General features: G+C 62.9%; 101 protein-coding genes, 3 tRNA genes, 3 pseudogenes and 1 riboswitch (2 of these 108 only partly in view). Of the genes and pseudogenes, 50 read left to right on the top strand and 57 right to left on the bottom strand.

The genetic code is table 11. The annotated features are described in order from the left end of the window. On the bottom strand, positions 1-43 hold the start of the coding sequence (locus AC3WWH_RS02475) for a DUF6460 domain-containing protein (protein ID WP_058323586.1). Its footprint begins 224 nt before the window's first position; 43 of the gene's 267 nt are visible here — the first part of the coding sequence; it begins with the start codon at positions 41-43; the stop codon falls past the left edge of the window. A 162-nt stretch (positions 44-205) separates the two neighbouring features. Between AC3WWH_RS02475 and AC3WWH_RS02470 the strand changes: the two genes are divergently transcribed. From AC3WWH_RS02470 to pdeM, 4 genes are all read left to right on the top strand, one after another. Continuing rightward, positions 206-1,144, top strand: coding sequence for a class I SAM-dependent methyltransferase (locus AC3WWH_RS02470; RefSeq protein WP_058323587.1), 939 nt, complete (start codon positions 206-208; stop codon positions 1,142-1,144). Positions 1,145-1,250: 106 nt separating this feature from the next. Next, positions 1,251-1,886, top strand: a complete 636-nt coding sequence (locus AC3WWH_RS02465) for a YitT family protein (protein WP_058323588.1) — start codon at positions 1,251-1,253, stop codon at positions 1,884-1,886. Between the two features lie 175 nt (positions 1,887-2,061). Then, on the top strand, positions 2,062-4,608 hold the full coding sequence (locus AC3WWH_RS02460) for a ligase-associated DNA damage response DEXH box helicase (protein WP_058323589.1): 2,547 nt from the start codon (positions 2,062-2,064) through the stop codon (positions 4,606-4,608). An 87-nt stretch (positions 4,609-4,695) separates the two neighbouring features. Continuing rightward, positions 4,696-5,421 (top strand): ligase-associated DNA damage response endonuclease PdeM, encoded by a 726-nt coding sequence (pdeM, locus tag AC3WWH_RS02455; protein WP_058323590.1) that lies wholly within the window; start codon positions 4,696-4,698, stop codon positions 5,419-5,421. A 43-nt stretch (positions 5,422-5,464) separates the two neighbouring features. On the opposite strand, the gene AC3WWH_RS02450 is transcribed toward pdeM, so the two are convergent. The 4 genes from AC3WWH_RS02450 to AC3WWH_RS02435 all read right to left on the bottom strand — a co-directional run bounded on the left by AC3WWH_RS02450 (position 5,465) and on the right by AC3WWH_RS02435 (position 11,789). After that, positions 5,465-5,701 (bottom strand): Lrp/AsnC ligand binding domain-containing protein, encoded by a 237-nt coding sequence (locus tag AC3WWH_RS02450; RefSeq protein WP_034797129.1) that lies wholly within the window; start codon positions 5,699-5,701, stop codon positions 5,465-5,467. A gap of 200 nt (positions 5,702-5,901) precedes the next feature. Next, positions 5,902-6,702: a TIGR02186 family protein gene (locus tag AC3WWH_RS02445; protein WP_057248127.1), complete on the bottom strand. Its 801-nt coding sequence runs from the start codon at positions 6,700-6,702 to the stop codon at positions 5,902-5,904. Further along, on the bottom strand, positions 6,702-7,628 hold the full coding sequence (locus AC3WWH_RS02440) for a sulfite exporter TauE/SafE family protein (protein ID WP_057248126.1): 927 nt from the start codon (positions 7,626-7,628) through the stop codon (positions 6,702-6,704). Before AC3WWH_RS02440 ends, AC3WWH_RS02445 begins: the two co-directional genes overlap by 1 nt. Positions 7,629-7,967: 339 nt before the next feature. Beyond that, on the bottom strand, positions 7,968-11,789 hold the full coding sequence (locus AC3WWH_RS02435) for a peptidoglycan-binding protein (RefSeq protein ID WP_058323591.1): 3,822 nt from the start codon (positions 11,787-11,789) through the stop codon (positions 7,968-7,970). Between the two features lie 485 nt (positions 11,790-12,274). On the opposite strand from AC3WWH_RS02435, the gene AC3WWH_RS02430 reads away from it, so the two are divergent. The 6 genes from AC3WWH_RS02430 (at position 12,275) to AC3WWH_RS02405 (ending at position 19,490) form a co-directional block, all read left to right on the top strand. Then, positions 12,275-14,071: an acyl-CoA dehydrogenase C-terminal domain-containing protein gene (locus AC3WWH_RS02430; RefSeq protein ID WP_058323592.1), complete on the top strand. Its 1,797-nt coding sequence runs from the start codon at positions 12,275-12,277 to the stop codon at positions 14,069-14,071. A gap of 65 nt (positions 14,072-14,136) precedes the next feature. Further along, positions 14,137-15,345 (top strand): acetyl-CoA C-acetyltransferase, encoded by a 1,209-nt coding sequence (locus tag AC3WWH_RS02425; protein WP_058323593.1) that lies wholly within the window; start codon positions 14,137-14,139, stop codon positions 15,343-15,345. 2 nt (positions 15,346-15,347) lie between these two features. Beyond that, complete coding sequence (locus AC3WWH_RS02420; protein ID WP_058323594.1) at positions 15,348-15,758, top strand: YbaY family lipoprotein; 411 nt, start codon at positions 15,348-15,350, stop codon at positions 15,756-15,758. 11 nt (positions 15,759-15,769) lie between these two features. After that, positions 15,770-17,986, top strand: coding sequence for an FAD-dependent oxidoreductase (locus tag AC3WWH_RS02415; protein WP_058323595.1), 2,217 nt, complete (start codon positions 15,770-15,772; stop codon positions 17,984-17,986). 168 nt (positions 17,987-18,154) lie between these two features. Then, a complete protein-coding gene (locus AC3WWH_RS02410; RefSeq protein ID WP_058323596.1) occupies positions 18,155-18,583 on the top strand; it encodes a GNAT family N-acetyltransferase in 429 nt (142 codons plus the stop codon). Positions 18,584-18,656: 73 nt separating this feature from the next. Continuing rightward, positions 18,657-19,490: a methyltransferase domain-containing protein gene (locus AC3WWH_RS02405; protein ID WP_058329047.1), complete on the top strand. Its 834-nt coding sequence runs from the start codon at positions 18,657-18,659 to the stop codon at positions 19,488-19,490. 68 nt (positions 19,491-19,558) lie between these two features. On the opposite strand, the gene AC3WWH_RS02400 is transcribed toward AC3WWH_RS02405, so the two are convergent. Next, positions 19,559-20,443, bottom strand: a complete 885-nt coding sequence (locus AC3WWH_RS02400; RefSeq protein WP_058323598.1) for a DMT family transporter — start codon at positions 20,441-20,443, stop codon at positions 19,559-19,561. A 219-nt stretch (positions 20,444-20,662) separates the two neighbouring features. Here AC3WWH_RS02400 and AC3WWH_RS02395 point away from each other — a divergent pair, with 219 nt between their 5' ends. After that, positions 20,663-21,244 (top strand): LysE family translocator, encoded by a 582-nt coding sequence (locus AC3WWH_RS02395; RefSeq protein WP_058323599.1) that lies wholly within the window; start codon positions 20,663-20,665, stop codon positions 21,242-21,244. Between the two features lie 60 nt (positions 21,245-21,304). On the opposite strand, the gene AC3WWH_RS02390 is transcribed toward AC3WWH_RS02395, so the two are convergent. Further along, a complete protein-coding gene (locus AC3WWH_RS02390; RefSeq protein ID WP_058323600.1) occupies positions 21,305-21,778 on the bottom strand; it encodes an SRPBCC family protein in 474 nt (157 codons plus the stop codon). A 135-nt stretch (positions 21,779-21,913) separates the two neighbouring features. Here AC3WWH_RS02390 and AC3WWH_RS02385 point away from each other — a divergent pair, with 135 nt between their 5' ends. Beyond that, positions 21,914-22,423, top strand: coding sequence for a winged helix-turn-helix transcriptional regulator (locus AC3WWH_RS02385; protein WP_057248115.1), 510 nt, complete (start codon positions 21,914-21,916; stop codon positions 22,421-22,423). A 27-nt stretch (positions 22,424-22,450) separates the two neighbouring features. On the opposite strand, the gene AC3WWH_RS02380 is transcribed toward AC3WWH_RS02385, so the two are convergent. Further along, entirely contained in the window at positions 22,451-23,539 is a 1,089-nt protein-coding gene (locus AC3WWH_RS02380; protein WP_082615702.1) for a calcium:cation antiporter, read from the bottom strand. Positions 23,540-23,720: 181 nt separating this feature from the next. On the opposite strand from AC3WWH_RS02380, the gene AC3WWH_RS02375 reads away from it, so the two are divergent. From AC3WWH_RS02375 to AC3WWH_RS02365, 3 genes are all read left to right on the top strand, one after another. Then, positions 23,721-24,371, top strand: coding sequence for a S24 family peptidase (locus AC3WWH_RS02375; RefSeq protein ID WP_057248113.1), 651 nt, complete (start codon positions 23,721-23,723; stop codon positions 24,369-24,371). A gap of 13 nt (positions 24,372-24,384) precedes the next feature. After that, positions 24,385-25,239 (top strand): thermonuclease family protein, encoded by an 855-nt coding sequence (locus tag AC3WWH_RS02370; RefSeq protein WP_058323601.1) that lies wholly within the window; start codon positions 24,385-24,387, stop codon positions 25,237-25,239. A gap of 149 nt (positions 25,240-25,388) precedes the next feature. Next, positions 25,389-25,799: a tellurite resistance TerB family protein gene (locus AC3WWH_RS02365; RefSeq protein ID WP_058323602.1), complete on the top strand. Its 411-nt coding sequence runs from the start codon at positions 25,389-25,391 to the stop codon at positions 25,797-25,799. A gap of 142 nt (positions 25,800-25,941) precedes the next feature. Here the strand turns inward: AC3WWH_RS02365 and AC3WWH_RS02360 are convergent, their stop codons facing one another. From AC3WWH_RS02360 to AC3WWH_RS02350, 3 genes are all read right to left on the bottom strand, one after another. Next, positions 25,942-26,775 carry a transporter substrate-binding domain-containing protein gene (locus AC3WWH_RS02360; RefSeq protein WP_058323603.1) on the bottom strand — a complete coding sequence of 278 codons (834 nt, stop codon included), beginning with the start codon at positions 26,773-26,775 and terminating at the stop codon, positions 25,942-25,944. Positions 26,776-26,916: 141 nt separating this feature from the next. Continuing rightward, positions 26,917-26,991 (bottom strand) — tRNA-Gly (locus tag AC3WWH_RS02355). Positions 26,992-27,072: 81 nt separating this feature from the next. Beyond that, on the bottom strand, positions 27,073-28,170 hold the full coding sequence (locus tag AC3WWH_RS02350; RefSeq protein ID WP_057248109.1) for a 2'-deoxycytidine 5'-triphosphate deaminase: 1,098 nt from the start codon (positions 28,168-28,170) through the stop codon (positions 27,073-27,075). 74 nt (positions 28,171-28,244) lie between these two features. Beyond that, positions 28,245-28,323: riboswitch (SAM riboswitch) on the top strand. Between the two features lie 46 nt (positions 28,324-28,369). On the opposite strand from AC3WWH_RS02350, the gene AC3WWH_RS02345 reads away from it, so the two are divergent. Both AC3WWH_RS02345 and apaG read left to right on the top strand, forming a co-directional pair. Beyond that, positions 28,370-29,554, top strand: a complete 1,185-nt coding sequence (locus tag AC3WWH_RS02345) for an O-succinylhomoserine sulfhydrylase (protein ID WP_057248108.1) — start codon at positions 28,370-28,372, stop codon at positions 29,552-29,554. 238 nt (positions 29,555-29,792) lie between these two features. Then, positions 29,793-30,185, top strand: coding sequence for a Co2+/Mg2+ efflux protein ApaG (gene apaG, locus AC3WWH_RS02340; protein WP_057248107.1), 393 nt, complete (start codon positions 29,793-29,795; stop codon positions 30,183-30,185). 21 nt (positions 30,186-30,206) lie between these two features. Here the strand turns inward: apaG and AC3WWH_RS02335 are convergent, their stop codons facing one another. From AC3WWH_RS02335 to AC3WWH_RS02325, 3 genes are all read right to left on the bottom strand, one after another. Then, complete coding sequence (locus tag AC3WWH_RS02335; protein WP_058323604.1) at positions 30,207-31,196, bottom strand: Hsp33 family molecular chaperone; 990 nt, start codon at positions 31,194-31,196, stop codon at positions 30,207-30,209. 280 nt (positions 31,197-31,476) lie between these two features. Continuing rightward, positions 31,477-32,394: an ornithine carbamoyltransferase gene (gene argF, locus AC3WWH_RS02330; RefSeq protein ID WP_057248105.1), complete on the bottom strand. Its 918-nt coding sequence runs from the start codon at positions 32,392-32,394 to the stop codon at positions 31,477-31,479. Positions 32,395-32,494: 100 nt separating this feature from the next. After that, a complete protein-coding gene (locus AC3WWH_RS02325) occupies positions 32,495-33,694 on the bottom strand; it encodes an aspartate aminotransferase family protein (protein ID WP_058323605.1) in 1,200 nt (399 codons plus the stop codon). Between the two features lie 421 nt (positions 33,695-34,115). On the opposite strand from AC3WWH_RS02325, the gene AC3WWH_RS02320 reads away from it, so the two are divergent. After that, the gene (locus tag AC3WWH_RS02320; protein WP_057248103.1) at positions 34,116-34,637 is read left to right on the top strand and encodes a GcrA family cell cycle regulator; all 522 of its coding nucleotides are present in this window, start codon (positions 34,116-34,118) and stop codon (positions 34,635-34,637) included. A 68-nt stretch (positions 34,638-34,705) separates the two neighbouring features. Here the strand turns inward: AC3WWH_RS02320 and phoB are convergent, their stop codons facing one another. The 7 genes from phoB to phoR all read right to left on the bottom strand — a co-directional run bounded on the left by phoB (position 34,706) and on the right by phoR (position 42,640). Next, positions 34,706-35,389: a phosphate regulon transcriptional regulator PhoB gene (gene phoB, locus AC3WWH_RS02315; protein WP_057248102.1), complete on the bottom strand. Its 684-nt coding sequence runs from the start codon at positions 35,387-35,389 to the stop codon at positions 34,706-34,708. Positions 35,390-35,648: 259 nt separating this feature from the next. Beyond that, entirely contained in the window at positions 35,649-36,362 is a 714-nt protein-coding gene (gene phoU / locus AC3WWH_RS02310) for a phosphate signaling complex protein PhoU (RefSeq protein ID WP_093231848.1), read from the bottom strand. A gap of 50 nt (positions 36,363-36,412) precedes the next feature. Beyond that, positions 36,413-37,228: a phosphate ABC transporter ATP-binding protein PstB gene (gene pstB, locus AC3WWH_RS02305; protein WP_057248100.1), complete on the bottom strand. Its 816-nt coding sequence runs from the start codon at positions 37,226-37,228 to the stop codon at positions 36,413-36,415. Between the two features lie 13 nt (positions 37,229-37,241). Further along, a complete protein-coding gene (gene pstA, locus AC3WWH_RS02300) occupies positions 37,242-38,564 on the bottom strand; it encodes a phosphate ABC transporter permease PstA (protein WP_057248099.1) in 1,323 nt (440 codons plus the stop codon). Next, positions 38,561-40,045, bottom strand: a complete 1,485-nt coding sequence (pstC, locus tag AC3WWH_RS02295) for a phosphate ABC transporter permease subunit PstC (protein WP_058323606.1) — start codon at positions 40,043-40,045, stop codon at positions 38,561-38,563. The genes pstA and pstC overlap by 4 nt, the downstream gene beginning before the upstream one ends. 96 nt (positions 40,046-40,141) lie before the next feature. Then, a complete protein-coding gene (locus AC3WWH_RS02290) occupies positions 40,142-41,176 on the bottom strand; it encodes a substrate-binding domain-containing protein (protein WP_058323607.1) in 1,035 nt (344 codons plus the stop codon). A 195-nt stretch (positions 41,177-41,371) separates the two neighbouring features. Beyond that, positions 41,372-42,640 carry a phosphate regulon sensor histidine kinase PhoR gene (gene phoR, locus AC3WWH_RS02285; protein WP_058323705.1) on the bottom strand — a complete coding sequence of 423 codons (1,269 nt, stop codon included), beginning with the start codon at positions 42,638-42,640 and terminating at the stop codon, positions 41,372-41,374. Between the two features lie 232 nt (positions 42,641-42,872). Between phoR and ppk2 the strand changes: the two genes are divergently transcribed. Then, complete coding sequence (gene ppk2 / locus AC3WWH_RS02280; RefSeq protein ID WP_058323706.1) at positions 42,873-43,769, top strand: polyphosphate kinase 2; 897 nt, start codon at positions 42,873-42,875, stop codon at positions 43,767-43,769. A gap of 105 nt (positions 43,770-43,874) precedes the next feature. Here ppk2 and AC3WWH_RS02275 read toward each other — a convergent pair whose 3' ends face one another. Continuing rightward, positions 43,875-45,086, bottom strand: coding sequence for a hypothetical protein (locus AC3WWH_RS02275; RefSeq protein ID WP_058323608.1), 1,212 nt, complete (start codon positions 45,084-45,086; stop codon positions 43,875-43,877). Between the two features lie 342 nt (positions 45,087-45,428). Here AC3WWH_RS02275 and AC3WWH_RS02270 point away from each other — a divergent pair, with 342 nt between their 5' ends. Continuing rightward, positions 45,429-46,439: an NAD(P)H-dependent flavin oxidoreductase gene (locus tag AC3WWH_RS02270; protein ID WP_058323609.1), complete on the top strand. Its 1,011-nt coding sequence runs from the start codon at positions 45,429-45,431 to the stop codon at positions 46,437-46,439. Between the two features lie 76 nt (positions 46,440-46,515). Next, a tRNA-Thr gene (locus AC3WWH_RS02265) sits at positions 46,516-46,591 on the top strand. 122 nt (positions 46,592-46,713) lie between these two features. Here AC3WWH_RS02265 and AC3WWH_RS02260 read toward each other — a convergent pair. From AC3WWH_RS02260 to AC3WWH_RS02250, 3 genes are all read right to left on the bottom strand, one after another. Further along, entirely contained in the window at positions 46,714-47,385 is a 672-nt protein-coding gene (locus AC3WWH_RS02260) for a VOC family protein (RefSeq protein ID WP_058323610.1), read from the bottom strand. Positions 47,386-47,583: 198 nt separating this feature from the next. Then, positions 47,584-49,017 (bottom strand): DUF1254 domain-containing protein, encoded by a 1,434-nt coding sequence (locus AC3WWH_RS02255; RefSeq protein ID WP_058323611.1) that lies wholly within the window; start codon positions 49,015-49,017, stop codon positions 47,584-47,586. A 165-nt stretch (positions 49,018-49,182) separates the two neighbouring features. Continuing rightward, entirely contained in the window at positions 49,183-49,644 is a 462-nt protein-coding gene (locus tag AC3WWH_RS02250) for a hypothetical protein (protein ID WP_057248259.1), read from the bottom strand. Positions 49,645-49,847: 203 nt separating this feature from the next. On the opposite strand from AC3WWH_RS02250, the gene AC3WWH_RS02245 reads away from it, so the two are divergent. Further along, positions 49,848-50,858, top strand: a complete 1,011-nt coding sequence (locus AC3WWH_RS02245) for an AraC family transcriptional regulator (RefSeq protein ID WP_058323612.1) — start codon at positions 49,848-49,850, stop codon at positions 50,856-50,858. Between the two features lie 58 nt (positions 50,859-50,916). Here the strand turns inward: AC3WWH_RS02245 and AC3WWH_RS02240 are convergent. Further along, positions 50,917-51,129, bottom strand: a pseudogene (locus AC3WWH_RS02240) (DUF2721 domain-containing protein); the annotation flags it as partial. Positions 51,130-51,131: 2 nt separating this feature from the next. Here AC3WWH_RS02240 and AC3WWH_RS02235 point away from each other — a divergent pair. Further along, a pseudogene (locus tag AC3WWH_RS02235) lies at positions 51,132-51,736 on the top strand (enoyl-CoA hydratase/isomerase family protein); the annotation flags it as partial. A gap of 57 nt (positions 51,737-51,793) precedes the next feature. Next, complete coding sequence (locus tag AC3WWH_RS02230) at positions 51,794-52,468, top strand: type 1 glutamine amidotransferase domain-containing protein (protein WP_057248091.1); 675 nt, start codon at positions 51,794-51,796, stop codon at positions 52,466-52,468. 83 nt (positions 52,469-52,551) lie between these two features. Here AC3WWH_RS02230 and AC3WWH_RS02225 read toward each other — a convergent pair whose 3' ends face one another. Both AC3WWH_RS02225 and AC3WWH_RS02220 read right to left on the bottom strand, forming a co-directional pair. Continuing rightward, positions 52,552-52,902 (bottom strand): EF-hand domain-containing protein, encoded by a 351-nt coding sequence (locus AC3WWH_RS02225; RefSeq protein ID WP_058323613.1) that lies wholly within the window; start codon positions 52,900-52,902, stop codon positions 52,552-52,554. A gap of 17 nt (positions 52,903-52,919) precedes the next feature. After that, positions 52,920-53,171 carry a YMGG-like glycine zipper-containing protein gene (locus AC3WWH_RS02220; protein ID WP_057248089.1) on the bottom strand — a complete coding sequence of 84 codons (252 nt, stop codon included), beginning with the start codon at positions 53,169-53,171 and terminating at the stop codon, positions 52,920-52,922. 535 nt (positions 53,172-53,706) lie between these two features. Between AC3WWH_RS02220 and ampC the strand changes: the two genes are divergently transcribed. Together ampC and AC3WWH_RS02210 are read left to right on the top strand one after the other, a co-directional pair. Then, positions 53,707-54,870 carry a class C beta-lactamase gene (gene ampC, locus AC3WWH_RS02215; RefSeq protein WP_063891516.1) on the top strand — a complete coding sequence of 388 codons (1,164 nt, stop codon included), beginning with the start codon at positions 53,707-53,709 and terminating at the stop codon, positions 54,868-54,870. A gap of 194 nt (positions 54,871-55,064) precedes the next feature. Beyond that, positions 55,065-56,342, top strand: a complete 1,278-nt coding sequence (locus tag AC3WWH_RS02210; RefSeq protein ID WP_082615711.1) for an alpha/beta hydrolase — start codon at positions 55,065-55,067, stop codon at positions 56,340-56,342. A 37-nt stretch (positions 56,343-56,379) separates the two neighbouring features. Here the strand turns inward: AC3WWH_RS02210 and AC3WWH_RS02205 are convergent, their stop codons facing one another. The 8 genes from AC3WWH_RS02205 to AC3WWH_RS02170 form a co-directional block, all read right to left on the bottom strand. After that, on the bottom strand, positions 56,380-57,072 hold the full coding sequence (locus AC3WWH_RS02205; protein ID WP_057248087.1) for a response regulator: 693 nt from the start codon (positions 57,070-57,072) through the stop codon (positions 56,380-56,382). Continuing rightward, entirely contained in the window at positions 57,069-59,765 is a 2,697-nt protein-coding gene (locus tag AC3WWH_RS02200) for a DUF4118 domain-containing protein (protein ID WP_058323615.1), read from the bottom strand. The genes AC3WWH_RS02205 and AC3WWH_RS02200 overlap by 4 nt, the downstream gene beginning before the upstream one ends. 22 nt (positions 59,766-59,787) lie before the next feature. Continuing rightward, positions 59,788-60,357 (bottom strand): potassium-transporting ATPase subunit KdpC, encoded by a 570-nt coding sequence (kdpC, locus tag AC3WWH_RS02195; RefSeq protein WP_058323616.1) that lies wholly within the window; start codon positions 60,355-60,357, stop codon positions 59,788-59,790. Positions 60,358-60,359: 2 nt separating this feature from the next. Next, entirely contained in the window at positions 60,360-62,477 is a 2,118-nt protein-coding gene (gene kdpB / locus AC3WWH_RS02190) for a potassium-transporting ATPase subunit KdpB (RefSeq protein ID WP_058323707.1), read from the bottom strand. A 13-nt stretch (positions 62,478-62,490) separates the two neighbouring features. Then, positions 62,491-64,200, bottom strand: a complete 1,710-nt coding sequence (gene kdpA, locus AC3WWH_RS02185) for a potassium-transporting ATPase subunit KdpA (RefSeq protein ID WP_057248083.1) — start codon at positions 64,198-64,200, stop codon at positions 62,491-62,493. Between the two features lie 21 nt (positions 64,201-64,221). Further along, positions 64,222-64,308 (bottom strand): K(+)-transporting ATPase subunit F, encoded by an 87-nt coding sequence (gene kdpF, locus AC3WWH_RS02180; RefSeq protein ID WP_057248082.1) that lies wholly within the window; start codon positions 64,306-64,308, stop codon positions 64,222-64,224. A gap of 326 nt (positions 64,309-64,634) precedes the next feature. Beyond that, the gene (locus AC3WWH_RS02175) at positions 64,635-65,801 is read right to left on the bottom strand and encodes an AI-2E family transporter (protein ID WP_057248257.1); all 1,167 of its coding nucleotides are present in this window, start codon (positions 65,799-65,801) and stop codon (positions 64,635-64,637) included. 187 nt (positions 65,802-65,988) lie between these two features. Then, positions 65,989-67,212, bottom strand: a complete 1,224-nt coding sequence (locus AC3WWH_RS02170) for an MFS transporter (RefSeq protein WP_057248080.1) — start codon at positions 67,210-67,212, stop codon at positions 65,989-65,991. A gap of 339 nt (positions 67,213-67,551) precedes the next feature. Between AC3WWH_RS02170 and AC3WWH_RS02165 the strand changes: the two genes are divergently transcribed. The 4 genes from AC3WWH_RS02165 (at position 67,552) to AC3WWH_RS02150 (ending at position 72,091) form a co-directional block, all read left to right on the top strand. Then, positions 67,552-69,252 (top strand): long-chain fatty acid--CoA ligase, encoded by a 1,701-nt coding sequence (locus AC3WWH_RS02165; protein ID WP_057248079.1) that lies wholly within the window; start codon positions 67,552-67,554, stop codon positions 69,250-69,252. A 140-nt stretch (positions 69,253-69,392) separates the two neighbouring features. Further along, positions 69,393-71,018: a glucose-6-phosphate isomerase gene (gene pgi / locus AC3WWH_RS02160; RefSeq protein ID WP_058323617.1), complete on the top strand. Its 1,626-nt coding sequence runs from the start codon at positions 69,393-69,395 to the stop codon at positions 71,016-71,018. A 299-nt stretch (positions 71,019-71,317) separates the two neighbouring features. Then, positions 71,318-71,872, top strand: a complete 555-nt coding sequence (locus AC3WWH_RS02155) for a DUF2975 domain-containing protein (RefSeq protein ID WP_057248077.1) — start codon at positions 71,318-71,320, stop codon at positions 71,870-71,872. A 3-nt stretch (positions 71,873-71,875) separates the two neighbouring features. Next, positions 71,876-72,091: a helix-turn-helix domain-containing protein gene (locus AC3WWH_RS02150; RefSeq protein ID WP_057248076.1), complete on the top strand. Its 216-nt coding sequence runs from the start codon at positions 71,876-71,878 to the stop codon at positions 72,089-72,091. A 15-nt stretch (positions 72,092-72,106) separates the two neighbouring features. Here the strand turns inward: AC3WWH_RS02150 and AC3WWH_RS02145 are convergent, their stop codons facing one another. The 7 genes from AC3WWH_RS02145 to AC3WWH_RS02115 form a co-directional block, all read right to left on the bottom strand. Beyond that, on the bottom strand, positions 72,107-73,033 hold the full coding sequence (locus AC3WWH_RS02145; protein WP_057248075.1) for a carbohydrate kinase family protein: 927 nt from the start codon (positions 73,031-73,033) through the stop codon (positions 72,107-72,109). A 90-nt stretch (positions 73,034-73,123) separates the two neighbouring features. Further along, a complete protein-coding gene (locus AC3WWH_RS02140) occupies positions 73,124-73,816 on the bottom strand; it encodes an orotate phosphoribosyltransferase (RefSeq protein ID WP_057248074.1) in 693 nt (230 codons plus the stop codon). 125 nt (positions 73,817-73,941) lie between these two features. Next, positions 73,942-74,979 (bottom strand): dihydroorotase, encoded by a 1,038-nt coding sequence (pyrC, locus tag AC3WWH_RS02135; protein WP_057248073.1) that lies wholly within the window; start codon positions 74,977-74,979, stop codon positions 73,942-73,944. Between the two features lie 193 nt (positions 74,980-75,172). Further along, positions 75,173-75,793, bottom strand: coding sequence for a nucleoside triphosphate hydrolase (locus tag AC3WWH_RS02130; RefSeq protein ID WP_057248072.1), 621 nt, complete (start codon positions 75,791-75,793; stop codon positions 75,173-75,175). Continuing rightward, on the bottom strand, positions 75,790-76,572 hold the full coding sequence (locus tag AC3WWH_RS02125; RefSeq protein ID WP_057248071.1) for an ATP-binding cassette domain-containing protein: 783 nt from the start codon (positions 76,570-76,572) through the stop codon (positions 75,790-75,792). Before AC3WWH_RS02125 ends, AC3WWH_RS02130 begins: the two co-directional genes overlap by 4 nt. Then, on the bottom strand, positions 76,572-77,657 hold the full coding sequence (locus AC3WWH_RS02120) for an ABC transporter permease (protein ID WP_057248070.1): 1,086 nt from the start codon (positions 77,655-77,657) through the stop codon (positions 76,572-76,574). Before AC3WWH_RS02120 ends, AC3WWH_RS02125 begins: the two co-directional genes overlap by 1 nt. Before the next feature lie 197 nt (positions 77,658-77,854). Beyond that, positions 77,855-78,880, bottom strand: a complete 1,026-nt coding sequence (locus tag AC3WWH_RS02115) for a sugar ABC transporter substrate-binding protein (protein WP_057248256.1) — start codon at positions 78,878-78,880, stop codon at positions 77,855-77,857. 398 nt (positions 78,881-79,278) lie between these two features. On the opposite strand from AC3WWH_RS02115, the gene AC3WWH_RS02110 reads away from it, so the two are divergent. Both AC3WWH_RS02110 and AC3WWH_RS02105 read left to right on the top strand, forming a co-directional pair. Continuing rightward, positions 79,279-80,511 carry an ROK family transcriptional regulator gene (locus AC3WWH_RS02110; protein WP_057248069.1) on the top strand — a complete coding sequence of 411 codons (1,233 nt, stop codon included), beginning with the start codon at positions 79,279-79,281 and terminating at the stop codon, positions 80,509-80,511. Further along, positions 80,511-80,939: an RbsD/FucU family protein gene (locus tag AC3WWH_RS02105; RefSeq protein ID WP_057248068.1), complete on the top strand. Its 429-nt coding sequence runs from the start codon at positions 80,511-80,513 to the stop codon at positions 80,937-80,939. Before AC3WWH_RS02110 ends, AC3WWH_RS02105 begins: the two co-directional genes overlap by 1 nt. Positions 80,940-81,037: 98 nt before the next feature. Here the strand turns inward: AC3WWH_RS02105 and AC3WWH_RS02100 are convergent, their stop codons facing one another. Next, positions 81,038-81,460, bottom strand: coding sequence for a DoxX family protein (locus AC3WWH_RS02100; RefSeq protein ID WP_057248255.1), 423 nt, complete (start codon positions 81,458-81,460; stop codon positions 81,038-81,040). A 261-nt stretch (positions 81,461-81,721) separates the two neighbouring features. Here AC3WWH_RS02100 and AC3WWH_RS02095 point away from each other — a divergent pair, with 261 nt between their 5' ends. Beyond that, complete coding sequence (locus tag AC3WWH_RS02095) at positions 81,722-82,426, top strand: Crp/Fnr family transcriptional regulator (RefSeq protein ID WP_058323618.1); 705 nt, start codon at positions 81,722-81,724, stop codon at positions 82,424-82,426. Between the two features lie 5 nt (positions 82,427-82,431). Next, entirely contained in the window at positions 82,432-84,294 is a 1,863-nt protein-coding gene (locus tag AC3WWH_RS02090) for a CHASE2 domain-containing protein (RefSeq protein WP_057248066.1), read from the top strand. A 61-nt stretch (positions 84,295-84,355) separates the two neighbouring features. Here AC3WWH_RS02090 and AC3WWH_RS02085 read toward each other — a convergent pair whose 3' ends face one another. Continuing rightward, positions 84,356-84,979, bottom strand: a complete 624-nt coding sequence (locus AC3WWH_RS02085; protein ID WP_058323708.1) for a FecR family protein — start codon at positions 84,977-84,979, stop codon at positions 84,356-84,358. A gap of 214 nt (positions 84,980-85,193) precedes the next feature. Here AC3WWH_RS02085 and AC3WWH_RS02080 point away from each other — a divergent pair. Further along, positions 85,194-85,739: pseudogene (locus tag AC3WWH_RS02080) on the top strand (SEL1-like repeat protein); the annotation flags it as partial. Continuing rightward, positions 85,716-86,054: a tetratricopeptide repeat protein gene (locus AC3WWH_RS02075; protein ID WP_306341304.1), complete on the top strand. Its 339-nt coding sequence runs from the start codon at positions 85,716-85,718 to the stop codon at positions 86,052-86,054. The pseudogene AC3WWH_RS02080 and the gene AC3WWH_RS02075, both read left to right, overlap by 24 nt. A 133-nt stretch (positions 86,055-86,187) precedes the next feature. On the opposite strand, the gene AC3WWH_RS02070 is transcribed toward AC3WWH_RS02075, so the two are convergent. Beyond that, the gene (locus tag AC3WWH_RS02070) at positions 86,188-87,222 is read right to left on the bottom strand and encodes a proline racemase family protein (protein WP_034797259.1); all 1,035 of its coding nucleotides are present in this window, start codon (positions 87,220-87,222) and stop codon (positions 86,188-86,190) included. Between the two features lie 198 nt (positions 87,223-87,420). Here AC3WWH_RS02070 and spdA point away from each other — a divergent pair, with 198 nt between their 5' ends. The 7 genes from spdA to AC3WWH_RS02035 all read left to right on the top strand — a co-directional run bounded on the left by spdA (position 87,421) and on the right by AC3WWH_RS02035 (position 96,007). Beyond that, positions 87,421-88,227, top strand: a complete 807-nt coding sequence (gene spdA, locus AC3WWH_RS02065; protein WP_058323619.1) for a 2', 3'cyclic nucleotide phosphodiesterase SpdA — start codon at positions 87,421-87,423, stop codon at positions 88,225-88,227. Between the two features lie 40 nt (positions 88,228-88,267). Then, positions 88,268-88,579, top strand: coding sequence for a YkgJ family cysteine cluster protein (locus AC3WWH_RS02060; RefSeq protein WP_057248253.1), 312 nt, complete (start codon positions 88,268-88,270; stop codon positions 88,577-88,579). 186 nt (positions 88,580-88,765) lie between these two features. Further along, positions 88,766-92,473, top strand: coding sequence for a trifunctional transcriptional regulator/proline dehydrogenase/L-glutamate gamma-semialdehyde dehydrogenase (putA, locus tag AC3WWH_RS02055; protein ID WP_058323620.1), 3,708 nt, complete (start codon positions 88,766-88,768; stop codon positions 92,471-92,473). Positions 92,474-92,826: 353 nt separating this feature from the next. Then, on the top strand, positions 92,827-93,411 hold the full coding sequence (locus tag AC3WWH_RS02050; protein ID WP_058323621.1) for an IMPACT family protein: 585 nt from the start codon (positions 92,827-92,829) through the stop codon (positions 93,409-93,411). Between the two features lie 185 nt (positions 93,412-93,596). Continuing rightward, positions 93,597-94,583 carry an aldo/keto reductase gene (locus AC3WWH_RS02045; protein ID WP_058323622.1) on the top strand — a complete coding sequence of 329 codons (987 nt, stop codon included), beginning with the start codon at positions 93,597-93,599 and terminating at the stop codon, positions 94,581-94,583. A 40-nt stretch (positions 94,584-94,623) separates the two neighbouring features. Further along, positions 94,624-95,055, top strand: a complete 432-nt coding sequence (locus AC3WWH_RS02040; RefSeq protein WP_058323623.1) for a DUF1810 domain-containing protein — start codon at positions 94,624-94,626, stop codon at positions 95,053-95,055. Positions 95,056-95,524: 469 nt separating this feature from the next. After that, complete coding sequence (locus AC3WWH_RS02035; protein WP_058323624.1) at positions 95,525-96,007, top strand: MFS transporter; 483 nt, start codon at positions 95,525-95,527, stop codon at positions 96,005-96,007. A gap of 74 nt (positions 96,008-96,081) precedes the next feature. On the opposite strand, the gene AC3WWH_RS02030 is transcribed toward AC3WWH_RS02035, so the two are convergent. The 3 genes from AC3WWH_RS02030 to AC3WWH_RS02020 all read right to left on the bottom strand — a co-directional run bounded on the left by AC3WWH_RS02030 (position 96,082) and on the right by AC3WWH_RS02020 (position 100,441). Continuing rightward, positions 96,082-96,158 (bottom strand) — tRNA-Arg (locus tag AC3WWH_RS02030). Positions 96,159-96,409: 251 nt separating this feature from the next. Then, positions 96,410-97,891, bottom strand: coding sequence for a sensor histidine kinase (locus tag AC3WWH_RS02025; protein WP_058323625.1), 1,482 nt, complete (start codon positions 97,889-97,891; stop codon positions 96,410-96,412). 549 nt (positions 97,892-98,440) lie between these two features. Then, complete coding sequence (locus tag AC3WWH_RS02020) at positions 98,441-100,441, bottom strand: methyl-accepting chemotaxis protein (RefSeq protein WP_058323626.1); 2,001 nt, start codon at positions 100,439-100,441, stop codon at positions 98,441-98,443. Positions 100,442-100,836: 395 nt separating this feature from the next. On the opposite strand from AC3WWH_RS02020, the gene rpmH reads away from it, so the two are divergent. From rpmH to AC3WWH_RS01990, 6 genes are all read left to right on the top strand, one after another. Next, positions 100,837-100,971: a 50S ribosomal protein L34 gene (rpmH, locus tag AC3WWH_RS02015; protein ID WP_077962533.1), complete on the top strand. Its 135-nt coding sequence runs from the start codon at positions 100,837-100,839 to the stop codon at positions 100,969-100,971. Positions 100,972-100,991: 20 nt separating this feature from the next. Beyond that, on the top strand, positions 100,992-101,390 hold the full coding sequence (gene rnpA, locus AC3WWH_RS02010; protein WP_057248057.1) for a ribonuclease P protein component: 399 nt from the start codon (positions 100,992-100,994) through the stop codon (positions 101,388-101,390). Continuing rightward, positions 101,390-103,177, top strand: coding sequence for a membrane protein insertase YidC (gene yidC / locus AC3WWH_RS02005; RefSeq protein ID WP_058323627.1), 1,788 nt, complete (start codon positions 101,390-101,392; stop codon positions 103,175-103,177). Before rnpA ends, yidC begins: the two co-directional genes overlap by 1 nt. A 156-nt stretch (positions 103,178-103,333) precedes the next feature. Further along, on the top strand, positions 103,334-104,266 hold the full coding sequence (locus AC3WWH_RS02000) for a DMT family transporter (protein ID WP_057248055.1): 933 nt from the start codon (positions 103,334-103,336) through the stop codon (positions 104,264-104,266). Between the two features lie 56 nt (positions 104,267-104,322). Continuing rightward, positions 104,323-104,976, top strand: a complete 654-nt coding sequence (gene yihA, locus AC3WWH_RS01995; protein WP_057248252.1) for a ribosome biogenesis GTP-binding protein YihA/YsxC — start codon at positions 104,323-104,325, stop codon at positions 104,974-104,976. A 160-nt stretch (positions 104,977-105,136) separates the two neighbouring features. Next, positions 105,137-105,676 (top strand): DUF1269 domain-containing protein, encoded by a 540-nt coding sequence (locus AC3WWH_RS01990; RefSeq protein ID WP_057248054.1) that lies wholly within the window; start codon positions 105,137-105,139, stop codon positions 105,674-105,676. 30 nt (positions 105,677-105,706) lie between these two features. On the opposite strand, the gene msrB is transcribed toward AC3WWH_RS01990, so the two are convergent. The 4 genes from msrB to AC3WWH_RS01970 all read right to left on the bottom strand — a co-directional run bounded on the left by msrB (position 105,707) and on the right by AC3WWH_RS01970 (position 108,356). Next, positions 105,707-106,207 carry a peptide-methionine (R)-S-oxide reductase MsrB gene (gene msrB / locus AC3WWH_RS01985; protein WP_058323628.1) on the bottom strand — a complete coding sequence of 167 codons (501 nt, stop codon included), beginning with the start codon at positions 106,205-106,207 and terminating at the stop codon, positions 105,707-105,709. A 163-nt stretch (positions 106,208-106,370) separates the two neighbouring features. After that, positions 106,371-106,928 (bottom strand): fasciclin domain-containing protein, encoded by a 558-nt coding sequence (locus AC3WWH_RS01980; RefSeq protein ID WP_058323629.1) that lies wholly within the window; start codon positions 106,926-106,928, stop codon positions 106,371-106,373. 169 nt (positions 106,929-107,097) lie between these two features. Further along, on the bottom strand, positions 107,098-107,820 hold the full coding sequence (locus AC3WWH_RS01975; protein ID WP_112947165.1) for an anti-sigma factor domain-containing protein: 723 nt from the start codon (positions 107,818-107,820) through the stop codon (positions 107,098-107,100). Beyond that, positions 107,817-108,356 (bottom strand): sigma-70 family RNA polymerase sigma factor, encoded by a 540-nt coding sequence (locus tag AC3WWH_RS01970; protein ID WP_058323631.1) that lies wholly within the window; start codon positions 108,354-108,356, stop codon positions 107,817-107,819. The genes AC3WWH_RS01975 and AC3WWH_RS01970 overlap by 4 nt, the downstream gene beginning before the upstream one ends. 157 nt (positions 108,357-108,513) lie before the next feature. Between AC3WWH_RS01970 and argB the strand changes: the two genes are divergently transcribed. Next, on the top strand, positions 108,514-109,401 hold the full coding sequence (gene argB / locus AC3WWH_RS01965) for an acetylglutamate kinase (RefSeq protein ID WP_058323632.1): 888 nt from the start codon (positions 108,514-108,516) through the stop codon (positions 109,399-109,401). Between the two features lie 88 nt (positions 109,402-109,489). On the opposite strand, the gene AC3WWH_RS01960 is transcribed toward argB, so the two are convergent. The 4 genes from AC3WWH_RS01960 to AC3WWH_RS01945 form a co-directional block, all read right to left on the bottom strand. Continuing rightward, the gene (locus AC3WWH_RS01960; RefSeq protein WP_058323633.1) at positions 109,490-110,257 is read right to left on the bottom strand and encodes an isocitrate lyase/PEP mutase family protein; all 768 of its coding nucleotides are present in this window, start codon (positions 110,255-110,257) and stop codon (positions 109,490-109,492) included. Next, entirely contained in the window at positions 110,254-111,333 is a 1,080-nt protein-coding gene (locus AC3WWH_RS01955; RefSeq protein WP_058323634.1) for a bifunctional transcriptional activator/DNA repair enzyme AdaA, read from the bottom strand. The genes AC3WWH_RS01960 and AC3WWH_RS01955 overlap by 4 nt, the downstream gene beginning before the upstream one ends. A 75-nt stretch (positions 111,334-111,408) precedes the next feature. Continuing rightward, positions 111,409-112,323: an EamA family transporter gene (locus AC3WWH_RS01950; RefSeq protein WP_057248046.1), complete on the bottom strand. Its 915-nt coding sequence runs from the start codon at positions 112,321-112,323 to the stop codon at positions 111,409-111,411. Between the two features lie 57 nt (positions 112,324-112,380). Next, positions 112,381-113,078, bottom strand: partial view of a sterol desaturase family protein gene (locus AC3WWH_RS01945; protein ID WP_057248045.1) — the 3' portion only. It continues 94 nt past the right edge of the window; only the last 698 of its 792 coding nucleotides appear in the window; its start codon lies beyond the right edge, outside the window; it ends in the stop codon at positions 112,381-112,383.

The raw sequence follows: 113,078 nt of genomic DNA, 5'->3' as shown, positions 1-113,078 counted from the left end.
GCAGCGGCGAGTCACCCAAAAATCTGTTCATTCCGTCCGACATCCGCGAACTTCTCCTGTTTGTCTTCACATAAGCCGCGATCGGCAGCGTCGCAAGTCGGCCAGACCTTGCACAGCGCCCAAGCGCTCGGTTTCAGCCAGATTCCGCTTGTGTTTTGCAGCATCCGGCGTCAGAAGCGTTGATCGCAACCGATATCTCACATTGATGACGCTCAACCAGCTCTCCTCCGGCGACCTGATCGCCGACCGCCGCGCCGACTACGCAAAAATGCTTGCCGAGGGCGGCGAGCCCGGAAGCGCTGCCGAACTGATGGCACAGGCGCTGGAACGGGCGCCGGACTGGGCAGCCGGCTGGTTTCGGCTCGCGGACTATGAGGAAAAATCGGGCCGGAAAGAGGCGGCGATCGACGCGCTCAGAAAAACCCTGGCGCTGAGCCCGCGGGACATCTTCGGCGCCGGCCTGAAGCTGGCGCTTCTCGGTGCCGCCGCGGTGCCCGAACAGCCGCCGAGCCTCTATGTCGAGCGCCTGTTCGACGACTATGCCGATCGCTTCGACCAGGCGCTGGTGGAAAAGCTCGGCTACACGGTGCCGCAAAAGCTCGCGGCGCTGATCCAAAGCCACACCGGGGGCCTCATCTTCGAGCATGTGACGGATCTCGGCTGCGGCACCGGCCTCTTCGGCGAACGCATCCGGGATCAGGCGCAATTCCTTGAAGGTTTCGACATCTCCATCAACATGCTCGCCAAGGCCGAGGCGAAATCCACCTACGATCGGCTGGCACGCGCCGATCTTTCGCTTCCGCCACAAGCTTCCGGCATCTTCGGCAACTTCGCGTCCGCCCGCGCCGATCTCGTCAGCGCCGCCGATGTGCTCATGTATCTCGGCAATCTCGACAGCGTCTTCGACATCACGCTCCGTCTGCTGGCCGCCGATGGCTACTTCGCCTTTTCCGTCGAGGATGCGGGCGATGGCGTGGATTTTCTGCTGCGCCCCTCGCTGCGCTACGCCCATAGCGAAGCCTATATTCGCGGCCTCTGCACGGCGCACGGGCTGAACCTGCTGGCCATCGAGCGTACCGTCATCCGCATGGATGCCGGCGAACCGGTTTTCGGCATCCTGTTCCTGGCGCGCAAGCCTGCATAAAACGCAAGGCAGAGTCGCAAAAATAAGTCAGCATTACTGACATATTTTTCTTGAATATTGTTGTGCGTTGCAGCATTGCTGCGGCCATCGCAATCGAGGTTTTGCCATGGCTCAGATCAGCAGCGTTTTCGGTATCTGGAACACCAGCCCGACCCGGCATACAGCGGTCGAGGACCTGCAGGGCATCTTCACCGGCAGCCTGATCGCCGCACTCGGCCTCTATTTTCTCGCAAGCGCCGGCCTGCTCACCGGCAGCACGGCGGGCGTCGCCTTCCTTTTGCACTATGCGTTCGGCATCAATTTCGGTCTTGCCTTCTTCCTGCTCAACCTGCCGTTCTTCTACCTGTCACTGAAGCGGCTCGGCCCGGCCTTCACGGTCAAGACCTTCATCGCCATCGGCCTCACCTCGTTCCTGACCGACATCCAGTCGCGCCTCTTCCAAATCGGCACGATCCAGCCGGCCTGGGCAGCGCTGCTTGGCGGCCTGCTGCTCGGTTATGGCTTGCTCGCGCTCTATCGCCACCGCGCCAGCCTTGGCGGCGTCGGCATTCTCGGCATCTACCTGCAGGAGCGCTTCGGCATTCGCGCCGGCCTCGTGCAGCTTGCGATCGACATGGTCGTGCTCGTCGCCGCCTTTGGGGTGACGACGCCCACGGTGGTCGCCTGGTCGGTGCTCGGCGCGGTCGTGCTCAACCTGTTTGTGGCCATCAACCACCGCGCCGATCGTTACATCGCACTCTAGATCAGTCCAGTCGTCACGCGGAAACGATTGCTGGGCTGTCTCAGGCGACCCTTTCCCGGTGCGTCGACCGGATGCGGAGAGCAGAAGCCGACGGCGATCCAGTTTCGAACAGGAGTCAATGTGCCGCCCGGCGGCAGGTCTTCCGGGCTTCTCTTTTGGCAGATTTGATCTACCTTTGTTCTCCGTGAACAGGATCGATTCCAGAGAACCGCAAGGTGATGCCTTGACCTTGCCCGCCCCCTTTCTGCGCTGGTTCGGCGAGAAGGGCTGGCGGCCGCGCGCCCACCAGCTTGAGCTCCTGGCACGCGCCGAGGCGGGGGACAGCACGCTGCTGATCGCACCGACAGGTGCCGGCAAGACGCTTGCCGGCTTCCTGCCTTCGCTGGTCGATCTCACCCGCCGCGGCAAGATCCCGCCCGGCTCCGCCTTCGTCGGCATCCATACGCTCTACATTTCGCCTTTGAAGGCGCTTGCCGTCGATATCGAGCGCAACCTGATGAAACCGGTCGGCGAAATGGGCCTGCCGGTTCGCATCGAAAACCGCACCGGCGACACGCCCACCGCCAAGCGCCAGCGACAGAAGCTCAATCCACCCGACATATTGCTGACGACGCCGGAACAGCTGGCGCTGCTGCTTGCCAATGGCGAGGCGACGCGCTTCTTCAAAGACCTGCGCTACGTCGTCTTCGACGAGCTGCACTCGCTCGTCACCTCGAAGCGCGGCCATCTGCTCTCCCTCGGCCTCGCGCGGCTTCGCCGGCTGGCGCCGCGGCTGCAGACGATCGGGCTCTCGGCAACGGTTTCCGATCCCATGGACCTGCAGCGCTGGCTGGCGCCACAGGAGCCGAACACGAACAATCACGCAGGGCTCGTGCTTGTCGAAGGCGGCGCCAAGCCGCAGATCTCCATCCTCAAGACGGAAGAGCACGTGCCCTGGGCCGGGCACTCGGCGCGCTACGCCATCGCCGATGTCTACGCCGCGATCAAGGAGCACGGCACCACCCTGCTCTTCGTCAACACCCGCAGCCAGGCGGAACTGCTCTTCCAGGAACTCTGGACGATCAACGACGACAATCTGCCGATCGCGCTGCATCACGGTTCGCTCGATGTCGCCCAGCGCCGCAAGGTCGAGGCGGCGATGGCCGAGAACCGGTTGCGCGCTGTCGTCGCCACATCGACGCTCGACCTCGGCATCGACTGGGGCGACGTCGATCTCGTCGTGCATGTCGGTGCGCCGAAGGGGGCAAGCCGTTTGGCCCAGCGCATCGGCCGCGCCAACCACCGCATGGACGAACCCTCGAAGGCGATCCTGGTGCCGGCCAACCGCTTCGAGGTGATGGAATGCCAGGCGGCGCTCGACGCCAACTATATCGGCGCGCAGGACACGCCACCGGTCGGCAAGGGCGCGCTCGACGTGCTCGCCCAGCATGTGCTCGGCATGGCCTGTGCCGCGCCTTTCGACCCGCTGTCGCTTTACGACGAGATCACCAGCGCCTCGCCCTACACGACACTCGCCTGGGAGACCTTCGAGCGGGTGATCGATTTTGTGGCGACCGGCGGCTACGCGCTGAAGACCTATGAACGCTATGCCCGGATCCGCAAGACCAAGGACGGGCTCTACCGCGTTTCCAATCCGCTGGTGGCGCAACAATACCGCCTGAATGTCGGCACCATCGTCGAGTCGCCGATGCTGAACGTGCGCATGGTCAAGCGCAACCAGCGCGGCTCGCTCGGCCGCGGCGGCATGCCGCTCGGCAAGGTCGAGGAGTATTTCCTCGAAATGCTCTCCCAGGGCGACACCTTCATGTTCTCCGGCAAGGTGCTGCGCTTCGAGGGCATCCGCGAGAACGAATGCCTCGTCAGCCAGGCCTTTACCTTCGATCCGAAGGTGCCGAGCTATGCCGGCGGCAAGTTTCCGCTCTCGACCTACCTGGCCGAGCAGGTTCGCAGGATGCTCGCCGATCCGGCGCGCAGGGCGGCGCTACCGGAACAGGTGCGCGACTGGCTGTCGCTACAGAAGGACGTCTCGATGCTGCCGCGCGAGGACGAGCTTCTGATCGAGACCTTCCCGCGCGGCAGCCGCCACTACATGGTCATCTACGCCTTCGAAGGACGACTGGCGCACCAGACGCTCGGCATGCTTTTGACCCGCAGGCTCGACCGCGCCGCTTTGAAGCCGCTCGGCTTCGTCGCGACGGATTACTCGCTGGCGGTCTGGGCGCTCGACGACCTCGGCACCACTTTCGAACTCAGGCGCGGCGCGCTTGCCGAGCTGTTCGACGAAGACATGCTCGGCGATGACCTCGAAGCCTGGCTGAACGAGTCCTTTCTTCTGAAACGCACCTTTCGCAACTGCGCCGTCATCGCCGGGCTGATCGACCAACGCCATCCCGGCAAGGAAAAGACCGGCCGGCAGGTGACGGTTTCGGCCGACCTCATTTACGACGTATTGCACGCACACGAGCCGGATCACCTGCTGCTCGAAGCGACCCGCAACGATGCGGCAACGGGGCTTTTGGACATCGCTCGGCTCGGGGATATGCTGAAGCGAATCAAGGGCCACATCACCCACAGGCGTCTCGACCGGATCTCGCCGCTGGCGGTGCCTGTGATGCTGGAGATCGGCAAGGAAATGATCCAGGGCGAAGCGCAGGACTTCCTGCTTTCGGAGGCCGCCGACGACTTGATCCACGAGGCGATGGGCGGTCTGGATGTGGATTGATAGGAAAATGGCTTTGAGAACGAGCAGTCTAACGAATTGGGCCGGTCACTTCCGTCTCGACAGTCAGTCGCGTGCGGGATCGTGACCATGCACCGCCTCGCCCACGCCCTATCAGCTCAGACGACTGCCCCCCTCCTCCACGCCCAGACGATCGTGAACGGCGTCGTCGCGATCTGCGATCCGCTCGGCAGTCTATACCTGCCCGAGACCGGCACGCTCGTGGTTTCCGACCTGCATCTGGAAAAGGGTTCGGCGTTCGCCCGCCGCGGCATGCTTTTGCCGCCCTATGACACGCTTGCGACGCTGCGCGTGCTGGAGGCGGCGATCGTGCGCCACAACCCGAAACTCGTCATCAGCCTCGGCGACAATTTTCACGATCGTGTCGGTTCAGCCGTGATGCCGGACGCCTTCCGGCACATGATCGCGGCGATGGCGCTCGGGCGCGAGTGGGTCTGGATCAACGGCAATCACGATCCGGATGGCGCGTTCGGGCTCCCGGGCGCCTCGATGGACGAGCTCAACTATGCGGGTCTTGCCTTCCGGCACGAGCCGAAGCGCGGCGACGCCGTTGGCGAGATCGCCGGGCATCTGCATCCGGCGGCAACGGTGGTGAGACGCGAAAGGGCCGTGCGCCGCGCCTGCTTTGCGACCGATGGCACGCGCATGCTGATGCCCGCCTTCGGGGTCACGACCGGCGGGCTAGACCTGCGACACCGGGCCATGACCGGCCTCTTCGACCGCAGCAGGCTGGTCGCCCACATGCTCGGTCGCGACCGGATCTATTCGGTCCGGTTTGCCAATCTGATTGCCTGACGCTTGGGGAAGGCGTGCGGTTCCGTCCGCACGCCGCCCGTGATCAGAACGCGTTGAAGGTCAGCGTCGTCAACGAGCGCGAGATGCCCGGCACCGTGGCAATGTTGTCGTTGATGAACTTGCCGATGTCCTGGCCTTCCTCGATGTAGACCTTGATGATCAGGTCGTAGTCGCCGCTGGTCGAGTACATTTCCGAAACGATTTCCTTGCGGTAGATCTCGTCAGCGACCTCGTAGGTCTTGCCGGGAGCGCACTGCAACTGGACAAAAATCGGTTTCATCGAGCTTCCTCTGTCTGTGTGGCGTCGCTTGCCGCTACTAGCGCAAGCATCGCCTTCTCGAACTTCAGCGCGCGTTCGGCGCGGCGTGTTCAGATCAACATGTTCGAGATGCCTGGGTATTTTATCCCTACAGCATCCTGCTGCCCTTTCTTTAAACGCACGCCGGGCAAAAGAAAACGCAGGGTAAGCTCCTGGCCCAACTATTCCTTGCGGAAGATCACGCTGGCACCCCAGCCGGTGATGACTGCGAGCAGCACGGCGACGAGACCGTAGAAGAGCGGTTGCTGATGCGCTGCCTGGGTAATGAACTGTTCCAGGCCAGTCTTGACGACACGCAACGGCAGCGCCTTGGCGGCGACGAAGACGCCGTCGCGAAAGAGGTAGGCGCGCACCACGTGGACGCCGTTCGGCACGTTCGCCGGCAGGCGCACCGACGCCTTGAACAGGCTCGCGCTGATAAACTGCACGCCGCCCGGATCGCGCTCGTAGACGCCGCTCGTTTCGCGGATGCGGCGAAAGGCGTTGCGGAACTCGCCGAGATTGCTGCCGTCGCCGACGAAGCCGAGCGGCACCAGCCGCATGTGGTCGACGCCGATGCCCATATTGCCCATCTCGCCGGGCGGCGCGATCGTTTCGATGTCGCGCGTGCTTGACAGCGAATAGGATTCCGGCACCAGCTCGAAGGTCATCGACCGCGTGTTTACCCAGATGCCGAAGACGCGCTCCTTCTTGCGCACCGTCGCATTGTCCTTGGGGCCTTCGAGGGACACGATGATGTTGTACCTGCCCTGGGCCAGCAGTCCCTGGTCGAAACCATCGACGGCGCCGAAGATCGTCAGATCCGCGCCGCGGAAATCCGAGGTGATGGCAATCTCGTCGGTGGAGATGCCGATCTCCAGCTTCTCGGTGAAATCGGCGTTCTCGTCCTGCAGTGCCGCATGGGTCGGAGCGGCGACGGCGAGTGCCAGAAGGGCGAGAGCTGTGCGCGCGAACCGGATCATCAGAAGCCGAGCCCCGCTGATACGACCGAATAGATATCCTTCGGCGGGATGACGAGCTCGATCGCCAGACGAATGCCGACGGCAAGGACGAGCAACGCCAAGAGCGCTCGCAATTGTTCGCCGCGCAGCTTCTGGCCGACGCGCACGCCGTATTGCGCGCCGATGACGCCGGCGATCATCAGGACGAAGGCGAGTACGATATCGACGGTATAGTTGGTCGACGCCTGGACGATGACCGTATAGGCCGAGACGAAGACGATCTGGAACAGCGACGTGCCGACGACGACGTTGGTCGGGATGCGCAGGAGATAGATCATTGCCGGCACCATGATGAAGCCGCCGCCGACGCCCATGATCGAGGTCAGGATACCGATGCAGAAGCCGAGGAAGGCAACCGGAATGACGCTGAGATAGATCTTCGACTTCTTGAAACGCATCTTCAACGGCAGGCCGTGCACCCAATTGTGCTGGCCGGGGCGACGCAGGGTCGTCGCCTCGTTCTTGGCGGCCTTGCGCATGGCGACGATGCTTTCCCAAAGCATCAGACCGCCGACAGTGCCGAGCAGCACGACGTAGAGCAGCGAGATCACCAGATCGAGCTGGCCGAGGCGGCGCAGCAGCGAAAACAGCCAGACGCCGACCGTCGCGCCCACGAGGCCACCGCAGAGCAACACCGTGCCGAGCTTGATATCGATGGTGCCGCGCCGAAAATGCGTGATCGCGCCGGATATCGACGAGGCAACCACCTGGTTGGCGCCGGTGGCCACCGCCACGACAGGCGGAATATTGTAGAAGATCAGGAGCGGCGTGATCAGGAAACCACCGCCAACGCCGAACATGCCGGAAAGAAAGCCGACGGCCGCGCCCATACCGAGAATGATGAGTATGTTCACCGACAACTCTGCGATGGGCAGATAGATCGTCACGCCGGGTCCTCGATATGCCAACGGCCCGCAATGCGGGCAAACCGGTTAGTGTGGCAAGCAATTCACCACGAATGAGGGATTATTCGAAAGGCCGGCACCTCTCCCGAGGGCGAGGCGGCTTCCGTCATGCACTCCTGCAGCGTTGCGCTTCCGCCAGGACATGCCAAGGTCACAACCGGACCTTGATTGCTGCATCAGTTCTTCCCTAGCCTGATTCCGATTAAGGAATTATGCAGCAGGCCCGACATTTCAACCTTTTCAGCCACATGGCAGACGGCTTCGCCACCCGCAACCCGTGTCGCCCGGCTCTGCGGCTTTATTACGGCGCAAGCCCAAGGGTCAGGAATTGCGCTTCAGCAATTCCTTGACCAACTGCTCGGTGATTTCGCCCGTCGGCTCCTGGCCGACCGACTTCTGGAAGGCCTTGATGGCAGCCACGGTCTTCTTGCCCATCTGGCCGTCGGGCTTGCCGGCGTCGAAGCCGTTGTTGTTCAGGATCGCCTGGATATTGCGGACCGCCTTGGTCATGTCGACGCTGGCGGTCTTGTTGGCCGGGCCGACCCAGGCATCCGGAACGTCGACCGTGTTCGCCTTGGCGTCGACCGGCTGCACCTTCCAGGCATCGGCCTTCGCCTTGGCGCTTTCGAGCTGCTCAGGCTTCATCGCCTTGGCAACTTCGTCACGCTTGGCGGCGGCATCCATGTCGCCTTCGCGGGCGGCGGCGGAGAACCATTTGTAGGATTCGGTCAGGTCCTGCGGCACGCCGTTGCCACGCGCATAGAGGACGGCGAGGTTGAACTGGCTATCGCGAATGCCGAGTTCGGCAGCCTTCGCGAACCACTTCGTTGCCTCGGCAAAGTCAGGCGAACCATCGCGGCCACTCGCCAGCATGACCGCGAGGTTGTGCATGGCGCTGGCATTGCCCTGGCCGGCGGCGGCGAGATAGAGCGCCTTCGCCTTGGAGGCGTCACGCGTTAGGCCCATGCCTTTTTCATACATGCTCGCGAGGCGATACTGCGCCGGAACGACGCCGGCGTCGGCGGCGTGCTGATACCACTTGGCGGCTTCCGCCATGTTTTCAGGAACGCTGCGGCCTTCGCTAAAGCGGGCGCCGATTTCGTAGAAGGCAAGCGGGTCGCCGCCCTTGGCGGCCGTCACCAGCGCCGCCGGGCCGAAACCTTCCGGCAGCACGATCTCGCTCGGTGCGGCCACCGGCGCCAGCGCGGTCGTTGCGGCGCCCTCGGCCGCAGAACTGACAAGGGCCGCACCACTGGCGGGCGTGTTGCCAGCGGGGGTCGCCTGGAACTCGGAGGCCGCCGAAGCGGCTTTCGTTTCTGCGACCGGCGCGAGCATCGGTGCCTTCTCTTCGGCCGGTGTCGCAATGGTGGTCGTCGGCACGGCCGTCGCCGGTACCGAGATCGAAGCTTCGGATACCCTCGCCGGGGCTTCAACGGAATCGACAGGTGCTGCGACAGCGGTTTCGGATGCCGTGACCGGCGTTTCAGCCAGGGCCACGGCCGCGGTCTGCGGCAGAAGGTCGTCGACGATCTTGTTTTCGCGCGATTCCGGCACCGCCTGCTGCTCGATGATCGCGGCCGGCTCCACCGGTGCGGTCTCTTGCTTCTTCAGCATATTGCTGACCAGCGGATAGGACATGATCGCCAGCAGGACCGCGCCGACGGCCATCAGGATGGGTCGGCGGTGACGGGCAAAAGCGCCGCCGATGCCAGAGGTCTTTCCGCTTTGACCGACCTTGTTCAGGGTGTCGGCCTCTTCAACGGCGAGCTGGGCGGCACGGCGGGCGGCAGCGATGAAGTCCGACTTGTCGCCATCGGCAGGCTGAATGCCCGCCTTGTTCATCTGCCCGGCGCGCACGCGTTCCAGGATCTTCTTGACATCGGGAACGCCGGAACCCGGCTCCAGCAGCTGGTTGGCTTCCTCGGGCGCAAGCATTTCGGAGGGATCGATCGACGGGGTCGGCTCGACGAGCTGTCGGGACTGCTCCTGCTCGTGCACCGGCTCGGACCGCTTGCCGGAGAAGCGCCGGGTCAGGCCGGCAAGCAGGCCGGTGCGGGCTGCAGCGGCCGGTTCGCGCACATTTTCGACTTCAACGGTCGAGACCTGCCGGTCATCGGCAAAGGTCGTTGCCGGCTCGGCGGTCTGGGTGACCACAGCCTGATCTTCGGCCTGCAGCGCGCGGACGTTGCGCTGCAGATCCTCGTAGCGGTCATCGAGATCGTTGTCGCCGAAGGGAGCGAGTTCCGGCTGCGCGGCCCTCGGCATCTGCGCGGGTTCGCGCAGCACCGGCGTCTCAGCCCGTGCCGGCACTGCCGGCTCGCGATTTTCGATGCGCTCCAGCTTGTCGGCGATATGCACGAGGGTCTCGTGCAATGCCTCGAAGGTGCGCGCCGTGCGCTCCTCGCTGGAGCGGCTGAGGTCCTCGAGCGTGCGAAGGTCTTCGGCAAGCGCCGAGATTGCGGCCAGATCTCCGCCGGAACCCCGCGGAGAGCCGTTCTTGGCATAGGCTTCCATCACCGCTTCGGCCGCCTGGCGAGCGGCCTCGACGATGTATTCGTCGCTGGTCGAGAGGTAGTCCTCGAGCGCGCTCATGCGGTTTTCGAAATCGACGGGCACCGCGCTCGCAGCGACGTCCGCGCGCGGCTGGCTGACCAGCGTCGACAGATTGGCGATCTGCGCTTCGAGGTTCTGCAGGGCGACACGATCATCGAACGGCGCAGCGTGGGTCTCTTCCAGACGCTGCGCGATGCCGACAAGGCGATCTTCCAGCCGGTCGAAGCGCGGATCGGAGGCCGGTTGAACGCCATGGGCGTCGAGTTCGTCGATCCGGCGTGCCAGATAGTCGAGCCGCTCGGCCAGTGTGTCGTTGACGCTGCCTTGGTCCAGGGCCTCGATCTTGCGCGAAATATCCGACAGATAATCGTTGAGATCCGACTGCGCGGTCCTGTTGCTGCGCTCCATCACCAGCGAAAGCTGGTCGAGACGCTCTTCGAGACGGGCGGCCGCCTTTTCGCCGGCGAGATCTTCGACCCGGGCGGTCAAGGCTTCCAGGCGGGCGCCGAGGCCGGAATCGTTCGGGCGCGACAGGCTGTCGATCTGACGGGACAGGTCGCCAAGCCGGCTTTCCAGCCGGTTGACGAAGCTACCGTCGAGACCCGTCGCCGTGCGACTGTTGGCAGCGATCGCGCGGCTGATTTCATCGAGCCGACCGTCGAGATCCGCAAACTGCGAAACGAGACGGCGGTCATCGGGTTGGATCTGGCGGCCCAGCATTTCGATGGCCTGGGCGACGGCGATCAGTTTGTCCTCAAGCGCGTCGACGGCCGAGCTGCCCTTCAGCGAGCCGATCTGCGACTTGATCTCGTCCAGGCGATAGGCCAGCGCCACCAGCTCGTCGTCGCGGTTCTGATCAAACGCGATCAGCCGATCCTCGACGCCGGTCCAGCGGTTTTCCATGCGGCGCATGCTGTCTTCACGCGCAAGGCCGTCGATCATCGCACGCAGTTCGTCGAAGTCGCCACGCAGCGCGTCGGCCTGGGCGGGCGAGGCCTGGCGGCCGAGCTGCTGGATGCTGTCGGCAAGACGCTGCATGTCGCCGCGCACGTCTTCGGCGAAGCTGTGATCCTGCGCCTGAGCCTTGATGCCGCGAATCTCGGACCTGAGCGAATTCATCTCGCGCGTGAGGCCATCGGTGATGTCGCGCTTCAGGTCCTGGCGCAGACCGACCAGCGCCTCGGCGATATCGTTAACGGCCAAAGACGGGCGCTGCGGCTGGCTGTGCAACGGTTGCAGGCGGGGCTCTTCGGTAAGACGGTCAGAGGCCGGACGTTCGGGAACATAGCGTTCCGGTTCGCGCGCCGACATTCGGTCGCGAAGCGGCGGGCGCTCGCGCGAAGCGCTGAGGCTGCGCTGGCGCTGCATGATTTCGGCGACGGCGTCACGGGGCGTTGCGGGTTCTCTGGCTGGTTCGCGGGCCGGAAGACGCTCGGCAGGCCTTGGCGCCACGTCGCGGGCAGCGCCGCTCATCAGGCCTTCGATCCGCGCCTCAAGTCCTTCGATGGTGCGGTTCAAAGCGTCGAGCGACGGCCGCTCGCTATAGGACTGGCTGCCTGCGCGCTGAGGATTTGATCGCGATCCATTCATGGTGTTCTTCGCCCCTGTCGTCGGCCATCCCGAAAGTCGTCACGGAAGAAAACAGCTTTCCTCACCCCTGTGGCGCTTCCGACGTGGGCAAAGCTACAACGACACGACGCCAGGACCGGTTGCAGCTTTGACCATCTCAACACGCACCTTTCACGAAACGTGGTAAATAAGCCGTTAATCTGCCCAGGATTTTTAACGATTTGGCAGGATCGTACCGTGAGCGCGGGTTGCCGGCGCCCCTTTCGGCTCCCCTGGTGCCGCGACGAAACTTCGCAGCCCGCAATTTTTGACGTTTACGCAAACGTCAAAATTTTGTAGCATCCGGCCAACGATGCGAGACCGCCCTGGAGCAGGCCGCTTTCCTGTGGAATCACTGGAAGGGAAAGATGCTCTAGAATCAAAGAGGATGGCGGCGCATCCGGCATCCTGCAACCGGGCGTCGACGACGAGGTACGGCGCCCGAAGCACCAAAAGGCGAGGAAAGCATGCCCATTTACAAGGCACCGGTCGACGATACCCTCTTCATCCTAAACGACGTGCTCGGCATCGAGCGCTACAACAACCTACCCGGTTTTGCCGATGCGACGCCGGACATGATCGAGGCGATCGTCGGCGAGGCTGCCAAGCTTGCCGAGGAGGCCCTGTTCCCCGTCAATCTCTCCGGCGATCAGGAAGGCTGCAAGCGCCGCGACGACGGCTCGGTCAGCGTGCCCAACGGCTTCAAGGAAGCCTTCGACCTCTACCGCGAAGGCGGCTGGCTCGGCCTCGCCGTTCCGGAGGAATTCGGCGGCCAGGGCCTTCCCTACACGCTGCATACCGCCGTCGGCGAATACATGTCGTCGGCCAACATGGCGCTGACCATGTATCCCGGCCTCACCCAGGGCGCGATCGCGGCAATCCTCGTTCACGGTACCGACGAACAGAAGCAGGCCTATCTGCCGAAGATGGTTGCCGGCACCTGGACCGGCACGATGAACCTGACCGAACCGCATTGCGGCACGGACCTCGGGCTGCTGCGCACCAAGGCCGTTCCTGATGGCAGCGGCTCCTACAAGATTTCCGGCCAGAAGATCTTCATCTCCGCCGGCGAACACGACATGTCGGACAACATCATCCATCTGGTGCTTGCCCGCATCGAGGGCGCACCGGAGGGCGTGAAGGGCATCTCGCTGTTCATCGTGCCGAAGTTCAAGCTCGATGCCGACGGCGAGCCGGGCGAACGCAATGGCGTTTCCTGCGGCGCGATCGAACACAAGATGGGCATCCACGGCAACTCCACCTGCGTCATGAACTATGACGAGGCCGAGGGCTACCTCATCGGCACGGAGAACAAGGGCCTCAACGCCATGTTCGTGATGATGAACGAAGCCCGCCTCGGCGTCGGCCTGCAGGGCCTGTCGATCGCCGAGATCGCCTATCAGAACGCCGCCAACTATGCCCGCGACCGCATCCAGGGTCGTTCGCTCTCCGGCCCGAAGGCGCCGGACAAGAAGGCCGACCCGATCATCGTGCATCCGGACGTGCGCCGCACGCTGATGACGATCCGGGCCTTCAACGAAGCCGGCCGCGCCTTCACGCTCTGGACAGCGCTCAAATCCGATATCGCCCACCGCTCCGACAATGAGGCGGACCGCCAGACGGCCGACGACATTCTCGGCCTGATGACGCCGATCCTGAAAGGCGTGCTCACCGACAAGGGCTTCGACCACGCCGTCATGGCGCAGCAGATGTTCGGCGGCCACGGCTACATCGAAGAGCACGGCATGAGCCAGTATGTCCGCGATGCCCGCATCGCGATGATCTACGAAGGTGCCAACGGCATCCAGGCGCTCGATCTCGTCGGCCGCAAGCTGGGCTTGAACGGCGGCCGCGCCGTCATGGCGCTGTTCAAGGAAATCGGCGATTTCTGCGAGGAAAACCGCAGCAACGAGAAGCTCTCCGCCTATACCAAGGCGCTGAAGAAGGGTCTCAACGACCTGCAGGCCGCGACCATGTGGTTCATGCAGAACGCCATGGCCAAGCCCGACAATGCCGGCGCCGGCTCGACCGACTACATGCACCTCTTCGGCCTTGTCGTGCTTGGCTACATGTGGGCAAAAATTGCCAAGACGGCTGAGGAAAAACTTGCCTCTGGCGAAACGACGCGCGCAGACTATCTGAAGAACAAGCTGATCACCGCGACCTTCTTCATGGAAAGGATCCTGCCGGAAACGGCCCTGCGCAAGGCCCGCATCGAGACCGGCGCCGACACGCTGATGGCGCTCGACGCGGCCGCGTTCTGAGCCGTTCGATTTCAAAATGTTTTGACGGGCAGCACCTGGCGGTGCTGCCGAAAGGGAGATGAGACATGACGAAAGTCTTCGTTTACGACCACGTGCGCACGCCGCGCGGCCGTGGCAAGAAGGACGGATCGCTGCACGAAGTGCCGTCCGTTCGCCTCGCCGCCAAGATGCTGGAGGCGGTGCGTGACCGCAACGACCTCGATACTTCGACCGTCGACGACATCATCATGGGCTGCGTCGATCCGGTCATGGACGCCGGTGCGGTGATTCCGAAGGCGGCCGCCTTCGAAGCCGGCTATTCCACCCGCGCGCCGGGCATGCAGATCTCGCGCTTCTGCGCCTCCGGTCTCGACGCCATCAACTTCGGCGCGGCCAAGATCGCCCAGGGTGCAGACGACATCGTCATTGCCGGCGGCGTCGAGAGCATGTCGCGCGTCGGCCTCGGCATGTCCGGCGGTTCCTGGTTCATGGACCCCTCGGTCAACCTGCCGGCCTTCTTCATGCCGCAGGGCGTTTCGGCCGATCTCATCGCCACGAAATACGGTTTCAGCCGCGACGACGTCGACGCCTATGCGGTGGAAAGCCAGAAGCGCGCGGCGCATTCCTGGGAGAAGGGTTACTTCAAGAAGTCCGTCGTGCCGGTCAAGGACGGGAACGGTCTGACCATCCTCGACCGTGACGAGCACATGCGTCCCGGCACCGACATGCAGGCGCTCGCCTCGCTCAACCCGTCCTTCCAGATGCCAGGCGAAATGGGCGGCTTTGAAGCCGTCGGCATCCAGGCGCATCCGGAAATCGAAAAGATCAACTACGTGCACCATGCCGGCAACTCGTCCGGTATCGTCGACGGCGCAGCAGCCGTGCTGCTTGGCTCCAAGGCCGGTGGCGAGAGCATGGGCCTGAAGCCGCGTGCCCGCATCCGTGCCTTCGCCAATATCGGCTCGGACCCGGCGCTAATGCTGACCGGCCCGGTCGACGTCACCGAGAAGCTCCTGAAGCGCGCCGAGATGAAGCTGTCGGACATCGATCTCTTCGAGCTTAACGAAGCCTTCGCTGCGGTCGTGCTGCGCTACATGCAGGCCTTCGAGATCCCGCACGACAAGATCAACGTCAACGGCGGCGCAATCGCCATGGGCCATCCGCTCGGCGCGACCGGCGCGATGATCCTCGGCACCGTGCTCGACGAACTGGAACGCCGCGATCTCAACACCGCGCTCGTCACGCTCTGCATCGGCGCCGGCATGGGCACGGCCACGATCATCGAAAGGGTCTGACGATGGACGTGATGCGCCGCTCTCTTCTCGCGCTGATGGGCCTGGGGCTGCTTGCAGCCGCTGGCTGCGTCTCCGACGAGGAAGGCAGCGACAGCTTCACGCTCACCGGTGCGGTCACCAATGTCGCGAGCGGCCCGGTTCCGGCCGGCACCGTCACCATCAGGCTCGAAGAGCAAGGCGTGATGGACGTCGCTGCCAAGCTGATCGCGGAAACGTCCGTCGTCAGCGATGGCAAGGCCACCCGCGTGCCCTTCGTGCTGCAGGTGCCGAAGCCCGAACTCAATAAGGCCACCGATGCGGGCTTCACCGTCCGCGTCGAGCGCGACGGCAGACTGATCGCCACCAATACCAGCAAACAACGTTACAGCGGCGGATCGAATATCTCGCTGCGCATCGAACCCATTCTCTACTGAGGGGGAGAACCATGACGAATTACACCAATTTCAAGATCGAGACCGATTCCGACGGCATTGCGCTCGTCACCTGGGACATGCCTGAGAAGTCGATGAACGTCTTCACCCAGGAGGTGATGGAGGAACTGAACGCCATCGTCGACGCAACGACTGCCGACGCAGCGGTCAAGGGCGTCGTCTTCACCTCCGGCAAGTCGACCTTCTCCGGCGGCGCCGACCTCTCGATGATCAAGTCGATGTTCACCTTCCAGCAGGAAGAGAAGAAGAAGGATCCGGATAACGCCGCCCAGAAGCTCTTCGACCTCGTCGGCCGCATGACCGGGCTCTTCCGCAAGCTCGAAACCTCGGGCAAGCCCTGGGTCTCGGCGATCAACGGCACCTGCATGGGCGGCGCTTTCGAGCTGTCGCTCGCCTGCCACGGCCGCGTTGCTTCCAATTCCAAGTCGGTGAAGATCGCCCTGCCGGAAGTCAAGGTTGGCATCTTCCCGGGCGCCGGCGGCACCCAGCGCGTGCCGCGCCTCACCAACGCGCAGGACGCGCTGCAGATGATGACGACGGGCTCGTCGCTGACTTCGGCTCGCGCCAAGGCCCTCGGCCTCGTGCACGAAGTCGTCGACGGGGACAAGCTGGTCGATGCCGCCAAGGCGATGATCAAGAACGGCCTGAAGCCGGTGCAGCCCTGGGACGAGAAGGGTTACAAGGTACCGGGCGGCGGCATCTGGACGCCGGCCTCGGCCCAGCTCTGGCCGGCCGCTTCCGGGATCCTGCGCCGCGAGACCTACGGCAACTATCCGGGCGCCGTTGCCATCCTGAAATGCGTCTATGAAGGCCTGCAGGTGCCGTTCGACACGGCGCTCAAGATCGAGCAGCGCTACTTCACCGAGATCCTTCAGACGACCGAAGCCTTCTCGATGATCCGCTCGCTGTTCGTCTCGATGCAGGAGCTCGGCAAGGGCGCCCGCCGCCCGGCCGGCGTGCCGAAGTCGGAGTTCAAGCATGTGGGCGTCGTCGGCGCCGGCTTCATGGGCGCCTCGATCGCCTATGTGACGGCTGCCGCCGGCATTGCCGTCACGCTGATCGACCGCGACATGGAAGCGGCCGAGAAGGGCAAGGCCCACTCGGAAGGCCTGGTCAAGGATTCGGTCGGCAAGGGTCGCCTGACCAAGGAAGAAGGCGAAGCGCTGCTCGCCCGCATCACGCCTTCGGCCGATTACAACGACCTGAAGGAAGTCGGCCTCGTGGTCGAAGCCGTCTTTGAAGACCGCCAGGTCAAGAAGGATGTCATCGAGAAGGTGGAGGCGGTGATCGGCGAAGACACGATCTTCGCCTCCAACACCTCGACACTACCGATCACCGGCCTTGCCAAGAACTCGAAACGCCCCGGCCAGTTCATCGGCATCCACTTCTTCTCGCCGGTCGAGAAGATGATGCTGACCGAAGTGATCCTCGGCAAGGAGAGTGGCGACAAGGCGCTCGCTACGGCACTCGACTACGTCGCCGCGATCAAGAAGACGCCGATCGTCGTCAACGACACGCGCGGCTTCTATGTCAACCGCTGCGTCTTCCGCTATATCCACGAAGCCTATGACATGCTGATCGAAGGCGTGCCGCCGGCGATGATCGAGAATGCCGCCAAGATGGCCGGCATGCCGGTTGGACCGCTGTCGCTCAACGACGAAGTGGCGATCGACCTCAGCCAGAAGATCCTGAAGGCCACCGTCGCCGACCTCGGCGAAAGGGCCGTCGATCCCAAGCACATGGCGCTGATCAACAAGATGGTCGACGACCTTGATCGCCGCGGCCGCAAGAACGGCAAGGGCTTCTACGAGTATCCGGCGAAGCCCGCCAAGAAGTATCTTTGGCCGGAGCTGAAGACGCTCTACCCGCAGAAGAACGCCGACAAGATCGACGTCGAGGTGCTGAAACAGCGCTTCCTGGCAACGATCGCGCTCGAAGCCGCCCGCACCATGGAAGAAGGCATCGTCACCGATCCGCGCGAAGCGGACGTCGGCTCGATCCTCGGCTTCGGCTTTGCGCCCTATACCGGCGGCACGCTCTCCTACATCGACGGCATGGGCGTAAAGGCCTTCGTCAAGATGTGCGACAAGCTTGCCAAGGACTATGGCAGCCACTTCAAGCCGACGGCGCTCTTGAAGGAAATGGCCGAGCGCGGCGAGACCTTCTACGGCCGCTTCGACCCCTACGGCGAGAAGAAACAGGCGGCGTAAGTTCCGCGCATCGAATTGGAAGCAGGCCCCTCGGGGCCTGTTTTCGTTTGGGCGACGGCTCGTCCAAGGCTCATGGCCTAACGCAGCGCCCGCATTCGCGTGACCATCAAGTTGTTATGGTTGCGATGTTAGACCTATTCGGGTTGAAGCCGCGCAAGTGATGAAGCCATGAACAAAGTCCTGCTCCGCCCCGCGATCGCCGGCGACGAACCCTATCTGCACTGGCTGGAAGAGGCCTGCATGCGCGACTATGCCATGGCGCTCTGGGGCAACTGGCGGCCGCGTCCGGCGGATGCGCTTATCCTTGACGAACATCGCATCATCGTTGCGAACGGCGAGGATGTCGGCTGCGTCTCGGTCACCGTGCGCAACGACCATGTCTGGGTCAACAAGCTCTATGTGGCGCCCGGCCATCAGAAACGCGGCAATGGCGCGATCGCGCTCAGGCAGGTGCTCGGCGAAGCAAGGGCGGTTGGCCTGCCCTTGCGCCTCAGCGTCCTGGCCACCAACCCCGCCGTCGCCTTCTACCAGCGCGAAGGTCTCAGCATCTACGAGGAGACCCCAGAACGGCGCATGATGACGTCGCAGGTGCGTTAAGGCTACTTGCACCTCCCGATTGACGGCCTCCCTGCGCGGGCGCATGCTCGCCGGGATCAGAGGGGGACACGCCATGAGCGAGCCTGATCTCTATCTGCTTGGGCGCGCCGGGCCCGAGGAAGAACGCCTGAAGCGACAGATTGCCAATCTTGCCCCAGATTCCGACCAGCAGCTCGAAAGGGTCGGCATCCGGCCAGGCGAGCGCGTCATCGATCTCGGCTGTGGCCCCGGCGGCGTGCTGCACCTGCTTGGCAAACGCGTCGGGCCGACGGGCTCCGTGCTCGGTATCGAGCGCGACCCGCACTTCGTCGAACTTGCGCGCCGTTTCGTCGCCAGCCACGCCCTGCCTCAGGTGGAAGTGCGCGAAGGCGACGCCTATGCGACGGGCCTGCCCCGCCGTTCCTTCGACGGTGCCCATATGCGACTGGTGCTCGTCAACGTGCCACGGCCGGAGCTCATCGTGCTCGAAATGGTGTCGCTAGTAAAACCCGGCGGCTGGATCGCGAGCTTCGAGGCCGATTTTCTGGCGCATATCTGCGATCCGCCGCTTCCCGCCTGGGACCGCCTGCTTGCCGCCTATATCGCCTATTCGGCGGCCAGAGGCATCGACCTCCATATCGGCCGCCGCGTGCACCGGCTGTTCCGGCAAGCGGGTGTCGAGGCGATTTCGGTCGATGCCGTTGCGCATGTCTACCCGCCCGGTCACGACCGCCGGCCGATCCTCAGAGACTTCATCAACAATGTGCGTGACGGCCTGATCGGTGAAGGCTTCATCGACCGCGACGATCTCGACGACGACCTCATGGCGCTGGATCGGCACCTCGCCGACCCGTCCGTCCTCGTCACCTCGCACCTGTTCTTCCGGCTGACTGGCCGGGTGCCCGAAACACTTGTCATGAAGGCCTGAAGCGGCCTCTTGATCGCTCTGCAATCAATTCAGCTAGAGCGTCCTTTGTGCTCCGAACGCACGGCGCTCTAGGCGGCAGCACCGGCGCGACGGTGCGCCAGGCGTTCGCCGACGATGATCAGCAGACCGGCCGCAAAGATCAGGCCGGCGCCGGCAAAGACGTTCGCCGCCGGCACATCGCCCCAGATCAGGAAACCGAGACCGAAGGCCCAAACGAGCGAGGTGTATTCGAACGGCGCGATCACCGAGATCGGCGCCCGACGCATGCCCTCGAACAGCGCGTACTGGGCGATGCCGGCAATCACGCCGGTGCCTGCCATCAGTGCGACGTCGAAGAGCGCCGGCGGCGTCCAGAAGAAGCCGACCGCAAGCCCGGTCATCGCGATGAAGAAGACGTTTGAGATGGTCATCTGCACCAAGGTCGTTTCCTGCAGCGCGGTCTTGCGCAGCATGACGGTGCCGATCGCCCAGAAGACGGCGGCGGTGAGCGCCAGGAACACCGGCAGCGACAGCTTCATGCCGGTGCCGAGCGGGTCACAGGCGATGAGCACGCCGACGAAGCCGATGAAAACGGCGAACCAGCGGATCGGCGGCACGTCTTCCTTCAGGATCGGCACGGCAAGCAGCGTCACGATGATCGGCGCTGCATAGTAGAGCGTCGTCATCTCCGCGAGGCCAAGATCGCGCGCCGCGTTGAAATAGGAAAGCCAGGCCGCGAGCAGCAGCAGGTTGCGCACGAAGAGCGGCTTGATCACCGGAGATGAGATGGCGCTGCGCACCAGCTTGCCGCGGCCGATGACGAGGCAAAGCACGAGAATGGTGATGCTGCGGGTAAACAGGATCTGCCAGACCGAATAGCCGACGACGAGCCATTTGACCGACGCATCCTGCAACGAGAACAGGAAATAGGAAAACGTCGTCATGACGATGCCTGACAGTACGGTCTTGTTCATGGGAGGCCTCGATCGCGCCGGCGGGAGAGAAGCGGCAGCGTCCCGTCTGATAGCGCGGCCGCGACACACGCGGAAGAGGCATTCCCACGGACACGTGTGGCGATTTCTTGCGGGTAGATTCCGGTACTATCGGGCGCCACGCTTGATGGAGATCAAGAGCGGACGCTTGCGCGGCTGGTAGAAGACGGCGATAACGGCCACAAAACCAGGTTCAACGACATGCAGCCGCTCACCTTCGCCCTCGCCGCCCTGATCCTGCTCGCAACGCCGGGGCCGACAAACACGCTGCTCTGGCTGTCCGGCGCCTCTGCCGGTTTCCGCCGTTCGCTGCCGTTGCTCACCGGCGAGCTCGGCGGTTATCTCGCCGTCATCATCCCGGCCGTAGCACTATTGGCGCCATTCCTTGCCGCCCATCCGCAGCTCGGCCTTGCGCTCAGGCTCGTCGCCGCCTGCTGGGTTCTCTACCTCGCCTATGCGCTCTGGACCACCGATGCCGAGCGCAGCGAAGGTGTCGTCATCTCCATCCGCCAGGTCTTCGTTACGACGCTGCTCAATCCGAAGGCGCTGATCGTCGCCCTGGTGCTCTTGCCACAGACTGGACTGGCCGCCGTCTGGCCCTGGATCGCCGGCTTCTCGCTGCTGGTCGTCGCCGCCGGATCGACCTGGATCGGCGCCGGCGCCATGCTGGTGCAGATGTCGACGGGCTTGTCGGCCTCGCATCTGCCGCGACGGATTGCTGCCGTTTGTCTCACCCTTTTTTCGGTGGGCATCGCCGGCAGCGCGATCGCGGCCATGCACTGAGACCCCCCGGAGACAGAAAGGTCTCGGGGGTTCAATGCGCTCACGAGACCGATTGCTGCGTCACGCAGCAACAGCCGCTTCGCCGAGTTCCTCTGCCAGTGCCACACCGATCAATTGTTGCCAACCGTCGCGCCGGTATTCGAGCTTGTCGAGCCCGTCGAGGAAGGCAACCTGTTCGGTGAAGACGAGGCGCGTACCGTTGCCTTCCGGCTGAATGTCGACGGTCGCGACGGACGCCGAGATCCTCTTGTCGTTCTCAGCCATCGTGTAAGCAAAGATGATCCGGCGGTTCTCGACGATGTCGAGATAGACGGTGTCGTCATGATAGATCGTTTCGCCGTCCTGGCTGAAGCGACCGCTCTCGCGACCGCCGACGCGGAAGTCATGGCTGAATTCGGCCACCGGCCCGTCAGCACTGACGAACCAACGTTCCTTCGCGGCCGGCTCGGAGAAAGCCCTGAACACCTGTCCCGGCGTCGCCTTGAAGCTGCGCTCGATGGTGAAGCTCGCATGTTCCACGGATCTGTCGGTCATGTTCTCTCTCCTCTGATGTTCGAAAACCGCTGGCCTTTGCCTAACTGGTTTCATATAAAAACTGCTCTAATTTTGAAAGCAGTTGCACGATAGCTTCACTGATGCGATAATGCAAGCGGTTTTGAAGAGGTGCCAATGAAGGACGACATTCGCTCGGGTTGCCCGATCAATCTTTCGCTCGAAGTGTTCGGCGACAAATGGAGCCTGCTGATCATTCGCGACATGATCTTCGGCGGTAAACGGCACTTCCGGGAATTGCTGCGTTCCCAGGAGGGCATCTCGTCCAACATCCTGGCGGATCGGCTGAAGATGCTGGTCGAGCAGGGCATGCTGACCAAGGCGGACGACCCCACGCACAAGCAGAAGGCGATCTACAGTCTCACGGAGATGACGATCGCGCTGGTGCCGATCATGGCCCAGCTCGGCGCCTGGGGGCGGCGCTATCTGCCGGTCAGCGAAGAGCTCAGTATTCGCGCCGAGCAGATGGAAAACGGCGGTCCGGAACTCTGGGACCGCTTCATGGACGAGTTGCGACACGATCATCTCGGCGCGCTGCTCGATGGTCCGCCGCGGGTGCGCGCTACACTGCAGGCAGCCTATGAAGAGGTGGTGGCAAGAAAGGCACGCGAAAAGGCGACGGCCTGAGGCTATACGAACAGGCACTTCATCCGCTCAGAGCCCGATCACAGACAGCATGACGAAGGTCGCGAACAGCACGAAATGAGTCATGCCCTCAATGGCGTTGGTCTGGCCGTCGTTGAGGTTGATCGCGGCCACGATCAAAGTGACCGCCACCATCACCGTCTGCACCGGCGACATGGCCATCAGGAAGGGCTGGCCGGTATAGAGCGCGATCGCCTCCATGACCGGCACCGTCAGGATCACCGTCGAAAGCGATGCCCCGAGCGCGATGTTGACGACCGCCTGCATGCGGTTGGCGAGTGCCGCCCGCATCGCGGTCATGACTTCCGGCGAGGCAGAGATCACGGCAACGACGATGGCGGTCACCGCCGGCGGGGCGCCGCTCCCCTTCAGGCCCGAGGTCAGCAGCGACGACATCACTTCCGCCAGCACGCCGATCAACACGATGCCAAGGATCAGTATCACGATCGACGGCAGCACCGGCTGATCCGGCCCACCCTGTATCGCGCTCCCCTCGCCCTTCGCCTTCGGATAGCTGTAGCTGAAGAAGTAGCTGTGCACCCCCACCTGCATGCGCAGGAACAGGGCATAGAGGGTGATCATCGCGCCGATGGTGAAGGCCGAATAGAGATGCCATCTCGCCGCCGGCACGAACTCCGGAACGACCATCGAGATGCCCATCGCCGTCAGAATCATGACGCTGTAGGTGCGGGCGGAATCGTCGTTATAGGGCTGCTCTCCATGTTTCAGGCCACCAAGCAGGGCGGCGAGGCCCAGGATGCCGTTGATATCGAGCATGACGGCCGCATAGATCGTGTCGCGCACGAGCGTCGGCGAGGTCTCGCTGGTCATCATGATCGCCAGCACGACGACCTCGACCAAGACCGCCGAGAGCGTCAGGATCATCGTGCCATAGGGATCGCCGACCTTGGACGCCAGCACCTCGGCATGGTGCGACACGCGCAGCGAGGCGAGCACGATCGCCACCACGAGACCGGCGGCACCGAGAAGCGTTGCCAGGCGCCCCATTTCGAGAAGCTCATGCTCCAGCGCGATCCCGGCAATCGCCGCAGCGAGGGCCACGAACAGCAGACGCTCCGATCTCATGCGCGCCAACAAACGTTCCCTCCGATGAAAGCCTGTCCTGCCCGTCACGCGAACTATAGGGGCCGCCGCCCCCAAAGCAAATGACGGAGAAAGGACTATTTTCCTTCGGATTCTTTACCGGTACTTCGCGTTTCGATAGTGTGGTGTCGAACAAACCCAGCAAGTGGCCGCCTGTTCGGCCCGGACCTTTCGCATGTTGTCTCACGGCACGATCTGGCACGCCATCGATGCATTGGCCGAGCGCAATCAGCTCTCGCCTTCCGGTCTCGCCCGCCGCGCCGGGCTCGACCCCACCTCCTTCAACAAGTCCAAGCGCCACTCTGCCGACGGGCGGGAACGCTGGCCTTCGACGGAATCGATCGCCAAGGTGCTCGAGGCGACCGGCGCCACGATGGACCAGTTCACCAGCCTGTTGAGCCCGAATGACACTCAGGCCACCCCGGCGACTGCAAGTGCCGCGATCCCGCTGATCGGCTTCGCCCAGGCGGGTGCCGGCGGCTTCTTCGACGACGGCGGTTTTCCGGCCGGCCAGGGCTGGGACGTGATCGACTTTCCAACAGTGGCGGAACGCCGGACGGGCATCTACGCGCTTGAGGTGCAGGGCGATAGCATGCTGCCACTGTACCGCGACGGCGACACCCTGATCGTCGATCCGGGGGCGCAGGTTCGGCGCGGCGACCGCGTCGTGGTCAAGACACGCGAAGGCGAGGTCATGGCGAAGGTCCTGACACGCCAGACGCCGCGCACGATCGAACTCCTTTCCCTCAACCCGGAGCACCCGAACCGGGGCTTCGAGATCAGCCAGATCGAATGGATCGCCCGGATCATCTGGGCCAGCCAATAGGACGTTCTTCCTGATGCGGCAGCATTTATACTCCCTTGCCGGCGGCATCGCCGCGATCGCGCTTTTCACCGGCATCCTCTACGCGGGTGCAGCCGCCATTCGCGACCGCGAGAGTGCCGCCACGCCGGACTTCGTCCTCGAAACGCCCGACATGACGGAAATCGAGCCGGCGCCGGATGACGCCGAAACGGATGATAACGTACCGCTCGACTTGGGAACACCGACCGACGGCACCGCGCAGCCCGGTGCGGTTACGACCGGCGATCAACCGCAGACGTCGACGACGGAAAACGCCGCACGCGCCATCGAGCCGCAACAATTCGGTCTGCCCGACACCGTCACCGGCGCGCCGCTCGAACGCGCGGAGCCGCGTGCCCCGCTGTCAGAGCCGGAGAAGCAAGCGAAGGCGACCGCCGGGCCGACCATCCTCTATCGCCCCGTGGCGATCGCCGCCGGTGTGATCCAGTTCGACAAGCTCACGCTGCAGATCGATGGCATCGAGCCCGAGCAGGCAGAGAGAACCTGCGAAACCGGGGGGAAGAGTTGGCCCTGCGGCATCGTCGCACGGACGGCCTTCAGAAACTTGCTGCGCGCACGCGCGGTCAGCTGCGACATGCCCGAGGGGAGCGCCGGCGCATCGGCCACCGCTTCCTGCTCGCTCGGCGGGCAGGATCTCGCAACCTGGCTCGTCGACAACGGCTGGGCGACGCCGGTACCCGGCTCGCCGCTCAAGACGCGGGCCGACGCTGCGCGCCAGGCGAAGCTCGGCTTCTATGGCGAAGATCCGCGCGACCTCAGTCACACGCCGATGACGTTCGACGACCCAACCCTCGGCACCGGGATGGACGAGCCGCAGCCAGACTTGTAAACAGCCGCGGCAATTCCCAGCTCTCAACCGTCCAGATCATCTCATTACATCGTTGAAACAGTGAGATGATCCAACTCTTTGAAACTCTGCAATCCGGATGGACACCGCTTCACGCCGTTCCCGGAATTGCGCTACCGCCGGAAAGACCCATGCTGCCAAGCCTCAGCCACCACGAAGCGCTCATCTATGTCATGGTGATGATGTCGGCGGTCGACCGCGAGATGAGCGACGACGAATTCACCCGCATCGGCCGGCTGGTGCAGTTCCTGCCGGTCTTCGAGGGATTCGACGAGGACCAGCTCGTCCATATCGGCCACGAATGCTCCGCCCAGCTCGCGGCTCCCGAGGGGTTGGACATCGCGCTGGAAATCGTGCGCGAGGCGCTTCCGGAAAAGTTCCATGAGACGGCCTATGCACTTGCCGTCGAGATCGCCGCCGCGGACCAGCGCATTCGCAACGAAGAGATCCGGCTGTTGCAATTGCTGCGCGACCGCCTCGGTCTCGACAAGCTCACCTGCGCCGCCATCGAACGAGGGGCGCTTGCTCGCTTCCGCCGGTAGCTCATCATTTCCTGGCGTTCACGCCAAGCTGTCTACAGCGCCGCGCGTCTTATGAGACGCGCAAAGGTCGCTGTAGCACTTTGAATTGCGGCATGTATTTGTCCTTTAATCGGGTACGATTAAAGGAACATGCAGTGGGCGATCAATAGATGCCGTTGGGGAAGTAGCGCAGGTAGATTTCCTCGAGCCGGCCGCTGCGCGACAGCGCCAGCAGCGCGTGGTCGATCGCCTGGGTCAGCGCCGGTTCGGATTTGCGGTTCATGATCGTCAGGCCTTCACCGAGAAAGCGCTGCGAGAAATAGGCACCATCGACGAGTGCGCAGCAGCCGCCGGCAGTCGTGCCTGAGATCCAGAAGGAAAGCTGCAAACCGTCGGAAAAGACCGCCGGCACCTCACCCTTCTGCAGTGCCGTGAGCATGGCATCGCGATCCGGGAAAACCTTGGTCGCGATACTCGGGAAGAACGCCTTGAACATGGCCTCATGGGTGGTGCCCGCCACGACACCGACCGTTTTTTTTCTGAGGTCCTTCGGACCCGTCACGGCGCCGGCCGCCTTGGCGTTGATGGCTAAGCGGGCCGGAAGTCGCATGAAGGCGCGCGAGAAGCCGAAGCGCTGGCGCAGTTCCGGGCCGACGGCAATACCGGCGGCAACCGCTTCGCCCTGCCCCTGCTCCAGCGCCGGCAGCAGTTCCGCATAGGTCACTGCCTGGATCTGGCATTTGGCTTCGATGTCGAGCTCGCGGCAGATCTCGCGCACGAGATCGACGTGAAAACCGGAGAGCTTGCCGGACTGATCGATGAAGTTGAACGGCGGAAAGTCGACCGTCGTCAGGAAGCGCAAGCGCGCAAGGCCCGTGAGATCGGGCTTGGCGATGCGTTCGCGCGCATCGAACAGAATGGGCAGGTCCCTGGGCTGGGCCGCAAGCGGCGTTGCGATCAGGGACGCGCAAAGGGCGAACAGGGGAAGAAATCTCATGGGCAGCGGGCCGGCACGGTTCTTGTCTCAGGGGCGGCGCTTGGAACCGCGGGATGATTCATCGAGCGGTAAAGTAACCGTCCGCAGGGCAACTGGCCATAGGTCTCGCTCGAGCGGGGCAAAAGAGGATTCAGGAAGGATTGGAGCGGGTGATCGGGATCGAACCGACGACATCAAGCTTGGGAAGCTGGCGTTCTACCACTGAACTACACCCGCGATGCCTGCGAAATTTCCCGAACCGGGACGATCTGTCAAGGACCCTTGCGCGGTATCGCACGAGGGTCCCGTGAAAAATCCCTACTCGGCGCGGAAATGTTTCGAAAGCTTCAGGCCCTGGGCCTGGTAGTTGGAGCCGACGCCGAGGCCGTAGAGACCGTCAGGACGCTCCAGCATGTGTTCATAGATCAGGCGGCCGACGATCTGCCCGTGTTCGAGGATGAACGGCACCTCGTGGCTGCGCACTTCCAGAACGGCGCGGCTACCGCTACCACCGGCAGAGGCATGGCCGAAGCCGGGATCGAAGAAGCCGGCATAGTGCACGCGGAACTCGCCCACCAGCGGATCGAACGGCGTCATCTCGGCCGCATAAAGCGGCGGCACATGCACCGCTTCGCGCGAGACGAGGATGTAGAACTCGTCCGGATCGAGGATCAGCTCGTCGCGTCCGCGGCTGTAGAGCGGCTCCCAGAAATCGAAGATCTTGTGCTGCGCCTTCTTGTCGACGTCGATGACGGCGGTGTGGTGTTTGCCACGGTAGCCGATCAGACCCTCCGGACCGGTGCCCTTGAGGTCGATCGACAGTGCAATGCCGCCGCCGCTGACATTCGGTCGCTCGCTCGCCACCAGCACGTCGCTTTCATGCAGCGCCAGCAGCTCCTGTTCGGAGAGCAGCGACTGGCCCATGCGGAAGCGGATCTGCGACAGGCGCGAACCACGGCGCACGACGATCGGGAAGGTGCGCGGGCTGATTTCGAGATAGAGCGGACCGCTATAGCCGGCAGGAATCTTGTCAAACTCTTGGGCGCGGTCGGTGATCACGCGGGTGAAGATGTCGAGGCGGCCGGTCGAGCTCTTCGGATTGGCCGAGGCCGACATGCCCGCAGGCAGCGCCAGGCTCTCCATCAACGGCACGATGTAGACGCAGCCGGTTTCGAGCACGGCGCCATCGGTGAGATCGACGACATGCAGCTTCAGCCGGTCGAGCTTGTCGGCGACGAGGTGGGACGGGCCGGGCATGAAGCTCGCGCGGACGCGGAAGGCCTTGGCGCCAAGGCGCAGGTCGAGGCTTGCCGGCTGGATCTGATCGTCATCCAGCGGCCTCTCGCTCTTCAGGCGCCCCGTTTCGAGCAGCGCGGCAATCGCGCGGTCGGCCAAAATCCCAGTATCGCGGGCCATTGCAGTCCTCTTTCCAGTTGCGAGACAAAACCAAACTCCGGGAATTGACGCAAGCGCACCCTAGCAGTATTGAAGCTTTATCCCGTGGTGATTTGGCCGGTCGGCTTGCAGCCACGTTAAACAAGTAGCTAAAAAGGCCGGGTGTCAAACCGGCCCGTTTTTGCGGCCGGTTTTTTTTGTTTTTGAAGGTGATCGTCACATGAGCAAAAACTGGCGCCCGGCAACCCAACTCGTCCACGGCGGAACCACCCGCTCGCAGCATGGCGAGACGTCCGAGGCGATCTTCCTCACCCAGGGCTTCGTTTACGAGACATCCGAGGCGGCAGAAGCGCGTTTCAAAGGCGAGACCGAAGGCTTCATCTATGCCCGCTACGGCAGCCCGACCAACGACATGTTCGAAAAGCGCATGTGCATGCTGGAAGGCGCCGAAGACGCGCGGGCCACGGCTTCGGGCATGGCCGCCGTTTCTGCGGCAATCCTCTGCCAGCTGAAGGCTGGCGATCATATCGTTGCCGCCCGTGCGCTGTTCGGTTCATGCCGCTGGGTGGTCGAGACGCTGGCGCCGAAATACGGCATCGAGTGCACGCTGGTCGATGGACGCGATCTCGCCAACTGGGAAAAGGCGATCCAGAAGAACACCAAGGTCTTCTTCCTGGAAAGCCCGACCAACCCGACCCTCGAAGTCATCGACATTGCCGGTGTGGCCAAGCTTGCCAACCAGATCGGCGCCAAGGTCGTCGTCGACAACGTTTTTGCGACGCCACTCTTCCAGAAGCCGCTGGAACTCGGCGCCCATATCGTCGTCTATTCCGCCACCAAGCATATCGATGGCCAGGGCCGGTGCCTCGGCGGCGTCGTGCTTGCTGACAAGGAATGGATCAACGAGAACCTGCACGACTACTTCCGTCATACCGGCCCGGCCATGTCGCCGTTCAATGCCTGGACGCTGCTGAAGGGCATCGAAACCTTGCCGCTGCGCGTGCGCCAGCAGACGGAAACCGCACGCCGCGTCGCCGACTTCCTGGCTGAGCAGCCGCAGGTGGCGAAGGTCATCTATCCCGGCCGCAAGGATCACCCGCAGGCCGACATCATCGCCAAGCAGATGACCGGCGGTTCCACCCTCGTCGCGTTTGAACTGAAGGGCGGCAAGGATGCGGCCTTCGCGCTGCAGAATGCGCTCGAGATCGTGCGTATCTCCAACAATCTCGGCGACTCCAAGAGCCTGATCACCCATCCGGCAACGACCACGCACAAGAACCTGACCGACGAGGCCCGCGAAGAGCTGGGCATTTCCGCCGGCACGGTGCGTTTCTCGGCCGGCATCGAAGACAGCGAGGATGTCGTCGAGGATTTCGCCCGCGCGCTTGAGGCCGTCAAAGCCTGACGCAACGAAAAGATACGGCCGCCGCGACAGACGGCGGCCATCGATCCCTCGTGGCGCTCATGCAGCGGGCGCCCCGCCATCCAATATGGCCTCACCAGCGGGATCGAGCGGGTTCGAACAGCCGATCCGGATACCCGCAAGCCCTTGCCCCAGAATGGGTATGCACAATCTTGCCGTTATTCTTGACGAAACCATCTTGCTGTAGAATACCCTGAAAGACCGAAGCAAGGTGTTGCCCATGTATCGCGCTTTGACCCGCGACATAGAAGTTACGGTGGAGCCGTACTATCTCGAAGAGCAGTCGGACCCCGATGACGGCCGCTATGTCTGGGGCTATCGCATTGTCATCTCAAACCATTCGGACGCAGCCGTGCGGTTGATGACCCGCTACTGGCATATCACCGATGAGAATGGGCAGGTCGATGAGGTCAGCGGTCCCGGCGTGATCGGCGAACAGCCGCTGCTCAACCCCGGCGACACCTATGAGTATTCGTCCGGCTGCCCGCTGGATACGCCGTCGGGCGTGATGTTCGGCCATTACAGTATGGAAGCGGAAGGCGGAGAGACCTTCAACGTGGCCATCCCCGCCTTCTCGCTCGATTCACCCGGGCTCGTGCGTACCCTGAACTAGCTTGATCCGGAGTGGCGCCGGCTACTGCGGACGCACTTCGCTTGCCTCGAAACGATAGGTCGTCGAGCAGAATTCGCAGGTGACCTTCACGGCCCCCTCCTCGATGGTGCTTTCGATATCATCAGCGTCCAGATTGGCGAGCACCGAACGCAGCTTCTCGCGCGAGCAGCTGCAACGGTCAAAGACCGCCTGCGGCTCATAGACGCGAACGCCGCGCTCGTGAAACAGCCGGTAGAGCAAGCGTTCGGTTCCGACCATCGGGTCGGTCAGCTCGTCGGTGTCGATCGTCTCGACCATCACCTTGGCTTCCGCCCAGAGATCGTCATCCTCGAAGACGCCTTCCCCGTCATCGCCATCGCCGCCGGAAAGATCAGGCTGGCGCATGCGCTCCGGCGCTTCCGGCAGGAACTGCGCGACCATGCCGCCGGCACGCCAGCGATGGCGCGGCTTGCCGCTTTCATCGCGGTCGAGCAGCTCGGCAACGCCGAGCCTGACCTTGGTCGGGATCTGCTCTGACTGGCGGAAATAGACGCCAGCGATTTCTTCCAGCGTGGCGCCGTCCAGCGCAACGATGCCCTGATAGCGCTGAGTATGAGCGCCCTGGTCGATGGTGAAGGCGAGTACGCCCTTGCCAAGCAGTTCATGCGAAAGGGTGCGGCCATCCTTCTCGGCGTCGGCAAGCGCATCTGCATCGTAGCGGGCATAGGCGCGCACGCGATCCGGCGTCGAGAAGTCTGCGACGACGAGATCGACCGGACCATCGCCTTTCGTCTGGACGATCAGCTTGCCTTCGAACTTCAGCGAAGTGCCGAGCAGAACCGTCAGCACGACGGTTTCGGCAACGAGCCGCGCGACCGGAAGCGGATAGTTGTGGCGCTCCAGAATTGCGTCGAGCATCGGGCCGAGCTGCACGGCGCGGCCGCGCACGTCGAGGCCTTCCACCTGGAAAGGCACGACGTGATCGTCACCGGCGAAGTCGAATTCACCAAGCCCTGGCGTCATGTCAGTCATGTCTTGCTCCTTGCCTCAGCAACTGCGTTGCGCCGGGGACATTCCTGTCCCCCGGCGCAACGTGCCCGCTGTCTCAATCGATCCCGCGATAAACGGATTGTCCACCGGATATGTGCCATCAGCCATTGCGCCGCGCACCACCCGTGGCAGTCGGCGCTTCACTGTTGCCAGGAGCGCCCTGCAGCCGCCTAGATCGTGTCGCACGGCGGCAATGTCAATAGCCGGCCTCACAGCCGCCGAAGCGCTGCGCCATCGCGCTCACCGCGGCGCTCGCAAGGGCCTAGACGAGCCCCATGCACCAGGCGATGATCGACTTCTGCGCATGCAGGCGGTTTTCGGCCTCGTCGAAGACCACCGACTGCGGACCGTCGATCACCTCGTCGGTCACCTCCTCGCCACGGTGCGCCGGCAGGCAATGCATGAACAGCGCATCGGATGCCGCTTGCTTCATCAGCGCCTCGTTGACCTGATAGGGCTGGAAGACGTTGTGGCCGCGGGCACGATGCTCCTGGTTCATCGACACCCAGGTGTCGGTGACAACGCAATTGGCGTTGGCGACCGCCTGCTCGGCATCGTGACACAGCAGGATCTCGCCGCCGTTGTTGCGGGCCCAGTTCAGGATCTTGTCCTGCGGCTCGGAGCCGAGCGGCACGGCCATGTTCATGCGATAGCCGAAGCGGGCGGAGCCTTCGATCAGCGAGTGCAGCACGTTGTTGCCGTCGCCGGTCCAGGCGATCGTCTTGCCCTTCACCGGTCCGCGATGCTCCTCGAAGGTCATGATGTCGGCCATGATCTGGCACGGATGGGTGTCATCGGTCAGGCCGTTGATGACGGGTACCGTCGCGTGTTCTGCCAATTCCAGCAGGCGGCGATGGTCGGTGGTGCGGATCATGATCGCGTCGACATAGCGCGACAGGACCTTCGCCGTATCGCCGATCGTCTCGGCGCGACCGAGCTGCATCTCCGTGCCCGAAAGGAACAGGGTTTCGCCGCCGAGCTGGCGCATGCCGACATCGAAGGACACGCGGGTGCGGGTGGACGGCTTTTCGAAGATCATCGCCAGCATCTTGCCGGCGAGCGGCTTCTCGGCGGTTCCGGCCTTGGTCGTCGCCTTTCGGACGCGGGCATCATCGATGATCGTCCGAAGATCGGCGGCCGTCATGGCCGAAAGATCGAGAAAGTGTCTGGTGCCTGCCATCGTACTCGGTTCCTCAAAAAATCGAACCTATGTGCGCCACGCAGCGGCGTGAACGCACGAAGGTCATTCTACCATCCTGGGTCAGTCTTGGCCCTATCGGTCAGGCCGCAGCGTTACCACTTGCCTTCCGCACTGCTTCGGCGGCGCGCTCGATGCGTGCGAGGCCCTCGCGTGCTTCCTCCGCCGTCACCGTCAACGGCGGCAGCAGGCGCAACACGTTGTCGCCGGCCGGCACGGCCAGGAGCTTCTCGGCGCGGATCTCCTTCAGGAGATCCGCCGAGGGGCCCTTTACCTTGATGCCCAGCATCAGGCCATCGCCGCGGATATCTTCGATGATATCGGGATAGCGATCCTTCAGCGAAGCAAGACCCTGGCGGAAGACGAGCGCGACGTCGCGCACATGGGCGAGGAAGCCATCAGCGAGGATGACGTCGAGCACGGCGTTGCCGACGGCCATCGCCAGCGGATTGCCGCCATAGGTCGAGCCATGCGTGCCCGCCACCATGCCGGCGGCCGCCTCTTCCGTCGCCAGGCAAGCGCCGAGCGGGAAGCCGCCACCGATACCCTTGGCAACGGCCATGATATCCGGGCGGATGCCCGTCCACTCATGGGCGAAAAGCTTGCCGGTGCGGCCGACGCCGGTCTGAACCTCGTCGAGGATCAGGAGCAGGCCGAATTCGTCGCAGAGGGCGCGCAGTTCCTGCATGAATTCCTTGGTCGCGGGACGGATGCCGCCCTCGCCCTGGATCGGCTCGATCAGGATCGCGGCGGTCTCCTCGGTGATCGCATTCTTGACGGCTGCGAGGTCGCCGAACGGAACCTGGTAGAACCCTGGGGCCTTTGGCCCGAAACCTTCAATGTACTTTTGCTGACCACCGGCCGCGATCGTCGCGATCGTGCGGCCGTGGAAGGCGCCCTCGAAGGTGATGATGTGAAACTTCTCCGGCTGGCCTTTGGCGAAGTGGTAGCGCCGCGCCGTCTTGATCGCGCATTCCAGCGCTTCCGCACCGGAATTGGTGAAGAAGACCCGATCAGCAAAGGTTACGGCGGCCAGGCGGCGTCCAAGACTTTCCTGACCGGGAACCTCGTAAAGGTTGGAAAGGTGCCAAACCTTCTCGGCCTGCGCCTTCAGCGCCTCGACGAGATGCGGATGCGCATGGCCGAGCGAGTTCACGGCAACGCCGGCAGCGAAGTCGAGATAGCGCGAGCCGTCTTCGGCGATCAGCCAGACGCCCTCTCCTCGCTCGAAACGCAACGGCGCGCGCATGTAGGTATCGTAAAGCGGCGTGGTTGCAGTCATGCGAGGCTCTCCTTCACTCCAATCGGCATCGGTCCCGCTGCTTCATGCGGCCCGATAAAAATCAAAAATGCCGCCTTTCGGCGGCGCAGGCACTATTCCTATTTCGCACTGCAATGTCAACAAAACCAAGCCTTGCAGCGCGGTAACGAGATCCATTTCCCTGCGACGAAAAAATCGGCCGGAAGGGCTTGCAAAAATGCAACGCTGATCGAGCAAGTTGGGGAAAACTACGAATTCGATTCGGCGTGATTCCCCGGACTCTTGCCACGGAGTCCGGCGGTCAGTACGTTAACATTCAATTACTAGACGCATGCGGCGGACCTAGTCACCAAAAGAGTTATCGCGTTTGCAACCTCGAGATTCAACCGGGGTGCGGTGAGGGATTCTGCCATCCCCAACGCTGAGAACGGAGAGTGCAGAAATGAACTGGACTGACGAGCGGGTGGAGAAACTGAAGAAGCTTTGGTCCGAGGGCCTGAGCGCAAGCCAGATCGCGGCACAGCTCGGCGGCGTCAGCCGTAACGCTGTCATCGGCAAGGTTCATCGCCTGAGCCTTCCCGGCCGCGCCAAAGCCGGCGGCAGCACCACTGCGGCAGCCCGCCCGAAGCGGCCGACCTCGGCGCCGCGCGCTCCGAACTACGCCTCGCGCGTTTCGACCCGCACCGTTGCCCGTCCGTCCGGCGCCACCGTCCTCAAGGAAGAGATCGAAGTCGATCTCGTTGCCGAGCAGGATTTCAGCATCCAGACCGACGTGGTCGTGCCGATGTCGCGCCGCCTCGAGCTGACCCAGCTCACCGAACGCACCTGCAAGTGGCCGATCGGCGACCCGCTGAAGGAAGAGTTCCACTTCTGCGGCAACGATTCCCCGGAAGCTTCGCCCTATTGCAGCTTCCATGCGCGGCTTGCCTACCAGCCATCCGCCGAGCGCCGTCGGATGCGCTAAGGATCCGCACAGGACCAAAACGAAAGGGGCCGATCGGCCCCTTTTTTATTGACTTCTGTTTGCCCTTCTCAGCTTTCGAGCGAGTAGCCGGCGCCGCGCACGGTGCGGATGACATCAGGCATGGTCGAGAAGTTCAGCGCCTTGCGCAGGCGGCCGACATGCACGTCGACGGTCCGCTCGTCGACATAGATGTCGTGGCCCCAGACGCCGTCCAGCAACTGCGAGCGCGAGAAGACACGGCCCGGAGAGGACATCAGGAACTCCAGCAGGCGGAACTCCGTCGGCCCCAGGCGAACTTCGCGGCTGCGACGATGGACGCGATGGGTTTCCCGGTCGAGCTCGATGTCGCCGCAGCGCAGCAGCGTCGAGAGAACTTCGGGCTTCGCCCGACGGAGCATCGCCTTGACGCGGGCCATCAGCTCCGGCGTGGAGAAGGGCTTGACCACATAGTCGTCGGCCCCGGTCGCGAGACCGCGAACGCGCTCGCTTTCCTCGCCGCGCGCCGTCAGCATGATGATCGGCAGCCGCTCCGTCTCCGGGCGCTGGCGCAACCTACGGCAAAGCTCGATGCCGGAGACGCCCGGCAACATCCAGTCGAGGATCAGAAGGTCGGGCAGGCGTTCCTGTAGCCGGATCTCCGCCTCGTCACCCCTGAGGATCGTATCGACGTCGAAGCCTTCAGCTTCCAGATTGTAACGCAGCAGGACGCTCAGCGCCTCTTCGTCTTCGACCACGGCGATTTTTGGCAACATCAGATAACGTCTCCTTACCGCGAGCGCCGCGCGGGTCCAGCGGACCGGCCGGCACTCAGACACTCTAAATCTGGAGCACCCCCGCCAATTTCAAAGGCGGTGCGAAAAGCCGCATGCTTCAGATGCAGGAATTCGGGGCCGCGACCGAAGCCGCGACCGGATGATATTCATGGGGCATGCATTGCGAACGGCGCGTTTAACGCCAGAGCGGGATGAGGAAAAGTGTATGCGGTTGTCCCCCGCATCCCGCTCCAACCTTCTAGTCGTTGACCGAGCCCAACGTCGACGTGTTGTCATCCTTCGGGCGCTCGCCCTCCGGCTGGGCACCCGTCGCCATGTAATAGATCGTCTCGGCGATGTTGGTCGCGTGGTCGCCAATACGCTCGATGTTCTTGGCACAGAACAAAAGATGCGTGCAGGGCGTGATGTTGCGCGGATCTTCCATCATGTAGGTGAGCAGCTCGCGGAACAGCGAGGTGTAGATCGCGTCGATCTCCTCGTCGCGTTCGCGAATGCTGTTGGCCTTCTCCGGCGAGCGCGAGGCATAGACGTCGAGCACTTCCTTGAGCTGCACCAGAGCGAGCTCGGCGAGGTGCTCGAGACCGCGGGCGAGCTTGCGCGGGATGCCGGAGCCGGCGACCGCGATCACGCGCTTGGCGGTGTTCTTGCCGAGGTCGCCGACACGCTCCAGGTCGGAGGCAATGCGGATCGATCCCATGATCTCGCGAAGGTCGGCGGCGACAGGCTGGCGCTTGGCGATCGTCACGATCGCCTTCTCGCCGATCTGACGCTCGGCATCATCGAGAACGGTGTCGTCCGAGATTACCTTCTGCGCCAGCGCCAGGTCGGAATTGACCAGGGCGCGGACGGATTCGGCGACCATCTGCTCGGCGAGACCGCCCATTTCCGAGATGCGGCGCGTCAGGTACTTCAGTTCTTCGTCATAGGCGGACATGATATGCATGGACATGATCGTCGATCCTTACGGGCGCTTTCCAGTGACTGTTGCAGCCGTGATGGGCCTCAGCCGAAGCGGCCCATGATGTAATCCTGGGTGCGCTGGTCATCCGGGTTGGTGAACATCTTGTCGGTGTCGTTCTCCTCGACGAGATTGCCGAGGTGGAACATGGCGGTGCGCTGCGACACGCGGGCGGCCTGCTGCATCGAGTGGGTCACGATGACGATCGTGAAGTTCGTGCGCAGTTCGTGGATGAGTTCCTCGACCTTGGCGGTCGCGATCGGGTCGAGTGCCGAGCAGGGCTCGTCCATCAGGATAACTTCCGGGCTGACGGCAACAGCGCGTGCGATGCAAAGGCGCTGCTGCTGACCACCGGAAAGGCCGGTACCCGGCTCCTGCAGGCGGTCCTTCACCTCGTTCCATAAACCTGCCTTCTGCAGGCTGGTCTCGACCACCTCGTCAAAGTCCGCCTTGGTGCGGGCAAGTCCGTGGATGCGCGGACCGTAGGCGACGTTGTCGTAGATCGACTTCGGGAACGGGTTCGGCTTCTGGAAGACCATGCCGACGCGGGCGCGCAGTTCGACCACATCGATGGTCGGATCGTAGATGTCGTCTTCATCGAGCGTGATCTTGCCGGTGACGCGGCAGTTCTCGATGGTGTCGTTCATGCGGTTCAGCGTGCGCAGGAAGGTCGACTTGCCGCAGCCCGACGGACCGATCAGCGCCGTTACCGTGTTCTCGCGGATGTTGAGGTTGACGTCGAAAAGCGCCCGCTTCTCGCCGTAGTAGACCGACACATCCTTGCCGATCATCTTGAAGGGAACCGTGTTCATTTTCTGATCCAAGGCTTTCTCGACCGCTGCTTCTGACATGATGTTCATAGTAATTACCTCACTACCAACGGCGCTCAAAGCGACGTCGCAACAGAATGGCGCCAAGGTTCATGACGACGAGGAAGATGAGAAGAATGATGATCGCGCCGGAGGTGCGCTCGACGAAGGCGCGTTCCGCCTCGTTGGCCCACATGTAGATCTGCACCGGCAGCGCTGTCGACGGCTCCATCGGCGAACCGGGATAGTCGACGACGAAGGCGACCATGCCGATCAACAGCAACGGCGCGGTTTCGCCAAGCGCGTGGGCAAGGCCGATGATCGTACCGGTCAGAATGCCCGGCATCGCCAGCGGCAGAACGTGGTGGAAGATGGTCTGCATCTTCGAGGCACCGAGACCGAGCGCCGCCGAGCGGATGGACGGGGGGACCGCCTTCAAGGCCGCGCGGGTGGCGATGATGATCGTCGGCAGGGTCATCAGCGTCAGCACGAAACCGCCGACGACCGCTGCCGAACGCGGCATGCCGGCGAAGTTGATGAAGACGGCGAGACCCAACAGACCATAGACGATCGACGGAACGGCCGCGAGGTTGTTGATGTTGACTTCGATCAGGTCGGTGAGCCGGTTCTTCGGAGCGAACTCTTCGAGATAGATCGAGGCGGCGACACCGATCGGCAGCGACAGCACGAGCACGATCAGCATCATGTAGAACGAGCCGAGGGCGGCAACGCCGACGCCCGCTGCCTCAGGACGGCTGGAGGCGCCGAAGGTGAAGATGCCGGTGTTGAAGCTCTTCTTCAGGACGCCGGCGCTTGCGAGCTCGTTCATCCAGGTGACCTGCTGGTCCTTGACCTTGCGCTTGCTCTCTTCGACCTTGAGGTCGATCTGCCCCTTGTTGGCGGAGTCGATGTTGGCTTCTGCCAAAAGCGTGACCGGAATGGTCTTGCCGACGATGGACGGATCCGCCACGACCATGTCGCGCAAGAGCGTACGGGAGCTCGCAGAAACCATGTCGGTCGCCTGCTTGACCAGCGGCCGCTTGGTCGCATCGATGCCGAGCTGCTTGACGAGCGCATCACGCACCAGCAGCGGATAGTTGGCGGTCATCAGTACCTTGCTGTCGGTCGTGCGTTCGCCGTTGGGGTCGATGACCTTTTCGGTGAATTCGATCGGCAGCGTGATCGTCGTCTGCTGGAACGCGGTGTAGCCGTTGGAAATGACGGTCCACAGCAGCAGCGCCAGGAAGAAGAGACCGGTGCTGATTGCCGCAATGCCGTAGGCGCGGAACCGGCGCTCGGCGGCATAGCGACGCTTGATGCCGATATCGCGCTTTGCGGATTCAGGACGGGCGGAGATCCGGACGGTCGGGGAAGCGATGTCGGTCATTCGTACTGTTCCCGGTATTTGCGCACGATGTAGAGCGCGTAAATGTTGAGGCCGAGCGTGATGACAAAGAGCGTGATGCCCAGCGCGAAGGCCACCAGCGTCTGCGGCGAGGTGAACTCGAGGTCGCCCGTCAACTGGTTGACGATCTTCACGGTCACCGTCGTCATCGGCTCGAAGGGATTGATCTGCATGCGGGCTGCGACACCGGCTGCCAACACGACGATCATCGTCTCGCCAACGGCACGCGATGCGGTCAGAAGCAGCGCGCCGACAATGCCGGGAAGTGCTGCCGGGAGAATAACCTTCTTGACCGTTTCCGAGCGGGTGGCACCGAGACCGAGCGAGCCGTCACGCAATGCGCGCGGCACCTGGGTGATGATGTCGTCAGAGAGCGACGACACGAACGGGATCAGCATGATGCCCATGACGATGCCTGCGGTGACCACGCTCTGCGCCTGGATGAAGTTCTGGTAATTGCCGGTGACAAGACCGTTCAGCTGCGCCGAGATATCACGCAGGAACGGACCAACGGTCACGAGAGCGAAGAAACCGTAGACGATGGTCGGGATGCCGGCGAGCACTTCGAGCAGCGGCTTTGCGGTCGAACGCAAGCGCGGGCTTGCGTACTCCGCCATGTAGATGGCTGCGAAGAGGCCGATCGGCACCGCAAAGAGCATGGCGACGAAGGCGATATAGAGCGTGCCGGTGAGAAGCGGGATCAGGCCGAACTGGCCGGAGGCGCCGCCGCTGCCGGCAGCAGCGAAGCGCGGATCCCAGACCGTGCCGAAGAAGAATTCGAACGGCGAGACCATGGTGAAGAAGCGGCCGGCTTCCGACAGCATCGAGGCGACGATGCCGACCGTCGTCAAGATGGCGATGGAAGACGCGACGATCAGCGAGCCGAGAATGACCCGCTCGACCTGGTTGCGTGCACGGAAGCGGGTGGCGATGTTGCGGATGGCGTAGATGCCGCCGGCAACCGCGATCAACAGCACGGCCGCGGTCATCAGCCAGCGGTTGGCGGCGGTCATCGCGTTGAAATGCTGGGCGACGGTGACCATGTAGGGCTCGCCTTCGCCGGCCAGGGCAACGCCCTTGGCTGCGAGCGTCGAGCGGAGATTGGCGGCACCGCTTTCGAGTGCCGCGACCTCCTCGCCGCTCAGGCGCAGCAGACCACCGGCAACGGACTTGACCTGGCCGAGCGCGAGCTGAACCGCAGCGGTCCCCTGGCTCTGGACGGTGTCCGGCAGGGCCGCGCGCGTGCTCCCGTCAATATAGACAGGAGCGGCAATCAGCCAGGTGCCGAGAACGAGCGCCGCCGGCAGCATCGCCCAGATGGCGACGTAGCTACCGTGATAGCCCGGCAAGGAATGAAGGTTGGAGAGCTTGCCGCCAGCCTGCGCCAGCGAACGTGCGCGACCGGCAAAATAGGCAATGAAACCAATAACAATAATTAGCAAAAGAAGGAGCGAGGTACTCATCCGCACGTCTCCCCGGTATCGCCCGTCATGGGCCGCCGGCAAATCGAATGAAGGCATGCCCCGGCGCGAAGGATATCGCGCCGGGGCTTGTCGTTATCAGAGCATGTTGCCGGCTGCGAAAGCCTTGCGGATTTCTTCGCGCTCGGCGTCCGGAGCAGCAACCAGGCCGTATTCGGCGAGCGGGCTGTCCGGGCCGATCATCTGGTCGTTGATGAAGAACTCAACATATTCCTTGAGGCCCGGGATAACGCCGAGGTGTGCCTTCTTGACGTAGAAGAACAGCGGGCGGGAAACCGGGTACTCGCCGGAAGCGATCGTTTCGGTCGACGGTACGATGCCGTTGACGGTCGCGACCTTCAGCTTGTCGGCGTTGTTTTCGTAGAACGACAGGCCGAAGACGCCGATGCCGTTCTTGTTGGCAGCGATACGGGCGAGCGTCTCGGTGTAGTCGCCGTCGATGTCGACAGCCATGCCGTCCTTGCGGACCGCGACGCACTTGCTGTGCTGCTGCTTTTCATCGGCAACGGCAGCCTTGATGACGTCAACGGCGCCGGCGTTCTTGCAGCCTGCAGCCAGGATCTTCTCTTCGAAGACTTCGCGGGTGCCGTGCTTTTCGCCCGGGATGAAGGCGGCGATTTCAACTTCCGGAAGGGCGGAGTTGACTTCAGACCACTTCTTGTAAGGGTTGGCAACGAGCTTGCCGTCGACGACGACTTCAGCAGCGAGAGCCTTGTAGAGGTCTTCCGGCTTCAGGGCGAGGTCGGCATTGCCGGCGTCGGTCGCGAAGACGATACCGTCATAGCCGATCTTGACTTCCTGGATCTCGGTCACGCCAGCGGCCTTGCAGGCCTCGACTTCACTGTCCTTGATCTTGCGCGAGGAGTTGGCGACGTCGATGGTGTCCGGGCCGACGCCCTTGCAGAATTCCTTCAGGCCGGCCGAGGAGCCGCCAGATTCAACGACCGGGGTCTTGAAGTCGGGGAAGGTCTCGCCGAACGTCTCGGCTACGATCTTGGCGTAGGGAAGAACGGTCGAGGAGCCAGCGACCTGAACCTGGTCACGGGCGGCGGCTGCGCCGGCAAATGCGGCAGACGCTACCAGCGCCGCGACAGTGAGTTTAAGAGCTTTCATAAAAGTTCTCCCGGAATGGGCTTGTGTTGGTGTGCGCCAAGCGTTGCAGCGCTCTTCGCCGTCTTATCGGCTGCCCCTAGTTAGCTGCCGATGGCCACACCTTTTATGTCAGTTTGACGAAACATTTATGACAGCTCATGTCATTGAAAATGCTAAGGGAAAATGAACGGTCCCGGGTTTTCCCGCGCCAATATGTCAGAACCGGACCGTAAAAGTCGTACCTTTGCCGATCTCAGAATGGATCAGCAGCCGGGCACGGTGCCGGGTGAGGATGTGCTTGACGATGGCAAGGCCCAATCCGGTGCCCTTTTTCGAGCGGCTCGCCTCGACATTGACCCGATAAAAACGCTCGGTAATGCGCGGGACATGCTCGGCGGGGATGCCCGGCCCATAGTCCCTCACGATCACCTCGGCCTGTGCCCCTTCTTCGCCGCCACGCAAGGTTATGTCGACCTTCTTGCCCTCCTGGCCGTACTTGCAGGCATTCTCGATCAGGTTCTCGAAGACTTCGATGAGTTCGTCGCGATCGCCCTGTACGATGACGGGCTTGTCCGGCACCACGAGAGAGACCGTGACGTCGAGGTCCCTCGCCAGCGGCAGGAGGCTGTCGCGGACATGGCCGAGCAGGGGCGCAAGGTCCACCGGATCGTCCGGCGCGATATGCGAGCGCAGCTCCAGCCGTGAGAGCGACAGGAGGTCGTCGACGAGGCGGCTCATGCGCGTGACCTGCTCATGCATGATGCCGAAGAATTTTTCCTGCGCCTTCAAGTCGTTGCGCGCGGGCCCCTGGAGGGTCTCGATGAAACCGCGCAGCGATGCCAGCGGCGTGCGCAGCTCATGGCTGGCATTGGCCACGAAATCCGAACGCATGCGGTCGATGCGGCGCGCCTGCGAGATATCGCGAAAGGTGATCAGGAAGATGCGGGGCGTTCGTCCCTCGCCGCCGATTTCGGCGGGTGCCACGCGCACGACATAGACGGCATCCGACGGCAGGCGCTCGGTATGCTCGATCTGGTTGGCCTTGCCGGTCGCCATCGTCTCGCGGATCATGTCGAGAACACCGGGCGAACGCACCCGGGCGGCCAGATAAGTGTTCGGCGGTATGGTGCCGAAGGCTTTCTCCGCGGCGATGTTCTGGAAAACCACCGTCTCATCGGCGGCGACGACCAACACCGGCATGTCGAGCGCATTCAGCGCCGGCACCAGCGGATCGCTGGTCGGGCCATCGACGGCCACCGCCTTGGCCGGGCTCAAGATCACCGAGGCCGGCGCACTGCGGTTGAGCAGCGCCGCAACCAGAACGATCCAGAAGGGAAGCACGATAAGGAAATGGATGCCGGCAAAGGTCGCAAGGATCGCCAAAAGCAGGGTGAGGCCCAGCAGCCAGCGCTCAGCCTTCAGCCGCGGCACCAGGTCCCGCCAGAACGCTTTCGAACCGTCCACCTCGACATCCTCATGAATCACTTTGTCTTCCTCCCGGACCAAAATGATCGAGGAATAGCGATCCTTCATGACATGATTTTCACGACCGGCTTGAATCCGCAATGCAATTGTGGCCTCCTCCAAGGAAATCGAGCCTTGAGCACCGCGACTTTTCGGCGCTGCTTGGAGCTGCAGAAGTTTGAAAACGCGCATGATCCTGCCGATGATCGAAGCCGGTTTTCGGGCCCGTGCGCCAAGCCGAAAGGGCGAGCATATGGCGTTAGCGGAGACGGCGGAAAAGGCGGAAAGCCGCGCAGTGGAGCTGCAGATCGACGGCAAGAGCCGCGTATTCGACATCGACAATCCCGAGTTGCCGAAGTGGATCGACGACGCAGCGTTTTCGTCCGATGACTATCCCTACAAGAAGAAGCTCGACGAGGAAGAATATCTCGAGACGCTGGAGAAACTTCAGATCGAACTCGTCAAGGTTCAGCTCTGGCAGCAGAAAACCGGAAAACGCATCATCGCGCTGTTCGAGGGCCGCGACGCCGCCGGCAAGGGCGGCGCGATCCATGCAACCATGGGCAACCTGAACCCACGCTGGGCCCGTATCGTGGCGCTGACGAAGCCGACGGAGACCGAGCGCGGGCAATGGTATTTTCAGCGCTATGTCGCGACCATGCCAACGGCTGGGGAATTCGTGCTGTTCGACCGCTCCTGGTACAACCGCGCCGGCGTCGAGCCGGTCATGGGCTTCTGCACGCCCGAAGAGCACAAGCAGTTCCTGAAGCAGGCGCCTCGCTTCGAAAAGATGATCGTGCACGAGGATATCCAGTTCTTCAAATTCTGGATCAACATCGGCCGCGAGATGCAGCTCAAGCGCTTCCACGATCGCTGCCACGATCCGCTGAAGATCTGGAAGCTGTCGCCGATGGACATCGCCGCTCTCAACAAGTGGGACGACTACACAGCAAAGCGCAACGAGATGCTGAAGGCAACACACACGGACCACGCACCCTGGACCGTGGTGCGCGGCAACGACAAGCGACGCGCGCGCCTCAATCTCATCCGCCACATCCTCTCCACGCTCGACTATGACGGCAAGGACAAGAGCGCGATCGGTGAGGTCGACGACAAGATTGTCGGGTCCGGCCCGGGTTTCCTGAAATAGCGCCCATTCGACAGCGGCCGAAGGCGACGGCCCTGCCAGGGGGCGGCCAACGCGGTCGCCCCAATTGCGGTCAGGTTCGAGGACACCGATGCCCCCGTGCGGGACTTATTGGCCCGGAAGGACACGTATGGCGTAGAGGGTGAGGCCCTTGCCCTCACCGCTGATATCGCTGTTGATCACGATCCTGCCGGCGGAGTTCGGCGCAAGGCTGCGATCGAAGGTGATCTTGAACAGCATGTCGAGCCGCTCGTCATGCACCGTGAAGCGATGACGGCCGCATTCGCCGAGCGAAGAGAAATTGCACTCGACGGCAAATTCGGTCGTCTTGCCCGGCTCGGCCTGCACGGTCAGCGCCATGGTCGAGGTTTTGCCGGATAGCTGCGCCAGGACCGTTGCCGGGATTTCGATGGTGATGTCGCCTTCCGTTTCGGCAACCGAGGAAGTCAACTGGATGCGCTTGCCACCGTCGTCATCCACCGGCTCGGCCTTGGCGCGTGAGCCCGCCACGACCGCGGCAGTGTTTTCAGGCGCAAAGACTTCCACCCAGTCACCCGTGAAGCCCTGCTGGGCGCCGAGCGTTTGCAGACCGGCAGCCCCGTCGAAATCTTCCGATGCCACCGATGCCGGCGGGTTGGCGACGTTGGTGTCGCGTTCGGCCGCGGATTTCAGAAGATCATTGGTCTGCACCCACCAGGCGGCGGCACCTGCGGCTGCGGCAAGGGTGACGATCACCATGGTGAAGGACAGGAAGCGGCTGCGCTTGCGGCGGCGCTTGCGATCGGTATCTCCACGAACCTCGGGCGCGGCGGCGGCTTCCGCGCTCTTTGCAGCAGTATCCGCTGCCGCACGCGTCGAGACGACCGGACCATCACGGTCGGCACGAAGGCCGCCGAGACTGCCGTCATTCGCCGCGGGACGGGACGCATCGGCAGCAAAGCCAGGCTCGCGGCGGTCCGCCGCCGGCGACTGCGCTTGGGCCTGAGGCCGGGATTGCGCTTGGGATTGCGGCTCGATACGAGCCTGCTCCGGGCCACGTGCGCGGACGTTATCATCGACACTGACGACGGGAGGTGTGGCAACGGGAGGCGCCGGTTGCCGCGCCCTGAGGGCGGCACGCTCCTCCGTTTCGATCGCATGGATCACCGCCTCCAGCCGATGGCGCTGCTGGGCGATGACGTTGACGTCCTCAATTCCCTGTTTCTGCAGCCCGGCTTCCAGCGCCTGGCGGGCCGACTGGTAGATGCGCGCGCGCGTTTCCGCGCTGGCGCGGTCGGAGCGCTCAAGCGCATTTCTGATCGCAGTCTCAAGTCCGCTCACATCAAGTCCTCTGTGTAGGCAGGGCTTTGGGCCTGCCGGCGCGCTCTAGCTGATCGGTACCCCTCGATCTTTCTCCAAGGGCCTAACGGTTAAATCTGGAGGCACGCCGTTGGTTTTGTTAACAATTGCGTAACCGCTGCTTTCGGAATCCGCAAGTCCGGCGGCCCAGTCGACCGGCCAAGCCCGGGGAAAACGCGACAACTTCGCAGGCGCAATGCAGGATAAGCCGGCGTCGCCGGCGCGAAAACCACCTCTTTGCAAGCGATGAACTTGCTGCTATCTGTTTTGACGTTTACGCAAACGTCAAAAATTTGATGCGCCAATCGAGGGATGGAGAAACCGATGCCGCTTCCGCCAATTCTTTCCGGAACGACGAGACTGCCGGTCGTCGGCGCGCCCCTGTTCATCATCTCCAATCCGCAGTTGACGATTGCACAGTGCAAGGCTGGCGTGATCGGCGCCTTCCCGGCACTCAACGCTCGTCCGCATTCGCAGCTCGACGAATGGCTTGCCGAGATCACCGAGACGCTCGCCGATCACGACGCCAAGAACCCGGGCCGGCGCGCCGCGCCCTTCGCCGTCAACCAGATCGTGCACAAGTCCAACGCGCGTCTCGAACAGGACCTGATGCTCTGCGTCAAATACAAGGTTCCGGTGGTCATTTCCTCGCTCGGCGCCGTGCCCGAGGTCAATGCCGCGATCCATTCCTATGGGGGGATCGTGCTGCATGACATCATCAACAACCGCCACGCCAATTCGGCGATCCGCAAGGGCGCCGATGGCCTGATCGCCGTTGCTGCCGGCGCCGGCGGCCATGCCGGCACGCTTTCGCCGTTTGCGCTCATCCAGGAAATCCGCTCCTGGTTCGATGGCCCGCTGCTTCTTTCCGGCGCGATCGCCACCGGCGGCGCGATCCTGGCCGCCCAGGCGATGGGTGCCGACATGGCCTATATCGGCTCGCCGTTCATCGCGACGGAAGAGGCGCGCGCCACCGACGCCTACAAGCAGATGATCGTCAACAGCAACGCCGCCGACATCGTCTATTCCAATTATTTCACCGGCATTCACGGCAACTACCTGAAGCCCTCGATCGCTGCTGCCGGCATGGATCCGGACAATCTGCCGGAAGCAGATCCGTCGAAGATGGATTTTGGCGCCGCAACCGACAGCGCCAAGGCCTGGAAGGACATCTGGGGCTGCGGCCAGGGCATCGGCGCGGTCAAGGAAGTGACCTCCGTCGCCGGTCTCGTCGACCGGCTCGAGCGCGAATACGATGCGGCACGTACCCGCCTTGGCCTGAACGCCATGCCCGTCGCGGCCACCAACAAGGAATTTTCAAGTTCTCGAAACTGATGGCTTGAAATCTTGGCGCTTTGCGTTTATCAGCGCCTCACATTCGTTCCGCGGTCTTCCGCGGAACCGCCTCCGGGCCGCTTTAGCTCAGTCGGTAGAGCACATCATTCGTAATGATGGGGTCACGTGTTCGAGTCACGTAAGCGGCACCATTCTTCTCCGGATATCAAATCGAACTCCATTCAGCAGACTGGTGCGGTGGCTCCCAAGTCCGCGTTTCGGCGCTTTCGATTGCGGCAAGGCGACCGTTTGCAGGTCGCAACGCCGAACGGCGTTATGCCGCCTGGATCTTCCAACCATTAGCCAGGTCCGACATGGCTCCAGGCGCATCCACACCGCCCAACCAAATTTCCAAACCCTTGGCGCTCGGCAATTGGCGCTTTTCCGGGAACCATGGCCGGCTAGGGGCGACAGCGATAAGCAACCCCTCATCACTACCGATCGCGGCAAAGCCGGGAGAGGCCGGTCCGAGCGTTTCGACCCAGAACGTCCGGGCGGCCTCGGCAACGACACTCCCGACGTCTTCGGTCGGAAGTCCGACCTCGCTGAGGCAGGATAAATCAGCGCCGCTGAACGGCCGCTTTCCAGCCGGGCCGATTAGCCTGCGGCGGCCGATCAATTCCAGCACCGAGCTATCGGGACCATCGAAGTAGATAGATTTTGACTGCCAATGCCCCTCAAGAACGAAGCACTCTCCGCTATCCGGTTCCCGTTGGAGAGGCGTACGTTCCTTCAGCCATTCTATTGCGGCATCGAACCGATCATAGGGCACATTGAAAGCCAGGTGCACGCCGTGTGGTGCATCTCCAACAGCCGAGGTCAGCCGGATTTCGCTCCATCCCACTTGGATGGAATTCCCGGCTGTCGGCAGTTCCAGCACATCGCGAAAGAAGGCTGTGCTCTTCGAGACATCCGATGCAGGGAGTGTCAGTCTATTTATGCGCATGAAATCCGCTCCCGACGACGCGATTGGCTTTATCGGGCGATTTGTTACGACCTCAACATAAGTTGAGGTCAAGAAGCTCGCGATACCAATTCACCGCTGCCGGCGCCGTGTGCGCAAATGCCGGCCGTCGCCAACTGTCCTCCGGGCACGATGGCCGCGAGGGGCACTGGCACCGGCCGCGCATCAGCTTGGTCGGGATTATTGCGCCACTTTGACGCCCGGCGGCTGCCAGGTGCCCTGGCCCGCCGGCAAGATCGAAGGTGGCGTAGGCTTCGGCCAATATAGGCGCATCACGAGATAGATTTTGTCGTCCGGCGCCGGAAGCCAATTGGACTCCTTGTCCGCACCGGGGCTGTCTTTTTGGATGTACAGCGTCAGCGAGCCGTCCGCCCCCTTTTTCATCGCCGGCAACATCGGAGAGTTGATGAGGTAGCGATTGATCGGATTCTTGACCAAGAGCTGGCTCTTGCCGTCGTACATCGTAACGGACCAAAACGCATTCACTGGCGGCAACTGATCGGGTGCGAAGGTGATCGTGTAGTTGTGCTTGCTGGCGTCGAGCGGCTCACCGGTAGCGTCCGTTCGGGTATAGGGGTACATGGCTTCCACGGCATCGTTGCCATAGAGACCGCCCTTGGCGGCGCCTGCCCGCATCAACCAATCGCCGTTGTAGAAGGCCTCGTCGCCAAAGAACGAGCCGATGTTCCAGCCGTTGATGTCCTTGTTTCCGCTGGCCAGCCATTTGTCGACTTTGTCATTTCCTTGCTTCATGGCCACCAGGAATTCGGCTTTGTGTTCGAGCGATAGCTCCTTGAACTCGAAGGTCTTGCCGGGGCCGATACCAATCTTGGCAAGTTTCGCACGAACCGCCTTGTCCCTTGGCGTCTCAGGGACGAACTGCAGGGCCGCGTCGAGATACTGGAAGAAGTTATCCTTGATCCCGGCAGTGGTGGCAGGAAGGAACTCGATCTTGGGCGCGGCAAGCGGGGCGGGTTGTCCAAGGAAAGCGGAAAGCGGCTGCGCCTTGTAGCCGGCCTGAATTTTCTCGACGTTCGGCATGTCGTCGGGGTGGAAGAGCTGGGTACGGAAAGCCGCGAACGTGAACGGCGTCGTCGATCGGAAGACCTGCTTGATTCCGGGGGGCGTTTCCCCTTTCCAGTCGGGGCCGACCACCAGATAGTTGCCCGGCTCAGTCCCCGTGGCGCGCGTGCCGATGTAGCCGAAATTGTAGGTGTTGCCGTCGATCAGTTGGACCGAGTAGTAGCGGTCCTTTTCGACCGTCGGCACAGAGATGACCATCGGTTCGGCGCGCAAATCCAGCCAGAGAATCGAGTAAGGAGTGTCGCTGTTCGGCGTGATGATTGCCGTGTCCGCCGGGGTGGCGACATGGTGCATGTTGTAAATTTCGTTGAACGGTGCCTTGAACTGCCCCGAGTTTCGGTCTACGGCATACTCCTGCATGACCGCATAGTTCATCACGAGCGGCAGGCCATAGATGAAGCCTTCCTCGGCAATGTCCTTGGCCTCGATGATGCCGGGATAGCTCTGCGCCATCAGCAGGCTTGGCCTCGCAATCGCAGCGCTAGCGGCGATCACCGCGGTGGATCGAAGTAGATCTCTCTTCGTCAACATTTGCCGTACTCCTCCATTATTCGATGAGTTATCGAAACGACGAGAGCTGTGGGGCAGCTCAGGAACCCTGGACGCAATTGTGCAGTTCGTTGGCTGTTGGTGAGGTATTCGCGAGAGCTGTGCAGGCTGCAGTCGGGATCGCACCGACGCGCAATCCGGCGGGTGCTAATACAGAAATGCCCGCCGGTAGCCGCGCCTGGCCACGCCTGCATAAGAGAGCGGCGTCAACGGCATGCCGATGATGTCGATGAACACAGAGACCTCGGAGCCCTTCTCCGGCATTTCGCCACCAACCACCTTGACCGTGTAAGTCAAGTTATTGTCGTTCAGCTCCGGATTCTCCAGGACGACGACAACCTGTCGGAGCTTGTTCCCTTCGAGGATCGACAGGTCGGCATTCGGCGGATCGGAAAGGAAGCTGTCCTTGCCCTTGCTCCAGAACGGCAAGAAAGCGGTCGTGGCCATGTTCCCGGCAATGCGCTCCGGACGGTCAGAGAAAAACAACGTGGCGCCGCCAATACCTTCGAGCGTCAGCTTGCTCGTCGCCTTGTCGAATTTCATAGCGCTTGCGGTTTGAACGAACAGGAAGTCGGCCGCTTCATCGGTCGCCTGCGCCAGTCGCGGCATGAACGGCACTGTCGTCGCCGCGACAGCTGTGGCTGCTAGCAGTAGGTTCCGTCTGGTTGTCATAGTCGTACCCCTCCCATAGGTCGCAAGACGTTCAGATCTCTACTTGTGCTACTCACACGTTTTACGGCACTAAACAGTATTCGCAATACAAAACCACTCATTTTGCGCCACGGCTGTCTTATTTCTGGAGTGTTGCACGCATGGCTGAGATCCCGGTCATCTCCAACCGCATCCTGTCTGGTATGCCGGCCTTCATACGCCGTGAAATGGGGCAAAAGGCGCTGCTGCAGGCCAATCGTGCTATCGGGTTCGATCTCGAACTGACCGAGGGAGAGAACTGCTTCATCCCGCACGCGGCGGTAATCGGCTTCGTCGAGGCGGCCGCGCGGACAGCCGGTGAGGCCAACTTCGGAATTCTGATCACGCCGATGATGAACATCGCCAACTATGGCAGCTTCGGACACTACGTGCTTGGCGCCGACTCCTTGGGGCAGGCCATCGAGCGCAGCATTGCTGGCCTTCGTTTTCACAGTACGGTTGATAGGATGTCAGTCGCAGTGGTTGGCGACGAGGTACGGTACAGCTATGCGTTCGCTTTGGCCGGCCACTCTGGATATGCCAGTATTGTCTGTGCCGCCGCGGGCGTCCTGCTCAGCCTCTTCAAGCCTTATCTGCCCTCTGACTGGCGACCGCTGCGCGTCGAGCTTGACACCGACAGACCGCGCCAGACGGGCCTTTTTGAAGACGTCTTCCAGTGTCCGGTTCTCTTCAACGCACCCGCGACAAGCATCGTCATGGATCGCCATCATCTTTCCGCTGCTCCAAGGGCCGCTTCGTGGCCAATTGTCACCATCGAGGATGTGGCGCGAGACCGGCAAGGCGGCGCTCCACGGGATCTGCTCGAGGTCATCGTGGAGCAGGTGCGGGTCCAGGTTCTCACCGGCAGCGTGTCGATCGATAGCGCCGCGCAAACATTGGACACCAGCGTCCGGACGCTGCAACGTGAACTGAATCGGGCTGGCACCGATTTTCGCGGGTTGGCGGGCGCCGCAAGGGTTCAGCGAGCCATTGAGCTGCTGCTGCATACGAACGGCTCGATCACGCGCGTCTCGGCGGAGTTAGGGTATTCGTCCCCAGCCAATTTTGCCCGGGCATTCCGAAAGGCAACCGGCAACGGACCGCGGGAATTTCGCTCGAATATCTCGCCTTGAAGGTACGGCCGTTGGCCGTTCAGCAGCGTGAACGGCTGCCAAGGTGAGAACTATTTGGTCAGTCTTGCTCCATGGGAACTCGGTCCATTCGTATCTGCCGCAACAGGTTTCGTCCCGCGATCAGCAATTCAAACAGGAATGCGACAAGTGATCCAATGAGCGAGACTATGGCACCACCGAAAAACCAGAAGAGATTCTCCTGGCGCAGCCCGATGGCAAGAGCGCCAGCAAGGAGATTTAGGATTGCGCCGCCCGTGCAAATGCCGGCCATCTTCCACCGGCATGCCTCCCGGGCCGACGGGCATGCATCCCGTGCCCGATTTCATGACGCGCCTCAGCCGCCTGCAGGCCGTGACGATCGTTTCCATTCGCGGGCGGGCAAGCGGCATCGGCAGCGAACTGGCGCTTGCGGCCGACATGCGTTTCGCCAGCCGCGAGAAAGCGGTACTATCGCAGTTCGAAGTCGGTGCCGGCTTCGTCCCGGGCGGCGGGCCGATGGCCTACCTGCCTCGCCTCGTCGGCCGCGGCCGAGCGATCGAAATTCTGATCGGCGCGGATGATTTCAACGGTGAACTGGCCGAACGCTACGGCTACGTGAACAGAGCACTACCGGACGCGGAACTGATGCCTTTGTCGATGCCCTGGCGAAACGCATCGCCTCGTTCGATCAATATGCCATTGTCGAGACCAAGAAGCTGATTGACAGAGCCAGCCTGCCACCGCAGGCGGAAATGCAACCCGGGTGGGATGCGTTCATCACTTCGGTCCAGCGCCCAGCGGCGCAATCCCGCGTCAAGGCTTTGGTCGAGCAGGGACTGCAGCAACCCGGCGACGTTGAAAGGAACCTCGGCCACTACACCGCGAAGTACCGCGAGTAGCCGGTGCCATGCCAATCGGCGGCTCAACGGGAGCCACCGCGTCAAAGGGAGCGAAAGATGAAGATACTGATGGTTCTGACCTCACATGACCAGCTTGGCAATACCGGCAAACCGACCGGATTCTGGCTCGAGGAATTCGCTGCGCCCTATTACGTTTTCCGGGATGCAGGCGTCGACATTACCCTGGCCTCGCCCAAGGGTGGGCAACCGCCGATCGACCCGAAAAGCGACGATCCGGGCAACCAGACCGAAGCGATGGCCCGCTTCAAGGACGATCCCGCCGCGCAACGGGTCCTCGCCAACACCCACCGGCTTGCCGACGTCAAGGCCGATGATTTCGACGCGGTGTTCTATCCGGGCGGTCACGGACCAATGTGGGACCTCGCCAACGACGTGAACTCGATCGCGCTGATCGAGAGCTTCTACAATGCCGGCAAGCCGGTCGCTGCCGTCTGCCATGGGCCGGGGGTGCTCCGCAAGGTAACCTATCAGGGTGAGCCTATCGTCAAGGGAAAGCGCGTCACCGGCTTCACCAACTCGGAGGAGGAAGCCGTGCAACTGACGGATGTCGTCCCCTTCCTCGTCGAAGACGAATTGAAGCGTCTCGGCGGTCGCTTCGAAAAGGCGGCCGATTGGGCGGATTTCACGGTCGTCGATGGCCGTCTCGTCACCGGACAGAATCCGGCGTCCTCGACCTCTGGCGCCAAGGAATTGCTGAAGCTTCTGCGGTGAATGCGAGGTGGCGGCCGGCATTTCAGCCGCCCGCTACATTCACAACGGGACATCAAACCCAGACCAACCTGCCGTTTCAGCCGTCACTTCAGGTTGCCGTCGCCACTGCGATCCGCAGTCTTGAAGTCGGCCATCACCCTGTCCAGAAACTCCTTCTGGGTGACCTTGCCGTCGCTGTTGGCGTCGGTGGCTGCAAACTGCTGAGCGTTCAGCGCCTGCTTCGTCTCGTCGGGGCTGAGACTTCCGTCCTTGTTCTTGTCCAGGTTGGCAAAGGCGGCCGTCATGAAGCTCTCGTATTCGGAACGTTCGACCGCGCCGTCCTTGTTGCTGTCGAGCGCACTCATCTGGCCCTGGTTCATCGTTGCAGCCTGCTGCGCGACAGCGAGACCAGCCGGGTAGAACACAAGGACGCTCAAAAGAACGAGCTTTCTCATCCCTCAACCTTCCGCGATCAATAGTAGCGGCACGTCAGCGCATTGCCGGCTGCAGCGCCAAGTGTCGCACCACCGCCAACCGCCCAGAGCTGACCAGTACCAGAGCCGATCGTCGAGCCGATCAGGCCGCCGACGATTGCGCCACCCACCGTTCCGGCAATGCAGCCGAATTCGTTGCCCGTCGGGCCGCTCTTCGACACGTAGGCAGATTGGCACCCGGACAAGGCTAGGGCGCCGGCAAGAATGATAGTTACGGTCTGTTTGCTCATTTTATCCTCCAATATGGCCGTCTGTTTGGAATAGAGATCGGGCGGAGGCGCCATTGAGTGGCGTCGGATGTAAATAAGCTTCCGAGTATGCTCCCAGGATAAGGGAGGCTCTTCTGTTTTTTCTGAAGCAGCTCACCAATAAAACACATAGTCCGGAGACAAGGGCCCCAAACTTGACGGGCGAATACTACCCTTTGCCGCCGGCAATGACAATGTTCCGCGTAGTATTAGCTTTCCCGCCGCAATAACCCACAGCCTTGGCCAGGGACGTGCGCCGACGGACGAAAAACCCCCTCGCCCTAGATTTATTTGGGTCTCCCGCGAGATATCATCGTTTGTGGCCTAGCGGCGAGCGGGCTAGGTCTGGCTTGCCCGGCACGGGCCCCTTGCTTTCACCTCGCGTATCCACCGCACGGACGAAACGCACATTCAGCGGAACCGACCCGATTATCCGCTGCTGTTTCGGGCAGATGCCCGATCCGGCCAAACCATGGGCATCCCCGCCTTGCAAGAAAGAGCAGACCGAATGGATAGAATGACGACAATCAAATTAGGGCTTACTACTGCAATCCTCTTTTCACTCACCGCGACCGTCTTTGCCGCGGACGGCGAGCAGGCCCGAATTGCCGCCACCGTGGACAAGGCAATCCGACCGATCATGGGCGAATACAAGGTGCCGGGCATGGCGATCGCGGTCACCGTTGACGGCCAGCACTACTTCGTCAACTACGGCGTCGCCTCCAAGGAAACGAAGGCGCCCGTCACCGAAAACACACTGTTCGAGCTGGGCTCGATCAGCAAGACCTTTGCCGGCACGCTCGCATCCTATGCGCAGGTGCTCGGCAAGCTGTCCTTCGACGACCATCCCGGCAAATACATGCCAGATCTCAGCGGCAGCGCGATCGACAAGGCGACCCTGCTCAATCTCGCCACCTATACCGCCGGCGGCCTGCCGTTGCAGTTCCCCGACGAGGTCAAGAGCAACGCTGACATGCTGACTTACTTCAGCAACTGGAAACCGGGCGCCGAACCAGGCAAGGAGCGTCGCTACTCCAACCCGAGCATCGGCCTCTTCGGCCATGCCGCGGGCCTGGCGATGGGCAGCAATTTCGCCACGGCGCTCGAGACCGAGTTGTTTCCGAAGCTCGGCCTCAAGCACAGCTATGTCACCGTGCCCAGAAGCGCGATGGGCAGCTACGCCTGGGGCTACGGCAAGGCAGACAAGCCGATCCGGGTCAACCCGGGCATGTTCGACGCCGAGGCCTACGGCGTGAAATCCTCCGCGGCAGACATGATCCGCTTCGTCGAAGCCAATATCCAGCCGGAGCAGTTCGACGGCCCCGTTCGCAAGGCCCTAGAGGGAACGCATATCGGCTACTTCGATACCGGCAAGATGATCCAGGGCCTTGGCTGGGAGCAGTGTCCTTACCCGGTTTCGCTGGAGCGGCTGCTCGACGGCAACTCCCGGACCATGGCCATGGAAGCCAATCCGGCTACGGCATTGAACCCTCCGAAACGGCCCGATGGCGCGACGCTTTACAACAAGACCGGATCCACCAACGGCTTCGGCGGCTATGTCGCCTTCGTACCGGAAAAGAAGATCGGCGTCGTCATGCTGGCAAACCGGAACTTCCCGAATCCGGAGCGCATCAAGGCAGTGCATGCAATTCTGAAGACGCTGGCCACTGCGGCGGAATAGGCAGCCAAGCCTCCATCAAAGGCACCCTCCCCGTGTTGCGGCAGCCCGCAACACGGGAGAACCTGCGTTCATCAACAACCCAGCGGCGAAACCGCAATCCCCAGCCGCTTGCATATTAGCGCCGAGTGTTGTCATCTTCGTTTCGCGAAAGCGCGATCAGATGCGGCCAAGTTCAGGCGTATATGGGGATGCCGATGTTCGAGCGGGTGGGGTTTCAGGGTTCGCTGCAGCACGGATGTGCAAGAGGAGGGCGGACAACCTTCGTCCTGGCGGCTTTGGCATTGCTTGCCGGATGCGGTGGTCATGCCAAGGGCGTGATGGCACCTGTCGCGGTCACCGCTCCCACCCCCGGTACATCGACCGTAGACATGCTTGTCGCAACCACGCGCCAACCGTCCGGCGATCCGGCGACGCTGTTTTCCGGCGAGCGAGACGCCAATACCTTCCTCACCGACGTCGCGGTCTCGATCCCGCCGGACACGGTGCGGAAATCTGGCACCGTGCAATGGCCGCGCAAGCTGCCCCCGGATCCCGCCAAGGAATTCGCCGTCACGCGTGTGCGTGAGCTCCAGACACTCGATGAAGCCAAGTCCTGGTTTCTACAACACGACGTCGGCGGCCACGCCTTCGTCTTCGTCCACGGCTTCAACAACCGCTACGAGGATTCCGTCTACCGCCTTGCCCAGATCGTCCACGACTCGGAGGTCCAGGCAACGCCAGTCCTGTTTACCTGGCCGTCCCGTGCCAATGTGTTCGACTACAATTACGACAAGGAAAGCACGAACTATTCGCGCACGGCACTCGAAGACATTCTGAAAAAGCTCTCGGACGCGCCGAAGGTGAAGGACATCACCATCCTCGCCCATTCGATGGGGACCTGGCTGACGATGGAATCGCTCCGGCAGATGGCCATCCGCGACGGCAACGTGCCGTCGAAGATCGAGAACGTCATTCTCGCCTCGCCGGATATCGATCTCGACGTCTTTGCCAAGCAATTCGTCGAGATGGGCAAGAAGCGGCCGAAGTTCACGATCTTCGTTTCGCAGGACGATCGTGCGCTGGCACTTTCGAGTTTCATTTCCGGTGACGTATCTCGCCTTGGCGCGATCGACCCATCGGCGGAGCCCTACCGTACCCAGCTGGAAAGGGCCGGCATCACCGCCATCGACCTGACCAAGGTCAAGACGGAGGACGGCCTGCATCACGGCAAGTTCGCAGAAAGCCCGCAGATCGTTCAGCTCATCGGCACGCGGCTTGCCACGGGGCAGACGCTCACCGACTCCGACATCTCGGTCGGAACCGGCATTGCCGCGGTTGTTGCCGGCACGGCGAGAAATGTCGGCAATGTCGCTGCGGTCACCGTCTCGGCGCCGGTATCGATCCTCGAAAATCCGCAGCCGACGAAGAAGAAGAGGGTGGTCGTCGGAGATACGCTGTCAAGCGACACGCCGCAGCCCGTGAAGATCAAGTGACGGATCAGCGGCTGCCGCTCTTTGACGGCAGCCGCCATCAACCGTCGTCGCCGACGAAGCGGTAGCCGACGCCCGGCTCCGTGCGGATGATCTTCGGGTCGGCCGGGTCACGCTCGATCTTGCCGCGCAACTGACCGATGAAGACTCTGAGATAGTGCAGGTCCTCGCCATGCGCGACGCCCCAGACCGAGGTCAGCAGCGTCTTGTGGGTGACGACACGGCCGGCATGGTGCGCCAGCATCACCAAGAGATCATATTCCTTCGGCGTCAGCCGCACCGGCTCGCCATCCTTCGTCACCACGCGCTTGATGGTGTCGATCGATACGCCATCGGCAGAAAGCTGCGTCTGGCCGCCCTCCATCTGGATGCGGTGACGCAGTGCCGTGCGGATGCGGGCGGTCAGCTCGCCGATGCCGAAGGGTTTTTCAATGTAATCGTCGGCGCCAAGGTCGAGCGCGGCGATCTTTTCGCTTTCACGGTCGCGGGCTGACAGGATGATGATCGGCACCTGGGACCAGCCACGCAGGTTTGCGATGACCTCCTTGCCGTCCATATCGGGCAGGCCGAGATCGAGGATGACGAGGTCCGGCGCCGTCGTTGCGGCCGCCTTCAATGCCTCGGCACCGGTCATGGCCTCCAGCACGTCATAGCCGGCAGCGCTCAATGCGGGCTTCAGGAAACGCTGGATCTGCGGTTCGTCGTCGACAACGAGGATACGCTCCACGCTCATGCACGGTCCTTTTCGGAGATTTCGGCCTTGGCGGCAGGAAAGCGCATGGAAATGCGCGTGCCGCGGCGGCGAAGCGCCGGGCTTTCCGCCTTGATCTGCCCGCCCATGGCCTCGACGAAGCCCTTGGCGATCGACAGCCCAAGGCCTGTCCCTGGCGTACGGCCATCCGCCTTGCCGCGGCGGAAGAATTTCTCGAAGACCTGCTCGAGATCTTTCGGCGCAATGCCCCTGCCGAGGTCGGTCACCGACAGCACGATCTCGTTACCGTCCGAGCGGGCATAGATGCTGATCGGCTCGTCGCCGCCATATTTGTTGGCGTTGTCGAGCAGGTTGAAGAGCACCTGCCCGAGAAGCACGCTGTCGCCGCGCATCAAAGGCAGATCCGGCGCGATGCTGGTTTCGATCTCGCGCTCGGGGAAGTATTTGCGGGCACGATCGACCGAGGCGCGCACAGCATCAGCGACATCGACCCAATCGCGCTTGGCATTAACTGTGCCCGCCTCGATGCGGGTCATGTCGAGCAGGTTCGCAACGAAGCGCGTCAGGCGCGCTCCCTCCTCCTCGATCGACTGCAGCAGGTCATCGCGGCTTTCCGGCGGCATGCGGTCGCCGAGTTGGCGCAGGCTGGTGACCGCGCCGGTGATGGTCGCAAGCGGCGTCCGGAGGTCATGGGAGATCGACGACAGGAGGGCCGCACGAAAGCGTTCGCCTTCAAGTTTCGCTGCGTGATCGAGGCTTTCGCGCGACAGACGCGCCCGGTCGACAGCGATCGCGGTCTGGTCGAGGATTGCCGCCAGCGCGCGCTCCTCGTTGATTTCAAGCGGCTTGTCCGCCTGAACGAAGCCGCAGACGCCGACGACGCCGTGTGGGCTCGTCAGCGGACGGAAGTGAAACGGGCTGTTCGGTAGCGTTCCCGTGCCATTTCCGGCCGGCTCCTTCTTGTCCATTGCCCAGCGCGCCGCCATCACGTCGGTGACGTCGAGCTCGGTGTCCGGTGGCCAGGCGGCCTTCAACTGCAGGTCCCCCTCCTCCGGCAAAAGCAGCGCCGAACTGCGCCTGAGTGTGGTCTGCATCTGCGTCACCGCCGCCCAAAGCACGTCGTCGGCCTTGGCGGTGCCGGAAAGCTTGCGGGAGAAATCGTAGAGCGCCTGGGTCGCTGCGGCGCGCCGGCGGGCGGTCTTCGCCTGTTCGCGCACCCGCGATGCGAGGCTGCCGGCAAGGGCAGCGGCGACCAGGAAGATGAAGAGCGCGAAGACCTCGTGCGGCTCGGCAATGGTGAACGTGCCGACCGGCTCGATGAAGAAGAAGTTATAGGCCAGAACCGAAAACAAAGCCGCCGCGATCGCCGAGATGTGGCCGGCATAGGTCGCCGAGGCCAAGACGGCGAGCAGATAGAGAAGCGAGATGTTGGGCAGGATAATGAAGCGCTCGATCAACAGGCCGATCGCCGTGGCCACGCCCACCGAGCCGGCGGCAATGCCAACGGCGCGCCCGGTGCCGGGCGGCAGCGTCTTTTTCGCGGTGGACCGCCGCTTGGCAGGCACCGTCTCGCGATCGGTGACAAGGTGGATGCCGACCCCGGACACGCGCTCGGCCAGGGCGTCGGGAAGAGATTGACGCAGAAAGCGCATCGGAAAGGACTGGCGGCGCGCACCGATGACGATCTGCGTCGCATGTTCGCGACGCGCAAGCTTCAAGATCTCCTCGACGAAGTCGTTGCCGATGATGCGGCGCGTCTCGGCGCCAAGCTGTTCGGCAAGACGAAAGGTCTCGTCGAGCCGGCGCACATCCTCACCATCGCCGCTCTCACGGTCGGCGCGCTCAATGAAGACGACAATCCAGGGAGCGTTCAATCCCTCTGCCAGCCGGCTTGCGGTGCGGACCACCTTCTCGGAAAGCGCATCGGACCCGATGCAGACGAGCAGGCGCTCGCCGCTCGCCCAAACGCCTTCGATCGCATTCTGCTTGAGGTAGTCGACCATCTGGTCGTCGACCCGGTCGGCCGTGCGCCTGAGCGCCAGTTCGCGCAGTGCCGTCAAGTTGCCGAGGCGAAAGAAGCGATCGACAGCACGCTTGGCGCTGTCGGGCAGGTATACCTTGCCCTCCTTCAGCCGCTCGATCAGTTCGGCCGGCGGGAGATCGACGAGCAGCACCTCGTCGGCCCGCTTCAGTACCGTATCCGGCACCCGCTCGCGCACAGGCACGCCAGCGATCTGCGCAACGACATCGGAAAGACTTTCCAGGTGCTGGATGTTGAGCGCCGTCCAGACATCGATGCCCGCAGCGATCAGTTCCTCGATGTCCTGATAGCGCTTCGGATGCCGGCTTTCAGCCGGGTTGCTGTGAGCGAGTTCGTCAACGACGATGATCTTGGGACGTCGGGCAAGGGCCGCATCCAGGTCGAACTCGGAAAGCACGCGGCCGCGATGGGTTACATCGCGGCGCGGCAAGATTTCCAGTCCCTCGACCAGCGCGGCGGTCTCGCCGCGACCGTGGGTTTCGACAAGCCCGATGACGATATCGACGCCGTCTTCCTTCAGACGACGGGCCCGGGTCAGCATCGCGTAGGTCTTGCCGACGCCGGGGGCTGCGCCGAGGAAAACTGTCAGCTTTCCTCGGCGGTCCTGCGCGGCAAGGGCAAGCAGTGCGTCTGGGTCCGGGCGACTTTTGGCGTCGCGTTCACTGTCGGGCATTCATCGTCTCAGGCGTGAGGTATCAGGTTCGGGGCGCATCAAGGGCCAGATTGAGTTCTAGCACATTGACGCGCGGCTCGCCTACGACCCCGAGCAGACGACCTTCCGTCGCCCTGTCGACCAGAGCTGTGACATCCGCCTCGCTGAGACCGCGCGCCTTGGCAATGCGGGCCACCTGCGCCTGGGCAAAAGCCGGCGTGATATGCGGGTCGAGGCCGGAGCCCGACGTCATCACCGCGTCGGCGGGAATTTCGCCGGCAAGGCCGGCGGTCTTCAGTCTCTCGACGTCGGCGGCGACGCGATCCTTCAGCTTGACCGAGGTCGTGCCAAGGTTGGAGCCACTCGAGGCCCCGGCATTGTAGGCTTCCGGTCCGGTCGCCGATGGGCGCGGCCAGAAGTATTTGTCGGAGGTGAAGTTCTGGCCGATCAGCTCGGAACCGATCAGGGCACCGTCCTTCTCGATGAGGCTGCCGTTTGCCTGTGCCGGCATCAGCACCTGCGACATGCCGGTGATGGCGAAGGGATAGGCAAGCCCGGTGATGAGCGTCAAGAGCAATGTCATCACGATGGCAGGGCGAAGTTGGTTCAGCATGGTTACACCAGATTGAGTGCGTTGACGGCGAGATCGACGAGCTTGATACCTGCGAAGGGCAACAGGATGCCGCCGAGACCGTAGACGAGGAGGTTGCGACGCAAGAGCGCTGCGGCACCAACTGGCCGATACTTGACGCCCTTCAGCGCTAGCGGGATCAGCGCGACGATGATCAACGCGTTGAAGATGACCGCCGAGAGGATCGCCGATTGCGGCGAGGCAAGGCCCATGACGTTGAGTGCGGCGAGCGCCGGATAGGTGGTGATGAACAACGCCGGGATGATGGCGAAGTACTTCGCCACGTCGTTGGCGATGGAGAAGGTCGTCAGCGAACCGCGGGTCATCAGGAGCTGCTTGCCGATTTCGACGATTTCGATGAGCTTTGTCGGGCTGGAATCGAGATCCACCATGTTGGCGGCCTCGCGGGCGGCCTGCGTGCCGGTCTGCATGGCAACGCCGACATCGGCCTGGGCAAGCGCCGGCGCATCGTTGGTGCCGTCGCCGCACATGGCAATGAGGCGTCCGCCCTGCTGTTCCTTGCGGATATAGGCAAGCTTGTCCTCAGGCGTTGCTTCGGCCAGGAAGTCGTCGACACCAGCTTCGGATGCGATCGCTGCAGCGGTCACCGGGTTGTCGCCGGTCACCATGACGGTGCGGATGCCCATGGCGCGAAGGGCGGCAAAGCGCTCCTTGATGCCCGGCTTGACGACGTCCTTCAAGTGGATGACGCCGAGCAGGCGCGGGCCGTCGGCGACGGCGAGCGGCGTGCCGCCGGTGCGCGCCACCTGGTCGACGGCGCGGCGGAACTCGGCCGGCACATTCTCGTCGCGGATGCCCGTAAACTTCAGGATCGAGTCGACCGCACCCTTGCGCAGCCGGCGGCCGCCGAAATCGACGCCCGAAAGCCTCGTCTCCGCAGCAAAGGGGATGACCGCATCGATGCCGGTCGTACCGGCCGAGCTTGCGCCACCGCCGACGGCAAGCGCGACGACCTCCCCCTTTCCGGACGCGGGAAGCGAAACATCCGGCGCCTGGCGGCCGAACTCGCCGGTCGCAAGCGCTGCGATCGAGCGTCCCTCCGGCGTTTCGTCGGCAAGGCTCGCAAGCAGCGCTGCGTCGGCAAGCTCCGCCTCGCTGACGCCCGGCACCGGCATGAAGTCGGCGGCCATGCGGTTGCCGAAGGTGATCGTACCTGTCTTGTCGAGCAGCAGCGTGTCGACGTCGCCGGCGGCCTCGACCGCGCGGCCGGAGGTGGCAATCACGTTGAAGCGGACCAGGCGGTCCATGCCGGCGATGCCAATCGCCGAGAGCAGGCCACCGATGGTGGTCGGGATCAGAGTGACGAGCAGCGCAGAAAGCACGGTGACCGACAGCAGAGTGCCGGAATAGCCGGCGAGCCCCCAGAGTGTGACGACGGCCACGAGGAAGATCAGCGTCAGGCCCGAGAGCAGGATCGACAGCGCGATCTCGTTCGGGGTCTTCTGGCGCTGGGCACCCTCGATCAGCGCGATCATGCGGTCGACGAAGGTATTGCCGGGCGCAACGCCGATGCGGACCTTGATCCAATCGGAAAGCACCTGCGTGCCGCCGGTGACGGCCGAACGGTCGCCGCCGGATTCACGAATGACAGGAGCCGATTCACCGGTAATCGCGCTTTCGTTGACGGAAGCGACACCCTCGACGACGTCGCCGTCACCGGGGATCAGTTCCCCAGCTTCGACCAGAACGACGTCGCCGACCTTCAGCGAAGTCGCCGGGATCGTCTGGGTTTCGCGACCCTCGGCCGATACGAGCTTGCGTGCCGTCAGTTCGGATTTGGTGCGACGCAGACTGTCGGCCTGAGCCTTGCCGCGGCCTTCGGCGACAGCCTCGGCAAAGGTGGCGAAGAGCACGGTGAACCACAGCCAGGCGGCGATCTGCCCGGAGAAGAGCGGGCTGCCGGTGCCGGTCATAAGATCGCGGACAAAGAGGCCAGTGACCACGGCCGCAACCACTTCGGTGACGAAGATCACCGGGTTGCGCACGAGTTGGCGCGGATCGAGCTTGACGAAGGCCGCCTTGATAGCCGGCAGGAGGATTGCCGGATCCAGAAGACTTGGAGCAACTGGTTTGGAAGACATGTGTCGAATTCCTTTAGAAGGTCTGGCCGGCAAGCATCGAGAAATGCTCGACGATGGGACCGAGAGCGAGCGCCGGGAAGAACTGCAGCCCGCCGAGAATGAGGATGATGCCAACGAGCAGGCCGACGAAGAGCGGCGTGTCGGTCGGGAAGGTGCCCTTGGAGGCCGGTACACGGGTCTTGACCGCGATCGAGCCGGCGATCGCCATGACGGGCACCGCATAGGCAAAGCGACCGAGCAGCATGGCGAGACCAAGCGTGGTGTTGTACCAGGGCGTATTGCCGGTAAGGCCACCAAAGGCCGAGCCGTTGTTGCCGGCAGCCGAAGTGAAGGCATAGAGGATTTCCGATAGGCCGTGCGGGCCTGCGGTACCGATGCTTGCGACGGCAAAAGGCAGCATGGCGGAGACGGCGGCAAAGCCGAGGATCGTCACCGGCAGGATGAGGACCGCGAACATCGCGTATTTCATCTCGCGAGATTCGATCTTCTTGCCGAGCAGTTCCGGCGTGCGGCCAACCATCAGGCCGGCGACGAAGACGGCGAGGATGGCAAAGACGACCATGCCGTAGAGACCGGACCCAACGCCACCAGGCAGAACTTCGCCGAGCTGCATCAGGAACATCGGTACAAGACCGCCGATACCGGTGAGCGAGCCGTGCATCCCGTTGACGCCGCCATCCGACAGGCCGGTGGTGACCGCGGCATAGAGCGCCGTCATCGCCTGGCCGAAACGGACTTCCTTGCCTTCCATGTTGCCCTGGGCAGCATCGAGACCGAGTGTCGTCAGGATCGGGTTGCCCTGCGCTTCCGCCCAGTAGACCACCGCGACGCCCGATATCAAAAGGATGCCGGTAACGGCGATGAAGGCCCAGCCCTGGCGACGGTTACCGACCATCTGGCCGAAGGTGTAGACGAGGGCGGCCGAGATCGACAGCATCGCGAAGATGTTGAGGTAATTGGAGAGGGCCGTCGGGTTTTCGAACGGGTGGGCGGCGTTGACGTTGAAGAAGCCGCCACCATTGGTGCCGAGCTGCTTGATCGCCTCCTGGCTCGCGACCGGGCCGAGCGAGATCGTCTGCTTGGCGCCTTCGAGCGTCGTTGCGGTGAGGTCCGCGTGGAAGGTCTGCGGCAGGCCGGTCCAGACCATGGCAAGCGCCATGACGACGGCGATCGGCAACAGCACGTAGAGGGTCGAACGGGTGAGATCGACCCAGAAATTGCCGACGGTTGAGGCGTTCGAGCGGGCAAAGGCGCGGGTCACGGCGAGCGCCATGGCGATGCCGGTCGCCGCCGACACGAAGTTATGCACCGTCAGCCCCGCCATCTGGCTGAAATGGCTGAGCGTGGTTTCGCCGCCGTAGTTCTGCCAGTTGGTGTTGGTGACGAAGCTGACCGCCGTGTTGAAGGCGAGATCGGATGGCATGCCGGCAAAACCCTGCGGGTTCATCGGCAGGTAAGCCTGCAGCCGCAGAATCGCATAGAGAGAAACGAAGCCTGCAAGGCTGAAGGCGAGCATCGACATCGCGTAGGCGAGCCAGCCCTGCTCCTTGTTCGGATCGACGCCGGCGGCGAGATAAAGACCGCGCTCGACAGGACCGAGGACAGGTGAAAAGACGTTGCGTTCACCGGAGAAGACCCGCGCCATGTAAAGCCCCAGCGGCTTGATGACGATCAGGACGGCGATGAAGAGGAGGCTGATCTGCAGCCACCCGATGATAGACATGAGATTTCTCCGCGAAGGGCGTCAGAATCGTTCGGGGCGAACGAGGGTGACGACGAGATAGGCCGCAAGGGCGACGGCGACTGCGAGACCAATCAGGGCTTCGAACATGACGCCCTCCTCAAAGACGGCTCAGCGCGCGCGCATAAAGCGCAAACACGACAAAGCCGCCGATGCCGGCGGCAAGGAAAAGAACATCGGACATGCAAAAATACTCCGGACTATTGAAGTCCGGATCTTGCGTCCGCTCAGGGTCAATTATCGATTGCGATGGTTGGGAGGGGGTGTAAGGAAAAGATAAAGACGCCCGCCGACGACATTCCGAGAGAGGCGGAAAGCGCAGATACGAGGCATCGGATCATCTCGCGTTTCCAATGAAACAGGGAGACGGTCTCACCGGCCGCGCCCAGGCAACCGGCGGCTCAGCCATTGGTGACTCAGCCCTTGATGATGTGGTTGACGGTCGTGTCGGTGGGGGTGGGGGTGGTGACTTCACGCATCCACTCGCGCCAGATGGCAACCAGCAGCGCCATCAGCACCGGGCCGACGAAGAGGCCGAGGAAACCCATGGTCTTCACGCCGCCGACGAGGCCGAAGAAGGTCGGCAGGAAGGGAAGCTTGATCGGCCCGCCGACGAGGCGCGGACGCAGCGTCTTGTCGACGATGAAGAGTTCGGTCGTGCCCCAGGCAAACAGCGCGATGCCGTGAACCGGCGAACCGCTGGCGACGAGATAGACCGAGACCAGCGAGAAGCACAGCGGCGCACCACCAGGAACAAGCGCCATCAGGCCGGTGATGATGCCGAGCGTGACCGGCGACGGAACGCCGGCGAGCCAGTAGGCGACGCCGAGAACTATGCCTTCGCCGATGGCGATGATGCCCATGCCGGTGACTGTGGAGCTGATCGTCATTGGCACGACGCGCGACAAGCGCTCCCAGCGCATCGGGAAGATGCGTTCGCCGAGACGGTCGAGCTGGCCGGAGAAGGACTGGCCATCACGATAGACGAAGAACAGCGTGATCAGCATGAAGAGCAGCGTCAGGAAGGCGTGAAAGGTCGACGCGCCGACGACGAGGACGCCGCGGTAGATGTTGCCGATGTTGGAGCCGCTGACCAACTGGACCAGTTCCCCGAGCGCACCCGGATGACCGACATGCTTGACCCATTGTTCGCCAAGCCAAACGCCGGCAATCGGAATGCTGGTCAGCCAGGCGGGAACCACGGCACCGTTGGCATTGGTCTCGACGGCCCAGACGACCCAGTCGCGCACTTCGTCCACCGCATAGACGGCAGCAAGAGAAATCGGCACGACGATGAAGGAGATGACGCAGACGATGGCGATGGTGGCCGCAAGCGTGCGGTTGCCGTTCACGGCGGCAAGCAGCCGGCGATAGATCGGCCAGCTGGCAAAGCCGATGACGACGGCGGCCAGAACCGGGACGAGGAAACCGTGGAAAAAGTAAACGCCGGCAAGAAGAACGAAGACCAGCATCCAGCGGGCAGCCGTCATCGGTCCAACGAGGGCATGGCGCGAAATCGCGGTGTGCCCGAGAAGCCGTGGCTCCACGGCGAAGTTTTCTCGTTCGCGATTGCCCAATTGCACCAATGATCCTCCGTCTTTCGACGAGCTTACAACAATCCAGAGGCCTTGCCAGCCTTTGCAGCGCCAAGCGCGGCCCTTTGCCCCTGCTTTACGGTAGTTTGAGGGCGATAACTGACGCTAGCGGCGGGACATGACAGAAAAATTTAGGAGGGTTCAAGATCCCCAGGCTTTCTTTCGGCCTGATCGGTCATTCCGCCGCAGGCTTGGCACGCATGCCGGCCGGTTGAGCGCGATCGACAAAGACGGATGCGAGGAAGATGCCGAAGCCGGCAACGCCGAGAACGGCGCCGACGAGGCCTGTGGAGGTCCAGCCATAGCCTGCGGCGATCGAGGCACCGCCGAGCCAGGCGCCAAGCGCGTTGGCGAGATTGAAGGCGGAATGGCTAAGGGCGGCGGCAAGCGTCTGCGCCTCGCCAGCGACATCCATCAGCCGCGTCTGCACGCCCGGCACGACGGCGAAACCGCCGCCGATGAAGAGCACGTTGACGATCGCGATCCACGGATTGCCCATGGTGAAATAGAAAAGCACATAGGCGAAGATGTTGAAGACGATGGCGATGCCGATTGCCGGCAGCAGCGCCCAATCGGCCAGTCGCGCGCCGACGATGTTGCCGAGGATCATGCCGGCGCCGAAGACCGAGAGCATGACCGGCACATTGGCAAGAGAAACACCTGCGACCTCGGTCAGCGCCGGCGTGATGTAGCTGAAGACTGCGAACATGCCGCCGCAGCCGATGGCGCAGATGCCAAGCATCAGCCAGACCTGCAGCTTGCCAAGCGCGCCGAGCTCGCGAAGCGGCGTTGCCTTCGGATTGCCCTTGTCGCGCGGCACGTGGACGAAGGTCAGCGCCACGGTCAAAAGGCTGATGGCGCCGACGATGGCGAAAGCGGACCGCCAGCCGAGCGCCTGGCCGAACCACGCGACAAGCGGCGTGCCGAAGAGGGTTGCGATCGTCAGCCCCATCATCACCCGGCCGACTGCGCGCGCCCGCTGGTTCGGCGCCGCGAGGCCGGCGGCCACCAAGGCGGCCACACCGAAATAGGCACCATGCGGCAGGCCGGCGAAGAAGCGCGCGGCGATCAGCGTGTAGAAATCCGGTGCGATCGCGCTTGCAAAATTGCCGACGGCGAAAACCAGCATCAGCGCAAGCAGCACGCGGAAGCGGGAGAAGCGGGCAGCAAGCACCGCGATCAGCGGCGCGCCGACGACGACGCCGAGAGCATAGGCGCTGATCACTGCCCCTGCCCGCGGCACCGAAACGGCGACATCCTCAGCGACCTGCGGTAAGAGACCCATGATCGCGAATTCGCCGGTGCCGATCCCGAAGCCGCCGACTGCAAGCGCCACTTCGGCAGCAGAAACACGGGCACGGCGCGGTTCGACGGCGGAAGAACAAGCTTCGTCACACATGAGCAATGGCCTGCGTCGTCCGGCCCGAGCGGACCGGAGAAGAATCTGGGGGATATGTCGGCGGATGTTGGATCGAACCAACAGGGATATGCTGCAATGCAATACAGTGTTTTGCCCTAGCAGGCAAAGGCTTTGCAGCTCTCGTCATACTTTTTCAAGGGCGCAATCCGCGCCCGTTAACCGTAAGTTCAGTTGACGTTTACGTCAAAGTTATATAATCCCGAATCTCAGCTTGAAGAGGTGTCTCAAAAGCATCATCTTCATCGGCATGAGAAGGTCAGGAGGGATTTTCTCAGGCCGCGAGCAGGCCAGCCTGTGGCGACCAGAGGGAGAGAGGTCATGGTGGAAGTCAGCGCACAACAAACGGGTACCAGCCCAGGCAAGATCTGGCTGAAATCCTATCCACCCGGCATAGCCGCCGAAATCGGCCCCCTGCCCTATAAATCGATCGGCGAATTTTTCGACCACGCCGTCGCCCGCTATTCGACCCGCCCAGCCTTCACCTGCATGGGCAAGACGCTGAGTTTTGCGGACCTCAATGCCGAATCCGCCAAGATCGGTGCCTGGCTGCAATCTCTCGGCCTCGTCAAGGGCGACCGTGTCGCCGTGATGATGCCGAACATCCTGCAGAACCCCGTCATCGTCTACGGCATTCTTAGAGCCGGCTTTACCGTCGTAAACGTCAACCCGCTCTATACGCCGCGCGAGTTGCAGCACCAGCTCGTCGATTCCGGCGCCAAGGCGATCTTCGTTCTGGAAAACTTCGCGCATACGGTGCAGCAGGTGGCCGACAAGACCTCGGTCAAGCACGTCGTCGTCGCAACGATGGGCGACATGCTGGGCCTCAAGGGCGCGATCGTCAATCTCGTGGTCCGTCGCGTCAAGAAGCTGGTTCCCGCCTGGTCGATCCCCGGTCACCTCTCCTTCAAAAACGTGCTCGCCAAGGGCGGCCGAGCCAAGTTGACGAAGCCGAACGTTGTTCCCAGCGACGTCGCCTTCCTGCAGTATACTGGCGGCACCACGGGTGTTTCGAAGGGCGCAACACTCACCCATTCGAACCTGCTCTCCAACATGGCGCAGATGGAGATCTGGTTCCACACGGCGTTCCGCTCACGCGCCCGCCCGGAAAATCTCGTCTTCATGTGCGCGCTGCCGCTCTACCACATCTTCGCGCTGACGGTGAATTCGCTGATGGGCCTTGCCACCGGCGGCAACAACATCCTGATCCCCAATCCGCGCGACATTCCGGGCTTCGTCAAGGAACTCGGCAAGCACAAGACCAATATCTTCCCGGGTCTCAACACGCTGTTCAACGCACTGATGAACAATGCGGAGTTCCAGAAGCTCGATTTCTCGTCGCTGATGCTGACCTTCGGTGGCGGCATGGCGATCCAGCGTCCGGTCGCCGAACGCTGGAAGCAGATGACCGGTTGCTCGATTGCCGAAGGCTACGGCCTGTCGGAGACTTCGCCGGTGGCAACGGCCAACATCCTCGACGCGACCGAGTTCACCGGCACGATCGGCATGCCGATCCCTTCGACCGAAGTCGAGATCCGCGACGACCTGGGCAACACGCTGCCGATTGGCGAAGTCGGCGAGATCTGCATTCGCGGCCCGCAGGTGATGGCCGGCTACTGGCAGCGGCCGGATGAAACAGCCAAGGCGATCTCGCCGGACGGTTTCTTCCGCTCGGGCGATATCGGCTTCATGAACACGGACGGCCTGGTCAAGATCGTCGACCGCAAGAAGGACATGATCCTCGTTTCCGGCTTCAACGTCTTCCCGAACGAGATCGAGGAAGTGGCGATGACCCATCCGGGCATTCTCGAATGCGCGGCGATCGGCGTTCCGGACGAGCATTCCGGTGAGGCCGTCAAGCTCTTCGTGGTCAAGAAGGATCCGGCGCTGACGGAGGACGACGTGAAGCGCCACTGCGCCGCCAACCTCACCAACTACAAGCGCCCGCGTTACGTCGAATTCCGCACCGAGCTGCCGAAAACCAATGTCGGCAAGATCCTGCGTAAAGACCTGCGCGGCTGAATTAGTCCAAAATTCAAACGATTTAATAAATCCTGAAAACCGCCACTTCGGCGGTTTTGCGGGCTTGATTTGAGCGGCTTAAAGCGAATAGCTACGCAGGCGATTGTCCGACACCCCTGTCCGACACAAGGAGCCCTGCGATGAAAGCGCTTGTCGACCAACTCAAAGCAACCGCCTCTGAGACCAACGCAACCGATATCCGCGCTGCCTTCGCCAGCGACGCCGAACGCTTCCAGCGCTTCAGCACCACGCTCGGCGACCTGCTGCTCGACTATTCGAAATGCGCCGTCAATGACAGGGTGCTTGACGGCCTCGAAGCGCTAGCCAAGGCGGCCAAGGTCGAGGAGAAGCGGGACGCCATGTTCCGCGGCGACATCATCAACATCACCGAGGAGCGTGCCGTGCTGCACACGGCGCTGCGCAACCGCGGCAACCGCGCGATCCTCGTCGACGGCAAGGACGTGATGCCCGACGTCAACGGCGTGCTCGACGCCATGGGCGCTTTTGCCGACGGCATCCGCTCGGGCGCGCTGAAAGGCGCCACCGGCAAGAAGATCACCGACGTCATCAATATCGGCATCGGCGGCTCCGACCTTGGCCCGGTCATGGCGACGCTGGCGCTCGCGCCCTTCCATGACGGCCCGCGCCTTCATTTCGTTTCCAACATCGACGGCGCCCACATCGCCGACACGCTGAAGCTGATCGATCCGGAAACCTCGCTTTTCATCGTCGCCTCGAAGACCTTCACGACGATCGAGACGATGACCAATGCCGCGACGGCCCGCGCCTTCATCGCCGACAAGCTCGGAGAGGCCGCCGTCGGCCATCACTTCGCCGCCGTCTCGACGGCGCTCGACAAGGTCGCCGCCTTCGGCATCGACCAGGCCCGCGTCTTCGGCTTCTGGGATTGGGTCGGCGGCCGCTACTCGATCTGGTCGGCGATCGGCTTGCCGCTGATGATCGCCATCGGCAAGGAGAATTTCGGGCGCTTCCTCGATGGCGGCCACGCCATCGACGAGCATTTCCGCACCGCCCCGATCCGCAAGAACATTCCCGTCCTGCTCGGCCTTCTCGGCTTCTATAACCGCAACGTGCTCGGCTACCCGTCGCGCGCGATCCTGCCCTATGACCAGCGTCTGTCGCGCTTCCCTGCCTATCTGCAACAGCTCGACATGGAATCGAACGGCAAGGCGGTAACGCTCGACAGCACCCCTGTGGAGTATTCAACCGGCCCGGTCGTCTGGGGCGAACCCGGCACCAATGGCCAGCACGCCTTCTACCAGCTCATCCACCAGGGCACGGACATCATCCCGGCCGAGTTCATGATCGCGGCAAACGGCCATGAAAAGAACCTGCGCCACCAGCACGAACTGCTGATTGCCAATTGCCTGGCGCAATCCGAGGCGCTGATGAAGGGGCGTACCCTGGCTGAGGCCAAGGCGCAGCTCACCGCCAAGGGCATGGCCGACGTCAAGGCTGACAAGATCGCGCCGCACCGCGTCTTCACCGGCAACCGCCCGTCGCTGACGATCGTTTACGACCAGCTCGACCCGTTCGCGCTCGGCCGTCTGATCGCGCTCTACGAGCACCGCGTCTTTGTCGAAGGCGCGCTCTTCAACATCAACTCCTTCGACCAGTGGGGCGTCGAACTCGGCAAGGAGCTGGCAACCGGCCTGCTTCCTGTTGTCGAAGGTAAGGAAAGCGCTGCCGGCCACGATTCTTCAACCGCAGGTCTGGTCGCAGCGTTGCTGAAGGCCGCTCGCTGAGGAGCATCCCCAAGCGGTTCCATCCTGAACCGCATCGCGTCAAACGATAAGGCCCGAAGCGCAGATCGCGCCTCGGGCCTTATCATATAGCGCAGGCCGGCAGCACCGTGGCGCCCGCCGGTTTCAGCACCTGCATCAGATCGAGATTCTGATAGGACCGGAAGATAGTATTCAACAGCAGGAAAAGACAGGGATTTTTGAGAAATCGAAGAGGCATGGCACGACACCAAAATCACAATTGACGAGAATTACTTATTGTTTTACGATAAAAACACAAGCCAAACGATAAGGGAATTTTTATGACGGAAACCGCCGAGAGGCTGCGCAAGCTCAGTCGCTTCATGAAGCTCATGGTGGTGTTGAGCGGCGCACTGTTTTGCTCGGCAGTCGTCTATGCGCATTGGCAGATTTTCTTTGACAGGCAGGGCTTCGAGCAGGGCATTCGCGACGTCGTCTTTCCCCGCGTGGAGGTAATCACCCTTTCCTACCGCGCCATCGCCACCGTCATTTTCCTGACCGCGATCAACAATGCGCTCGTCATCGCCGGCCTCGCCTTCGCGTGGCAGCTGTTCGACGGCTTCCAGCGCGGCGAGATTCTCACCAGCCGCAATGGCGTGCTGTTGCGGCGCGTGGGGCTGACGGCGCTTGCGGGAGCACTATGCATGACGATCAGCAACGGCATCGGCATCCTGGCTGTCACCTACGACAACCCGGGCACCACGGGACATGCGGTGGTCTTCGATATCAGTGGCGGCGCTATCATCGTGCTGCTGATGGCGGGGCTCGTCGTCGGTCTCGGCCACGTCCTGGTCATCGCGTCGGGGGTCGAGGCGGAGAACAGGAGCTTCGTCTAGCGGATGCCGATCGTCGTCAATCTCGATGTGATGCTGGCGAAGCGCAAGGTCCGCTCACGCGATCTCGCCGAGCAGGTGGGGATCACCGAGCAGAACATCTCGCTGTTGAAATCGGGAAAAGTGAAAGGCGTGCGCTTCGATACGCTGGAGAAGATCTGCGCCGTGCTGGAATGCCAGCCGGGCGATATCCTGGAATACCGCCCGGAACAGGAAGAGTAGGCCAGAGAAAATGACTCAGAGGCCGATTTCGTGCTTCCACGGCGGGTTCGCGCCGGCGCGCGAGACGGTGACCGCGGCGGCCTTGGCGGCGAGCGCCAGCGCGTTGCGAACGGCAGTTTCGCTGAGATCGGCGACATCGGCCTTGGTCAGGAGACCGCCGAGCTTGAGGGATGCCAGCACGCCGGCATCGAACGTGTCGCCGGCGCCGACAGTGTCGACCACCGTGACCTTCTCGCCCGCAACTTCGACCTTGTGGCGCGCCGTGTAGCCGACGGCGCCATCGGCGCCCTTGGTGATCAGCACCAGCTTCGGTCCGCGCTTCAGCCATTCGGCGGCAAGGTCGTCGTGGCTGCCTTCCATGCCGAACCAGGCAAGATCTTCGTCGGAGAACTTGATGATATCCGACATCGCCGCCATGCGGTTCATGCGGGCGAGATGTGCCTCGCGGTCCCGGATGAAGCCGGGCCGGATGTTCGGATCGAAGGAGATGACCCGCTTCTCGTGCTCGCGCGTCATCAAGGCTTCATAGGTCGAGCCGCAGGGCTCGGGGATCAGGCTGATCGCACCGAAATGCAGCGCCTCGCAGAAATCGCCAAGCGCCGGCAGGTGCTCTGACGTGATCATCCGGCCTGCCGTGTTTTCATCAAAGAAGGCGTAGCTTGCATGGCCATTGACGAGCTTAACGAAGGCAAGCGTCGTATGCAGCGAAAGCGTCGCGCACGGACCGAAATCGACATTCGCCGCCTTCAGCGTTTCGCGCAGGATATCGCCGAACATGTCGTCGGAGAGGCCCGTGAAGAAACCGGTCTGGATGCCAAGGCGCCCGAGCGCGATTGCCGTGTTGAAGATCGCTCCGCCGGCATAGGGCGCAAACGCGCTCTCGCCCGCGGCCGTGTCCCGCGGCAGCATGTCGATCAGCGCTTCTCCGCAACATACGATCATCGGCTCTTCCTCCTCGATGGACTTCAATCGATTTAAAAACGAAAACTCAGGAGTTGCGAGGCCCCGGCATAGCCGGGGCCTCTTCAATCGTTAGGCCAGGGCGCTCACGCCGCCGTTGCGGCCGGACCAGGCGAGCGGCGCGTTGAGGAAGGCTTCGACTTCGCTCAGCGTCTTCTCGTCGAACAGCGCCTGCTCGCGGGCAACCGCAAGGACGTTGCGCCAGGTCGCGATCCAGTGCAGATCGACGCCCTTGCCCTTCATCTCGCCGACCGCTTCCGGGAAGATGTCGTAGTAGAAGAGCGCAATGCCGTGGTCGACGATGCCGCCGGCCGCACGAATGGCGTCGATAAACTTGAACATCGAACCGCCGGCCGTCGTCAGGTCCTCGATAACGAGCACGCGTGCGCCTTCCGGCATGTGCCCTTCGATCTGGGCGTTGCGGCCGTGGCCCTTCGGCGCCTTGCGGACATAGATCATCGGCAGGCCCAGGCGCTCGGCGAGCATGGCCGCGAAGGGAATGCCGGCCGTTTCGCCGCCGGCAACCACGTCGAATTTCTCGAAACCGGCCTGACGCAGGATCGTGGCTGCGGCAAAATCCATCACAGCCGAACGGATGCGCGGGTAGGAAATCAGCTTGCGGCAGTCGATATAGACGGGGCTCGCCATGCCGGACGACAGCTTGTAGGGCTCATCGGCACGGAAGTGTACAGCCTTGATCTCCCAGAGCATCTTGGCGACCAGCTCAGCCATAACGGCCTTGTCGGTGAACGCGTTGGAAAACATCAAACTCTCCTTCAAAACTCTACAGCGCCGCGCGTCTGTTCAGACGCGCAAAGGTCGCTGTAACATTTTTAACTGCTGCATAATTTTGTCCTTGGATCCATCCGATCCAAGGAATTATGCAGTGATCAGACGACGGCCCAGTGCAGCGGGAACATCGGATCGAAAACGGTGACCAGACCGGCGCCGGTCTCGATCTTCTTGGGATAGGTGACCGCTTCAGCCTGCTTGCGCAGCGTGATCGTTTCCTCGTTGACCGGCAGACCGTACCAGGTGGGGCCGTTCAGCGAGGCGAAGGCTTCGAGCTTGTCGAGTGCACCCTCCTCCTCGAACACATGCGCCAGGCAGCTCATGGTGTTGATCGAGGTGTAGATGCCGGCGCAGCCGCAGGCGCATTCCTTCAGCGGATCGACATGGGGGGCGGAGTCGGTGCCGAGGAAGAAGCGCTTGTCGCCGGAGACGGCGGCCGCGCGCAGCGCCAGACGGTGGTTCTCACGCTTGGCGACCGGCAGGCAGTAGTAGTGCGGCTTGATCCCGCCGACCAGGATCGCATTGCGGTTGATGATCAGGTGATGGGTGGTGATCGAGCCGGCAAGGTTTGCCTTCGACGCCTTGATGTAATCGATGCCGTCCTTGGTGGTGACGTGTTCCATCGTCACCTTCAGTTCCGGCAGCCGCTTGCGCAACGGATCGAGCACGGTCTCGATGAACACGGCTTCGCGGTCGAAGATGTCGACATCCGAGCTCGTGACCTCGCCATGGACGCAGAGCGGCAGGCCGACCTTCGCCATGCGCTCCAGCACCGGCATCGCTTCATCGATGTTGCGCACGCCGCTGTGCGAATTGGTCGTCGCGCCCGCCGGGTAAAGCTTGACCGCCTTGACGAGGCCGCTCCTGTGGCCGGCCTCGACGTCGTCAGGATTGGTGCCTGCGGTGAGATAGAGCGTCATCAGCGGCTCGAACCGGTCGCCCGCGGGAAGCGCGGCGAGGATGCGCTCGCGATAGGCGCTGGCGTCGGCGGTCGTCACGACCGGCGGCACCAGGTTGGGCATGATGATCGCGCGGGCGAAATGGCGGCTGGTATCGGCGATAACGCCTTTCAGCATGTCGCCGTCGCGCAGGTGAAGGTGCCAATCATCCGGCCGGCGGATAACGAGGTCTTGCATGGTCAGCGTTCTCCTAGCTCAGAACGGAATGCAGGCGGAAACCGCTTACACTCATCCCGCTCTGCTCGCGCCCGATCCGCGCGCGCGGCTTTGCAGCCGGCAGGTGCGGGTGGCGGGCGGTTACTCATGTGGTGGAACCGCGTCTCGATAACACCAATGCGCCAGGAAACACAATCCGCAATCCGACCATCGATCAGAAATCCGCAAGCACGAGATCTGCGCGTCGCTGGTGCTCGACGACGCGATGCGCGTTGGGGATGTCGTTGCCGTGGGCTTTCCGCTTCGCCGCCTCCTCCTCGTAACCGTGATCGTACCAGCGTTTCAAAAGACGCCGCTCCAGCTCCTCGATCCCCGGGTTGATAAAGATGGAGAAATCGAAGGCACCCGCGAGCTTGTTCCAGGGGGCCTCGTCGAGAAGCAGATAGTTGCCCTCCACGAGAACCATGCGTGTTTCGGGCGCAACGATCCGGGCCGAGGCGATCGCCAATTCCCGCGACCGGTCGAAAACCGGAACAAGCACCTCGCCGTCATTGGCGCGGACCGCCTGAACCGTCGACAGGAACGCCCTAACGTCAAACGTTTCCGGCGCGCCCTTGCGAGGGAGCAGGCCCTTTTCTTCCAGGACGGCATTGTCCATGTGGAAGCCGTCCATTGGCAGCACCGCCGCCTTTTCGCCGCGGGCGACCAGGGCCTCGGCGAGCGCGTCCGACAGCGTCGACTTGCCGGCACCCGGAGGGCCGGCAATGGCGACGACGAAACGGGCAGCACCAGCCGCCCGTTTCAGGATTTCGTTGGCGATCGGCTCGACGTTCATGCCGCGAGCGCTTCGCGCGGCGGCTCCTTCGCCCCGGTCATGAAGGCGACAGCATCCGACATCGTGTGCTCCTTCGGATTGATGACGCATAGCCGTTTGCCGAGACGATGGACATGGATTCTGTCAGCCACCTCGAACACATGCGGCATGTTGTGCGAGATCAGCACGATCGGCAGACCGCGGGAACGCACGTCGAGGATCAGCTCCAGCACCCGCCGGCTTTCCTTGACACCAAGTGCTGCCGTCGGCTCGTCCATGATCACCACCTTGGAGCCGAAGGCTGCGGCGCGCGCCACGGCCACACCCTGGCGCTGGCCGCCCGAAAGCGTTTCCACCGCCTGGTTGATGTTCTGGATGGTCATCAGACCGAGCTCGGACAGCTTTGCCCGTGCCCGCTTCTCCATCTCCCCACGGTCGAGCGTGCGGAAGAGCTTGCCCATGATGCCCGGCTTGCGGATCTCGCGGCCGAGAAACATGTTGTCGGCGATCGACAGCGCCGGCGACAGCGCCAGGTTCTGGTAGACCGTCTCGATGCCGGCCGAGCGTGCATCCATCGGCGAGCGGAAGTGGACTGGCTGGCCCTCGAGCATGATCTCACCCTCATCGGGCGTGACGGCGCCCGATATCGCCTTGATCATCGAGGACTTGCCGGCACCGTTGTCGCCGATCACGGCGAGGATCTCGCCGGGATAGAGGTCGAAGTCGGCATAGTCGAGGGCGGTCACGCGACCGTAGCGCTTGACGAGGCCGCGGGCTGTGAGAATGGGTTCCTGTGTCATCAGGCAGCTACCTTTCTGATCCACTGGTCGATGGCGACGGCGGTGATGATCAGCACGCCGGTGAGGAAGACCTTCCATTGCGGGTCAGCGCCCAGCATGTTGAGGCCCATGGAGACGACGCCGACGATCATCGCGCCGATCAGGGTTCCAAGGATCGACCCACGTCCGCCGAAGAGCGAGATGCCGCCGATCACGGCTGCTGTGATGGCCTGCAGATTGTAGTCGGTGACGGCTGCCGACGGCGAGATCGAACCATTGCGGCCGATCGAAACCCAGGCGGCGAGTGCGGCGATCAGCCCGGCCAGCGTATAGGCGCTGAGCAGGACGCGGCTGGTGCGGATACCGGAGAGCTTGGCCGCTTCCGGATCGTCGCCGACAGCGTAAAGATGACGCCCCCAGGCCGTGTGATTGAGCGCATACCAGAGGCCGAAGACCAGCAAGACCATCATCACCACACCGAGCGTGAACACAGCGGAGCCCACCTTGAAGCTGACACCGAAGACGTGGAGCATCTGGGTGACGGCCGTCACATCGGCCTCGCGGATCGTCGCATTGGCCGAATAGATGAAGTTCGTCGACATGATCACGTACCAGGTGCCGAGCGTGACGATGAACGGCGGAAGCTTGACCCTGGAGACGAGGAAGCCGTTGAGAAAGCCGCAGGCGCCGCCGACGACGAAGCCGAGGAAGATCGCGATCGGTGCCGGAAGCCCATAGGTCACGGCGCAGTTGCCCATGATGACCGCCGAAAGCACCATGATCACCCCGATCGAAAGATCGATACCGGCGGTCAGGATCACCAGGGTCTGCGCGGCGCCGAGGATACCGACGATGGCGATCTGCTGGAGGATGAGGGTCAGCGTGTAGGACGAGAAGAACTTCCCGCCGATGGCAATGCCGAAGATCAGAATTGCTGCGACAAGCACGATGAACGGCACGGCCGCCGGCGTCGAATGCAGGAAATGCTGGATCTTCTGGATCGCGGTCTTGTCATGCGTATCGAACGACGCGACCTGCGTCGAACTGTTGACCAGGACTTTTTCGAATTCCTGGGATGGTTGTGCGGCTGTGTTGGGCTCGCCCATGGACCTTCCTCCCGTGAACCCCGCTCCCAAGGGGTTGCGATGCAGTCGTGCACAGCCCGCCCACAAAGACGCGGGCATAAGCACTCTTAAGAAGCTGCGCGGTTTTCATCGCCGTGTCAAAGACATCGGCGCTTACGCGAAGGGCGGCCGGGGCCGCCCTTCCGTTAATGGCTCATGCGTTCGAAGAGCAAAGGCGATCAGCCCCAGCACTTCTCCGTGCCGACCTTGGTGTCGATCGATTCGACACCGGCAGCCGGCTTGTCAGTGACGAGCGAAACGCCGGTGTCGAAGAAGTCCTTGCCTTCCGTCGGCTTCGGCTTTTCACCGGTATCGGCGAACTTCTTGATCGCCTCGATGCCGAGGGCCGCCATCATCAGCGGATATTGCTGCGAGGTGGCGCCGATGACACCTTCAGCGACCGACTTGACGCCCGGGCAACCGCCGTCGACAGAGACGATCAGCACGTCCTTCTCCTTGCCGACGGCCTTCAGCGCCTGATAGGCGCCAACGGCGGCCGGCTCGTTGATGGTGTGGATCACGTTGATGTCGGGATCCTTCTGCAGAAGGTTTTCCATCGCCTTGCGGCCACCTTCTTCGTTGCCGTTGGTGACGTCGTGGCCGACGATGCGCGGATCATCTTCGTCGCCGATCTTGTTCGGATCCTTCGTGTCGATGCCGAAGCCCATCATGAAGCCCTGGTCGCGCAGGACGTCGACCGTCGGCTGCGACGGAAGTAGATCGAGGAAGCCGATCTTGGCGGTCTTGGCACCCTCGCCCATGGTGGCGACGGCCCATTGGCCGATCAGCTTGCCGGCGAGCAGGTTGTCGGTTGCAAACGTCGCGTCGGCAGCGGTCGGCGGATCGAGCGGTGTATCGAGCGCGATCACGAGCAGACCAGCGTCCTGCGCCTTCTTCACCTGATCGACGATCGCCTTGGTGTCGGAGGCGGCGATCAGGATGCCCTTGGCGCCATCGGCGATGCAGGATTCGATTGCAGCCACCTGGCTGTCGTGGTCGCCGTCGATCTTGCCGGCATAGGCCTTCAGCGTCACGCCGAGTTCCTGCGCCTTGGCGGTAGCACCCTCCTTCATCTTGACGAAGAAGGGGTTGGTGTCGGTCTTGGTAATGAGGCAGGCGCCGACATCAGCAGCCTGTGCCGGCGCGGCGAAAACGACGCCAAGGGACAGCGCGCCGAAAGCAGCGGAAAGAACAGTCTTCTTCATGAAATCCTCCCAAGGATTGAAAATCGGGTCGGCGGACCGCCCCCAGGCCACGCGACAGCAACATTTTCCTCCGTTGCAATCGACGCTTCCGAGACAAAAACAAACATTAAAATTCCGGGGTGTCAATAAATAAATCAAATTGAATTATTATTTCGATGTGGCATTCTTGGGATGACGACGCTCCGTCCGAGAAGCGGAGCGTCAGACAAATTGACAGAGTCACAGCAAGCGGAAACAACAGACCTGCGCCAAGCGGGCACCAGAGCGGAATGAGGAAAAGTGCATGCGGTTTTCCGCCTGATCCCGCTCCAGCTTTTGAGAAGCGATCACGTCTATGGTTTTGGGTCGATCCGACCCTGAACCATCGTGATCTAATGCCAACGGGAGGAGACGGTGGCATGTCACTGACAGACGGTCCTGATCGGGGACCGATGCAACCTGAGGTCATTGACCCTAGCGGCGGGGCCAACCAGACGCGCGTGCGCGCCTATAACGAGCGCCTGGTCATGTCGCTGGTCAGGCGTCACGGCGGCCTCTCCAAAGCCGATATCGCCCGGCGTTCCGGCCTTTCGGCGCAGACCGTATCGGTGATCATGCGGGCGCTGGAAAGCGACGGCCTGCTGGTCAAGGGCGATCCCGTTCGCGGCAAGGTTGGACAACCATCGACACCGATGCGGCTCAATCCGGACGCGGTCTTTTCCTTCGGCGTGAAAATCGGCCGGCGCAGCGCCGATCTCGTGCTGATGGATTTCGTCGGCACCATCCGGCTGCATCTGCATCATGTGCATGCCTATCCGCTGCCCGGCGATCTCGTCGATTTCATCATTTCCGGCATGGCGAAGCTCGAACAGCAACTCAACCCCGATCAGCGCAAGCGGATCGCCGGCATCGGCATCGCCACGCCCTTCGAACTGTGGAACTGGGCGGAGGAAGTGGGCGCGCCGCGGGAAGAAATGAACAAGTGGCGCGACATCGATCTGCAGGCGGCAATCTCGGCCCGCACCACCTATCCGGTCTTCCTGCAGAACGACGGCACCAGCGCCTGCGGCGCCGAGCTCGCCTTCGGCGTCGGCGCCATCTACCCGGACTTCGTCTATTTCTATATCGGCTCGTTCATCGGCGGCGGCGTCGTCCTGAACTCGGCGCTCTTCTCCGGGCGTACCGGAACGGCTGGCGCCATCGGCCCCCTGCCGGTCTCGGGCAAGGACGGCAGGACCATCCAGCTCCTCAAGATCGCCTCGGTCTTCGTGCTCGAAAATCTGCTGCGCGAACGCGGCATCGACCCGCGGCCGCTCTGGTACTCGGCTGACGACTGGATCGACTTCGGCGAACCGCTCGACATCTGGATCGACGACTGTGGCGCGGCGCTTGCCCAGGCTGTCGTGTCGGCCGTCTCGATCGTCGACTTCTCGGCCGTTGTCATCGACGGCGGCTTCCCACCCTGGGTCCGGGCCCGGTTGCTCGCCGCCACCCGCAGGGCGCTCTACGAGCTCGACCTCCAGGGCGTTACCATCCCTGAACTGGTGGAAGGCCTGGTTGGTAGCCACGCGCGCGCCATCGGCGGCGCCAGCCTGCCGCTCTTCTCCCGCTATCTGCTCGACACCAATGTCCTCTTCAAGGAGCTCGGCTGATGCTGAAAGGACTAAACCCGATCCTCAGTCCCGAGTTGCTCGCAACGCTCCGGGCGATGGGGCACGGCGATGAAATCGCGCTGGTCGACGGCAACTATCCGGGCCAGGAACATGCACGCCGTCTCGTCCGGCTCGACGGGCACCCGCTGATCCCGGTGCTCGACGCCATCCTCAGCGTTTTGCCAATCGACGATTTCGTGCCCGAAGCGATCTTCCGCGCCACCGTCAAACAGGACAGGGAGGCGCTGGACCCGGTGCATCAGGAGATCGTCGCGTGCTGCGCCCGGCACGAGCCCGGCCGCCGTGTCGTGCCCTTGCTCGGAGCGGATTTTTACCCGCGCGTAAGAGCCGCCCACACGGTCGTCCAGACGAGCGAGCCCAGGCTCTACGGCAACGTCATTCTGCGCAAGGGCGTGATTTATCCCTGAAATGCAAGAAGCCCGCCGAACGAGCGACGGGCTTGATGTTACTGCGGTAAACCAGAGTATGCCTTGTGCGTTGATCCCAACGCGCGGCATGTTCGGTCTCAGGCGCCGCGCTTGTCGACCGACAGAGCGCCGGGGCCGAAGACGGCGAGCACGAGGAAACCACCGGCGATCGCGATATTCTTCATCATCATCAGGCCGTTGAAGACGGTCAGCAGGCCGTTGGCTTCCGGCGGGAAGTTCGGGATGTTGATCGCTCCGCTGTGGAAGGCGAAAGCGGTGATAAGGCTGAACGCCGCAAGCAGATAGGCGGCAATCTTCGTCTGGAAGCCGACGAGAACGGCAAGACCGGCGACGAGTTCGAAGAGGCCGGCAAGGTAAGCGAGTGCGGTCGGTGCCGGCCAGCCAGCGCCGGTGATCATCTGGGCCGTGCCCGACGGATCCATCAGCTTGCTGAAACCGGACATGATGAACATGATAGAGAGGAGGACGCGTCCGATGAGGACGACAACATTCTGAGGCATGCGAGGCTCCTGTGAGAAACGGTTGTTGGCAACAGAAGTATCAGCATTTTGAAATTCATCTAGCCGCTCCGAGAGCGACAGATCGTTCAAGAAAATGAAACGACCAGCCGGCATCGTCAACCTCCGAGCTTGGCGCTTTCTGACTTATCCGCAGACAAACACGGAACTACATCGTCGGCACATCGTTCTTTTCTATTGCAAGGACGAGGCGGCTGGGCGAAGAATTTCGGCGCGGCAGGGGACGCCGCGCGGGGGCATGTCATGAACGAAATCAACAGGAGCCCGACTTTCTGGCGCTCGTTTCCGATCTTTGAAGAATTCGACAAGAATGCCATTGCCGAACTTGCCGACATCGCGACCTACAGGAAGTGGCCGGCCGGCACCGTAATCTTCCAGCGTGGCGACGAAGGCAATTACATGATTGTCGTCATTTCCGGGCGCATCAAGCTGTCGCTGATCACGCCGCAAGGCCGGGAACTAATGCTGCGCCAGCACGAAGCCGGCGCGATCTTCGGCGAGATGGCGGTGCTCGATGGCCAGACGCGGTCGGCCGACGCAACGGCGATGACAGCGTCGGAAGGGTATGTCATCGGCAAGAAGTCGTTCCTCGATATCGTCACCAACCGGCCGGAAGCGGCCGAGGCCGTCATCCGCTTCCTCTGCGCCCAGCTGCGCGACACGACCGAGCGACTCGAGACCATCGCGCTCTATGATCTCAATGCCCGCGTCGCGCGCTTCTTCCTCGCCACGCTCCGCCAGATCCACGGCAACGAGCTGCCGGAAAGCGCCAATCTAAGGCTGACCATGAGCCAGACGGACATCGCCGGTGTGCTCGGCGCCAGCCGGCCGAAGGTCAACCGCGCCATCCAGTGGCTGGAGGAAAGCGGCGCGATCAGAAGAAACGAGGGCATCATCGCCTGCAAGGTCGGCCGCCTGCAAAGCATCGCCGATCCGGAGGAGGACTAGCGCGCATGGCCGCTGAGCCGCGCCGGCAATTGCGTTTCACTCCGCTTGCCGGCGGGTTCCTGACGAGCTTGCTGGTTGCCGTCGCCCTCTATCTCTTCGCCGAGCCGGTATTAGAAACGCAGCGCGAGCTGTTCTTCGACAGCCTGACACAGTGGATTCCCGCGCCGCAGTCGCCTGACATCATTGTGGTCGACATCGACCGCCAGGCCCATCAATCGCGCCCGTCGGGCGAATGGGACAGGACGGCAACCGCCGATCTTCTGTCGCGGCTTGCGACGGCCGGCGCCGAGGCCGTGGCGGTCGACTTCGTCTTCAGCGCCGATTGCAACACGACCGGCGACGGCAATGCGGCCCTCGCCTCCGCGCTTGGACGTGTCCCCGTCGTGCTCGGCTTTCTGATTGCCGATACGATCCAGGAGCGGCCGCGTCCGGTACCGCCGCTGGCACTGAGCCGCCCCTTCGCCCCGCCCGAACTCTGGTTCCTCGACGGCGCCGAAACCTCCTGTGCCGCGTTCATGGACCGGGCGAAGGCGGCCGCCGCTTCGTTTCTCGTTGGCGACGAGGACGCGCGGATCCGGCGGGTACAGGCCTATGCCATCCTCGGCAACGACGCCTATCCGACGCTGGCGATCGAGGCGACACGGCTGATGCGCGGCGCCGGCACGCCGATCCTCGGCGGCGCACCCGCCTGGTTGCGCATCGACGGACGGGTGATGGCGCTCGATGAAACCGGCAGCCTGCGCTTCGTCGCCAGTGCTGCGGACCGGCTCGCCGCCCGCACCGTTTCCGCCGCCGATGTGTTGTCCGGCAAGGCGGCGGCGGATCGCTTTGCAGGCAAACTCGTGCTCATCGGCAGCAGCCTGCCGAGCCTCGGGGGCTTACGGCCCAGCGCCTCGATGCCGCTCGAACCCTCGGTGCAGATCCACGCGGATATCGCCAACGCGGTCCTGACCGGCTTCATACCGAAGCGTGACAGCCGGCTTCCGCTCGCCGAGGCCGCCATGGCCCTCGTCGCCGGATGTGGTATCGCCTTCGCGGCCGCGCGCCTTCGGCCAATGATATCCGCGGCCCTTGGCCTTATCGCCGTCGGCGCCGTCGTCGCGGCAGCAGCGATCATCTATGACACCAGTGGCTGGCTTATCGATGCGATCAGCATTTCGGTCGCGCTCGCCCTCGTTCTGGCGGTGACGAGCATCCTGCAATTTGCTCGGGTGCGGCGATCCGAAGCGGCGGCACGGCAGAAATTTTCGCAATACCTGCCGCAATCGGTCGTCGCCCGCTATATCGACAATCCCGGGCTTACACGCGTGGCCGGCGAGGAACGCCAGGTGACGGCGCTCTTCACCGACATCGAGAGCTTTTCCTCGCTGTCGCAGAGACTGAAGCCGCGGGACCTCATTGCCTTGCTCGACATCTACTTTTCGGAGGTCAACGCGCTGGTGGCCGAGCACGGCGGCATGGTCGACAAGGTGGTGGGCGATGCCGTGCACGCCTTTTTCAACGCGCCCGAGGACCTGCCGGAACACGTCGACAGGGCGATCGCGTGTGCCAGAGCGATCCATGCATTGACGGAAGAGATGCGGGGACGCCCGCAGTTTGCCGCCAACAGCTTCGGCAGGACCCGGATCGGCGTCGAGACCGGACCGGCGGTGGTCGGCGAAGTCGGCGCCGGCGGCAAGCTCGACTACACCGCCCATGGCGACGCGATCAATCTGGCGGCGCGGCTTCAGGAGGCGAACAAGTTCCTAGGCACATCGATCTGCGTCGGGCCTGCTGCAGCGGCGGAAAGCAAGCAGCCGCTTCGCCCGCTCGGCAGCCACGAAATTCGCGGCTTCTCGACGATGGAGCTTTTCACGGTTTCGGAGTAAAGCGCCGCAAAGCCTGGGACACAATGCGCGGAGCGCGCTTTTCGTCGGGAGTAGCGACGGCTCAACGCGTTAGCCCGACGCTGGCATAGGCTTCCCTGATGCGCGGCTCACCCCAGTTGACGGGCTCGCTCGGGGCGTCACCGCGATGATGAAACTCCACCCCCTGCCCCGCAGCGACGATCCGGGTCACGCCGCCACGCGCGACCGAAACGCTCCCATGTTCGACGAAGACGGCAAATGCGGCCCGGCTCGGTCCGCAAAAGAACTTGGTGCCGCGCACGCCGATCATGCCGAAGGCCGTGCGGACCGCCACATCGACCTTGGGCAGGCCCTCGGGCCGATCGAACACCATGCGGCCCGTTCCGAGTTCGAGCGTACCACCCTGACCGGCGATGAAGCTGTCGACGAGCAGCTCGGTTTCGGCGCCGAGCAGCACGCGCGTATCGGTGCCGAGGTTCAAGGTCGCATAGCTCTCGACGTTCGTGCGCACGCGGTCGTTCTCGAAGAGCTGGCTACCGACCGTGAGCGGGTCGTCCTTTTTCGCCTGCTTCCGTCTAACGTCGCCGCGGACCTCCGTTGCCTCGCCAAGTGAAGGGCTTGCCCAGGAGGTGGCGACACCGCCGCCGGCCGCCGTCAGCAGCAGGCCGCCGACGACAACGCGTCGGCTCACCAGCATCTTGCGCATTGGCGCTGCCAGATCTTCCATTGCCCTCTCCCGTTTGAGCGTTGCGACCTTCGAGGATAGCCCCGGCGTTCCCGGATGCAAGCCGGCTCAAGGGCCCGGCTCTCTATGTCCCTCCGTCACTTCGCCAGAGCTTTCGCCACCAGGCTGTTCCCGCCGTAACAGCCCTCCGTGACGGTCGCCGATAAATTGATCCTGAAGACACGGGGAGAGCATCATGGAAAAGCGCAGCACATCCGGAACCCGCATCATCAATGCCCTCTTCCTGGCGATCGTCAGTCTGCTGGCAGTGGCCGCGATCGCCCTCCCGTCGGCACGCGCTGCCGATCTCTCCGCCGCCGAAGTCTGCGACCGCGAAGCGGGCAGCATCTTCGACCTGCAGCGCAACCAGACTTTCCCGGCCGTTTCCGCCGAAGACATCAGGATCGGCGTGGCGCTTTCGGCCTGCCGCGAGGCCTACAACCAGAAGAGCGGCGCCCGCACCGAATTTCAGCTCGCCCGCGTGCTCGACAAGGCCGGGCAGAAGACCCAGTCGCTGCGCATTCTCGGTGAAGCCGCCGAACATGGCCACGCGCTGGCGATGACCAACTATGCCGTTCTCGTCGGTGAACAGGGCGACACGGCAACCGAATTCGCGCTGAACCAGAAGGCCGCTGCTGCCGGCAACGTTCTCGCGGCCTATAATCTCGGCGTCTCCTACCGCGACGGCATGGGCACGCCGGTCAACGGCAAGCTGGCGATCGAATGGTTCGAACGGGCATCGCTCGCCGGCGACGACGTCGCCGCCTTCAACCTCGCGGTGATCCTGGACGAAGGCAAGCTGGTGCCGGAAGACAACGCCAAGGCTGCCAAGCTTTATCGCCTGGCCGCAGACCGCGGCAATGTCGATGCCATGGTCAATCTCGGCCTGATGCTCGAGAACGGTGAAGGCACCGCCAAGGATATCCCGGCCGCCCGTGCGATCTTCCGCAAGGCCGCCAACGAAGGTGACGCCTTCGCCGAACGCAAGCTCGCGGAACTTACCGGCAACGACGCCCTGCAGACGGCCATGCTCGGCAAGACCAGCCGCATCAAATAATCCAACACGCCTCCCAAGGGCCGCGCGGGCCGGAGATCATAGGGATCTTCGGCCCGCGTTTTCGTTTGGGCAATTCCAGAAACGGTGTGAAGCGACGATTCATTCGGAACTGCATGTTTCAAAGCAGGTCGGGTTAGCGAATTTCGCCCGCCTGCGGTCCCCAGGTATCGGTCAGCGCAAAGCCGTCGGCCAGCGGATCGAAGGGATCGAGCGCCACCTGGTGCAGGCCGAAGGTCCAGCCGCGGCCAGCAATCGTCGGGATGATCGCCTCGCGGCCGGCGACGGTCGTCACGCCTTCGAGGCCCACTTCGAACTCGGAGCCGATGATCGAGCGCGACTTCAGGACGTCGCCGACCTTGACCTTGCCGCGGGCGTGCAGCGTCGCGAGATTGGCCGAGCTGCCGGTGCCGCAAGGCGAGCGGTCGACGCGGCCCGGCCACATGGTCGTGCAGGTGCGGATCGTGCCGTCCGCCTCGACATCGCGGAACATGACGTAGGCGACGCCCTTGATTTCCGGGATCTCCGGATGGACGACGGGGATGGTGCGGTTGACGATATCCTTCAGGATCATGCCCGCTTCGACGATCTCGCGGGCGTTCGCCTTGTCGATCGTGGTGCCGATCTGGCCGACATCGACCAGCGCGTAGAAGATGCCGCCGTAGCAGAGGTCGAGCTTGATCTTGCCCCACTTCGGCGTGTCGACCTCGACGTCGAGCTCATGCACGAAGGACGGGACCATCGTCAGCTTCACCTTCTCGCAACGGCCGTCGCGGCAGGTCGCAGTGGCCTTGACGAGGCCGGACGCCGTGTCGAGCATCACCACCGTCTCCGGCTCCTTCATCTCGATGATGCCGGATTCGAGCAGGGCAGTGGTGACGCAGATCGAGTTCGAGCCGGACATGGCATGCGCCTGGTCGGCCTGGAGGATGATGAAGCCGGCGTCTGCCTCCGGCCGCTTCGGCGGCACCAGCAGGTTGACCGAGCCGATCGAACCGGAGCGCGGCTCCAGGCACAGGAACCGGCGCAGGCTGTCATCGACCGTGTTGATGTGGTTGAGCTGCTCGGCGATCGAGTTTCCCGGGATCTTCGGCACGCCGCCGATCGCGACCTTGCCGATCTCACCCTCGCAATGAACGTCCAGCAACTGGATTGTGCGCTTCCACCGCATGCCGTTTCTCCAATTCGCTTGCCGTCGCCCTAGCGGCGATCATAGCTGATATATCAGATGCGTTTGCATTAGCGCTTTCCTAGGCCCGCCGCAAGAAGAACCGCCGAGCTCCGAGAGAGTCGCCCCAAAGTTGCCGCTTGACGCGTCATACGCCGCGCGACAGCTTGGGCCACCCGCGACGCAACCTCCTGGATCTCCATGACAAAGCTGATCATCTTTACCGACCTACACATGGTGCCCGAAGGCACGACGATCATCGGGCTCGATCCCTACCAGCGCCTGGCCAATGGCATCGAACACGTCAACCGTTACCATGCGGACGCCGACCGGGTGATTTTCACCGGCGACCTCACCCACTACGCCGATCGCGTTTCCTACGAACGGCTGAAGCGGCTCATCGATCAGCTCACGCCGCCGGTCGCCATCACCATCGGCAACCACGACCGGCGCGAGGTTTTTCTCGATACCTTCCCGGACGCGGTGGCGGACGAGAACGGTTTCGTACAGCAGGCGATCGATTTCCCGGACTGCCGTGCCATCCTGCTCGATACGCTCTTTGCGCCGCCCTATGATTATCCCACCAGCCATGTCGGCATGCTCTGTGCCAAACGTCTTGCCTGGCTCGACCGGCAGCTTGCCGAGGCCGGCGACAAACCGGCGCTGCTGTTCATGCATCATCCGCCACACAGAACGGGCTTTACCGGCATGGACATGATCCGGCTCGCCAACGAGACGGAGTTCTACGCGCTCGTCAAACGACACGGCAACGTGCGGCATATCTTTGCCGGCCACGTGCACCGCACGATCAGCGGCTCCAGCCGCGGCATTCCGTTCTCGATCTTCAAGAGCCCCGTGCACCAGCAGCCGATGCCCTTCGACACACCCGATACGTCTCTGTCTGTCGACGAGCCGGCGGCCTACGGCATCGCCGTCGTGACCAACGATGGCGTGCTGGTGCATACGGAAGACTACGAGATTGCCCGCCGGGACGCGACCATCGCGTGAGGGCCATTTCGGACCGCGGACCTTCATGCTAGTTTGGCGCATGACCCATTCCGCTTCCGACGACATCTTCGATTGCCAGAGCTGCGGCGCCTGCTGCGCCTATTCGGCCGACTGGCCGCGCTTCTCGCTGGAGACGGACGAGGAGCTCGACCTGATACCGGCGGAATATGTGTCGGCCGATCTCGGCGGCATGCGCTGCGAGGACGATCGTTGCTCCGCACTCGGCGGCAAGCTCGGCGAACACGTCGGTTGCAAGATCTATGCGATCAGGCCAATCGTCTGCCGCACCTGCATGCCCGGCGACGACGAGTGCCTGATGGCCCGCGAGAAGCATTTCGGCAAGGCGGCCTGATCTCTGATCATCCGGTGGTATCGCGAACAATCCGCATTGTCTCCGGTCATGTTCGGCCGTAGCGGTGAAACATTCCGCAAAAGACAAAAAATGCCGGATGGATGTACGGCGAAAGGAAGCGTATTTTCCGCCCACGATCGGGGGCGCGCCGCGCCCTCCAAACCGCTTCCCGGAGGATAGCGCTCGATGAGCCAGACACCGCTTCAAAAGACCACGACCAAAACCGGCGCGCCGCAGGCTCCCTTCGCCGATTTCGCCCCGCCGGTGCGGCCGCAGAGCACGCTGCGCCAGGCAATCACTGCCGCCTACCGCCGCCCGGAAACGGAAGCGTTGCCGGCGCTGATCGAAGCCGCAACGCTTGACGCCGCGACCCGCGCGGCAGCGGCCAAGACCGCACGCAAGCTGATCGAGGCACTGCGCGCCAAGCACAAGGGTTCGGGCGTCGAGGGTCTGGTGCAGGAGTATTCGCTGTCGAGCCAGGAAGGCGTGGCGCTGATGTGCCTTGCCGAAGCGCTGCTGCGCATTCCTGATACCGCAACGCGCGACGCGCTGATCCGCGACAAGATCTCCGACGGCGACTGGAAGTCGCATATCGGCGGCGGCCGCTCGCTGTTCGTCAACGCCGCCACCTGGGGTCTCGTCGTCACCGGCAAGCTCACCGCCACCGTGAACGACCGCAGCCTTTCGGCCGCTCTGACCCGTCTCATCGCCCGTTGCGGCGAGCCGGTCATCCGCCGCGGCGTCGACATGGCGATGCGCATGATGGGCGAACAGTTCGTGACCGGCGAGACCATCGACGAGGCGCTGCGCCGTTCGCGCGCGCTCGAACAGAAGGGCTTCCGCTATTCCTACGACATGCTCGGCGAAGCGGCGACGACGGCTGCCGACGCGGAGCGCTACTACCGCGACTACGAGACGGCGATCCATGCCATCGGCAAGGCGTCCGCCGGCCGCGGCATCTATGAAGGCCCCGGCATCTCGATCAAGCTTTCGGCGCTGCACCCGCGCTACGCCCGTTCGCAGGCCTTGCGCGTCATGGAAGAGCTGCTGCCGAAGGTGAAGGCGCTCGCTCTCATCGCCAAGAAATATGACATCGGCCTCAACATCGACGCCGAGGAAGCCGATCGCCTCGAACTCTCGCTCGACCTGCTAGAAGAACTCTGCCTCGACAAGGACCTCGCCGGCTGGGCCGGCATGGGCTTCGTCGTCCAGGCCTACGGTAAGCGCTGCCCCTACGTGCTCGATTTCATCATCGATCTTGCCCGCCGCGCCGAACGCCGCGTCATGGTTCGCCTCGTCAAGGGCGCCTATTGGGACGCCGAGATCAAGCGCGCCCAGCTCGACGGTCTCGAAGATTTCCCGGTCTATACCCGCAAGATCTACACCGACGTCTCCTACATCGCCTGCGCCAAGAAGCTGCTGGCCGCGACCGACGTGATCTTCCCGCAGTTTGCGACGCACAACGCCCAATCGCTTGCGACCATCTACGAAATGGCCGGCAAGGACTTCAAGGTCGGAAAATACGAGTTCCAGTGCCTGCACGGCATGGGCGAGCCGCTCTATGACGAAGTGGTCGGCAAAGGCAACCTCGACCGTCCCTGCCGCATCTACGCCCCGGTCGGCACGCATGAGACGCTGCTTGCCTATCTCGTTCGCCGACTGCTCGAAAACGGTGCGAACTCCTCCTTCGTCAACCGCATCGCCGATCCGAAGGTTTCGGTCGACGAACTGACCGCCGACCCGGTCGAGATCGTCCGCGCCATGCCCATCGTCGGCGCGCCGCATGACCAGATCGCTCTGCCCGACAATCTCTTCGGCGAAACGCGCCGCAACTCGGCCGGTCTCGATCTCTCAAACGAAGCGGGCCTCACCTCGCTGACCGCCGCGCTGCAGGCGAGTGCAACCGTCGACTGGAAGGCCGTTCCGCAGCTGGCAACCGGCACTGCCTCGGGCGAAACGCGGGCCGTCGTCAACCCCGGCGATCACCGCGACGTGGTCGGCTCGGTCACCGAGGCTTCGGAAGCCGATGCCCGTCAGGCCGCGACCCTTGCCGCCAAGGCCGCCGCAAGCTGGGCCGCCGTCTCGCCGGCCGAACGTGCTTCTTGCCTGGTGCGCGCCGCCGATCTGATGCAGGCACGCATGCCGACGCTGCTCGGCCTGATTGCCCGCGAAGCCGGCAAGTCTCTGCCGAACGCCATTGCCGAAGTACGCGAAGCGATCGACTTCCTGCGTTACTACGCCGAACAGACGCGCCGCACGCTCGGCCCGGCCCACAAGGCGCTTGGACCCATCGTCTGCATCAGCCCGTGGAACTTCCCGCTGGCGATCTTCGCCGGCCAGATTGCCGCGGCCCTCGTTGCCGGCAACCCGGTGCTGGCAAAGCCGGCCGAGGAAACGCCGCTGATTGCCGCTGAAGGCGTGCGCATCCTGCACGAGGCCGGCATCCCCGCCGACGCCCTGCAGTTGCTCCCCGGCGACGGCCGTATCGGCGCGGCCCTGGTGGCTGCACCGGAAATCGCCGGCGTCATGTTCACCGGCTCGACCGAAGTCGCGCGCCTGATCCAGGCGCAGCTTGCCGACCGGCTTTCGCCCGCCGGCCGACCGATCCCGCTGATCGCCGAGACCGGCGGCCAGAACGCCATGATCGTCGACAGCTCGGCACTTGCCGAACAGGTCGTCGGCGATGTCATCGCCTCGGCTTTCGACAGCGCCGGCCAGCGCTGCTCGGCGCTGCGTGTTCTCTGCCTGCAGGAAGACGTCGCCGACCGCACGCTTTCGATGCTGAAGGGTGCGCTGCACGAGCTGAAGATCGGCCGCACGGACCGGCTCTCGGTCGATGTCGGCCCGGTCATCACCGCCGAAGCCAAGGGCATCATCGAGAAGCATATCGACGCGATGCGCGGTCTCGGCCGCAAGGTCGAGCAGATCGGCCTTGCCTCCGGAACCGAAGAGGGCACCTTCGTGCCACCGACGATCATCGAGCTCGACAAGCTCTCCGACCTCAAGCGCGAAGTCTTCGGTCCGGTGCTGCACGTCATCCGTTACCGCCGCGACGATCTCGACCAGCTGATCGACGACATCAACGCCACCGGCTACGGCCTGACCTTCGGCCTGCACACGCGCCTCGACGAGACGATCGCGCATGTGACCGCCCGGGTGAAGGCGGGCAATCTCTATGTCAACCGCAACGTCATCGGCGCTGTCGTCGGCGTTCAGCCCTTCGGCGGACGCGGCCTCTCCGGCACCGGCCCGAAGGCCGGCGGCCCGCTCTATCTCGGCCGTCTCGTCGCCACCGCACCGGTTCCGCCACAGCACAGCTCGGTTCACACCGATCCGGCGCTGCTCGACTTTGCCAAGTGGCTCGACGGCAAGGGCGCCAAGACTGAGGCAGAAGCTGCCCGCACCGCCGGCAGCAACTCGGCCCTCGGCCTGCTTTCGGAGCTTCCGGGCCCGGTCGGCGAACGCAACCTCTATGCGCTGCACCCGCGCGGCCGCGTCCTGCTGGTTCCGGCGACGGAAACCGGTCTCTACCACCAGCTGGGTGCTGCGCTTGCGACCGGCAACACCGTGGTCGTCGACGCCGCTTCCGGCCTCCAGGCCTCGTTGAAGGACCTGCCGGCGAGCGTTTCCGCCCGACTTTCCTGGTCGAAGGAATGGGCGGCCGATGGTCCGTTCGCTGGTGCACTCGTCGAAGGCGACGGCGAACGCGTGCGCGAGGTCAGCAAGGCGATTGCCGGCCTGCCGGGCCCGCTCGTTCTCGTCCAGGCGGCTTCGACCGAAGAGATCGGCAGGAACCCCGACGCCTATTGCCTGAACTGGCTGCTCGAGGAGGTCTCGACCTCGATCAACACGGCGGCCGCCGGCGGCAATGCCAGCCTGATGGCGATCGGCTGATCGTCACTCGTCCTCACAGACAAGAATGCCTCTCCCGAACGCGGGAGAGGCGATGAAGGGGCTGGGGCTTCACCCGGTCGTCGTGGCGCTGCCCTCTCCTCTTCATCTCTGTGCTTGTCACAGAGATCCAGCTGCGCCGCGTCGGCGGCGCGAAAGAACCTTTCAAGGCGACACTGCAGACGGTGTCTTCTCACGCCGCAGACGCGCCGTGACTGGATTTCTGTGACAAGCACAGAAATGAAGGCCGGAAACGTTCGGACCCGCTCCGATACTCAAGCCCTGGGCCGCGCCCCAAACCGTGGTGGCGCCCTTGCCCGCAATCCGTTATCAGCGTTTCAGAAACGGAAGCGGCCATGTTCACCCTCAAGCGCATCGAAACGGCAACCCAGGACGTCAAGAAGAGCCGGTTTCTGGCGATTGCCGCACCCATTGCCGACGAACAGGCGGCGAAGGATTTCCTGAGCGCCCATTCCGATCCCACGGCGAACCACAATTGCTGGGCCTGGCGCGTCGGCCAGGCCTATCGCTTCAGCGACGATGGCGAGCCGAGTGGCACGGCTGGCAAGCCTATTCTCGCCGCGATTGACGGCCAGGAACTCGACCGGATTGCCGTGGTGGTCACCCGCTGGTTCGGCGGTATCCTGCTTGGCAGCGGTGGCCTGGTGCGCGCCTATGGCGGCACGGCGGCGCTCTGCCTCAGGGCTGCGGAAAAGATCGAGATGATCGAAACCGTGCGCGCGACAGTCGCCGTCGACTTTTCCGATATGGCGCTGGTCAAGGCGCGGCTCCTCGCCCGCGACGTGACCATTGCCGGCGAGAGCTTCACGGAGAAGGGCACGGTCCTGATCGTGGACCTGCGCAAGGATGAAGCGGAGACGATCCTTTCCATGGTCGTCGATCTCAGCCGCGGCAAGGCGGTGGTCTCTCTCGACGACTAGCTCCCGGCGCGCCCACGCCCCAAGCGATCAGCTTCCGCCCGAAAACGCGTTCTCAGGCAGCCTGTCGAGAAAAGTGTGCGCGGTTTCCCGCTCTCTATCTCGCTCTAATTTACTCGATCAGACCGGTCATAATAGAAGCGCTCCACACAGCCTATGATCGACGACGCAACACAGGAGACAGCACCATGAAAACGAGAGTTCTTGGCAAGACCGGCGCAACCATTTCCGAGATCGGCTTCGGCGCCTGGCAGATCGGAGGCTCCTGGGGCGATGTCAGCGAGGCAGACGGCAAGCGTGCACTCAATGCCGCACTTGATGCCGGCGTCACCTTCGTTGATACGGCCGACGTCTATGGCGATGGCCGGTCCGAAAAGATCATCGCGGCAGTGTTGAAGGAGCGCGGCGGCGACAGGCCCTTCGTTGCAACCAAGGCCGGCCGCCGGCTCAACCCGCACGTGACCGAAGGCTATACGGGCGAGAACATCGAGGCCTTCATCGACCGCAGCCTCGCCAATCTCGGCGTCGAGACGCTCGATCTCGTACAGCTGCACTGCCCGCCGACCGAGGTCTACTATCGTCCGGAGCTGTTCGGTGCGCTGGACCGGCTCGTCGCCAAGGGCAAGGTCCGGCACTACGGCGTGTCAGTCGAAAAGGTCGAGGAAGCGCTGAAGGCGATCGAATATCCCGGCGTTGCGACCGTGCAGATCATCTACAACATCTTCCGCCAGCGCCCGCACGACCTGTTCTTCACGGAAGCTCAGAAGAAGAATGTCGGCGTCATCGTACGCGTGCCGCTCGCCTCCGGCCTGCTTTCCGGCAAGATCACCCGGGAAACCGCCTTTGCCGCTGACGATCACCGCAACTTCAACCGGCACGGCGAAGCCTTCGACGTCGGCGAGACCTTTGCCGGTGTGCCGTTCGAAGCGGCGCTGGAAGCCGTCGAGCAACTTCGTCCGCTGGTGCCCGAAGGCGTGCCGATGGCACAGTTCGCGCTCAGCTGGATCCTCGAGCAGCAGGGGGTCTCGGTGGTCATCCCCGGCGCCCGCAACGAGGCGCAGGCAAAATCCAACGCGGCCGCCAGCGCGCTTGCAGCCATCGACGAGCAGACCAAGGCGGCCATCACCGCAGTTTACGAGCGGCTGGTGAAGGTTCATGTTCATCATCGCTGGTAACTGACGCCACCGCCGCAGGCGCGGAGAAGGAGACGCGGCAATGCCTGATCCCTTCGAGCTCAAACGTTTCGTCGAAGCCCAGGACCGTGTCTATGCCGCGGTTCTGGACGAACTCGGCCACGGCCGCAAACGGACGCACTGGATGTGGTTCGTCTTCCCGCAGATCGCCGGCCTCGGGCACTCGCCGATGGCAGAGCGCTATGCGATCTCCGGGCTCGACGAAGCGCGGGCCTATCTCGCCCATGCGCTGCTGGGGTTGCGGCTTCGGCAATGCACCGAACTGGTCAATGCGGTTTCAGGGAAATCGGCACACGACATATTCTCCAGCCCCGACGACGTGAAGTTCCGGTCATCGATGACCTTGTTTGCCGAGGCCGACGAGGGCGGGCACCTGTTCAAACAGGCGCTTGAGCACTATTTCGGGGGAGAGAAGGATCGGCGCACTCTGGACATACTGGCGCACCGGCGGTGACACTAACGCTCGCGGAACGCCGTTTGGCGTCCGTCAGAGATTGGGCGTCGAGTTAACCAGGAAGAACAGGATCGTGAAGGCACATATCGAAAGGCCAGCTACGATCACCAGCAGTTCTTTCATCATATAGCGATACATCCGGCACCTCCTTTCCTTCAGTGGCCGCGATATCTTCCTGAATATAGGAAGTCATTGGGCCAATTCTCAGACACAGGCGTCAAAAGTTCGTGAAGGCGCTTCCGCCTTTTTGTGATCCGGAGTCACTTTCCCCCAAAGGCTCCGAGACGGGTTCGGCGCCTCCACGACCTCTAGAAATTACATTATACTAATATATATTCCTTGTCACGTAACCACTTCGGAGCATTGAACAATTGCCCCCACGCTCCGCGCGGCGAATATGTCGCAGTAGCAAAAATCGTCGTGACTGTGGGCAAGGCCCCTACCCCTCGAAGTGAACGGTCATCCGCAAATGACGATGCTCGTCGACGAGCAACGTCTCATGTGCGAAGTCGGTACCGAGCTCGTCGTCGGCTCCGCACCGCCCGAGAAGGCAGGCTCCGCCTCGGCCATGACCGAAACCGTGCAGGATCTCGGCATTTCGCTCGGCATCGCCGTGCTCGGCGCCGCAGCCCACGCGGCTGTCAGCGACCGTCTGTGGGGGGCGCTGGCGGTGCGGGCGGAACTGCCGGCGGGCCTCATAGAGGATGCGCGGGCCGCCTTTACGACAGGCTTCAACAGCGCGGCCATCCTCAGCGCGATCGCCGTGACCATCCTTGCGGTCCTCGCAGCGGTGGGGTTGCGATATCCAGAAACTCGGGTCGTCATCCGAGCGAGCGGGATCGCTCGGCCGTTCGCGCACCGCCGCCAAAGCGATCGGCTCGCAACCAAGCGTGGCCGAACGGCTGCGCGGCCGACCGCTGCGCCAACGTCGCACAGCGCCACGCTTGACTGAAAGGATGGCCCAAAACGCAAAAATCCCCGCACAAACGACGGGGATCTGGACTAGCCTAAGCTATTGAAAAAGAATGGCGCACCCGAAGAGATTCGAACTCCTGACCCCCAGATTCGTAGTCTGGTGCTCTATCCAGCTGAGCTACGGGTGCTTGCCTGAAGCGGTCGAACCGCTTGCGTGAGCGGTTCTCTAAAGGGTCCTTTCGGGGATTGCAAGCGCCGTTCGGCAAAAAATTTCATTTTTACGACGATGCCCCGACTTGCTGTGGAAAGTCGCGACGGCTGCGGTGCAGCAATGCCCTGAAAAGCAGGGCGTTGCGCCGCGGAAGCGGCCCCCGGAAAAAATTGTTGGAGGCGCCAGCCTTAGCGGCTACCCGCCTCATGGGGCCGGAATTGCCGTGCGCTAGTGGCGAAACTTCGAGCGGAATGCGTCGAGCGGCACTGGCCGATCGGGGAGTTCGATGCGGAAGAGCGTGCCGGGCGTCGGCTTTTCGACAAGCGCGATCGTGCCGCCATGGGCGAGCACCAGTTCGCGCGCGATCGCGAGACCAAGTCCGGTGCCGCCGGAGCGGGCCGAACCGCGGAAGGCGGCGAACAGGTTTTCCCGCGCCTTCGGCGGCATGCCGGGGCCGGTATCGTCGACGGAGATGGTGACGACGCTGCCGATGCGCATGGCCGACACTGTGACAAGCCGCGGACGGCCGTCCTCTGGCTCATGATTGGTCAAGGCCTGGACGGCATTGCGGCAGATATTGTGCACCACCCGGAAGAGCTGCTCGCTGTCCGCGTCGACCTCGATGTCGTCCTGCATCTGGATCTGGAAATCGATGCCCGCCTGGGGATCGATCGCCAGCAGCTCGGCGACATCGGAAACAAGCGGCTTCAGCGCCACGAACCGGCGATGCGGCTCGGCCTCGGTGGTGCGGCCATAGGAAAGGACCTCGCGCGTATAGCCGACCGCCCTGTCGATGGTGCGCAGCAGGGTCGGGGCGAAGCGCTTGACCACGGGATCGTCCACGTCGGCCAAGCGGTCGGAGATCAGTTGTGCCGAAGACAGAATATTGCGCATGTCGTGGTTGATCTTCGACACGGCAAGGCCAAGCTCGGCAAGGCTCTTCTGCTGCTTCAGCGTCTTCTGCAACTCGCGCTGCATGCTGGCGAGATGCTGGCCGGCGACGGCAAGCTCATCTCGCCCCTCCGGCGGCACGAGCACCCGACCCGGATCGGCCGGATCGTCCGAGAATTCCTGCATGCTCGCCGTCATCCGCCGGATCGGCGTGATCAGCATGCGGTTGATGGCGAGGAAGATCAGCGCCGCCGTGATCAGCGAAATGATAAGCGACAGGACAAAGACGTTGCGCGAATAGACGAGCATCGCCTTGCGCAGGCTCGCATCCTTCATCAGGAGCTCGATCGTCGCGTCGCTTTCGCCGAGCGGCCCGTAGACACGGATCACACGATCGCCGCCGAAGAGCAGGGTATCGAAGGCATCGCGGATCGCTGCAAAGGCCGTGGAATTGGCGACGTCGTATTCGCCTTCGATCTCAAGGGGCATGTCGGTGAGCGCGATCATGCGCGACGCATCCTTGCGGCGGATGACGATCGCCTTGGTGCCGGTCGCCATCAGCGTGTCCTTCTGCACGCTGCGCGGCAGCTCGACATTCTGCAGGCCGTCGACGACGACGGCAGCGGCGGCAGCCGTGTTCAGCCGATCCTCAAGCCAACGAATGCGCATGGTGGCGACAGACGGCGCGAAGATCAGCACCTCCGCCAGCATGACGAAGACGATCGTCAGCAGGAGCAGCTTGCCGGAAAGGCCCCGGAAGAACCCCGCACTCGTCTTCAGTGGCTCACTTGCCGTTGCCGGACGCGTCTCTTCCGCCATGCCTTACAAACTTCCCTGCCCGTCAACCAAAACGCCCGAGAGCCCGCACACGTGCCCGAGCCAATCGGCTTCGCGCCAAGGGTCCATAATAGGAGATGGCCGTCTGTTTTCCAATCTCGGAGCGGCCGGGCCGGGTGCGACATAGGCGCGGACATCATTCAGTGTCGCGCCGTTGGCAATTGCAAAGGACCACATCCCGCTTATCTCCCTCCCCTCGCATCGCCGAAGCGAAATCTTCGGCGCGCTGCCGCCTCGGTCTGGCCTACCTGCACAGAATCCGGATCGGTGTAAGTCACCCAGGGAACAGTTCTGCAATCGTCTGGCCGGTGCGTTGTCGGCGGCTGTGACGCCAGACCGGCGGCTGGCATTCGAGGCTGCCAAAAAAGCGAACCCGCGGCACCATGACGGTACCGCGGGCTCCGATCACCTGCAGCGCCGCGCGTCCTCTCAGACGCGCAAAGGTCGCTGTAGCGCTTTCAAATGCTGCCTGCTTTCGCCCTTAATCGCCTACCTCTTGCGGAAACAAGCAGTCGCGAGGCAAGGCGCCGATCAGAACTCTTGCCAATCGTCCTTCGCCACAGCCGCAGCGGAGCTACCGCCAAAGGCACGGGCGACGTTGCCCATCATGCGGCGCGCCGGCGATTCGACCGGGCGGGCGATTTCACGCGCGACGACCACCGGCCTTGCCACGGTATTGTCCACCTTGAAGTAGGCGATCAGGTTGGCGAGGTTGTTGGCCTCGGCGGAGAGCTTGTGGGTGGCGGCATTCGCCTCCTCCACCATCGCCGCGTTCTGCTGGGTCACCTGGTCCATCTGGTTGACCGCGGTGCTGACTTCGCTCAAGCCCGTCGACTGCTCGCGCGCCGCCGTTGCGATCGAATGGATATGATCGTTGATCTTCAGGACGCGGTCTTCGATCTCACCAAGAGCCGAACCGGTTTCCTGAACCAGCCGGACACCGGTCGCCACTTCGCTGCCGGACTTCGAGATCAACGACTTGATGTCCTTGGCGGCACTTGCCGCACGCTGGGCAAGCTCGCGGACTTCCTGTGCGACGACCGCAAAGCCCTTGCCCGCATCGCCTGCGCGCGCCGCCTCGACGCCGGCATTCAGCGCCAGGAGGTTGGTCTGGAAGGCGATTTCGTCGATCACGTTGGTGATCTGGCCGATCTCGCTCGAAGCCTGCTCGATGCGCCCCATGGCGTCGACGGCGTTGCGCACGACGGCGGCCGACTGGGCGGCGCTGTGCTTGGCCTCGTTGACCATGACGGTCGCTTCCTGCGCCCGCTCGGTCGAGCTCTTCACCGCGACGGTGATCTCGTCCAGGGCGGCCGAGGTTTCCTCGAGGGCCGCGGCCTGCTGCTCGGTGCGCTTCGAGAGGTCGTCGGCTGCGGCACGCAGTTCGGACGAGTTGCCGTTGATCGTGTCGGTCGTCACGCGGACTTCACGCAGCGTCTTCTGCAGCGTCGACAGCGTCTCGTTGACGTTCTTCTGCAGTTCGGCGAAGGCGCCCTGGAAATGGCCGTTCATGCTCTGGGTCAGGTCGCCGCCCGCCAGGCTCGCGACCACCCGGCGGGTCTCGGCGATGCCCGCATCGACGCTGCCGACCAGTTCGTTGACACTTGCGGCGAACCGGTTGAGGTCGTCGTTCTCGTAGTCCTTGCCGATGCGCTTGGTGAAATCGCCGGCAGCAGCGGCCGCCACGACGACGCCGATGCTCGACTGGAGGTCGGCGCTCTTTTCACGCAGCACCGCTTCCTGTGCGTTGAGGTCGCGAACGGCAAGGCCGTTCTGCTTGAAGACCTGAACGGCCTCGGCCATTTCGCCGATTTCGTCCTTGCGGCCAGCGAAGGGCACGTCGACGGTCAGATCGCCGCCAGCCAGTTGCTTCATCTTGCCGGTCAGCTCAAGGATCGGGCGGCTCAAATGGTTCGTTGCGATATAGAAGGCCGCGCCGAGGCCGGCGAGCATGCCGAGGCCGGCGATACCGAGGATGACGATGACCACCGAGCGCTCGAAGACCGCGACCTCCGCGGTGACGACCTCAAGTGTCTTCAGGTTGATATCGGCGACGGAGTCGATCTGTTGCTGGAAGGCCTTGCGGTTGGCGCGGTTGGCCTCATTGTTGCCTTGCTCGCTGGCAGCCTGGGGCGAAACCTGTTCGCCGAGGCGCGCCGTTTCGACGCGGAACGTCTTGAACTCCTGCGCCTTGCTGACCAGCGTATCAAAGGAGGCCTGTGTGTCGGCGGGGATCAGCGGGCGCCACTCGGCGAGCAGCGTGTCGATCTTGTCCAGGCTCTTGCGGATACCCTCGGCAAAGGGCTTGGCCTTTTCGACGGTCGGGGCGGCGTAGATACCGCGCGATTCCATCACCACCGTGGTCACCAGGCGGTTCAGGCGTTCCGCCTTGAAGGCGCGCGCAGCGACATTCTCGTACTGATGGAATTTCTCGTTGTACTTTGCGACCGCCACGAGCGACATCCCGGTCACCGCAACCGCCAGCAGGCTCATGATCCCGACGATCAGATAGATTTTACCGCGTATTTTCATCCCGACCTCCATGAGGTCGCGAGAGCCGTCCGATTATCGGACATGCCGCCACCCCATTGCACCGAGGCGACCCTAAAATAGCCGTGGTTAATAAAGCTCGTCGCCGCCAGCCGGCATTCTGGGGAGCACCGGTTAGAGTTCTGTTTACCAATCTCGGCTAGATGCCCGCCTTTCGCGCGCCAGTGACACGCCTCGATCGAGCGTGCCGCCTTATATTTGCGATCCCGCCGCCACTGAATCGCCGGCCGCAATTGACTTTCCGGGAAATTTCCCCTTATAAGCCGCGCACGTCCGGTCAAGCCCTCCTGCCCGCAAGGCGGAGCCGCGTCCGGTAACGTAAACGCTCCTTGCTACACGCAAACCCAAGAAGGGCCGCACACCGCGGTATTAAATAAATGAAGCGTACCTACCAACCGTCCAAGCTTGTCCGCAAGCGTCGTCACGGCTTCCGTTCGCGTATGGCTACCAAGGGTGGCCAGAAGGTCCTCGCAGCCCGCCGGGCTCGTGGCCGCAAGCGTCTTTCGGCTTAAGCCGAAACTGCCCGAAACCAGTGTCCGGGCACATGACGTCAGATAAAGACAAAACGACTGTCGGGCGGCTGAAAAGCCGTCCGCAGTTTTTGGCCGTTCGGGCAGGAGAAAGCCGTAGAGGCCCCTTGTTTCTCCTCGAAGTGCTCGACCGCAACGATCCGGAGGGCGAAGCCCGCGTCGGCTTCACCGTTACCAAGAAACACGGCAATGCCGTCGAGCGAAACCGGATGCGCCGACGCCTGAAAGAGGCGGTGCGGCTTTCCGCCGGGTTTGCAATGAAACCCGGACACGACTATGTGATTGTCGCCCGACGCGATCTCCTGAACGCCCCCTTCGACGCCTTGACCCGGGGGCTTGGCGAGCGCATCGAAAACAAGCCGAAACAGAAGCGGCCGCCGGCCGGTTCCAGGAAACCATGATGGAAAAAAACCGCAACTATTTCGTGGCGATTGGCCTATCCGTGCTGATCCTCATTGCCTGGCAGTTCCTTTACGTCAATCCGAAGATGGAAAAGGAACGCATCGCTGCGGAAGCCCTGCAGGCGCAACAGGCGCAGTCGCAGTCGGCGACCCCGACGCAGCAGCCTTCGGGCCAAGCTCTGCCGGGCAGCGGTGCAATTCCGGGCGCCGGTGAGAACCGCGACCACGCAATTGCCAAATCGGCCCGCGTTGCGATCGACACGCCAGCCCTTTCCGGTTCCATCAACCTGACCGGCGCGCGCTTCGACGACCTCAAGCTCAAGGAATACCGCGAGACGGTCGATCCGAAGAGCCCCGTCATCACGCTCTTCAGCCCGGCAGAGACCACCGACGGCTACTTCGCCGAACTCGGCTATGTTGGCAGCGATGCGACCGGCAGCGTGCCGGGCCCGCAGACCGTGTGGACGCTTGCAGGCGGCGACAAGCTGACCGCGGCGACCCCGGTAACGCTGACCTTCACCAACGAAAAGGGCGTCACCTTCACCCGCACGGTCTCGGTCGACGACCACTACATGTTCCAGGTGGTCGACAGCATCAAGAACGGCACGGCCGAGCCGCTGGCGCTTTCGTCCTATGGCCGCGTGACCCGCTTCAACAAGCCGACGACGCCGAGCGTCTACGTGCTGCATGAAGGCTTCATCGGCGTCCTCGGCGAACACGGCCTGCAGGAACTGAAATACGGCAAGATCGAAGACGAAAAGTCCGTCGAACCCGGCAAGGCGAGCGGCGGCTGGCTCGGCATCACCGACAAGTACTGGGCAGCAGCGATCGTCCCGCCTCAGGCGACCCCTTACGACACTCGCTTCACGCACTTCACCGATGGTCGCGCCCGCTACCAGAGCGACTACAAGAGCGACGCCGTCACCGTGGCCCCCGGCCAGACCTCCGAGGTCAAGAACCTCGTCTTCGCCGGCGCCAAGGAAGTTCCTGTCGTCGACAATTACGAAGTGGCCTACTCGATCCCCAACTTCGACAAGCTGATCGACTGGGGCTGGTTCTACTTCATCACCAAGCCGATGTTCAAAATGATGGATTTCTTCTTCCGTCTGTTCGGCAACTTCGGCATCGCGATCCTGATCACCACGATCGTGGTCAAGGGCCTGTTCTTCCCGCTCGCCAACAAGCAGTACGCATCGATGGCGAACATGAAGAAGGTTCAGCCGAAGATGGAGGAACTGAAGAAAAAGTTCGGCGACGACCGCATGGGGCTGCAGCAGGCGATGATGCAGCTCTACAAGGACGAAAAGATCAACCCGCTGGCGGGCTGCTGGCCGATCCTCATCCAGATCCCGGTGTTCTTCGCACTCTACAAGGTGATCTACATCACCATCGAGATGCGCCATGCGCCGTTCTTCGGCTGGATCCACGACCTCTCGGCGCCGGATCCGACGACGATCGTCAACCTCTTCGGCCTGCTGCCTTTCGACGGTCCGACCTTCCTGCATCTCGGCGTCTGGCCGATCATCATGGGTGTCACCATGTTCGTGCAGATGCGCATGAACCCGACGCCGCCGGATCCGACCCAGGCAATGCTGTTCACCTGGATGCCCGTGGTCTTCACCTTCATGCTGGCATCCTTCCCGGCCGGTCTCGTGATCTACTGGGCCTGGAACAACACCCTTTCGGTGCTCCAGCAGTCGATCATCATGAAGCGCCAGGGCGTGAAGATCGAGCTCTTCGACAACCTGAAGGGCCTGTTTTCGAAGAAACCCAAACCGGCGGAATGACGCCGGCCGGCACGACAATCCCACAGCCCCGGACCACGGTCCGGGGCTTTTTCGTTTCTGCGCCATCGCGCGACACGCAATGGCGTTGACGCGGGCGCGCGGCGCGGGCATCAGGCGATATCGAAATCTCTGCGCCTTGCTCCAGGACAATTTGCCATGACCGACCCGTCGGCCACCTCCGCTCCGTTCGCCGCCAACGAGAAGCTTGGCGCCCTGCTCGTCTTCGGCTCGGCCTTCTTCTGGAGTTTCGGAGGAGCCATCGCCCGCTTCCTGGAGATCCCCGACAGCTGGACGATCGTCTTCTGGCGCTGCCTGTTTGCCGGCCTCTTCCTGCTTGCCTTCATGCTGGTGCGCGACGGACCGCGCGGCACTCTGGCACTCTTCAAGGGCATGGGCTGGCCGGGCATCGCCGTCGGGCTCTGCTTCACCATCGCCTCGACCTCCTTCATCATCGCCATTTCCTATACGACGATCGCCAATGTCGTGCTGCTCGGCGCCGGCGTGCCGCTGTTTGCGGCGCTGATGAGCTGGATCCTGTTTCGCGAGCGGGTATCGCGCTTCACCTGGGGCGCGATCACGGCCGTCATCGTCGGGGTCGCGATCATGGTATCGGAGAGCCTGACGGGCAGTGTGTCGCCGGTCGGCGATGCGCTGGCGCTGCTGATCCCTGTGGTCTTCGCGCTGGCAACCGTCATCACGCGCCGCTATCCGCATGTGCGGATGACGCCCGCCACCTGCTTCGGCTGCTTCGCGGCCAGCGCCATCGCGGGGGGCCAGTCTTCCGGGCTTGCGGTCACCTCCGGCGAACTCGCTCTACTCTTCGTCTTCGGCGCATTCAACCTCGGGCTTGGCATGGCGCTCTTCGTCACCGGTGCCCGGCTGGTGCCTTCGGCGCTGGCCGCCCTGCTCGGCACCGCCGAAACCGTGCTCGGTCCGCTCTGGGTCGCGATCATTCATGGCGAAGTGCCGAGCAGCCGGACGATCATCGGCGGCACCTTCATCTTTCTGGCGCTTCTTGCCTATCTCTTCAACGAGTTCCGGCGGGCGCAAACCATCCCCACACGGCCGGTCCGAACGCCGACGCCTTGACATCCACGGCCAAAACCGGGAAGCCATGGACTTTCTCGATGAAGGACCGACCGCCGATGGCCGAAAGCAAAACCAAAGACGACAAGCCGTTGTTCGGCCGGCCGTGGATTTTCATTCGCGGCGTGCCCGCCATGAAGTTTCTGCCGCCGGAGGGACCGGTGGAAATCGCCTTTGCCGGCCGCTCGAATGTCGGCAAGTCGTCGCTGATCAATGCGCTGGTCGGCCATAAGGGGCTGGCGAGAACCTCGAACACGCCGGGCCGCACGCAGGAACTCAACTACTTCGTGCCCGACGGCTATTCCGGCGAGGCCGACGACCTGCCGCCGATGGCGCTTGTCGACATGCCGGGCTACGGCTATGCCCAGGCGCCGAAGGACCAGGTCGACGCCTGGACGAAGCTGGTGTTCGACTATCTGCGCGGCCGCTCGACGCTAAAGCGGGTCTATGTGCTGATCGACTCCCGCCACGGCATCAAGAAGAACGACGAGGACGTGCTCGCCCTGCTCGACAAGGCGGCTGTTTCCTACCAGGTCGTGCTCACCAAGACCGACAAGATCAAGGCCGCCGGCGTGCCGCGGCTGATCGCCGAGACGCTCGAGAAGATCAAGAAGCATCCCGCAGCCTTCCCGGAGGTTCTCTCGACCTCCTCGGAAAAGGGCCAGGGGATCGACGAACTGCGTGCCGCGATCGGCACGGCGATCGCCCGCTAAGGGGATCCTGGAAAACGTTCGAAGCGCGTCCTGAACTGCGCGCTCCGCACGGGGTCGATCGACCCAAAGTCTTTGATCTCTGTCACTACCCCGACATGCAATCCGCTCTATCTCTGCGTTGCGTCCAGATCGGTGGCGCGGCCAGAGATAGGAGAAAGTCATGTCCGATTTGATCGTTGTCGGGTTCGATTCCCCTGAGGAAGCCGATAGGGTTCTGGTCCGGCTCGCCGGGCTGAAGAAGGAATACCTGATCGACCTCGAGGACGCGGTCGTCGTCGTGCGCGACACGGAAGGCAAGGTTCATCTCAAGCAGAGCCTGAACCTGACGGCCGTCGGTGCCACGTCCGGGCTGCTCTCCGGTTCGATCTGGGGCGGGCTCGTCGGCCTCCTTTTCCTCAACCCGCTGGCGGGCTTTGCGATCGGCGGCGCGCTCGGCGCCGGTGCCGGCGCCCTCTCCGGGTCGCTGACGGACTACGGCATCGACGACGAGTTCATCAAATCGCTCGGCAACACCATTCCGAACAATTCCTCGGCGCTGTTCATTCTCGTGCGCAAGGTTCAGCCTGAGAAAGTGCTCGCCGAATTCCCGGACCTGCGTGGCCGTGTCCTGAAGACGTCGCTTTCACCGGAACAGGAGCAAAAGCTGCAGGCAGCACTCTCCGGTGCCGCGGCAGCCTCGCCGCCGGCCGGGTCGTTCTGAACAACCGGAACGTCCGCTCCAACAGGAGTGCTAGCTGGATTTGGCCGCCGGTACGAAGGCAAGCGCCAGGCCATTGATGCAATGGCGCTTGCCGGTCGGCGGTGGGCCGTCATCGAAAATATGGCCGAGGTGCCCGCCACAGCGGCGGCAATGGCATTCCATGCGGGTCATGGACAGGGAAGTGTCCTCGCGCGTTGCCACGGCGCCGGGCAGCGATTGCCAGAAGCTTGGCCAGCCGGTGCCGCTGTCATACTTCGCCTCGGACGAATAGAGCGGAAGCGCACAGCCGGCGCATTGGAAGATACCCTTGCGCTTCTCGTTGTTGAGCGCGCTGGTGAAGGGGCGCTCCGTATCCTCATGCCGCAGGATTCGGTATTGATCGTCGGTCAGAACCGCCCGCCACTCCTCATCACTCTTGACGATCTCGAAGGATTCGCCGCCGGCGGCCCGGGCGAGCGGCGTGAGACTTTGGATTATCGGCACCGCGGCGAATGCGGAGCCCGCCAACAGGAAGACGCGCCGGTTGATCATGAAAGCCTCCCCTACCGATCCTTTCGCGAGCATAGCGACCGGCCACAACGACGGCAAAACAATGCGGATCAAAGCACCGTGAGGCGCGGTTCGAAAAAGCCAGCGGCCATCTGGCCGCTGGCAAAGCGCCGGGACGACGAACCGCCGCCTCGGCGCAAGCTCGTCAACCCTTCGGCAGCAGCACCTTGTCGATCACATGGATGACGCCGTTCGACTGCTTGACATCGGCGATCGTTACCGTCGCCGTGCCGCCGGTCTCGTCGGTCAGCATCAGCTTGCCGCCATCCTCCTTGGCCTTGAGAACGCAACCGCCGACGGTCTTCACGTCATGTTCGCCACCGTCGTCCTTGATCATGCCTGATATCGCCGAGGACATCGCGTCGGCGGCAACAACGTGGCAAGTCAGAATCTTGGTGAGATTCTCCTTGTTTTCCGGTTTAAGAAGTGTCTCGACCGTGCCCGCGGGCAGCGCGTCGAAGGCGGCGTTCGTCGGAGCGAACACCGTGTACGGGCCCTTGCCCTCCAAGGTTTCTACCAGACCGGCTGCCTTGACGGCGGCGACCAGGGTGGTGTGATCCTTCGAATTGACGGCGTTCTCGACGATATTCTTCTCCGCATACATCGGCGCGCCGCCGACCATCGGATTTTCGGCATGGGCGACAAATGCGCTTGCCGCAAGAAGGGACGCTGTTGCCAGAGTGCGGATAGCAGACGTGAACATCTTTCTCTTCCTTCCTGTTGAGGGAGGCGACGCGTGAGCCGCCCCGCCGAAGCTGCCGTTCCCACCGCGGGAACATAACAAGCAACGGAAGCGCGAGAGAAAGAGTTTCAGGAATTTTCCTGAAACGTATCTATCTGATAGAAAATGGGAATTCTTGCTCTGTGGCGGATTAGAGGTTTCGCGCCTTGCCGAGCGCGATGATCGGCCCGGTCGCCGATCCGGTCGGCGATCCGCCCAGCGGTTCGACGCTGACGGCAAGAACCGAGCCTGCCGAAATTCTCGACTGGAAGGCCGATGGAACGGCGATCTCGCCTTCGCCGGACTGCGGCAGCACGCCGAGCGAGATCGCCGGATTGCTGCCATTGATGAGCCAGAGCTCAAGCGATTTCTGCTCCGCCTGCCTTGCTGCAACCGGCGTTACCTTCAGCCGCCCCGATGCCCGATCGAAGTGGGCGACGAGATCGATGGCAGTACCTTTGCCGGCGAGTTCCGCGACGAGCGAGGTGCCGGCCGAAGGCGCTTCGAACAGGCCGGCGAGCGAAGCGCCCATGACCATGACAGCGGCGAGCGAAGCCAGTGCCAGGCTCCGCCAAAGGGCCAGTGAGTTCCACAGCCCGCGGCGCGGCGTGACCGGCTCGGGCCGCGCCGTTTCGAAGAGCCGCCGCTCGATTGCCGAAAAGCTCCTGGGTGGGGGCACCACCGCGTCATAGGCCTCGTCGAAGGAGGAGAGATTGCTCTGCCAGCGGTCGACCATGGCGGCGAAGTTGCGATCGGAGGCAAGACGGGCCTCGACCTTGCGTCGGTCGTCAGCAGACAACACGCCAAGCACATATTCGCCGGCGATCACCTCGTCGCGGCGGAAGTCTCGGCCCTCTGGGGTTGGTGTCGTCATCGCTCCATACACTCTCGCAACTTCATGAGGCTGCGCCTCAACCAAGTCCGCATCGTGTTCAGCGGCACAGCGAAGGTATCCGCCAGTTCCTGGTAACTCAGACCTTCGACATAGGCACGCCGAACCGCCTCCGCGCGGTCCTTTTCAAGCTCCTCCATGCAGGCATCGATCCGCCTGCCCTCTGCTCTGACGACCGCCGATTTTTCCGGATCGGCAGCAGGATCAGCCAAATCGTAGGCTTCGTCAATCGCGTTGGCGGCCGGTTTTCGCGCCCTGACGACGTCGATCGCCTGATTGCGTGCAACGGCCGCCAGCCAGGACGTCGCCGCCGCCTGTCCTTGGGAAAATCGGTCAGCCCGCTGCCAGATCTTGACGTAGATTTCCTGCAGCGCTTCTTCCGCTTCACCCCGATTTCCGAGGATACGAAGGCAGATGCCGAAGAGTTTCGGGCTCGTCTGCCGGTAGAGTTCGGCGAAGGCGTCGCGATCGCCAAGCGAGACGCGACCAAGCAACGCGGCTACATCCTCCTCGATCATTCAGCGTGCGCCCCAAAATCTCGTCCGTAAACAGAGATAGGGCGCGGATCACAATGCACCAGCCATCTCCGTCATTCCGGCTTTATATTGCTCGCCGATCATTCCATCGGTCCGGAACTTGCGCTAAACAGCAGCCGGTATTTTTCGAGGGTCCGCCATGTCCGCCAATGAAAGTGAAATCCAGGCACGCCTGCTCACCCAGGCCCTGCCCTACATGCAGCGCTACGAAAACAAGACGATCGTCGTCAAATATGGCGGCCATGCCATGGGCAACAGCGAGCTCGGCCGCGCCTTTGCCAGCGACATCGCGCTTCTGAAGCAGTCAGGCGTCAACCCGATCGTCGTGCACGGCGGCGGCCCGCAGATCGGCGCGATGCTGACGAAGATGGGCATCGAATCGAAGTTCGAGGGCGGCCTGCGCGTCACCGACGAGAAGACGGTCGAGATCGTCGAGATGGTGCTTGCCGGCTCGATCAACAAGGAGATCGTCGCGCTCATCAACCAGACGGGCGAATGGGCGATCGGCCTTTGCGGCAAGGACGGCAACATGGTCTTCGCCGAAAAGGCACGCAAGACCATCAAGGATCCGGATAGCAACATCGAACGCGTCCTCGATCTCGGCTTCGTCGGCGAAGTGGTCGAAGTCGACCGCACGCTGATCGACCTGCTCGCCCGCTCGGAGATGATCCCGGTCATCGCACCGGTGGCGCCCGGCCGCGACGGCCACACCTACAACATCAACGCCGACACCTTCGCCGGCGCCATCGCCGGTGCGCTGAACGCCACGCGCCTCCTGTTCCTGACGGATGTTCCCGGGGTTCTCGATAAGCAGGGCAACCTGATCAAGGAGCTCTCGGTTTCCCAGGCCCGCGCGCTGATCGCCGACGGCACGATCTCCGGCGGCATGATCCCCAAGGTCGAGACCTGCATCGAGGCGATCAAGGCGGGCGTCCAGGGCGTCGTCATCCTCAACGGCAAGACGGCCCACTCGGTGCTGCTCGAAATCTTCACCGAGCGCGGAGCCGGCACGCTGATCGTGCCCTGATCGACTTTAACGACCTACACCGTATCAAACAAAGAAGCGGGAGACGGCATCGGCCTTCTCCCGCTTTCCTTTTGAGGGCGATGCCCGATCAGCCCTTGTAGATCTCGGTCGCTGCGGCTTTCAGCTTCTCCATCATCGCCCGGTAGGGGAACGGGCCATGGCTGATGCGCGCGACGCCGGCGCGGGCAAGCGTCTTCACGTCGGGCGCTGCCGGCCGCATCATGATGTTGACCGGCAGGCTGGAGGCGGCGCAAACCTTGGCGATCAGGCCTTCGTCCACCAGCCACGGCACGAAGAAGCCGTTAGCGCCTGCTTCGGCGAAAGCCTTGCCGCGCGCGATCGCCTCGTCGACGAGGCCGCCGTGCCGCGTCTCATCGCTCTCCTGTAGGAACAGGTCGGTGCGGGCATTGATGAACAACGGGATGCCGCGCCTATCGGCCATCTCGCGAATGGCGCGGATGCGTGCCGCCTGCTTGTCGACGGCATGCACGCCGCCCTTGCCGACCACCTGGTCCTCGAAGTTGATGCCGATGGCACCGACATCGAGAATGCGGGAGACATTGGCGGCACCTGTTGCCGGATCGTCGGAATAGGCGCCTTCGAAGTCAACGGTGACGGGCAGCTCCGTCGAAGCCACGATCAGCCGCGAAACATCGGCGAGCCACGCCATCGGCACCTTCTCGCCATCGCCGAAACCATGGGCGGCCGCCACCGACCAGCTTCCGGTGGCAAGAGCCTTGGCACCGGCTTCGGCCACGGCCTTGGCGCTGCCGGCGTCCCAGATATTATAGAGCACCACCGGGTCGCCCTTCCGATGCAGGGCAGCAAAGGCGAGCGCCTTTTCCTTCTGGCTCATTGCATTTCCTCCACGAACAATCCCTTGGGTTTCAGTTTTCCTTCGTGCCGGAGCAGCCATTGCTTCCGCCAGAGCCCGCCGCCATACCCCGTCAGTGAACCGTCCGAGCCGATGCAACGGTGGCAGGGGATGACAATGGCGATCCGGTTGGAACCGTTGGCCTTGGCCACGGCACGCGCGGCCTGGATCGTATCGACCTCGCGGGCAATGTCACCATAGGATCGCGTTTCGCCGACGGGAATTTTTGCAAGCTGCGCCCAAACGTTGCGTTCGAAGGCCGTGCCGCCCGGTGCGAGCGGCGTTTCGAAAGCACCCGTTTTGCCCGCGAAATAGGCGTTGAGCTCGCTTTCGATCTGGTCGATCGGCGCCGTTCTGCCTGATACAATGGCCGAGCGTGTCCCTTTCTTCAGTTTCTCCAGTTCGGTCGGCAGCGCCTTGCGGTCGTGGAACTCGAGCAGATGCACATGCGTGGCATCGGCAACGGCGACCATGGGCCCGAGCGGCGTTTCGATCCAGTCGGAGAAAAGCAGGGCCCTCCCCTGCGCTGCCGCCGGTGCGTCGCCAAGCAAATTCTGGAATGCGGCACGAAAGCCGCTTGGCGATTCGTATCCAGCTTCGAGCTGGGCATCGATCACCCGACCGCCGTCGGCAAGCTGGCGGGCGGCCAGCCCCAGACGACGATGACGCGCGAGATCGAGAAAGGTGATGCCGAGGCTGCGCTTGAAAGCGCGCCGCACCGTCGAGGGATCGAGGCCGCGACGAACGATATCGTCCTCGCTCCAGCGCCGTTCCGGTGCCGCTTCCAGCGCCTGCAGCAGGTCCTCGACGAGCGGGTCCTTGGCGCCGAACGTCGCGAGCGGCCGGCAGCGCTGGCATGGACGGAAACCCGTCTCCAGGCAGGTCCCAATAGAGCCCACGAAGATCGTGTTCTCGCGCTTCGGTTTGCGGGCGGGGCAAGACAGGCGGCAGAAGACGCCTGTCGTCTTGACGCAAACGAAGGCAGCACCTTCGTATTCGCTGCTTCGCGCGATCAGCGCGTCGTAGAGCGTTTCATCGGAGGGAAGATCGAACAACATGCAGGCGTTCTACCACGCCCGCATGCGCGAAGGCGCCGGTTTTCGGGCGCCTATTTTTCAGATCAGCACCAGGTTTCAGATCAGGACGAGCATCACCACGCCGAGCACGATCAGCAGGCAGCCGAAAAGCTCCAGGCGGTTGATCCATTCGCGGAAGATGAAGAAAGACGAGGCGAAGGTGAAGAGCATTTCCACCTGGGCCACGACCTTGACGACGGCGGCCTGCTGCAGCGTCATCGCCATGAACCAGCCGAAGGAGGCAGATGCGCCGACGAAGCCGACGACGAAGGCGGGCTTCCAGGCGGCGGCGATGCGTGGCAGCTCGTCGCGCTCGCGAAGCACGATCCAGATCAGCATGACCACGGTCTGCAGCAGGATGACGAATCCGAGCGTATAGCTCGCCTGCATGATGTAGTCGGGCGCCGGAAGGCTCGGCGCGAGCGCCAGTGAGGCCGAACGATAGGAAACGGCCGAAAGACCGAAGAACGTACCTGACAGCAGACCGATGCCGGCCGTGCGACTGAACACCGAGGTCACGAGCGTGCGTGGGCTGAGTGTCGTGCGCGCCACCGAGATCAGCATCACGCCGACGACCGAGATGGCGATTGCCACCAGGGTTCCCTGGCTCGCCTTTTCGCCGAGGAAGATAAGGCCAAACACCGCCGCCTGCGCCGGCTCGGTGCGGGAATAGGCAGTGCCGACAGCAAAGTTGCGGAACGAGAAGAGGTGGACGAGCAGGAAGGTCGCAGCAATCTGCGCCAGCCCGCCGATAATAGCCCAGAGGAAGAACGTGCCATTCGGCACTGGAAGCGGACGACCGGCCACCTGCCAGAGCAGAAACAGATAGAGAAAGGCGAAAGGCAGGCCGAAGCCGAAGCGCACGAAGGTCGCGCCCGTCGTGCCCATGACGCCTTTCAGGTGTTTCTGCATGGCCGAGCGGACGTTCTGAAGGAATGCCGCAGCGACGGTGATGAGGACCCAGGTTTCCATGGCTGCGAGCTAGCACGCGGCTCCCGGCATTGCCAAGGCCCCGCGCGCTCCAGCGTTTCAGTCCGCCTTTTCCTGAGCCTCGGCGAGCACAACGGACGGATTGATCGCGATCCGCGGCGCCTCGTCCTCAAACGTCTTCACGCGCTGATCGTAGTTGGGTGCGAGCGTGCCGAGCACACGATCCCAGAACGAGAAATAGTTGGCGTAATTGTATTTGAAGCCTGAATGGTGCTGGTCATGGAACGTCGTGCACAACAGGGGAGACGGATAACGGGCCGTCGACGTGGCGAAATACTCGAAGCCGCAATGCCCGATCATGCCATTGAAATGCTCGAACAGCCTATGCCCGATGAGGATCACTGGCGGAAACGGCACGACGAAAACGACGACGGCGGAAAAGCTCTGAAGCAGGAAGTTGTCAAAGACATCTTCCGAATAGGTGCTCCAGATCGTCGGCGCGACGCTTTTATGATGCAGGGCATGCAGCGGATAGAGCCACTTGGTGTGCAGCAGCCGGTGCATGAAATAGAACCAGGCATCGTAGAGGATCATGCTGAGCACGAAGAACGGCACCGCCCACCACCAGCTGAAATCCCAGGGTGCCGGCGCCCAGCCTTTCTGCTGCGCATAGAGGCCGATCGTCAGCGGCAGGCAGGCGCTGAACATCGATGCCAGGCTCTGGCGGATCTCGGCTTTGCGCCGCTTGTCGGAGCCGCGTCCCTTCTGGATCTTTCGCTCGGGATTGCGCTCGTTGA

The sequence above is a fragment of the Ensifer sp. EB106-03-01-XG145 genome (genome assembly GCF_058792075.1).
This window is presented reverse-complemented; position numbering and strand designations above follow the sequence as displayed.

Excerpts from the sequence above, each read along its gene's own strand:
- spdA (WP_058323619.1), top strand. The coding sequence starts at position 87,421 with ATGACAAAGCTGATCATCTTTACCGACCTACACATGGTGCCCGAAGGC.
- kdpA (WP_057248083.1), bottom strand. The coding sequence starts at position 64,200 with ATGTCTATCATCGGGTGGCTGCAGATCAGCCTCCTCTTCATCGCCGTC.
- pstC (WP_058323606.1), bottom strand. The coding sequence starts at position 40,045 with ATGAGTACCTCGCTCCTTCTTTTGCTAATTATTGTTATTGGTTTCATT.
- AC3WWH_RS02150 (WP_057248076.1), top strand. The coding sequence starts at position 71,876 with ATGCCGATCGTCGTCAATCTCGATGTGATGCTGGCGAAGCGCAAGGTC.
- AC3WWH_RS02045 (WP_058323622.1), top strand. The coding sequence starts at position 93,597 with ATGAAAACGAGAGTTCTTGGCAAGACCGGCGCAACCATTTCCGAGATC.
- AC3WWH_RS02360 (WP_058323603.1), bottom strand. The coding sequence starts at position 26,775 with ATGAGATTTCTTCCCCTGTTCGCCCTTTGCGCGTCCCTGATCGCAACG.
- AC3WWH_RS02205 (WP_057248087.1), bottom strand. The coding sequence starts at position 57,072 with ATGAGCGTGGAGCGTATCCTCGTTGTCGACGACGAACCGCAGATCCAG.
- AC3WWH_RS01980 (WP_058323629.1), bottom strand. The coding sequence starts at position 106,928 with ATGTTCACGTCTGCTATCCGCACTCTGGCAACAGCGTCCCTTCTTGCG.
- phoB (WP_057248102.1), bottom strand. The coding sequence starts at position 35,389 with ATGTTGCCAAAAATCGCCGTGGTCGAAGACGAAGAGGCGCTGAGCGTC.
- kdpF (WP_057248082.1), bottom strand. The coding sequence starts at position 64,308 with ATGTTCGAAGCCCTGATTGGTCTCGCAGTCGCCGTCGCCCTTGCGGCC.
- AC3WWH_RS02415 (WP_058323595.1), top strand. The coding sequence starts at position 15,770 with ATGACGAATTACACCAATTTCAAGATCGAGACCGATTCCGACGGCATT.
- AC3WWH_RS02290 (WP_058323607.1), bottom strand. The coding sequence starts at position 41,176 with ATGAAAGCTCTTAAACTCACTGTCGCGGCGCTGGTAGCGTCTGCCGCA.
- AC3WWH_RS02370 (WP_058323601.1), top strand. The coding sequence starts at position 24,385 with ATGCGGCAGCATTTATACTCCCTTGCCGGCGGCATCGCCGCGATCGCG.
- AC3WWH_RS02035 (WP_058323624.1), top strand. The coding sequence starts at position 95,525 with ATGACGATGCTCGTCGACGAGCAACGTCTCATGTGCGAAGTCGGTACC.
- AC3WWH_RS02220 (WP_057248089.1), bottom strand. The coding sequence starts at position 53,171 with ATGAGCAAACAGACCGTAACTATCATTCTTGCCGGCGCCCTAGCCTTG.
- AC3WWH_RS02410 (WP_058323596.1), top strand. The coding sequence starts at position 18,155 with ATGAACAAAGTCCTGCTCCGCCCCGCGATCGCCGGCGACGAACCCTAT.
- AC3WWH_RS02200 (WP_058323615.1), bottom strand. The coding sequence starts at position 59,765 with ATGCCCGACAGTGAACGCGACGCCAAAAGTCGCCCGGACCCAGACGCA.
- AC3WWH_RS02255 (WP_058323611.1), bottom strand. The coding sequence starts at position 49,017 with ATGTTGACGAAGAGAGATCTACTTCGATCCACCGCGGTGATCGCCGCT.
- AC3WWH_RS02115 (WP_057248256.1), bottom strand. The coding sequence starts at position 78,880 with ATGAAGAAGACTGTTCTTTCCGCTGCTTTCGGCGCGCTGTCCCTTGGC.
- AC3WWH_RS02120 (WP_057248070.1), bottom strand. The coding sequence starts at position 77,657 with ATGGGCGAGCCCAACACAGCCGCACAACCATCCCAGGAATTCGAAAAA.
- AC3WWH_RS02465 (WP_058323588.1), top strand. The coding sequence starts at position 1,251 with ATGGCTCAGATCAGCAGCGTTTTCGGTATCTGGAACACCAGCCCGACC.
- AC3WWH_RS02225 (WP_058323613.1), bottom strand. The coding sequence starts at position 52,902 with ATGAGAAAGCTCGTTCTTTTGAGCGTCCTTGTGTTCTACCCGGCTGGT.
- AC3WWH_RS02425 (WP_058323593.1), top strand. The coding sequence starts at position 14,137 with ATGACGAAAGTCTTCGTTTACGACCACGTGCGCACGCCGCGCGGCCGT.
- AC3WWH_RS01955 (WP_058323634.1), bottom strand. The coding sequence starts at position 111,333 with ATGTTGTTCGATCTTCCCTCCGATGAAACGCTCTACGACGCGCTGATC.
- AC3WWH_RS02090 (WP_057248066.1), top strand. The coding sequence starts at position 82,432 with ATGGCCGCTGAGCCGCGCCGGCAATTGCGTTTCACTCCGCTTGCCGGC.
- ampC (WP_063891516.1), top strand. The coding sequence starts at position 53,707 with ATGACGACAATCAAATTAGGGCTTACTACTGCAATCCTCTTTTCACTC.
- AC3WWH_RS02000 (WP_057248055.1), top strand. The coding sequence starts at position 103,334 with ATGACCGACCCGTCGGCCACCTCCGCTCCGTTCGCCGCCAACGAGAAG.
- AC3WWH_RS02145 (WP_057248075.1), bottom strand. The coding sequence starts at position 73,033 with ATGATCGTATGTTGCGGAGAAGCGCTGATCGACATGCTGCCGCGGGAC.
- apaG (WP_057248107.1), top strand. The coding sequence starts at position 29,793 with ATGTATCGCGCTTTGACCCGCGACATAGAAGTTACGGTGGAGCCGTAC.
- AC3WWH_RS01970 (WP_058323631.1), bottom strand. The coding sequence starts at position 108,356 with ATGATCGAGGAGGATGTAGCCGCGTTGCTTGGTCGCGTCTCGCTTGGC.
- AC3WWH_RS02325 (WP_058323605.1), bottom strand. The coding sequence starts at position 33,694 with ATGACTGCAACCACGCCGCTTTACGATACCTACATGCGCGCGCCGTTG.
- AC3WWH_RS02040 (WP_058323623.1), top strand. The coding sequence starts at position 94,624 with ATGCCTGATCCCTTCGAGCTCAAACGTTTCGTCGAAGCCCAGGACCGT.
- argF (WP_057248105.1), bottom strand. The coding sequence starts at position 32,394 with ATGGCAGGCACCAGACACTTTCTCGATCTTTCGGCCATGACGGCCGCC.
- AC3WWH_RS02345 (WP_057248108.1), top strand. The coding sequence starts at position 28,370 with ATGAGCAAAAACTGGCGCCCGGCAACCCAACTCGTCCACGGCGGAACC.
- AC3WWH_RS02420 (WP_058323594.1), top strand. The coding sequence starts at position 15,348 with ATGGACGTGATGCGCCGCTCTCTTCTCGCGCTGATGGGCCTGGGGCTG.
- AC3WWH_RS02020 (WP_058323626.1), bottom strand. The coding sequence starts at position 100,441 with ATGAAAATACGCGGTAAAATCTATCTGATCGTCGGGATCATGAGCCTG.
- AC3WWH_RS01950 (WP_057248046.1), bottom strand. The coding sequence starts at position 112,323 with ATGGAAACCTGGGTCCTCATCACCGTCGCTGCGGCATTCCTTCAGAAC.
- AC3WWH_RS02335 (WP_058323604.1), bottom strand. The coding sequence starts at position 31,196 with ATGACTGACATGACGCCAGGGCTTGGTGAATTCGACTTCGCCGGTGAC.
- yidC (WP_058323627.1), top strand. The coding sequence starts at position 101,390 with ATGGAAAAAAACCGCAACTATTTCGTGGCGATTGGCCTATCCGTGCTG.
- AC3WWH_RS01975 (WP_112947165.1), bottom strand. The coding sequence starts at position 107,820 with ATGACGACACCAACCCCAGAGGGCCGAGACTTCCGCCGCGACGAGGTG.
- ppk2 (WP_058323706.1), top strand. The coding sequence starts at position 42,873 with ATGGCGTTAGCGGAGACGGCGGAAAAGGCGGAAAGCCGCGCAGTGGAG.
- pgi (WP_058323617.1), top strand. The coding sequence starts at position 69,393 with ATGAAAGCGCTTGTCGACCAACTCAAAGCAACCGCCTCTGAGACCAAC.
- AC3WWH_RS02445 (WP_057248127.1), bottom strand. The coding sequence starts at position 6,702 with ATGATCCGGTTCGCGCGCACAGCTCTCGCCCTTCTGGCACTCGCCGTC.
- AC3WWH_RS02230 (WP_057248091.1), top strand. The coding sequence starts at position 51,794 with ATGAAGATACTGATGGTTCTGACCTCACATGACCAGCTTGGCAATACC.
- putA (WP_058323620.1), top strand. The coding sequence starts at position 88,766 with ATGAGCCAGACACCGCTTCAAAAGACCACGACCAAAACCGGCGCGCCG.
- AC3WWH_RS02165 (WP_057248079.1), top strand. The coding sequence starts at position 67,552 with ATGGTGGAAGTCAGCGCACAACAAACGGGTACCAGCCCAGGCAAGATC.
- AC3WWH_RS02435 (WP_058323591.1), bottom strand. The coding sequence starts at position 11,789 with ATGAATGGATCGCGATCAAATCCTCAGCGCGCAGGCAGCCAGTCCTAT.
- AC3WWH_RS02365 (WP_058323602.1), top strand. The coding sequence starts at position 25,389 with ATGCTGCCAAGCCTCAGCCACCACGAAGCGCTCATCTATGTCATGGTG.
- AC3WWH_RS02450 (WP_034797129.1), bottom strand. The coding sequence starts at position 5,701 with ATGAAACCGATTTTTGTCCAGTTGCAGTGCGCTCCCGGCAAGACCTAC.
- AC3WWH_RS01990 (WP_057248054.1), top strand. The coding sequence starts at position 105,137 with ATGTCCGATTTGATCGTTGTCGGGTTCGATTCCCCTGAGGAAGCCGAT.
- pdeM (WP_058323590.1), top strand. The coding sequence starts at position 4,696 with ATGCACCGCCTCGCCCACGCCCTATCAGCTCAGACGACTGCCCCCCTC.
- AC3WWH_RS02140 (WP_057248074.1), bottom strand. The coding sequence starts at position 73,816 with ATGTTTTCCAACGCGTTCACCGACAAGGCCGTTATGGCTGAGCTGGTC.
- AC3WWH_RS02260 (WP_058323610.1), bottom strand. The coding sequence starts at position 47,385 with ATGCGCATAAATAGACTGACACTCCCTGCATCGGATGTCTCGAAGAGC.
- yihA (WP_057248252.1), top strand. The coding sequence starts at position 104,323 with ATGGCCGAAAGCAAAACCAAAGACGACAAGCCGTTGTTCGGCCGGCCG.
- pyrC (WP_057248073.1), bottom strand. The coding sequence starts at position 74,979 with ATGCAAGACCTCGTTATCCGCCGGCCGGATGATTGGCACCTTCACCTG.
- AC3WWH_RS02400 (WP_058323598.1), bottom strand. The coding sequence starts at position 20,443 with ATGAACAAGACCGTACTGTCAGGCATCGTCATGACGACGTTTTCCTAT.
- kdpC (WP_058323616.1), bottom strand. The coding sequence starts at position 60,357 with ATGCTGAACCAACTTCGCCCTGCCATCGTGATGACATTGCTCTTGACG.
- AC3WWH_RS02270 (WP_058323609.1), top strand. The coding sequence starts at position 45,429 with ATGCCGCTTCCGCCAATTCTTTCCGGAACGACGAGACTGCCGGTCGTC.
- AC3WWH_RS02050 (WP_058323621.1), top strand. The coding sequence starts at position 92,827 with ATGTTCACCCTCAAGCGCATCGAAACGGCAACCCAGGACGTCAAGAAG.
- AC3WWH_RS02085 (WP_058323708.1), bottom strand. The coding sequence starts at position 84,979 with ATGCGCAAGATGCTGGTGAGCCGACGCGTTGTCGTCGGCGGCCTGCTG.
- AC3WWH_RS02105 (WP_057248068.1), top strand. The coding sequence starts at position 80,511 with ATGCTGAAAGGACTAAACCCGATCCTCAGTCCCGAGTTGCTCGCAACG.
- argB (WP_058323632.1), top strand. The coding sequence starts at position 108,514 with ATGTCCGCCAATGAAAGTGAAATCCAGGCACGCCTGCTCACCCAGGCC.
- AC3WWH_RS02095 (WP_058323618.1), top strand. The coding sequence starts at position 81,722 with ATGAACGAAATCAACAGGAGCCCGACTTTCTGGCGCTCGTTTCCGATC.
- AC3WWH_RS02125 (WP_057248071.1), bottom strand. The coding sequence starts at position 76,572 with ATGACACAGGAACCCATTCTCACAGCCCGCGGCCTCGTCAAGCGCTAC.
- AC3WWH_RS02430 (WP_058323592.1), top strand. The coding sequence starts at position 12,275 with ATGCCCATTTACAAGGCACCGGTCGACGATACCCTCTTCATCCTAAAC.
- AC3WWH_RS02395 (WP_058323599.1), top strand. The coding sequence starts at position 20,663 with ATGCAGCCGCTCACCTTCGCCCTCGCCGCCCTGATCCTGCTCGCAACG.
- AC3WWH_RS02320 (WP_057248103.1), top strand. The coding sequence starts at position 34,116 with ATGAACTGGACTGACGAGCGGGTGGAGAAACTGAAGAAGCTTTGGTCC.
- AC3WWH_RS02405 (WP_058329047.1), top strand. The coding sequence starts at position 18,657 with ATGAGCGAGCCTGATCTCTATCTGCTTGGGCGCGCCGGGCCCGAGGAA.
- AC3WWH_RS02250 (WP_057248259.1), bottom strand. The coding sequence starts at position 49,644 with ATGCCGCGACTGGCGCAGGCGACCGATGAAGCGGCCGACTTCCTGTTC.
- AC3WWH_RS02110 (WP_057248069.1), top strand. The coding sequence starts at position 79,279 with ATGTCACTGACAGACGGTCCTGATCGGGGACCGATGCAACCTGAGGTC.
- AC3WWH_RS02170 (WP_057248080.1), bottom strand. The coding sequence starts at position 67,212 with ATGTGTGACGAAGCTTGTTCTTCCGCCGTCGAACCGCGCCGTGCCCGT.
- AC3WWH_RS02350 (WP_057248109.1), bottom strand. The coding sequence starts at position 28,170 with ATGGCCCGCGATACTGGGATTTTGGCCGACCGCGCGATTGCCGCGCTG.
- AC3WWH_RS02070 (WP_034797259.1), bottom strand. The coding sequence starts at position 87,222 with ATGCGGTGGAAGCGCACAATCCAGTTGCTGGACGTTCATTGCGAGGGT.
- AC3WWH_RS02155 (WP_057248077.1), top strand. The coding sequence starts at position 71,318 with ATGACGGAAACCGCCGAGAGGCTGCGCAAGCTCAGTCGCTTCATGAAG.
- rpmH (WP_077962533.1), top strand. The coding sequence starts at position 100,837 with ATGAAGCGTACCTACCAACCGTCCAAGCTTGTCCGCAAGCGTCGTCAC.
- AC3WWH_RS02100 (WP_057248255.1), bottom strand. The coding sequence starts at position 81,460 with ATGCCTCAGAATGTTGTCGTCCTCATCGGACGCGTCCTCCTCTCTATC.
- kdpB (WP_058323707.1), bottom strand. The coding sequence starts at position 62,477 with ATGTCTTCCAAACCAGTTGCTCCAAGTCTTCTGGATCCGGCAATCCTC.
- AC3WWH_RS02385 (WP_057248115.1), top strand. The coding sequence starts at position 21,914 with ATGAAGGACGACATTCGCTCGGGTTGCCCGATCAATCTTTCGCTCGAA.
- pstA (WP_057248099.1), bottom strand. The coding sequence starts at position 38,564 with ATGACCGACATCGCTTCCCCGACCGTCCGGATCTCCGCCCGTCCTGAA.
- AC3WWH_RS02210 (WP_082615711.1), top strand. The coding sequence starts at position 55,065 with ATGTTCGAGCGGGTGGGGTTTCAGGGTTCGCTGCAGCACGGATGTGCA.
- AC3WWH_RS02390 (WP_058323600.1), bottom strand. The coding sequence starts at position 21,778 with ATGACCGACAGATCCGTGGAACATGCGAGCTTCACCATCGAGCGCAGC.
- AC3WWH_RS02130 (WP_057248072.1), bottom strand. The coding sequence starts at position 75,793 with ATGAACGTCGAGCCGATCGCCAACGAAATCCTGAAACGGGCGGCTGGT.
- msrB (WP_058323628.1), bottom strand. The coding sequence starts at position 106,207 with ATGATCAACCGGCGCGTCTTCCTGTTGGCGGGCTCCGCATTCGCCGCG.
- AC3WWH_RS02025 (WP_058323625.1), bottom strand. The coding sequence starts at position 97,891 with ATGGCGGAAGAGACGCGTCCGGCAACGGCAAGTGAGCCACTGAAGACG.
- AC3WWH_RS02375 (WP_057248113.1), top strand. The coding sequence starts at position 23,721 with ATGTTGTCTCACGGCACGATCTGGCACGCCATCGATGCATTGGCCGAG.
- pstB (WP_057248100.1), bottom strand. The coding sequence starts at position 37,228 with ATGAACATCATGTCAGAAGCAGCGGTCGAGAAAGCCTTGGATCAGAAA.
- AC3WWH_RS01960 (WP_058323633.1), bottom strand. The coding sequence starts at position 110,257 with ATGAGCCAGAAGGAAAAGGCGCTCGCCTTTGCTGCCCTGCATCGGAAG.
- AC3WWH_RS02245 (WP_058323612.1), top strand. The coding sequence starts at position 49,848 with ATGGCTGAGATCCCGGTCATCTCCAACCGCATCCTGTCTGGTATGCCG.
- AC3WWH_RS02060 (WP_057248253.1), top strand. The coding sequence starts at position 88,268 with ATGACCCATTCCGCTTCCGACGACATCTTCGATTGCCAGAGCTGCGGC.
- AC3WWH_RS02470 (WP_058323587.1), top strand. The coding sequence starts at position 206 with ATGACGCTCAACCAGCTCTCCTCCGGCGACCTGATCGCCGACCGCCGC.